Genomic DNA, 114,401 nt, shown 5'->3' with positions numbered 1-114,401 from the left:
GGATGTTCAAAGCAGATAAAATCTCTGGCGATTTCTTCTTCCTCAGAGTGTGCCAGCAGGGAATAGCAGCCAGGAAGGTCCACAAGCTGATAGGTAACGTCTTCCTGACGGTAGATTCCTTTAGCACATTCCACCGTCTTTCCAGGCCAGTTTCCTGTGTGCTGATTCATGCCGGTGAGCGCGTTGAAAACTGTACTTTTTCCCACATTGGGATTTCCAGCTAACGCTATGATTCTTTTCATTGATCTACCTCACTGATATAAATTTGTTCTGCGTCTTCCCTGCGTAGCGCAATGATCGTCTTTCGGATTAGGTAAGCGCTGGGATCTCCGAGAGGACTCCTGCTGATACACTCTATTTTCGTGCCGCGGATAACTCCTAAGTCTTGGAGACGCCGGCGTATCTGTGAGCTTTTTGCAAAGCCAGTGACAATTCCGTAGTGTCTGGGCTTTATGTCTGATAAATTCATAGATAGGTCCTCCTTTATTGGCAGAAGTGGTTCAACTGCGTGATAAACGATACTATAGAGTATGCAGCGGACGGGCTGAATGTGAAAAAACAGAAAAAATGTAGATGAATTGGAAGTGCTTGTGATATTATGAAAGAAATCATGTGAGAAAGTTAGAGGGGGAAAAACCATATGAAGTTCCGAAAAAAGAGGGTAAAAATTGCAATGATTGTGGCGCTTTTGCTCGTGATTTTGATTCCGCTCATTGTGATGGTTGTGTCAAAGCATTTTACAGCTCAGGAACAGGCAATCAGAGATAACTGGTCGGAGGAAGTCAGCAGTTTGGTGGGAACAGACGAGGAAGAGGAAGTCCGACTAAATGATGCGGGGCTGGAATCAGACTTGCCTATTTTGCGGCTTGTTCCATTTGAAATCGAGGAAGAAGGATTTACTTATTATGACACGGACGTTCAGGACCGGCTAAGAGGAACCTTGGAGACACTGAAAGAATTTAGGACTGACTGGGATGCGGATGCCCCATTGGCTGTGTTGAATCCTTATGGTACTGGCAGCAACGGCTTGTATCTTTACTTTACCACAGATTATGCCACTAAAATAAGCTATAAGATTTCCGTGGAAGACGATTCAATCTTAGATTACTCAGCCGTTGCCAGAGATAGCAGTGCAAAAGAATATACAAAAGAACATGAATTTCAGATCATTGGACTTGTACCAGGAAAGACTAACAAGGTGACCATGACGATGACAGGTACCTGGGGAAACGTGAGAAAAAAAGTTTCTTTTGAGATTACAATGCCTGAGAACAAGTCTGGATATCCCACACAGTTGGAGTACACGCAAGGTGAGAGCGTGGAAGGACTCTCTGACGGTCTGTACGCGATGATGCGAACCAATGGATATCTAGGTTATGGATTCTTTTTTGACAATGAGGGAGTGATGAGGTATGAGATGGTTCTGGAAGGCTATGGTCTCGATCGAATTTTAGATCAGGGAGACGGCACAATTTTGACTTGTGTGTCCTCATCAAAACTTGCCCGGATGGATGGGGTAGGCAGAGTGATTCAAACTTATTCTTTGGACGGATATCAGTTGCACCATGACATTCAGCCGGCGAAAGAGGGGAAAATTCTGGCACTGGCAGAACACGAAGATACGGCGAATGTGGAAGATTTGGTGTTGGAGATTGATTTGAAATCGGGTGAGGTGACAGAGCTTTTGGATTTTAAAAAGATCATGAACGAATACTATGAGCAGGAGACACGCCCGGTCTCTGCCGCCGATGATTTCTTCTGGCAGGCAGGGGAGGAAGACTGGATTCATTTGAATACACTACAGTATATGCAGGAGAATGACAGTCTTGTCGTCTCTTCTAGAGAGACCTCCACGATTATAAAAGTTCAGAGTATACATAATAGCCCAAGTCTGGACTGGTTGGTTGGTGACAGCGCTTTTTGGGAAGATACTGCGTATGCAGACTTATGCCTGACAAAAGAAGGGGATTTTGTGCCTCAGTATGGGCAGCACAGCGTCGAGTATGTAGGGGCGAAAAATGAGCCGGGTGTCTATGAACTGCGGATGTACAATAACAATTTTTGGTCTTTGAATACTCGTGATTATGAAGCCGATTTGGATGACTCTGTGGGTACGGAACTGTATGGGGGCGAAGGAGTCAGCAGTCAGGTCTATATCTATGAGATTGATGAGAATGAGCGGTCATATCGGTTGGAGAGCTCTTTTGAGGTGCCATATTCTAGCATTGTCTCTAACGCAGCTCCTGCCAGTAACACAGACAATTGGATCGTGAACAGCGGAATGGCAAATGTCTTTGGCGAATATGACAGTCAAGGGGAACTGATTCGAGAGTATGCTTATACGTGTACGATGCAGGGATACCGTACTTTTAAACTCACCATGGAAAATTTTTGGTTTTTGGAGCCATAATGGGCGGTATACAAAGCTGACTTTGATTGCAGATAAAATTTCTGACTTGACAGCAAAAAAGATATTTGTTATATTACACATATAACAATGATTGCCTGAGCATTTTAGATCTATCTCCCCCGGGGCGACTCGGGGGAGTTGCCTTATTGAAATGCGAGGGGAATTGCCGAAAATTGTGTGAACAGAATTCGGCGGCGAAGCTTTAAACAGAAATGAGGGTGATGTGAAATGACGGCAAAGAAAGATTATTATGAGGTTCTTGGCGTTGACAGAAGTGCAGATGAAAAGACTTTAAAGAAAGCTTATAGAAAACTGGCGAAAAGATATCATCCAGATACGAACCCAGGGAATGGGAATGCGGAACAAAGATTTAAGGAAGTGACAGAGGCGTATAACATACTCAGTGACCCAGAAAAAAGGACGCTTTATGATCGGTTCGGCCATGAGGCTTTCGAGGAAGGTGGCTCAGGGACTTATCGCGGGTTTGGAGGACAGAATGGGAATTATCAGGAATACCATTATGAGAATGGGGGTATGGATGATATCTTGAAAGAGATGTTTGGCAGTTTCTTTCATGGAGAGGATTTTAGAGAAAATGGATTTCAGCGGCAGGACTATTCTGGCAGAAAGGGCGCAGACCTGAGGACGGAGGTTACAGTCAGCTTTGACGAGGCTGCTTTTGGGTGCGAAAAAGTTATCAGTATCCAACGGCCAGACGGAAGAGTGCAGTCTTTGCAGGTTTGCATTCCAGCAGGGATTGAGGACGGAAAGAGTATTCGACTTCGGGGAAAAGGAGAACCAGGATTCGCCGGCGGTCAGTCAGGGGATTTGCTGATGAAGGTAAGAGTAAAGGAAAAACGTGGCTTTCACCGGGAGGGACAGGATGTGTATACAACGGTGGAGATTCCGTTTACGACGGCTGTGTTCGGAGGCGAGGCGCTGATTCAGACCTTGGATGGTCAGGCAAGATGCCAGATCAAAGCGGGGACTCAGTCCGGGACGAAGATTCGGTTGAGAGGAAAAGGAATCGTGTCCATGAAGAACTCTTCCATACGAGGCGATTTATATGCGACGGTGCAGATTCAAGTTCCGAGAGCTCTCAGCTCGGAAGAGAGACAAAAATTAAGAGAGTATGAGAGTGTGTGCAAGCAGGGAAAGAAGCGCAGGGAAGGTGTGGCGTAAGTCAGTATTTCATGAAAAACAGACACAGGCAGGTTATCACCAGCGGGAACTGTTGCGCATCGTGCGGAGTCTTCTGGAAAATCGGGGGATTCATAAGATTTTAATGGAATAATCTCAGTGGATCTAAGAGAGGCGGTACACGTTCTGAATCGTGTACCGCCTTTTGTTATGAAAATATTCCAGTATTAAGAGAGGGTACGGATAAAGCGCAGAAAAGCTTCGGTGCCCTCAGGAGTATATTTGTATACGCCGGCGTCTTCTAAGACACGGCAAAATACTTTGCCGATTTCCTGTTGTAAGATCTGCTGAACATTTTCCTCTGTGACAGTAGGGTAGGAAGGGAGAAATTCTTCCACCCAGTCGGCATGTTTGAGAAGATCAGGATTGCTTCGGAGATCTTTACCTTCGAGGATATATTTTGCCAGCAGGTCCATTTCATGCTTCAGACGGCTAGGAAGAACGGCCAGTCCCATCACCTCGATCAGACCGATATTTTCCTTCTTGATGTGGTGAAGAGCTTCGTGGGGATGAAAGACCCCCAGAGGATGTTCATCGGTGGTGATATTGTTGCGCAGCACCAGGTCCAGCTCATACAGCTCTCCATTTTTGCGGGCAATTGGTGTAATGGTATTGTGGGGAACCCCATCTGTCTCGGCAAAGATAAAGGCAGTCTCATCGGTGTAACCACGCCAGTTTTTCAGGATATGGTCGGCCAGGGAGGTGAGCCGGTCTGTGTCAATTCCCCGTAGGCGGATTACGGAGAGCGGCCATTTTACAATGCCGGCCTCAATTTCTTCGTATCCGACCACAGTGAACGGTCTGACGATGGGAGCTTTTGCCATGGCAAAGGTGTAATGGCCGCCCTGGAAATGGTCGTGGCTGAGGATGGAACCACCTACGATGGGAAGGTCTGCGTTGGAACCAAGAAAATAGTGAGGGAACAGTTTGATAAAATCAAACAATCTGGTGAAGGTGTGCCTGTCAATTTTCATGGGGACATGCTCGCCATTGAAGACGATGCAGTGTTCGTTGTAATAGACATAGGGGGAGTACTGAAAGCCCCATTCTCTGCCGTCCAGCGTCAGCGGTATGATTCGGTGATTGTCCCGGGCAGGATGGTTAACTCTTCCAGCGTATCCCTCGTTTTCCATACAGAGCAGACATTTGGGGTAGGTGGAGGACTTTGCCTTGCCGGCTGCTGCGATTGCCTTTGGGTCTTTTTCCGGCTTAGACAGGTTAATGGTGATGTCTAGAGAGCCATACTCAGTGTTCACTTTCCATTTCTGATCTTTTTTGATTCGGTAACGGCGGATGTAGTCGCTGTCCTGGCTGAGCTTATAGTAATATTCCGTGGCTGCCAAAGGGGACTGTTGGTATCTTGTTTGAAATTCCTGCTGAATCTGGGCGGGACGGGGCAACAGACAGTTCATAAGTTTAGCGTCAAACAAATCTCGGTAAGTACTGGTGTCTTCTATGATTCCCCGGGAGACGGCTTCATCCAGAAGACACGTGAGAATTTCTTCCAGTTCGAGGTGTACCAGGTCGCAAGGGACGTCTTCATAGTTCTCCTCCTGAAATAGAGAAAGCAACTGGTTAGTGGTATAAATCTTTTCTGAACGGGGGATCAGTCCCGTGTCAATTCCGTATTGAACTAATTTTTTGATTCCTTCAAATAACATTTTGTAACCTCCTCTCAGTCATCTAGGCGGGAAGCTCCGTCTCCGATGTCTACGGTGTAAAATTCCGCCTCGTATCCGGTTTTTTCCCTGTATGCGTCTTTGATAGTTTCAATGAAAGCGCTGACCGCCTCGTTTTTAACCAGGCTGACGGTACAGCCGCCGAATCCGCCGCCAGTGATGCGGGAGCCGATGACACCAGGTGTCTTCCATGCCAGGTCTGTCAAAATATCAATCTCTTCGCAGGACACCTCATAGTCGTCCCGCAGGGAGACGTGAGACTGGTTCATTAGCTGTCCAAATTGTGTGATGTCGCCTTTTTTCAGGACGGCAGCGGCGGTGATGGTGCGCTGATTCTCATAGACAGCATGTTTGGCCCGTTTGCGGTGCAGGTCGTCCCGGATACAGTCTTTGTTTTTCTCGAATTCCTCCGGTGTGAGGTCTCCTAGAGAGGAGATTGGAAGCTTCGTCTTCAAGTCTGCTAGGGCTTCCGCACATTCCCGGTAGCGGTCGTTGTAGGCAGAACTCACCAGACTGTGCTTTACTTTGCTGTTCGTGATGATGATTTTGGCGTCTTTGAGCTGAATAGGTGCGTACTCATAGTTCAAGGAGCTGGTGTCAAGGAAAATCGCGTGATCTTTCTTTCCCATGGCGACCGCGAATTGGTCCATGATGCCACAGCTACAGTCGTTAAAATTGTTCTCAGAGTACTGCCCTAACAAGGCCAGGTCTACGGGGGAAAGTGTCTGGATATCGAATAAATCTACGAGTACGACTCCGGTTAGCACTTCTAGAGAGGCGGAGGAAGACAGACCGGCCCCTTTGGGAATGTTGCCCCAGACCACCAGGTCAAACCCTTGTTTCAGCTTGTAACCTTTCTGGGCGAAAGCCCAGACAACTCCGAGGGGGTAATTGGCCCAATGGTAGCTGTCTTTGTTGGTAAGATCATCTAAGGAAGCTTCTACGATCCCTATGTTGTATAAGTTACAGGAATAAAAATGCATCAGCCGGTCATTGCGTCTGCGGGCGACTCCATAGGTGCCTAAGGTCAGTGTACAGGGAAAGACATGACCGCCGTTGTAGTCTGTGTGTTCTCCGATCAGGTTGACACGGCCGGGTGAGAAATAAAAATGAGCATCTGTGGCATCAGAGAAAAGTCCGGCAAATTTTTCGTACAGCCTTTGTTTCATAGTTCGTACGCCTCCTAATATATGAGTGTAAGTTCCAGATTTTCTATTTTTATTATAAAGGTAAAAAAGACGGGAGTACATTGAAAATCTGTACAATATTATGTAAAAATGTTGTTTGAGGGTTGGTTAAGAGATATAATGGAAGCGAGAAGGCAGGTGGAAAAATGACAGAAACATACAAGTATTCGTATAAAATTGAAGAAAACCGTTTAAACGCACTTTCCGTTTACAATGTGGGGTATCAGAAATGCGAACCGGGATACCAGTGGGGACCGGGAATACGGGATCACTACTGTATCCATTATATTTTGTCAGGAAGCGGTTATTATTCTGCAAGACAGGAATCCTGGTATTTGGGAGTGGGAGATATGTTCATCCTCTATCCTGGAGAAGAGGTACATTACTATGCAGATCAAGCAGAGCCATGGGAGTATGCCTGGGTAGGCTTTATGGGGTCAGATGCCGGTTCAGTGATTCGGAATACCGGATTTTCCAGAGAAAAGCCCTACATTAAAAAAGGCTGTATACCAGACGAGCAGCTGCGTAGCGGGTTGGAGAGAATCTATCAGTTGAAAGGAAATACCTATGAGGCGTCGGTGGCTATGACGGGTGCTCTGTACAGCCTTCTGTCTGTGTTTATGCACTATTATGACAGAGAAGATCAGGGAAAAGAGATACAAATGTTGTATGTGGAACAGGCACAGAAGTACATAGAGACGAATTACTCCTATCCGATTACGATAGAAGATGTGGCGGCCTATGTGGGAATTAGTCGCAGTCATCTATTTCGCTCTTTTCAAATGCACACAGGAAAATCGCCGAAGGAGTATTTGTCGGAATACCGAATGAAGCAGGCGTGTCGTCTGTTGAAGGAAACGCAGCTGTCCGTTTCTGCGATTGCCTATTCGGTGGGGTTTGAGAATAATCTGTACTTCTCCAAAGCGTTTAAAAAGTACAGAAAACAAAGTCCGTCTGTCTATCGCAGACTACCGGAAGATTTTGAGCGGGAAGATGGATGAGAGATGTCAGGAGATCAAAAGTTTGGTATTGTAAAAGTTTAAGATTTTATATAAAATATAATAGATTATATATTATCTGAAAACTATGGAGGGTTTGTTACAATGAGAGATTTTATCTATGAGATTCCGGTGAAAGTCTATTTTGGCCGGGAACAGTTTGGCCATCTGGGTCAGGAACTGAGCAGACATGGAAAAAAAGTACTGCTCATATATGGAGGAGGTTCTATCAAGAGGACGGGTCTGTATGACAAGGTTGTTTCTGAGATCGAGAAAGCCGATTTGAAGCTGTATGAATATTCTGGAATTGAGCCTAATCCACGTATTGATTCGGTCAGAAAAGGCGCGCAGCTATGCAAGGAAGAGCACATTGACGTGCTTTTGGCTGTGGGAGGCGGTTCTACGATCGACGCGGCGAAATATATGGCTGCTGCTGCCTGTGCAGACTGTGATCCCTGGGATTTTTTAGAGAAAAAAGCTCCTGTCAAAGAGGCGCTGCCGATCGTCACGATACTGACGCTGGCGGCCACCGGGTCAGAGATGGACGCCTGTGGTGTCATCAGCAATCCTGAGACTCATGACAAGATTGTGGGGATGTCGCCGAAGTTGTTTCCAAAGGCTTCTTTTTTGGACCCGACAAATACCTACACGGTGAGCGCCTATCAGACGGCCTGCGGTGCGGCGGATATCATGTCTCATGTCATCGAGACTTATTTTAATATGGAAGATGGCCTGTATATGTTGGACTGTTTTATGGAAGGGTTAATGCAGACCGTGGTGAAGTTCGCGCCGGTCGCGTTGCGTGATCCAGAAAATTATGAGGCGCGCGCAAACCTGATGTGGGCGTCCTCCTGGGCGATCAATGGTTTCATCAGTGGTGGGAGAAGTCACCTTTGGAGCTGCCATCCTATTGAACATGAGTTGTCTGCGATCTATGACATCACCCATGGGCTAGGGCTTGCAATTTTGACTCCACGCTGGATGGAATACTGTCTGAATGAAAGGACAGTCTCTAAGTATTATCAGTTTGGAACTAGAGTTTTTGGGATTGATGCTTCTTTAGAACCGATGACTGTGGCTAGAAAAAGCATTGAGCTGTTATCGGAGTTTTTCTTTAAGACGTTGGGGCTTAAAAGCACATTTACGGAAGTGGGAATTCAGAAAAAGGATTTTGCCCATATGGCTCAGAAAGCCTGTGAAGGAGATGTGCTGCAAAGCGGTTTAGGGCCTTTGAAACAGGAGGACATCGAAAAAATTTTTGAGATGTGTCTCTAGAATAAGGCTTGACATGGTTGCTTGTAATTCGTATAATGTAAATCAAATATTCGGAGTGTTTTTGGAATCAGGAAAGGAAATTAGCAAGCATTATGGACGACGCCGATAGCGACGCTGACCAGGAAAATTACATATGGTCTCAAATGGCAGAAGACATAACCTGTGGACCCATTCTCGGGACACAGGCTATGTCTTTTTGTGCTGCTAGGAGACAAGGCTACGAAAGATTTCATGTCTGATTTTTACCAAAAGCGGTCAGAATATAAATAAAATATAAGAGAAAGAAAGGAGTGGTATATCCGATATGGATAATCACAGACAAATGCCTTGGCATTCGAGAGAGCTAGGAGAAGTATATCAAAGGTTAGGCACTTCAGAGGAGGGGCTCAGTGATGCCGAGGCAGAAAAAAGATTACAGAAAAATGGTTACAATGAGTTGAGGGCGAAACCGCCGAAAACAATCTTGCAGATGCTTTGGACTCAGATATCAGACCCAATGGTCTTGATTTTGGTTGGAGCAGCTGTGTTCTCGGGAATTCTCAGGGAATGGACAGAAGCAGTAGTGATCGCGACGATTGTGGTGGTAAACGCGGTGATTGGAATCGTGCAGGAGAAAAAAGCACAGTCTTCTCTAGAAGCACTGCGAAATATGAGTGCGCCCACTGCCCGGGCTTTGCGCCAGAGAGAGGAAAGTCTGATACCAGCGAAAGAACTGGTAGTGGGAGATGTGGTGTTTTTAAGTGACGGTGACATGGTGCCGGCAGACGTCCGCCTGATTGATTCGGCAAACTTGAAAGTCCAGGAGGCATCGCTTACAGGGGAATCGGTTCCTTCGGAAAAAGAAGCAGACCAGGTGCTTCCTGTGGAGTGTGCGCTGGGTGACCGGGGAAATATGCTGTATACTTCCTCGATTATTACCTATGGCCGTGCGACGGGTGTTGTGGTTGCTACAGGTATGGACACAGAGATGGGGAGTATCGCACAGATGCTGGACAGTCAAGATGAACTGGACACTCCGCTGAAACGAAAGCTGAGTGTTCTGGGACAGACATTGACTTTTGTGGGATTGGCAGTGTGTGTGCTGATTTTCGTCATTGGAATGTTGTATCAGAGACCTTTGGTGCCGCAGTTTTTGGTGGCGATCTCTTTGGCAATCTCCATCATTCCGGAAGGTCTTCCTGCCACAGCTACGATTGTCATGGCCCTGGGAGTACAGCGGATGGCAAAGAAAAATGCTCTGATTCGGAAATTGCCTGCTGTGGAAACCTTGGGAAATGCGACAGTGATTTGCAGCGATAAGACGGGAACCCTCACTTTAAATAAAATGACAGCGACAAAGATCGCAGTTAACGGAGATTTTGAGACAGGAACGCCCACGCAGGTTGAGAATGCGTCGGATCAGCATCCTGGTGTGTATAAGGAGTTGGTCTATGCGGCTGCCCTGTGCAATGACGCTAGTTTCGACCCAGACAGAAAGGGAGAGATTATCGGAGACCCCACGGAGGGAGCTCTCATTTACATGGCTCAGGCGTTTGGGATTGACCATGAGCGGTTGGAAGATGAGTATCCCAGACTGTATGAACAGCCTTTTGACTCGGAGCGAAAACGGATGACGACAGTGCATTCCATCGCGGGAAAAGTGGTTGCTTATACGAAGGGGGCGGTAGACGAGATGCTGCCTTTGTGTACTCAGATTATGACTGCTCAGGGGATACGCCCGATCACAGACGGTGATAGGGAGAATGTCTTATCTCTTTGTTCTGAGATGTCTCAGGAGGCGCTGCGAGTACTGGGCTTTTCCATGCGTATTCTTCCGAAGATTCCAGAGGAAGACGAGAATATAGAATTTCAGATGACGTTTATCGGAGTGGTGGGAATGATAGACCCACCGAGGAAAGAGGTTGCCGATTCCGTTCAGATCTGTCGGAACGCGGGGATACGTACGGTGATGATCACTGGGGACCATAAGGTCACAGCTTTGGCTATCGCGAGAGAACTGGGAATTTATCAGGAGGGCAACACGATTCTTACGGGTGACGAGCTGGATGCGATGGACGACGAGGCTTTGGATGCTGTGGTGGGAACTGCCACGGTCTTTGCCAGGGTATCTCCAGCGGATAAACTGAGGATTATTCAATCCTTAAAGCGCATTGGAGAGGTGACAGCAATGACGGGAGATGGGGTCAATGATTCTCCGGCACTGAAAGCTGCTGACATTGGTGTAGCCATGGGTGTCACTGGCACCGATGTGGCAAAAGATGCCTCGGATATGGTTCTTCTGGACGACAGTTTTACAACGATTGTGTATGCGATCAAAGAAGGGCGTCGTGTATACCGCAATATTCAGAAGGTGATACAGTTTTTGCTGGCTGGAAATATTGCGGAAATTCTCACGTTGTTTGTGGCAACTATATTGAATTGGGAAGCTCCGCTTTTGGCGGTCCACATTTTATGGGTGAATCTGGCGACGGCTTCCTTTCCCGCATTGGCATTGGGAATAGATCCTCCCAGCAAAAATATTATGAGGCATCGCCCAGTGAAATCGGGAACTCTGTTTGAGAAAGATCTGGTATACCGGGTAGTTATCCAGGGAGTGTTTGTCTCAGCTATGACAATCTGTGCCTACTGGATAGGAGCAAGCATGACAGGGCATGCAGCCGGGCAGACGATGGCGTTTTGTGTGCTGGCCTTCTCACAGATGCTTCGGGCATTTAACCAGAGGTCGAACACGGAGCCGATCTGGGTGAGAGCCGAGAATTTGAATCCATGGCTGGTGGTTTCTTTTTTGGCGTCTGCGGCTTTGATGTTGTGCATTTTACTTGTGCCGGCGTTACAGACGGCCTTTCAATTGACGACACTGTCTGTACTCCAGTGGATGATCGTCGTGGCTTTGTCCGTGCTTTCCATTGTGCAAATGGAAGTGATGAAGGTTCTCCGGCGCGGAAAATGATTACAGATTTCTATTGTCTGAATTTATACAAAAGTGGTATAATGTTTTTGACAATAGAAATGCACCTCTCATTTTGGAGAGATCAGGAAAAGGAGGATTCAGAAGATGGCAGTTTTTGAAGGTTGTGAAGGTAACTCCAAGACATGGGATTTGGAAGAACGTAAATGTCCGAAATGCGGCGAGGAGATGGATGTGTACACATACAAAGGAAGAGTTGTGGAGGATTCCATCTGTGGAAAATGTGGCTATGTGTTGAAGGCCCAGGAACAGGTAGTACCCGGACTGAAAAAAGAGAAAGAAGAATAAGACAGGGGGCTGCGGATTTTCCGCAGCCTTCCCTTTTACTTTTTGTTAAGATAGCGCCTTTCTGCAAGATTAATCAGGCTGTACAGAGCCATGGCGATGATACAGAGAATTACGATGGACATCAGAACCCATGAGAGTTTAAACACCTGACTTCCATAGATAATCAGATATCCCAATCCCTGTCTGGCACCGATGAATTCTCCGATGATGACGCCCACGAGACACAGTCCTATGTTGACTTTCATCACGCTGAGAATCAGAGGAATCGAGGAGGGAAGTACGACCTTTAGCAGAGTGTCCAGCTTCGTTCCTCCTAAGGTAGCGATTAATTTTATTTTGTCTTTGTCGATTTCATGAAAGCCTGTGTAGAGGTTGATGATAGAGCCAAAGATTGCGACAGAGATACCTGCCACAATGATGGTCTTTTGGTTTGCGCCCAGCCATACAATTAACAGAGGAGCCAGGGCAGATTTCGGAAGACTGTTGAGCACTACCAGATAAGGCTCCAGAATTTTGGAGAGTTTTGGAAATATCCAGAGTAAGACAGCAATGCCAAGTCCAAAAAGAACCACGAAAAAGAAACTGGCGATGGTCTCCCAGAGAGTGATTCCTATGTGAGTAAAAAGGCTCTGGTTTAGGCACATATCGTAAAAAGTACCGGCGATGATGCTAGGAGAACAGAAGATAAACGAGTCAATCCAGCCTCTGTCGGCTGCGGTTTCCCACAATATGAGAAAGGCGAGAAAGATAGCGACACGGAAAAACCAGATCAGGATTTTTTCGTGCTTTTTAGTCCGCAGATACTGCAGCTGAGCCTTGGATGGTGGAATCATGGTCATTCAACTCCTTCCAGATGAGATTAAAATAAGTTTTAAATTCCGGGGCATTTCGGGAGGCTAGAGGAGTCCGGTCAGGAATATCGAAGTGAACTTCGATGATGTCTTTGACAGTAGCAGGCCTGGCAGATAAGATCAAGACGCGGTCAGCCATGCTAAGAGCCTCTGAGATGTCATGGGTTACGAGGATTGCGGTTTTGGACTCCCTACGTATGATTTTTCCGATGTCATCGCTGACATTTAGCCTGGTTTGATAATCCAAAGCGGAGAAGGGTTCATCCAGGAGAAGCAGGTCAGGCTGCAGAGCCAAAGTACGGATTAAGGCTGCCCTCTGGCGCATACCGCCGGATAGCTGAGAAGGGCGGGCTTTTTTGAATTTGTCCAATCCATAAAGCTTCAGCAGATGGTCTACATAGGAACATTTGTCCGGGGTGAGCTGATGTCGAATTTCCAATCCCAAAATTACATTTTGATAGACAGATCTCCATTCCAGTAGATGGTCTTTTTGGAGCATATAGCCAATCTTGGCTTCGTCTTTGCCACCAGTAGCACTTTTGAGAGTGATCGTACCGCTCTCCGGAGTCAAAAGATGGCAGATCAGGTCTAAAAGTGTAGACTTGCCGCAGCCGCTGGGGCCTACGATTGCAAGAAATTCGCCTTGTTTTACCTGAAAAGATATATTCGAAAGGGCACGAGTCTCACCCTCTAACGTGTGATAAGAAAGGCAGACGTTTTGTACATCTAACAGTGTATCCATAGATTTACCTCCATTTTTGTATATAGTAATATATGACTTTTTTGAATTCTTGTGCTATACTAAAGCGGGACTTCCGCTGAAGAAAGCAGGATTGTCAGTATAAAGAGAAAGAGGCTTAAGATGAATCAGGTCAATTATCAAAAAAAATTAGATCAGTTGATTGAGATGAACCGAAGCCAGAAAAAGGTTCCTACCCTTTTTCTGCACAGCTGCTGTGCGCCGTGTAGCAGTTATGTACTGGAATATCTGTCCAGTTACTTTTTTGTCACGGTGTTTTTTTATAATCCGAACATTTCCCCTAGGGAAGAATACGAAAAGCGTGTCGGAGAGATTCAGCGTCTGATTAGGGAACAGTCCTATCTTTATCCGGTTAAATTCTTAGAAGGCGTCTATGAACCGGAACGTTTTTTTTCTATGGCAAAAGGGATGGAGATGCTGCCGGAGGGAGGCCAAAGATGTTTTGCCTGCTACCGACTCAGGATGGAGGAGGCAGCGAGATTAGCAGCCGAGGGTGGGTATGATTATTTTACAACGACACTCAGTATCAGCCCTCTGAAAAATGCACAGAAGCTCAATGAGATCGGTGAGGAATTGGCCAGGGTTTATAAAGTCAGCCATCTGCCCTCTGATTTCAAGAAGAAAAACGGATATCGAAGATCTGTGGAGCTTTCCCATGAATACGGACTTTACAGGCAGAACTATTGCGGCTGCATTTTCTCAAAAAGAGAAGCAGTAAAAAGAGAGCAGGCCAAAAAAATACAGGAGTAAAAGGAGAGAAATGTTATGGCACAACTTTGGGGAGGCCGTTTCACAAAGGAAACGGACCAGCTGGTGTACAATTTTAACGCGTCTATCAGTTTTGATCAAAAATTCTATGAGCAGGACATCCGGGGAAGCATCGCCCATGTGAAAATGTTGGCGAAACAGCAGATTCTCACAGACGGCGAGCGAGATCAGATTTTAGAAGGACTGAAAGAGATTTTGGAGGATGTCCGGAGCGGAAAACGAAAGATCAGTGATAAGTATGAGGATATTCACAGCTTTGTGGAGGCTACCTTGATCGACCGCATTGGGGACGCGGGGAAGAAGCTTCACACAGGGAGGAGCCGTAATGACCAGGTAGCTTTAGATATGAAGCTGTATGTGAGAGATGAGATTGATGAGATGGATGGACTGCTGAAAAAACTGATGGAGTCGCTCCTGAAAATCATGAAAGAACACGTACATACTTATATGCCGGGCTTTACCCATCTTCAGAAAGCGCAGCCTGTCACCTTGGCCCATCACGTGGGAGCTTATTTTGAAATGTTTAAGAGGGACAGAGGCCGCTTGACAGATATCCGCAAACGGATGAATACTTGTCCGTTGGGGGCAGGCGCCCTGGCAGGAACCACTTATCCTCTCGACCGGGAATATACAGCAGAGCTCTTGGATTTCGACGGCCCTACTTTAAACAGTATGGACTCAGTCTCTGACCGGGATTATGTAATTGAACTTCTCAGTGCGATGTCCACGATCATGATGCATTTGAGCAGGTTCAGCGAGGAGATCATTCTGTGGAACTCCAATGAATATCAGTTCGTGGAGATTGACGATGCCTATAGTACTGGCAGTAGCATCATGCCTCAGAAAAAAAATCCAGATATTGCAGAGCTGGTGCGGGGAAAGACGGGCCGCGTGTATGGTGCTCTGATGAGTATACTCACCACGATGAAGGGAATACCCCTGGCCTATAATAAGGATATGCAGGAAGACAAGGAGCTCACTTTTGATGCCATTGATACGGTCAAAGGCTGCCTGGCTCTTTTTAACGGTATGATTTCCACGATGGAATTTCGAAAAGAAAACATGAATCGAAGCGCGAAAAATGGTTTTACCAATGCGACAGATGCGGCTGACTATCTGGTGAATCATGGAGTTGCATTCCGGGACGCTCATGGGATTGTGGGGAGACTGGTGCTCACCTGTATTGAAAAGGGAATTTCTTTGGATGAGTTGCCTCTTGAGGAATATCAAAAGATCAGTCCTGTTTTCGAGAAAGATATCTACGAGGCGATCAGTATGAGGACTTGCGTTGAAAAGCGGATGACTCTAGGAGCGCCGGGACCGGAAATCATGGAACAGGTAATTGCGAAGGAAGAAGAAAGTCTGTAGCACCTTGCGGGACAGTCTCGCGTGAGCAGCGGCGTCACCACGATAAGCACGCAGTGCGGTTTTACGAATGGCGCTGACGGAACTGTTACTAACTGTTAAAAAAAACGAAAAAAAGTGTTGCATTTTCGCTGGAGTTGGTATAGTATTATGTAACAGAAAGACAGATGTGCGTAATGCAAAGACGCATAAATAGAAGAGTAGGAGTAGGTAATATGAGCGAAAAATTGAAAGTAGGTATCTTAGGAGCAACAGGAATGGTAGGGCAAAGATTTATCTCTTTGCTGGACGGACATCCATGGTTTGAGGTAGTTACGCTGGCAGCTAGTGCAAGGAGTGCCGGAAAGACTTATGAGGAAGCTGTGGGCAAACGTTGGAAAATGGATACCCCGATGCCGGAAGCTGTGAAGAACATCGTAGTGATGAATGTAAATGAGGTTGAGAAGGTAGCAGCTACGGTAGACTTTGTATTTTCCGCTGTGGATATGTCAAAAGATGAGATTAAGGCCATCGAGGAGGAGTACGCAAAGACGGAGACTCCTGTGGTATCAAATAACAGCGCGCATCGCTGGACACCGGATGTTCCTATGGTAGTACCGGAGATTAATCCGGAACACTTTGAGGTGATTGAGTACCAGAAAAAGCGTCTGGGAACTACCAGAGGATTTATTGCGGTAAAACCGAACTGTTCCATTCAAAGCTATGCGCCAGCCCTGACAGCGTGGAAAGAGTTTGAGCCATATGAAGTGGTAGTTTGTACATACCAGGCAATTTCTGGTGCGGGCAAGACTTTCAAGGATTGGCCGGAGATGGAGCATAATATTATTCCTTACATTGGCGGCGAAGAGGAGAAGAGTGAGAAAGAACCTCTCAGACTGTGGGGCAAGATTGAGGACGGTGTGATTAAACCAGCCACCGAGCCGGTGATTACCAGTCAGTGTGTGCGTGTGCCGGTTTTGAATGGACATACGGCTGCGGCTTATGTGAAATTTAGAAAGAAACCGACCAAAGAGCAGTTGGTTCAGGCACTGAAAGATTTCAAGGGAGTACCTCAGGAGTTAGATCTCCCGAGTGCACCAAAGCAGTTCATTCAGTATCTGGAAGAGGACAATCGTCCCCAGGTTACCGAAGATGTGGACTACGAGAAAGGAATGGGTGTGTCCATTGGCCGTCTGAGAGAAGACACCGTGTATGATTATAAATTCATTGGACTTTCCCACAATACCGTGCGTGGGGCTGCTGGCGGCGCAGTGCTGTGTGCAGAAACCCTGAAGGCGAAAGGGTATATTCAGAAAAAATAAAAGATAGAAATGGATCATTGGAATCCCATTGAGATATTTGCAGTATCGCAGCCGAACAGACTGCGATACTGTGTTTTCATGAAGAAATTGCTGAATGTATATAAAATGTGTTAAATTTATATCAACCTTAAACAGACAGAAGAATGGAAAATCGTTTATTATTTTCAGTTTTTCCAAAAATAAACAGAAATAAACGAAAAAAAACACAAATCATAAGTCGAGCTTTCCAAGAAAACATAATATTAACCAAAAACATCCAAGATTGAATAAAAAAAATTACTAAAATGCACAGATTTTTTTGAAAAAAGGGTTGTTATTTTTGTATCAAAGTGGTATTCTATGGAAGTAATCAATAATGTATAAGCGGGAGGGAGTTCTATGATTTACGAAGATGTACAAAAGATATCAAACGCGGCGGTAGCCAAAATTACTCTTCTGAAGAACCACTTTGGAAAGTACTTTATCCGGGCGATTATGGCGGGGTTTTTTATTGCGGTAGCCATGATCTACAATAACGTGGCTGGAAATCTGTTTGAAGGTTCAGCTCCTGGTAAATTTATCGGAGCGTTGGTGTTCTCCATTGCAGTTTTGCTGATTGTAATGGTGGGCGGTGAGCTTTTCACTGGAAACAACCTCGTGATGGCCTTTGGCTTGCTAGATAAGAAAGTCGGATGGGGCGACTTGGGCAAGGTTTGGGTTGTGAGCTACATAGGAAATTTTGTTGGATGTTTTATTCTTTCACTGATCTTTGTCGGTGGCGGTGCTTCTGGCACAGCAGACTACTTTGCAGGTTTTATAGATGGAAAATTGTCCATCGCTCCAGGTCAGATGTTCTTCAGAGCAGTGCTCTGTAACTTCTTTGTATGTCTGGCTGTATTGTGCGGCCTGAAGATGAAATCAGAGAGTGGGAAGTTCTTGATGATCGTAATTTGTATCTCAGGATTTGTTTTGAGCGGTTTTGAGCACTGTATCGCGAACATGGCGATCTTTACGACTGCTTACTGTCTGGTTCCAGGGCTGTCCATTGCTGCAATGCTGAAGAGTATGTTGATTGTAACTTTAGGAAATATCGTGGGCGGAGCTGTCCTTCTGGCATGGCCGCTTCGCAAGATGAGCGCAGACCAGTAATGACAAAAAAATCATTGTTTATCGCAGAGAAGCCCAGTGTGGCTCAGGAATTTGCGAAAGTACTAAAAGTAAATGGTGGTCGTCATGACGGTTATTTAGAGACGGAGAAATTTGTGGTGACTTGGTGTGTGGGACACCTAGTCACCATGAGTTATCCGGAAGCCTATGACGAAAAATATAAAAGGTGGAGTTTTGATACCCTGCCTTTTTTGCCGTGTGAATTTAAATATGAGGTAATCTCTTCCGTAAAAAAACAATTTGATATCGTAAGCCGTCTTCTAAATCGGAAAGACATTGGAACTATTTATGTGTGTACAGACTCTGGACGGGAAGGTGAATACATCTATCGGCTGGTAGATCAGCAGGCCAGAGTAACAGGAAAAGAGAAGAAACGGGTGTGGATTGATTCTCAGACAGAGGAGGAAATTCTGCGTGGAATACGGGAGGCAAAAGATCTGTCTGCCTATGACCACCTGGCGGATTCAGCCTATCTGCGAGCAAAAGAAGATTATCTGATGGGAATCAATTTTTCGCGTCTGCTGACTTTAAAGTATGGGAACAGTGTCGCAAATTACCGGAAGACTCGCTATCAGGTGATCTCTGTAGGAAGGGTGATGACCTGTGTGTTGGGGATGGTAGTGCGCAGAGAACGGGAAATCCGAAATTTTGTGAAGACTCCTTTTTACCGGGTAATTAGCACTTTAGAACTGGCGGGAAAGAAATTTGACGGAGAATGGAGAGTGACGCCGCAGAGCAGTTATTTCCAGTATCCGAAGCTGTATAAAGAGAATGGGTTTCTGGAAAAGAAAGATGCGCAGGAGCTGATTCATCAGTTAAACGCCCAGAAACCATTGACAGCGTCAGTGGAGAAGATTGAAAAGAAAAAAGAGAAGAAAAATCCGCCGCTTTTGTTTAATTTGGCGGAGCTGCAAAATGTCTGTTCTAAGTTGTTCAAGATCAGCCCTGATGAGACTCTGCGCATTGCCCAGGAACTCTATGAAAAGAAACTGATTACTTATCCCCGTACGGATGCTCGAGTGCTGTCTACAGCGGCGGCAAAGGTAGTGGGAAAGAATCTGAATGGCTTGAAAGGATTTGGGATGGTGTCACATATTGCCGCCCACATACTGGAACAGGGAGAGTATAAGAATCTGTCCAAGAGCCGTTATGTGAATGACAAACAGGTGACAGATCATTATGCACTGATTCCTACAGGCCAAGGACTGGGAGCTCTGGGACGTCTGCCGGTGACTTCCCAGCGTGTCTATGAGATCATTGTGAGACGCTTTTTGTCGATTTTTTATCCTCCGGCCATCTATCAGAAAATTGCTCTGACCACGAAAATACAGAACGAATCTTTCTTTTCTTCGTTTAAAGTACTGCTTTCCCCGGGATATTTAGAGATTGCTGGGAGTTCCTTTGCCAAAAAATCGACCGACACTGAGAGTTCTAATGGAGAAGCCACCTGTGATGTAATCTTGCTTCAGGCGTTGCAGGGACTAAAGAAGAGTGCTATACTGCCTGTAGAGAAATTGGCGGTAAAAGAAGGGGAGACATCACCCCCGAAGCGTTATAACTCCGGGACAATGATTTTGGCTATGGAAAATGCAGGCCAACTGATCGAGGATGAGGAGCTCCGTGCTCAGATCAAGGGCAGTGGGATTGGAACTAGTGCCACTAGGGCAGAGATTCTAAAAAAGCTGTTTCACATAGAGTATCTGAATTTGAATAAGAAGACACAGGTAATCACTCCGACGTTGTTAGGAGAGATGATTTACGACGTGGTGAATTGTTCGATTCGTTCCCTGTTAAACCCAGAGCTGACGGCTAGCTGGGAGAAGGGGCTTACCTATGTGGCAGAGGGGAGCATCACTCCCCAGGAGTATATGGATAAGCTGGAGAACTTTATCCGTTCCAGGACAGAGCAGGTGATGGGAAACAATTTTCAGTATGCTCTGCGTCAATTTTATGATCTGGCGGCCCAGAACTATCCGCCGCCAAAAACGAAAAAAGGGAGTAAGTAAGATGAAAGATTATACCATTGAGAAACTCTTTAACTTAGATGAGACGATCGCCAAAGAGATTTTCCAGGGAAAAGTATATCCTTGGGAAGTACTGGAAGAGATTGGAGAGTATATTTTAAAATTGGGAGAGACGTTAGACCCTGCGGAGTATGAGAAAAAAGGGAAGAACGTCTGGATTGCGAAAACTGCTCAAGTAGCAGATTCTGCACATATTGACGGGCCGGCGATCATTGGTAAGGAAGCACAGATACGTCATTGTGCTTTTATTCGTGGAAATGCGATTGTAGGAGAAGGTGCTGTTGTGGGAAATTCTACGGAGTTAAAGAACGTGATTCTCTTTAATAAAGTACAGGTTCCCCATTACAATTATGTTGGGGATTCCGTTCTAGGCTTCCATGCACATATGGGAGCAGGCTCCATCTGCTCTAATGTGAAGGCAGACAACAAAGCTGTGGTGATTCATGCAGACCGAGAGGATATCTCCACCGGGAGAAGAAAGGTAGGGGCTATGCTGGGAGATTACGCCGATGTGGGCTGCGGGTCTGTGCTCAATCCAGGAACAGTGATTGGGGCCAGGACCAATGTATATCCGTTATCAGCGGTCAGAGGCTGTGTTCCGGCAAATCATATCTACAAGAATAAGGATGAGATTGTTCAGAAACATGATTGACAAGAGATGCAAAAAAGCCATTGCTGAAGCGATGGCTTTTTTATTTCATAAGAAATTCCGTTTTTATGGAACAAAAAACGCTCCACGTGGATCGCACTGCGGCGGAGTGAAAGATGGCGCTTTGCTCCCTCAAAGATTGAGGGGAAGCTGAAGTGGGCTTGCCCACTTTGTTCTGCTGTAGGTGGACATAGCAGAGCTCAGGAATAGAGCAGATATCTGAGAATTATTAGGAATATCAGATGGAGCGGATAGAAGAAATAGAAAAAATATTTTCCTGCTTTTCCCTTCAAAAAGCCCCTCTGTCCGTTGTACATGCGGATGGGGATCATCGCGAAGCATGCTTTCCATTCCCAATATAAGGAGAGTCCTGCCAGAATCACCTGACTGTTTCGGTAATAGCGAAACAGATAAAAGATCAAAATTAAAAGGACACCCCGCCAGTCATAGTCCGTGTGAAAGAAATAAGCAGCCCACATGGAGCTGACCACGTACAGAATCTGAAGCCATACATTGGCGGCAAACCGTTCTAGGGCCCACAGAGCCAAAAAACCCAGCAAAAGTGTGAACAGGGTATTTTGCTTTTGAAAATTTCCCAGGTCGTTCATCATAATACTGAAGGGGATCTCGGAGAGAAGAGCAAAGAACAGCAGGTTGCGGGCGTACCGTATTCTGCTTTTGGTATGTACAAAGCCTTCTGTCATGAGAAAACAGAAAATTGGAAAAGCGAGACGGCCGAAGTCTCTGAATAATCGGTAAAGTCCGATGGGGGTATCTAAAAAATAAAAATAAGGGATAAATGCCTCAGGATCATTTGCCAAAATTGTAACAGCAAAATGGTCGATCAACATACTGACAGCGGCAATGACTTTTAAGACACTGCCGCTTAGACATTCGTAAGAATTTTGTGAGAGTGTGTTCATAATCCGTCTCCTGATGTTCTTTTATATTTATCTTATCATAATCACTGTGAAAAGAAAAGAGTACGGTCATCGTATCATTTTCATCAGATTGATGATTTTGTCCATTTTGGCTGCCTCCTGAGGAGACTGTCCTTGTTTGAGTACTTCTATAATCATCTCCATTTCATTGGTATTGAATTTCACTCCCTGATTTTTTCCCTGGTTTGCTGCGGCCATCAAAAATGGAAGCAGTTCTGTGGGACTTTTTTGTCCTCCTTGATCAGCAAGGTTTTGAAGAAGCGCGAGTTTGCTTTTATCGAGTCCGTTGAGTTTGGGATCGTTCATCCAATCCTGTGGCATTTTTGTCATCCTCCTTATTGGCTGCCTGGCTCATCTTTAAAAGTTTCTATCAGCTCTACCATGACGAGCATATTTAAAACTTGATCAATATTTTTCTGCATATTGGGGTCACAGAAGCGGCGGATATCATTGAGCATACTCGCCGGGTCGACGGTAGATGCCGAGGAGAGTTCACAGGCTGTCAGATCTTGCGGCCGAGAGAACAACTCCATGGTATGTTTTAACTCCAACAGCTTTGTGTAAAAGGATAGGAATCTCTGACCGCTTCCTGGAAGATAGGGCATGGATGCCTTCAACATTTGGAGATTTCCGTCACTGACCATTTCATCCAACGCGGTCATGGGAGTATGATATTCTTGACTCATAAGATTTCCTTAAATTCCCTTTTTCACAGTCTATGTTCTTCTTATTTACATTATGACAGACAGAGGTGTCCTGACATACTGTATAATGTGAGTTTTATAAATACGAAACAGAACCGCGAAGCGGGAATTTTAAAATAATAGAAAGGCTGGGTTAGAACAGATGAGAGAGAAAAAAGAAAAATTGATTATTAATGGAAATGAAATCTATGAGATAGATATGGACTGTGTCAAGAGCAAACAAGACAGAGCAGGTAGGAAAACTCGTCAGTCGCAGACTCCGAAAAAGCAAAATGGGAAAGCTCGTCGTAATTCCTCTCCCCCTCAATCTTGAGGGGATGGTATACTAAAAAAGGCGGGGGACGTGAGAAGTCCCCGCCTTTTTGACATACCGTATCATGCGTAGAAATCAGGTATACTTTAGCATCCGCAACCGTTGCCGCCGCAGCACAGCAGGAGCAGAATGAGAAGGAGGCAGCTGTTATCTCCGCATCCACAGCCTCCGTTGTTGTAAGAGTTGCCGCCGCAGAAATACATTAATACGATGATCCACAGAATGCAGTTGCAGCTATTTCCGCCTCCGAATAATCCGTTACCACATCCATTATCACACCCATTGTCACATCCGCATCCACAGTTCGTTGCTGCTAAATCACTCATGTTAAAGTCCTCCAAAAATTGATTACACTCCATTTTATGTGGAAGCAGAGAAATGGTGACAAATTTTCTTATGCCAACGCGAGAATTTTAAGCCGCTGTCTTTGGGCTGGACTTGTCTTTGGGATTCTGCTATGATTAGAAACAATGAAAGGAGAACGTTTATGCATCCTTATTTTATCGTGACTTTTGCGGCTGTTATCTTTCTTTTGGGTGTTGTCTGGGTAATTGTCAGAGAAAACCGCAGACAGAAAGAGCGACATTTAAGAGAATTCGGTGAGCAATATGGCAGGATCTTTGACCATATGTATTCTCATGAGGAACTCCAGAGAATTTCAGCTTCATCCAGGAAAATGGACGGAAAGAAAGAGGGATATCTAGACGATATTACCTGGAATGATCTGGAGATGGATGTGATTTTTGGAAGAATTAATCAGACTTTGACGACTGCGGGGGAGGAGTATCTATATCGGCTTTTGCGTTTGCCGAAGATGTCATCCAAAGAGTTGGAGCATCTAGGAGAACTGACGAATTTTTTTCAAAGCCATAAAAAAGAACGTGAAAAAATGCAGCTGGCTTTGGTCTTAGTGGGAAAGGACAACCGCTGTTCGCTGGGAGATGCGGTGTCTTCCCTTGAAAATGCCCCTGTGATCGGATGGATTTCTCACGGACTTTTGGCAGGTGCGCTGTTGGCTGCGCTGCTGTTGCTGCCGGTGTTTCCCGTTGCGGCGGTATTTTTTGTGTTTGCGCTGGTGGGTTTGAATGCTTTTTTGTATCAGACAGGCTCTGACCGGAAACAAACGGAACCGTATCGGAGCCTTTTCGCCAGTCTGCGCAGGATTTTGGACATGGGCAGAGAGCTGGAAAGATTAGATTGGTCCTCTCTGGAAAATTGCCGGCGTATTGTGGAGATACGAAAAAGGCTGACAGGATTTGAGAAAAAAGCATTCTGGTTCATCGGGCGGCAGGCAGAGGGCGGAGGCTTTTTGGATTTGATAATGGATTATTTAAAGATGCTGTTTCATATAGATTTGCTGGTCTATCCTTCTTTGCGCCGTGAAAGTCTGCGCTGCCAGGCGGAATTCCAGGAGTTGTTAGATCAGATCGGAGAGCTGGACGCGGCAATTTCTATCGCCTCTTTCAGGAAAGGGCTGCCCTGGTATGGGGAGCCGGAGTTTTCCGCAGATTCCCAGGTTCTAAAGGTGACAGACCTTTACCATCCGTTGGTTATGCAGCCGGTGGCCAACACCATCACAGCCGGAAAGGCTGTGCTTCTGACTGGTTCTAATGCTTCGGGAAAGTCCACATTTTTAAAAGCGGTGGCAGTGAACGCAGTTTTGGCGCAGACAATTTTTACTTGTACAGCGAGAAGCTATCACGCTGCTTGCTGCCGAATACTGACTTCCATAGCTCTTCGCGACAGCATCCGGGATGGGGAGAGTTATTTTATGGCGGAGATTCGCTCCCTGAAGAGGATTTTAGATGCATGCCAGGGACCAGTGCCGGTGCTCTGTGTGATTGATGAAGTGTTAAGAGGGACCAATACCGTGGAGAGAATCGCTGCTTCTTCGCGGATTTTAGGGGTGTTGGCAAAAGTGGGAAATCACTGCTTTGCGGCAACCCACGACCTAGAATTGACAGTGATTTTAGGAGATATCTATGAGAATTATCACTTTGAGGAGACGGTGGAAGACAGTGACGTCCACTTTCATTATCAGTTGAAACAAGGACCATGTTCCACGAGAAACGCGTTGACTTTGTTGGAGTTGACCGGCTATGACGAGAATACCGTACGGTCGGCAAAGGAGGCTGCGAAAGAGTTTCAGAACACAGGAATATGGAAAAAAATGAAAGGAGTTTAATCTATGTTGGTGAAAATATACACAGACGGGGCAGCACGAGGAAATCCGGACGGGCCTGGCGGCTACGGAACTTTACTTCATTTTACAGATGCTAAGGGACAGTTACACGTGCGGGAATTCAGCCAGGGATATAAAAAGACGACAAACAACCGCATGGAGCTGATGGCAGCGATTGTAGGATTAGAAGCATTGACTCGTCCTTGTCAGGTAGAACTTTACTCAGACTCTAAGTATCTGGTGGATGCTTTTAATCAACACTGGATTGATAGCTGGTTGAAAAAAGGCTGGAAGAGAGGAAAAAACGAACCAGTGAAAAACAAAGATCTGTGGCAGCGCCTTTTGAGAGCGAAAGAACCGCATCAAGTATCCTTTCACTGGGTAAAAGGACATGACGGACATCCTGAAAATGAGCGGTGCGATCAGCTAGCTACGGCAGCAGCGGATGGGCGAGAGCTCATAGAAGACAATTTTTGCGAGAAACAGGCTTGACAAATAAAAAAACGGCCGTTATACTACAACTAATCAGACAATTTTATCTGTATCAGCGTAGATAAGAAGAAGTAATTTCAGGGTAAGCGGACAGAGAGTTGCCGGAGGGTGAGAGGCACGCGTGGAACTGAAATGAATACATCTTTGAGCTTCGCACTGAATCCAGTTTAGGTAGTAGGCTGCGACGTGTTGACCGACGTTATAATGGTTCGGGTATGTCAGTACCTATGGAGGCGGGCAGTGTGAGCTGTCTGTGAATGAAGGTGGTAACACGGGAATTGCTCTCGTCCTTTTTGAAGGACGGGAGTTTTTTTATGTTCCAGGAAAGACCTTATCACGCTAATGCGTGAAAACTCTTTCCTAGAACATAAACGCTCCGCTAGGGATGCGCACGCCGCAATAAGGTCGTACACCGCAAGGCGGTGTTGCGGCGGCGCGCAAAGTGGGACTGCGCCCCTCAAAGATTGAGGGGATGGGGAGCTGAAGTGGGCATGCCCACTTTGTTTTTGAAAGTAAAGGAGGAATATATTATGAAGATTTATGAAGAGTTGCAGGCCAGAGGGTTGATTGCCCAGGTGACAGATGAGAAAGAAATTCGTGAGCTGGTAAACGCTGGCAAGGCCACGTTTTATATCGGTTTTGACCCGACAGCAGACAGCCTCCATGTGGGACATTTTATGGCACTTTGTCTAATGAAACGTCTGCAAATGGCGGGAAACCGTCCGATTGCTTTGTTAGGTGGGGGAACTGGAATGGTGGGAGACCCATCTGGTAGAACCGATATGCGCCCTATGATGACGGTGGACACGATCAATCACAACATTGAGTGCTTTAAGAAGCAGATGAGCCGTTTCATCGAGTTTGGTGAAGGAAAAGCCATCATGGTAAACAATGCGGACTGGTTGTTGGATTTAAATTACGTGGAATTATTGAGGGAAGTCGGCGCTCATTTCTCTGTGAATCGTATGTTGGCGGCTGAATGCTACAAACAGCGCATGAAAGAAGGTTTAAGTTTCTTTGAATTCAATTATATGATTATGCAAAGCTACGATTTCTACCGTCTGTTTTTGGACCATGGCTGTCAGATGCAGTTCGGCGGAGATGATCAGTGGAGCAATATGTTGGCAGGAACAGAGTTGATTCGCCGTAAACTGGGAGAAAATGCCTATGCCATGACTCAAACACTGCTTTTGAATTCTGAAGGAAAGAAGATGGGTAAGACACAGTCAGGAGCTGTCTGGCTGGATCCAGATAAAACGACACCTTTCGAATTTTATCAGTACTGGAGAAATGTGGATGACGCAGATGTATTGCATTGTCTACGTCTACTTACCTTCCTGCCGCTGGAACAGATTGACGAGATGGACAAATGGGAAGGTAGCCAGTTAAATCAGGCAAAAGAGATTCTGGCTCACGAGCTGACAGCGCTAGTTCACGGAGAGGACGAGGCGCAAAAGGCTGAGGCAGGAGCGAAAGCACTTTTCACTGGTAGCGGAGATTCTGAACATATTCCTACTGTGGAACTAAGCGAGGAAGATCTGACAGATGGTGAGATTGACATCATTTCTTTGTTGATTAAGGCAGAGCTGGTGGGAACCAGAAATGAGGGAAGAAGAGCAATCACACCGAATACCTGTGTCACGATAGATGGTGAGAAGATTGCCGACATTAAATATCAGGTTAAGAAAGAGGCCCTAGAAGGGGATGGAATTCTTGTTGGAAAAGGTAAAAAGTCCTTCAAAAAAGTTTGCGTCAAATAGACAAATATGCTATCATAAAAGTTAGTCTGAACAGGCCACGCCCATATTGTGAGCGATGGCCTGCTCAACTTTGACGTAGAAAGGTGCGCAGTTCATATACATTCTGCACCATAAATCAGATAGCTAGGAGGAGAAAATATTGAAAAAATATGGAGTCAATGAGCTTCGCAAAATGTTCCTGGAATTTTTTGAGAGCAAGGGACATTTAGCATTAAAAAGCTTTTCGCTCATACCGCAAAACGATAAGAGTCTGCTGCTGATCAATTCAGGTATGGCGCCAATGAAGCCGTACTTTACTGGAGCAGAAATCCCGCCCAGAAAAAGAGTGACTACCTGTCAGAAATGTATCCGTACCGGCGATATTGAGAACGTAGGAAAGACTGCCCGTCACGGCACATTCTTTGAGATGCTGGGAAATTTTTCTTTTGGAGACTATTTTAAAAAAGAAGCGATCCGCTGGTCCTGGGAGTTTCTCACCGAGGTAGTAGGACTGGACCCCGATCGCCTTTACCCGTCCATCTACCTGGATGACGAGGAGGCATTTGAAATCTGGAACAAAGAGATTGGAATCGCCCCAGAACGGATTTTCCGTTTTGGAAAGGAGGACAATTTCTGGGAACACGGTGCTGGCCCGTGCGGTCCTTGTTCTGAGATCTACTATGACCGGGGAGAGAAGTACGGCTGCAAAAAGCCAGGATGTACGGTGGGCTGTGACTGTGACCGTTATATAGAGATCTGGAACAATGTGTTTACTCAGTTTGAAAATGACGGAGAAGGGCATTACACAGAGCTGGAACAAAAGAACATTGATACCGGTATGGGATTGGAACGTCTGGCCACAGTGGTTCAGGAAGTGGATTCTATTTTTGATGTGGATACGAACTGTGCCCTGCGCAACAGAGTCTGTGAGTTGGCCGGTGTGGAATATTTAAAAGATGAGAAGACGGATGTCTCCATTCGTCTGATCACAGATCATGTAAAAAGTTCCACGTTCATGATTTCTGATGGCATTATGCCCACGAATGAAGGGCGCGGTTATGTGTTGCGTCGTCTGATTCGGCGTGCTGCCCGTCATGGACGTCTGTTGGGCATCGATGGAAAATTTATGGCTAAGCTAAGTGCCACTGTAATCGAAGGTTCCAAAGACGGCTATCCTGAGCTGGAGGAGAAAAAAGATTTTATTTTCAATGTGTTGAACAATGAGGAAAATCAATTTAATAAGACGATCGACCAGGGCTTGCGTATCCTAGCAGATTTAGAAGAGAAGATGGAAAAGGCTGGTACTAAAGTGTTGACTGGTGAGGAGGCATTTAAGCTGTATGATACTTATGGTTTCCCACTGGACTTGACAAAAGAAATTTTGGAAGAAAAAGGGCGTCAGGTGGACGAAGAAGGCTTCCAAAAAGCCATGGAGATTCAGAGAAAACAGGCCAGAGAAGCCAGAGAAGTTTCCAACTATATGGGAGCGGATGCGACAGTTTATGATGAGATCGATCCGTCTGTCACGACGGAGTTTGTGGGTTATGAGCATTTGGCTTTTGAGTCTGAGATTACGGTATTGACTACCGAGAAGGAAATCGTTTCTTCTTTAATGGAAGGACAAAGAGGAACTGTCTTTGTGAAAAAGACACCTTTTTATGCCACTATGGGTGGCCAGGAAGGAGACACCGGCCTGATTTCCACTGCCAACGGCGTATTCCAGGTAGAGGAGACCATCAAGCTCAGAGGCGGCAAGTATGGCCATGTGGGACATATGGTTTCTGGAATGCTCAGTGTTCAGGATGTGGTCAGGTTGGAAGTGAACGTGCAGGGGCGCAGGGATACAGAGAAAAATCACAGTGCCACGCACCTGCTTCAGAAGGCTTTAAAAGTCGTTTTGGGTGCGCATGTGGAGCAAAAAGGCTCATTGGTGACGCCAGACAGGCTTCGCTTTGATTTTGCACATTTTCAGGCGATGACTCCGGAGGAAATGGAGAAAGTAGAGAAGCTGGTGAACCAGGAAATCCAGGAAGCTCTTCCAGTACGCACAGACATTATGGACATTGAAGAGGCCAAAAAGACCGGTGCAATGGCTCTGTTCGGTGAGAAATATGACGAGGAAGTCCGGGTGGTTTCCATGGGAGAGTTCTCTAAGGAATTGTGCGGCGGAACTCATGTATCCAATACTAGCCAAATTCTCCTGTTTAAATTGGTGTCAGAGTCAGGCATCGCTGCTGGTGTACGCCGTATTGAAGCTCTGACCGGAAATGGCGTTATGGAATACTACAAAAACCTGGAATCTCTTTTGAATCAGGCAGCCAAGGCTGCAAAGACTTCCACGGGAGAACTTAGTGATAAGATTTTCCACATGCAAAATGAGATCAAAGCTCTCCACAGTGAGAACGAATCCCTGAAAAGCAAGATGGCTCAGGATTCTCTTGGAGATGTGATGAATCAGGTGACAGAGGTAAAAGGTGTAAAGCTGTTAGCAGTAAAGCTGGAAAATGTGGATGTCAGCGGGCTACGTGATCTCGGAGACCAACTGAAAGAAAAGTTGGAAGAGGGTGTCGTTGTACTGATTACTGTGAATAGTGGAAAAGTAAATCTTCTGGCTATGGCTACAGACGGAGCTATGAAGCAGGGGGCTCATGCAGGTAATCTAATCAAGGCTGCCGCTGCAATTGTAGGCGGAGGCGGAGGTGGACGTCCGAATATGGCTCAAGCTGGAGGAAAGAGTCCAGAAAAGGTAGAGGAAGCGCTCCAGAAAATACCGGAGATTCTTGAAAGTCAATTGAGATAGATTTGTAGGCTTTTTATTAAATTTTTTGCAAAAATCGTGAAAAATAGTTGACGAAATTTTAGAATCTGATATAATATCAGATGTGCAATAAAAATACCCATACAGTTGTATTTAAGCACAATCTACAACTGGAGGGAGGTTAGGTGTGAGTCTATGTCAAATGTAATCGTAAAAGAGAACGAGACTTTAGATAGCGCTCTTCGCAGATTCAAACGTAGCTGTGCAAAAGCAGGCATTCAGCAGGAGATCCGTAAGAGAGAGCATTACGAGAAGCCAAGCGTTCGTCGTAAGAAAAAATCTGAAGCTGCAAGAAAACGTAAATATAATTAATGTGCGCAAAAAATCCCTGTCTGTGCGACAGGGATTTTTTAAATCAAACTCTCGCGATGCTGCGATAAATCTTATTTACGGGAGTTATGTTTTAAATTGTCTCAGGGAGTGAGAAATTATGCTGATAAAAGTCTTGAAAAAGTTACTGCAATTAATTTTTAACCGGATTTTTTATGTGGCTGTCGCCCTGCTGGTACAGTTAGGGTGGATTTTGTTGCTATTTTGGCGTTTGAACAATTATTCTAAGTATGCATCTGCCGTGCTGAGTATCATCAGCGTTCTTTGTGTGCTGTGGATCGCAAATAAAAAAATCAATCCGTCTTATAAACTGGCTTGGATTACTTTGATTTTAGCGATTCCAGTCTTCGGAATGGTATTGTATCTTTTATTCGGAAAATCAAGGGTTGCTACGGCTATGCAGGAGAAATTTGACAGTATTCTCCATGAGAGCTGGCCGTATCTGAGGGGAGACCCTATGGCTATGAAAGGGCTCTGGGAAAAAGACCCGGAAGTGGCGATTCAATCTCAGTATATCCAGCGGTTTTCTGGTTATCCGCTCCATAAAAACACGTCTGTGGAATATTTTCAAGTGGGAGACGACATTTTTCCGATACTAATCAAAGAGTTGGAGAATGCTCAGCACTATATTTTCATGGAATACTTTATTATCAATGACGGAGTGATGTGGAGGTCTATTCTGGACATTCTGGAAAAGAAAGCTTTTCAAGGGGTGGATGTCCGTCTGATTTACGATGATTTCGGCTGTCTAACTACGTTGCCTCACAAATACTACGAGTTTCTCAGATCAAAAGGAATCAAGTGTGAAGTTTTTAATCCCTTCCGTCCGCTTCTGAATGTGATTATGAACAACAGGGATCACCGAAAAATTTGTGTGATCGATGGACATACTGGTTTTACAGGAGGTATTAACCTGGCTGATGAGTACATCAATCAAAAGGAACGTTTTGGCCACTGGAAAGATACGGCTGTGATGCTTAAAGGGGAAGGTGTCTGGAATTTGACGGCGATGTTTCTGCATATGTGGAATGTGGTAACGAAGACGGACGAGGTGTCGAATTTTAAGAGCTATCTTCCACATCGTTACCACCCGTCACCGTTTCAGGGAGAAGGGTATGTTCAGCCTTATTGTGATACGCCTTTGGATGATGAGACGGTGGGGGAGAATGTCTACCTGAACATTATCAATCGAGCAAAATATTACGTCTATATTTGTACGCCATATCTGATTATTGATAATGAGATGATGACGGCATTGTGCCTCGCATCGAAAAGCGGTGTGGATGTGCGGATTATGACTCCCGGAATTCCGGACAAAAAAATTGTCTTTTTGCTCACCCGGTCTTACTACGAACAACTTTTAGAGGCAGGAGTGAAGATCTATGAATATCAGCCAGGATTTCTTCATGCGAAATCTTTCGTGTGTGATGACAAGATTGCAGTTGTCGGGACGATTAACATGGATTATCGAAGCCTTTATCTACATTTTGAAAATGGGGTCTGGATGTATGGAAACCAGGCGGTTATGGATGTGAAGCAGGATTATATAGACACATTGGACTACTGCAAGAAAATTACGATCACCTTCTGTTCAGGCAGAAAGTTACCAGAGCGTATGATGCAGAGCGTTCTACGTCTGTGTGCACCGATGCTTTAGGGGACAGGATACCATTGCAGATAGAGGATGGTATCCTGTTTTTTGCATATTTCCAAAGACAAAAGTCTAAAATAGAAAGAGAAGTTTTTTATGGGAGTGAACTATGGGGAAGAGAATAACTGCATGGCTTCTGTTCACGGCATTGTTCCTGCCAGTCAGCATTCCGATACATAACGTGCAGGCCCGGGTGTTATTTACCGGGGAGACTGTAGATTCCCGGGAAGAGGAGAGTGAAGATGAGCAGGAGGAGAAGGGACTGATTCAGTCGCCTTATGGAGTACTTATGGAAGCTTCTACCGGTGAAATCCTCTATGAGAAAGAGAAGGATACTAAGCGCAGTCCAGCCAGCATCACAAAAATCATGACCTTGATTTTGATCTTTGATGCCATAGAGAACGGCAGTCTGAATATGGACGATATGGTTACCACTAGTGCCTATGCAAAATCCATGGGAGGTTCTCAGGTATATCTAGAGGAAGGAGAGACCCAGGATGTGGAGACCATGATTAAGTGCATCGTGATTGCCTCCGGAAATGATGCCAGCGTGGCGATGGCTGAACACATAGCCGGGAGTGAGGAAGAGTTCGTAAAAAAGATGAATGACCGAGCGCAGTCTCTGGGAATGAAAAATACACACTTTGAGGATTGCTGCGGGCTGACAGATTCTGAAAATCATTATACAACGGCTTATGATGTGGCGCTGATGTCCAGGGAATTAATCACACACTATCCGAAAATATTGGAGTACTCTTCTATCTGGATGGATACCATTACTCATAAGACCCGTCAGGGTACCAGTGAATTCGGATTGACCAATACCAACAAGTTAATCCGTAGCTATGAGGGCTGTGTGGGTCTTAAGACTGGCAGCACGAGTTTGGCAAAATACTGTGTATCTGCGGTAGCCCAGAAAAATGGGATGTCTTTGATCTCTGTGGTGATGGCGGCGCCAGATTACAAGGTGCGTTTTTCTGACGCGGCGGCGATGTTTAACTATGGTTTTGCCAAGTGTAGCCTATATCAAGAGCCGAATCCAGACAGGACGTTTCAGCTTAAGGTCCTCAGGGGGAAGGAGAGTCAGGTGAGAGGAGAGTATGGCAAAGCATTCTCTTATCTGGACACTTCCGGCAGAAGTTTGGATAAGATCACGCAGAAGACAAAGCTGAAAGAATTGACGGCGCCTGTGAAAAAAGGTGATACAGTGGGAAAGACTGTCTACTATCTGGAGGGAGAAAAAATAGGAGAGGCCTCGATTCTGGCTGCCAAGACGGTGGAAAAGGCGGAATACCAGGACTGTCTAAAGGAAGTATCCCAGTGGTGGTACCGGAGGGAAGCTGCCAGAGAGTGATCTTTGGTGTACGGATTAAAATTCTAGGGAGGATTACCAATGAAAACGCCGAAATTTTGTCTGGAAACTTATACATTTCAGTCTAAGAAAATGATTCCGGGAAGCAGACCGGTGCGATTTTGCTTCCTCAGTGATCTGCATGGAACAGAATTCGCAGGAGAAAACCGAAGCTTGCTAAGGGCGATTGCTTCTTTTAAGCCGGACGGGATTTTGGTGGGCGGAGATATGATTGTGGGAAAGCTGCATTTCGGGCAGGGAATGCGAGTTTCTCTGGAACTGCTCCAAAGATTAGCTGAGAATTATCCAGTATGGTATGCACTGGGAAACCATGAGCACCGGATGATGACAAATACTGAGTTCTACGGCAGCAGGTATATGGACTATGAGAGAGAGCTGGTATCCTGCGGCGTGCGTATGCTGCACAACGAGAGCGAGACTTTTGATGTGGAAGGAACTTCTTTTCGAATCTATGGATTGGAACTAGAGCAGAGCTTTTACAAGAAGCCTTTGTCCCCTCGGCTCACCGCTGAGCATATCACTGAGCTTTTACAAGGTGAGAGAGGGGACACAAAAAGAGAGTTTGAGATTCTCCTGGCACATAATCCTAAATATGGGCAGGCTTATTTTGATTGGGGAGCAGATTTGATTCTGTCCGGCCATTACCACGGGGGACTGATGCGCTTTTCGCGTCGGCACGGTTTGATCTCTCCGCAGTTTTGGCCGTTTCCTCGATACTGCTGCGGGGATTTTATTCGAGGAGACCAAAGAATGCTGGTCAGTGCCGGTCTGGGCGAGCACACGCTGCCGTTTCGAATTCACAATCCCAGAGTTTTGCTGGAGGTTACGCTGTGCGCGGCGGATTGACGTTGGCGCTTTACAAATACGAAGATTTTCAGTACAATGTAGGTTGTGAATTTTTGAGACGACGAGAGAGGGTAAGATATGGCGATTCCCGTGAAGCTTCCGGTGTTCGAAGGTCCGCTGGATCTTCTGCTCCACCTGATTGACAAAAATAAAATTGATATCTACGATATTCCCATTGTGGAGATTACAGATCAGTATATGGCTTATATCCATCAGATGGAATCAGAGAATTTGGGCGTCATGAGCGAATTTTTGGTGATGGCAGCGACTTTGCTGGATATCAAATGCAAAATGCTGCTTCCTAAAGAAGTGAATGAGGAAGGAACTGAAGAGGATCCTCGGGCGGAATTGGTTGAAAAGCTTTTGGAGTATAAGATGTACAAATATATGTCTTATGAATTAAAAGATCGCATGGAGGATGCGGATAAGATCTTTTACCGAGAACCGGATATTCCCAGAGAAGTCCTGGAATACCGTGTACCGGTGAACCCGGCGAAGCTGCTAGAAGGAATTACCTTAGACAGGCTAAATGCGATTTATCGTTCTGTGATTCGCAGACAGGAGGATAAAGTAGACCCTATCCGCAGTAAATTCGGAAAGATTGAAAGAGAAGATGTCAGCCTGCCACAGAAAATGGAATATGTGAGAGCCTATGCCGGCAACCACGGTAGATTTTCCTTTCGAGATCTTCTAGAAGAACAGGCCGGCAAGATGCAGGTGGTCGTCACATTTTTAGCTATTTTAGAATTGATGAAGATGGGAGAAATACGGGTGGCTCAGGAGTCACTGTTTGATGACATCATCATTGATCGTGTGGAGAAATGAGGATGAGATATGGGATTGAAGGAACTAGAAGCCGCGGTTGAGGCGATTCTGTTTGCGATGGGAGGCGCAGTCGAGCTCTCTTTGATTGCAAAGGCTTTAGAACAGGATCATAAAACCACGGAAAAAATTATTCACAATCTGATGTTGCGCTATCAGGAGGAAGACCGAGGCATTCAGATTATTGAATTGGACCAGGCATATCAGCTCTGTACCAAAAAGGAGTATTATAGCTATCTGATTCGTATTGCGATGCAGCCCCAAAAGGTAGTACTCTCGGATGTGATGTTGGAGACGCTGTCGATTATCGCGTACAAGCAACCGGTGACGAAATTGGAAATCGAGAAAATACGAGGGGTTAAGTGTGACCATGCAGTCAACAAATTGATGGAATATGGTCTGGTCACAGAGTTAGGAAGGCTTGACGCGCCGGGAAGACCGATTTTACTGGGAACTACAGAGGAATTTCTGCGCTGTTTCGGTGTGGAGAATTTGGATGAACTGCCGGTTATGAATCCGGTGAAAATGGAAGACTTTAAGGCGGAAGCGGAAGAGGAAATACAGCTGCGTCTGGATATATAGGAGGAGACCAAAGATGCCGACTACATTTACCCACGATCTTTTTGGGCGGGAAGTCTATCGTATGCTCCCGCAGGAAGAACGAGAAAAAATCCGGCGCCATGGACGGCTCTACCGGATTGGACTGCATGGCCCTGACATTTTATTTTACTTTCATCTGTACAAAAACCGAGTGAATCAGCATGGGGTAAACATGCACCAGGAGATTGCGAGACCTTTCCTGGAAAGAGGACTGCGCCGTGCACATGACGAGGGAGACGAAGCACTTTTCGTGTACCTGCTGGGATTTGTTTGTCATTTTCTCCTGGACAGTACCTGTCATCCTTATATTTACTCTATAGAGTCTGAGGTATCTCACACATTGATTGAAAAGGAGTTAGATCGTCTGCTTATGGAGAAAGACGGAAAGGACCCCTTTGTCTACCGTCCATCCTGTTGTATTCAGCCTGATAGGAAAACTGCTAGGACGATACAGAAAGTATTTCCAGAGTTTTCTCCTCTGACCATCTACCGTTCTCTGTGTATGATGAAGAGGACTACGAATCTTATGATTTATCGGAACTCCTGGAGGCAGAGACTGCTAGTAGCAGCGCTGAAAGCTTGCGGGCAAGGGAAGCTGTCAGAGCATATCATGCGAAAAGAAAAGGACCCGTCTTTGGATCCTTATCTAAACAGATTGAGAACATTGTATGAGACAGCTAAAAGCGATGCGCCTGATCTCTTGAAAAGCGTGTCAGTATGCGCAAAAACACTGGAACCACTGCCTGCCCGTTTCGACCGAAACTATAAATATCTGTGATGCAACTTCACTCGAGCACATGCTCTAATCCCTGGTTGAGAATCGTCGCCACGTGGGAGTCAGCCAGAGAATAATAGACGGTCTTGCCGTCCCTTCGGAAATTTACCAGCTGGCTCTGTTTTAGAACTCTAAGCTGATGGGAGATTGCGCTTTGGCTCATCTCCAGGATGGATGCAATGTCACAGACACAGAGTTCCTGAGCGGAAAGCGCATATAAGATTCGAATTCTTGTGGGGTCTCCGAAAACTTTGAACAGATCTGCCAAATTCTGGAGAACCTCCGGATTCGGGATAATGTTCTTCTTGATGTGGGTATGCGTGTGTTTTTCACTGCATACCTCTATTTCTGCTAATTCTGTCTTTTTTTTCACCTTATCACCTCAGCTACTATCATACACGAAAATGAATTTTGACGCAATGTCCCCGACTTATTTTTGAGAAAAATGAAGCGCTTATTCCTGTTGCTTTGGCAGCTTGGTCTGTCAAAGATAGGAATAATTGTTGAGTTTTTTCATAGAATAAGATATGGGGGTGCTTATGGAGAGATTTTATCGACGATGGATTGGATTGTTTTTGAGTATAAATCTATTATTGTCTTGGACTTGTTGTCCGGTAAGAGCTGCGGAGGAATTGCAGCCAAGCTCGCTGCACGCGGCATCAGCTGTCTTGATGGATGGCTCGAATGGTAGAGTTCTTTATGAGAAAGATGGTAAGACTGTCCGTGCCAATGCCAGTACGACAAAAGTACTGACCTGTATTTTGGCGCTAGAGCTAGGAGACGGTGATGATGTGGTGACTGTCTCAGCGAAAGCAGCAGCTCAACCGGATGTGCAGCTGAACATCGTGGAGGGGGAGACTTACTATCTGGAAGATCTGCTGTATTCACTGATGCTTAAGAGTCACAACGACTCAGCCGTGGCAATAGCAGAACACCTCGGTGGGTCCGTGGAAGGCTTCGCCAAGATGATGAACGACAAGGCAAAAGAGATTGGCTGTACGGATACTCATTTTGTGACGCCGAATGGGCTAGATGCCAGCGATACAGGAGGAAAACATGGGACGACAGCCACAGATCTTGCGCTTATCATGCGTTATGCGATCTCTAATCCTGCTTTCCTGACAATTGCGCAGACACGTGAGTACAGTTTTTCAGACATCAGCGGCAAACGGCAGTTTGTGGTGACCAATGCCAATGCCTTTTTGGACATGATGGATGGAGTCATTGCCGGAAAGACAGGGTTTACGGCGGATGCAGGATACTGTTATGTCTGCGCATGGCAGAGAGATGGCCGTACTTTTATCGTGGCACTACTGGCTTGTGGATGGCCGGGGAACAAGAGCTATAAATGGCAGGATGCACGCACTCTTTTGGACTATGGGATGGAAAACTATCAATTGGCGGCTTATTGGAAAGAACCGTCCTTGCATGTGATTACAGTGAAGGATGGAATTCCTAAGAGTGGGCAACTCTATGACACGGCTCGGGTAAATGTAATCTGTGAATGTCCACAAAAAGATAAAGATCAGAGAATTTTGCTAAAAAAAGGTGAAAAGATCAAAATGCACTGCGAGACACCCTCGATGCTGAGAGCGCCTGTGAAAAAAGGCCAGCAGGTGGGAACAGTCAGTTTTTATCTGGACGGTGAGAAATTGCAAGAATATCCGGTAAAACTTGCGGCTTCTGTTCAGAGAATAAATTTTGCCTGGTGTATGGACCAGGTGTTTCACCGTTTTTTTCATTAATATCTGCGGCGATTACCGCGAAAAAGCCTGGCTTCCAGCCTGTTGATTGACTGGAGGCCAGGCTTTTTGTGTCCCGTTTCCCCATAAAATTTCCCCTATAAAACAATTACGATGTAAAATCTAACCATTTGTTCGATTCAACAATTCGTCGAAGACATTTCGTATATGCAGTTCCATTGCACATCTTGCACTCTCAGAGTCGCGTTTTTTAATGTATTGCATGATGATTGCATGGTCATTTAGAGGAATGTCTGTCAAAGTCTTGTTAATTTTTGTTACAGAGAGGAGTGTTTCAATAGAATTACTGATGATGGGAGTGACGACATTGAAAAATTCATTGTGACTGGCAAGTGCAATAGATTTGTGGAATTTCCGCTCTACTTTACCGTTGTATGTACCGGCAAGTATTGCCTCTTGAACTTGTGCGCCACGGAAAAGGATGTGTTCGATTTCTGAATCTGTGGCTCTCTGGCAGGTCAAAGCGGTAACAACCGGCTCAAAAGCCAGACGTGCCTCAAACAAATCATCCAATTGAAGTCGTATCCGGTTTAGATTACTTAGGTCTTTTTCAGAGTATATATTTAAATTCTCTGCGACGTAAGTACCTTTTCCTCTGTAAACATTTAGAATTCCTTGACTGACCAATGTCTTGATAGCATCTCTTACTGTGATACGGCTGACGCCGAACATAGCGGAGATTTCCATTTCATTAGGGAGTTTATCACCTGGTTTATACTGTCGTTCTATGACAATCAGGTTATAAAGTCCGTCGGAAACTTGCTGGGACAGAGTCTTTTTCTTATCTTGCAGTTCCATAATATTTTCCTTTACTTTTGAAAGATTTAAGCTAAGCATACTTCATATAAAACGAAAAGTCAAATGTTTATACAGTTATGACAATTCTGATCTTAAGAAAAATAAGATTATTTTTGTACAAATATTTCAAATAATCAAAAAAATATTCACAAAATGGGGGGGGGTAATTTGTTAAATATTCCGTCTTGAAATAAGACAAAAAACATTGTAATATGACATCATACAAGTTATGAATATGTATTACATATCAAGGAGGGGCTATGCAGAAAATTACAAGTATTTCTGAGATTGTGGAGGCAGTCAAAGGACAGTCTAAGAAGACAATCGCAGTGGCCGCTGCACAGGACGCTGAGGTATTAAAAGCCGTTCACAAGGCCGTAGATTACGGATTAGCCAACGCAATCCTAGTGGGGGATTCGGATAAGATTCAGGAGATTTTATCGGAGGAAGGGTTGTCACCGCAGGAGTTTGAAATCATTCACGAACCGGACAAGGCCGAAGCCTGTAAAAGAGCAGCGATGCTGGTATCAGAGGGCAAGGCAGATATTTTGATGAAGGGGATCGTGGATACTTCCGTCATCTTAAAGGCAGTTTTAAATAAGGAGTATGGGCTTCGAAAAGCTGCAGTCTTATCCCATGTGGCAGTGTTTGAGGTAAACGGATATGACCGGCTGTTTCTGGTGACGGACGCGGCAATGAATATTGCACCGGATGTGAATGCCAAAAAGGAGATCGTTCAAAGCGCAGTATCTGTTGCCCATTCACTGGGGATCGAGCATCCGATAGCAGCTTGTATCTGTGCAGTGGAGAAGGTAAATCCTAAGATGCAGGCAACTTTGGATGCACAGGAGCTGGTGGAGATGAATCAAAAAGGAGAGATCACCGGCTGTACCGTAGCAGGCCCGTTTGCTCTGGACAATGCGGTTTCCGTTGAGGCTGCCAAACACAAAGGAATTCAAGATGCATCTGCGGGAATGGCGGACATCCTGTTGGTTCCGCAGATTGAAGCGGGAAATGTTCTTTACAAATCCTTGGTCTTTTTTGCAAGAGCGGAAAACGCAGGCATCATTATCGGGGCAAAAGCTCCAGTGGTTGTGACTTCACGGGCAGATTCAGAGCAGGCGAAATTAAATTCTATTGCGCTTGCATTGTTGACGGCCTCAAAAGAGAAGAAAGGAGAATAAGGTGAAAGAACAGAACGTACTTGTGCTCAATCTTGGTTCTACTTCCACAAAGATTGCAATCTATCAGGGACAAAATCCCTTATTTGTGGAAACTCTCCGGCACACGGCGGAAGAGCTGGCCTGCGATGATCCGATTGGTTTCCGTGAGAAAAAGGTCATGGAAATCCTGGAAGAAAAGGGTCATCCTATTGAGAAGGTGGATGCGATTGCAGCAAGAGGAGGTCTTCTTCGTCCAATTGAGAGCGGAACTTATGAGATCAATGAGCGGATGGTGGAAGATCTGAAATCTGAAAGATATGGGTCCCATGCTTCCAATGGCACCGGTATTATCGGTTATGAGCTGGGACAGAAGTATAACATTCCGGTATACACCGTAAATCCCACCAGCGTAGACGAGCTGGACGAGATTGCGAGAGTTACCGGAAGACCGGAAGTGCGGCGTCATGTCAACTGGCACGCTCTGAATCAGAAAGCGGTGGCTATCAGCTACGCGGAGAGCATCGGGAAAAAATATGAAGAGTTGAATTTAATCGTAGCTCATATCGGTGGAGGAACTACCATAGGCGCCCATGCAAAAGGGCGTACCGTGGAGGTGAACAGTGCGTTGGAAGGCGAAGGACCGTTTACCGTAGAGCGCGCGGGAAGGCTTCCGTATTCTGCGTTAGCTAACAGTTTTTTAAATGATACCTACGATAATATGGAAAGTTTCCAGAAGGTCATGAATGGAAAATCTGGAGCGGTGGCTCATTTAGGAACCAACAGCGGAATTGAAATCGGTAAGCGTATTGAAGCCGGAGACGCAAAAGCGGCTTTGTTTTATGAAGCTATGGCTTATCAGATTAGCCGTGACATCGGCGCGGCAGTGGCAACTCTGTCCGGAAAGGTAGATGCCGTTTTGTTGACCGGCGGACTGGCTTACGATAAGAGACTGACAAACTGGATTAAAGACCGTGTGGACTTTGTAGCTCCTGTAGTGATATATCCAGGAGAAAACGAGATGGAAGCTCTTGCATTCGGTGTACTCAGAGTGCTGGAGGGACAGGAGAAAGCAAAGCAGTATTGATTGGGAGAAGCTTATGGGGTGGATTACAGAAAAGCGTCTGACTATCATGGTCGGACATTATGGCAGTGGAAAGACGGAGCTGGCAGTAAACTTGGCACTGATGCTGGCAGAGAAAAAGAAAAGGGTAGCTTTGGCTGACTTGGACGTGGTAAATCCATATTTTCGTTCCAGAGAAAAAGGAGAGCTGTTTGAAGAGAAAGGAATCTGGCTGGTGGCCAATTCAAAAGCTTGCGCCGACGCAGATGTTCCTTCCATGCCTGTGGAGCTGAACACCCTGATTCAGGACGAGAGTATTACTTCAATTTGGGATGTGGGTGGAGATATGGTCGGAGCGAAAGTGTTAGCTAGGTACCAACCGCAGGTGATAAGACAAGATTATCGTATGTTATTTGTCTTAAATGCGAATCGCCCTCAGACAGCTTCCGTGGAGATTGCAAAAAACTATTTTCGTGAGATCGAAGCGGTGACAGGGTTGCCCATCGACGGAATTATAAATAACACGCACATGTGTACAGAAACCAGGATTTCAGATATCGAGAAAGGAATCGTCCTCGCGGAGAAGCTCTCACAGCGCACAGGAATTCCTGTAGTTGCCCACGCTGTGGAAAAAACTATAGCGCAGGAACAAAGTTTGAGAGAACAGTTGGGGGACAGACTCCTGCCGATTCGGATATATATGAAAAAACCCTGGGAAATATAGAAAGAAAAGGAGGACACAAAATGGCAGCGGTTTGGATGATTGATAGGGAACGGTGCAAAGGCTGTGGACTATGTACGGTGGCCTGTCCGAAGAAACTATTGGAACTGGGCCATCAGGAACCAAATGGCAAAGGATATTATCCGGTTGAGATGACAGATATGACGGCATGCGTCGCATGCGCAAGTTGTGCGAAAATCTGTCCAGATTCAGCCATCTCTGTTGGGAAAGAATAAGGTAAAGGAGTAGAGAGGTATGAGTAAAGAACTTTGGAAAGGAAATGAAGCAATAGCTGAGGCAGCGATTCGGGCAGGTTGTGATGGATTTTTCGGATATCCAATCACTCCTCAGAATGAGATTCCGGAATACATGTCTATGCGTATGCCTCAGGTGGGAAAAGTTTTTGTTCAATCTGAGTCAGAAGTGGCAGCAATTAACATGGTTTATGGAGCAGCAGCATCCGGAATGCGTGCAATGACCTCTTCTTCCTCGCCAGGAGTCAGCTTAAAGCAAGAGGGAATCAGCTACATAGCCGGCGCAGAGCTTCCGGCAGTGATTGTCAATGTAATGAGAGGCGGTCCTGGTTTAGGTTCTATACAGCCTTCACAGAGTGATTATTTCCAAGCTACAAGAGGTGGAGGAAATGGGGACTACCGTACGATTGTGTTGGCGCCAGAGAGTATCCAGGAAGCCGTAGATTTAACTCAGGAAGCATTTGAATTAGCAGATCTGTATCGGAATCCGGTTGTGGTTTTGGCAGACGGTATGATTGGCCAGATGATGGAACCGATTGAGTGGCATGAGATTCCTAAGAGGGATATTCCGTCAAAGGATACTTGGGCAGCCAGCGGACTGCATGGACGAGAGAAGAATCATTTCCTGACATCACTTTTGATCCAGGCAGAGGATTGTGAGGCTCATAACCGGAAATTGATGAAAAAATACAAAGAGATCGAAGAAAAAGAGTGCCGTTGGGAGTGTCTGTACACGGATGATGCGGAATTGATTTTGGTGGCTTATGGAACTCCGGCGAGAATTGCTTTGACTGCAATCAAAGAGATGAGAGCAGAGGGAATGAAAGTAGGTCTGGTAAGACCGATTACCCTGTGGCCGTTCCCGTCAGAAGTATTAGAGGAACTGGCATCTAGGGATATGGTGAAAGGTTTCCTGGCAGTAGAGATGAGTGAAGGTCAGATGGTGGAAGACGTGCGTATGGCAGTTAATGGAAGAAAGCCAGTCAGACTGTATGGAAGAAGCGGTGGAAGCATTCCTTATCTGGACGATATCGTAAAGGCAGCAAAACAGGTTTATGCAGTCATGGAATTGTTTTGAAATGGAGGTCAGATAGAATGAAAATGATATATACCAAAACCAAAGGACTTCAGGATACTGAACTGCACTATTGCCCTGGCTGTAGTCATGGAATCGTACACAAATTAATCGGTGAAGTCATGGAAGAACTCAACATTATCGATGATACGATTGCGGTGTGTCCAGTTGGATGCTCTGTATTTGCCGGAAATTATTTTGCCTGTGATACCATCGAGGCTGCCCATGGCCGTGCGCCTGCTGTGGCGACAGGAATCAAAAGAACTCATCCGAATCAACCAGTATTCACCTATCAAGGTGATGGAGACTTGGCATCTATCGGAGCAGCAGAGATTGTTCATGCAGCGATGCGTGGAGAAAAGTTTACGACGATCTTCATCAATAATGGAATTTATGGTATGACCGGAGGACAGATGGCGCCTACGACTCTGATTGGTCAGAGAGCGACGACAGCTCCACAAGGACGTTGTAAGGAACTGCATGGAGAGCCTATGAGAGTGTCTGAGATGCTTGCTACTCTGGGTGGTCTGGTTTATGCGGAACGAGTTTGTGTCACAGATGTGCCGAATATCAATAAAGCAAAAAAAGCACTGAAAAAAGCGTTTACCAAACAGCTAAACAATGAAGGGTTTACGTTTGTGGAAGTTCTCTGTGCCTGTCCGACAAACTGGGGTATGACTACTTTGGCGGCAAATGAGTGGGTAAAGACGAATATGGCAGAGTACTATCCATTGGGAGTGATTAAGGAGGTAACTGCATGAAAAAGGAAATTTTGATTGCCGGCTTCGGCGGCCAGGGTGTAATGTCTATTGGAAAATCCATGGTAGAAGCGGGAGCGACGGAAGGCTTGGAAGTATCCTGGGTTCCATCTTATGGTCCGGAAATGCGCGGCGGGTCTGCGAACTGCTATGTGGTTTTGTCTGATGAGAGAATTGGAGCTCCTGTATTCAGTGAGTGGGAAGAGTTTATCGCTATGAATATGGTGGCCTTAAATAAATTTTTACCAAAACTGAAGGAAGGAGGAATTCTATTTGTCAACAGTGATGTTGTGACAAAGGAAGTTGAGAGAGACGATATCACATTGTACAAAATTCCTTGTGACAGTATCGCGGCGGAATTGGGGAATTCCAAAGTAGCCAATATGGTTATGTTGGGAGCCTATGCAAAAGCTACTGGAAATCTTAAAATAGAAACCCTGGAAGAAATGGTACGCCATATGTTTTCAGGAAGAAAAGCGAAACTGATTCAGATCAATCTGGATGCCCTTGCAAAGGGAGTGGAGTGTATCGATTAAGAGGTAGCAAACAATTAAAAACATCGTAGATGTGCAGGCAGCGATAGAGTGGTTTAAAAGAGAAGGAGGGCTATGGGGTGACAGAACAAAAACAGAAACAAAAAGGTGGTATAATAGTAATTGGGTTTGCGCTGTTTGCTATGTTTTTCGGTGCAGGAAATTTGATCTTTCCACCCATGCTTGGTTATCTGGGAGGAACAAACTGGATATTAGGATTTATTGCTTTTGCGGGAGTGGACGTAGGTATCGCCGCGCTGGCAGTATATGCAATGTCTAGGGGAGACGGAACCGTCGCTTTTGTGACGAATATCATCGGAGACAAATTAGGTGTAGTAATCAATACGGCAGTCGTTTTGTGTATTGGACCATTTCTGGCGATTCCTAGAACGGGAACGACGACGTTTGAGATGGCCGTACAGTCGATTAATCCAGACATCTCCAGAGTTGCAGAAGTAATTTTCTTATTTGCATTTTTTTGCAGTTACATTGCTTTTGACGATTCGTCAGTCCAAGGTTATTGACATTATCGGAAAGATCTTAACGCCTCTGCTGGTGATTTCTCTGATCGTTTTGATTATAAAGGGAGTAGTTACGCCGATCGGTGAGATTGGGGCGGGTATGGACGCTGCTTCTGTAGTTAATACAGGTATTGTAAATGGTTATCAGACCATGGATGTGCTGGCGGCTTTGTGCTTCTCGATCATTATTGTAGAGAGTGCCCGGAAAAAAGGGTACGAGGGAAGAAAAGAGTGCAGCCGTGCTATGATGGGTGCCTGTGGAATTTCCGCGGTTCTCTTGCTGTTCGTATACGGCGGACTTACCTTCTTAGGTGCGACTACAATTGATGTCTATCCAGAAGTAACGGACAATGCGAAGCTGTTGTCAATGATCATCCAAGATCTTTTAGGTTTCGGCGGTATGGTTCTTCTGGGAATTATCGTGGGACTAGCATGTCTGACAACGTCAATTGGCTTGACATCCGCAACAGCCTCTTATTTTGAGACACTTTTCAAAGGAAAGGTAAGTTACAAAACCCTGGTAGTTGTTGTTACTGTATTCAGTTTTGCAGTTTCTAATATCGGTTTGAATCAGATTATCGCTATCGCAAGTCCGATTTTGAGTCTGTTGTATCCGGTAGTAATCATATTGGTTATCTGCTCGTTCTTTAAAGACAGACTGTTAAGGTGTTATCTTCCGGGCGCGGCGTGTCTGGTGGCGTTTGTTATCACCTGCTTTGACACTCTGCACAGCACTTTCGGAATGAACTTCTCATTCTTGGAAATGCTTCCACTAGATTCCATGGGGCTTGGCTGGGTTCTGCCAGCAGTGATCGGAGGGCTGATCGGATTCTTTGTTCCGAGAAAAGCAAAAGCTGCCGAAGAGGCTTAAAATTGTTCATTTAAATATAGAAGTTTCTTAACACAATGGAGGTATTAAATTATGGAGAAAAAGAACATCGATTGGGGTAGTCTAGGGTTTGCTTATATGCCTACAGACAAACGCTATGTCTCAAACTACAAAGACGGCAAATGGGATGATGGTGCATTGATTGATGATCCTGTAGTACATATTAACGAGAGTGCGGGAGTTCTTCAGTATGCACAGACTGTTTTCGAGGGGTTAAAGGCTTATACTACAGAAGATGGCCATATTGTAGCTTTCCGTCCCGATATGAATGCAGAGCGTTTGGAAGCATCCGCTCTCAGATTGCAGATTCCGCCATTTCCAAAGGATCGTTTCATGGAAGCTGTGAAGGAGGTTGTAGCTGCCAATGAGGCATATGTTCCGCCTTATGGCTCAGGAGCTTCCCTGTATCTGAGACCATTTATATTTGGAAGTGATCCGGTACTCGGTGTAGCGCCGGCAAAAGAATATCAGTTCCGTATTTTGTGTACTCCTGTTGGACCATATTTCAAAGGCGGTGCAAAGCCGATTACCATTCGTGTTTGCGACTTTGACCGTGCGGCTCCTCATGGAACTGGTCATATCAAAGCAGGTCTGAACTATGCAATGAGTTTATATGCAATTACAGATGCTCATAATCAAGGCTATGATGAGAATATGTATCTGGATTCTGCCACCAGAACAAAGGTGGAAGAGACCGGTGGTGCGAACTTCCTGTTTGTGACAAAAGACAATAAGGTAGTGACACCGAAGTCCGATACGATTCTGCCTTCCATTACCCGCCGTTCTTTAGTTTATGTAGCAAAAGAATACTTGGGTCTGGAAGTAGAGGAACGTGAAGTATTATTCGAGGAAGTAAAAGATTTTGCTGAGTGTGGTCTGTGTGGTACAGCAGCAGTAATCTCTCCAGTTGGCAAGATTGTCGATCATGGAAAAGAGATTTGCATGCCGAGCGGCATGAGTGAGATGGGACCTGTTCTGAAGAAGTTGTATGAGACCTTGACCGGTATTCAGCAGGGTAAGATTAAAGCTCCAGAAGGATGGATTCAAGTTATTAAATAAGCTGCTTTACTTTCCCCCTATAGATAGTGTTCACTGGTATGGCCATGTGGTCGTATGAGTGGATACTGAGAAGAAAAGTGGCGCTCGATCGTCTTTATGATGATTGGGCGCCACTTTTTTTAATAAATTTAACTTATTCACCTTTCCACTTTAGCAATTTAAAAATTCACATAGCGACTTGGAAAATCATTGAAAAAAGATAACTTTCAGTTTATAATAAAATCGGCTAAAATTTTGGTTATAATTTTTAACAATATAGAAAATGGAGGGCAAAAGAATGAGCAACACAACAACCAGCTTAGCAAGTACGAGAATTGATTCCGTGCTTGACGCGAACAGTTTTGTTGAGATCGGTGCGAGTATCACTGCCAGAAGCACAGATTTTAACTTGACTGGAATCCAGACACCATCCGATGGAGTCATCACCGGCTATGGTGTTATTGATGGCAATCTTGTGTATGTGTACAGCCAGGATGTGTCCGTGTTAAACGGTACCATTGGTGAGATGCATGCCAAAAAGATTGCCAATTTGTATGATTTGGCAATGAAAACCGGGGCACCGGTGATCGGGCTGCTGGATTGTGCCGGGCTTCGGCTTCAGGAAGCGACAGATGCTCTGAACGCTTTCGGTGAGATCTACAGAAAGCAGGCACTGGCATCCGGTGTGATTCCGCAGATTACGGGGATTTTTGGAATCTGTGGTGGTGGTTTGGCCATCTTCCCAGCATTGACAGATTTTACTTTTATGGCTGACAAAGGGGCTAGACTGTTTGTCAATTCTCCCAATGCGATTGAGGACAACTATGAGGAAAAATGCGATACCAGCAGCGCTTTGTATCAAAGCGAGGAGACTGGTCTGGTGGATGGTGTCGGAAGTGAGGAAGAGATCTTGCAGAAGATTCGGACACTGGTGACAATGCTACCTTCAAATAATGAAGATGACGCCTCTTACGAGGAGTGTACAGACGATTTGAACCGTGTCTGCTCAGAGCTTGTGAACTGTGTGGGAGATACGGCGATAGCGCTGTCTCAGATCTCAGACAATCACATCTTTTTTGAGATAAAAGAAAACTATGCCCAAGAGATGGTAACGGGTTTTATTAAGCTGAATGGCATGACTATAGGTGCAGTGGCTAACCGCAGCGAAGTGTATGACCAGGAGGGAAATAAGACTGCTCAGTTTGACGGCAGTCTGACTTCTAAGGGATGCCGAAAGGCAGCAGAATTTATAGAGTTCTGTGATGCGTTTTCGATTCCTGTCCTGACTTTGACCAATGCCTCAGGATATTCTGCCGGCAAATGCTCTGAGAAGACCATCGCAAAATCTGTGGCAAAGTTGACTTATGCCTTTGCGCAGGCCACAGTTCCCAAAGTGAATGTGATTGTAGGCAAAGCCTTTGGAAGCGCGTATGTAACGATGAACAGTAAAGCTTTGGGGGCGGATATGGTCTATGCGTGGAAGGATGCCCAGATCGGCATGATGGACGCCAATCTGGCAGCTAAGATTATGTATGCAGACTCAGATATGGCTGTGATACGCGAGAAAGCTTCTGAGTATGCAAAGTTGCAGGACAGTGTACAGTCTGCGGCGGCGAGAGGATACGTGGACACGATTATCGAGCCTCAGGATACCAGAAAATATGTAATCGGTGCTTTTGAGATGCTGTTCACAAAAAGAGAAGACCGTCCGGCGAAGAAGCATGGAACAGTCTAAGCGAGGTGAAATTGATGAAGCAGACAAGTAAAAGATTAATCAGCCTTTCTCTGGTGATTCTGTGCGTGGTTTCTCTGTGTGCCTGCGGCGGCAAAAAGGAGAGTACGCTCAATGCAGACATTCAAAGTCAGGCAGAGCAAAACGCTATCGGCTTGGTTCAGACGATTGTGGAACTGACGGACAGTGACATAGAGAATTATATGAATTCCGGGGATGAGTTCACCGAAAATGCCATGGAGGCATGGGAAGGCTCAAAAGGAGAGCTGGGTGCGTTCACCGAGGCTGGAGATGTGACCACAGAGTACGACGAGACTGAAAAAAAATATACCGTGACAGTACCGGCGAAATTTGAGAATGCGGATTCAAATTTTGTGTTTGAATTTGATAAGACAGGAGCTCCTTCTACTTTGAGTGTGGAAGTACAGTATCCAAAGTCTGTAAATCTTCAGCGCGCGGCGATGAATACTTTGATGGGACTTGGAACGGTGTTTGTCGTATTGATTTTCCTGAGTTTTGTGATTTCTCTGCTGAAATACATTCCTGGATGGGTGGACTCTATTGGAAAGAAGAAGCAGGCGCCTCAGGATACACAGGAACGGAAGACAGAAGTTCTCTTGTCAGAGCCGGAGGAACTGACCGAGAAGCTGACGGAGGATGTATCTGATGACACGGAGCTGATCGCTGTTATCGCTGCGGCGATTGCGGCCGCAGAGGGAACCAGCACAGATGGTTTCCAAGTACGGACGATTCGAAAAGTAAAACGCAAAAAATGGTGAGATAAATTAGGAGGAATTGACCATGAAAAATTATACAATTACAGTAAATGGAAACGTATATCAGGTGACAGTAGAAGAGGGGACCACAGACGGAGTCGTTCAGGCAGCTACAAAAGCAGTCTCTGCACCGAAGGCAGCTCCTGCGGCTGCAGCTCCTGCAGCGAGCGTAGGTGCTGGTTCTGTCAAAGTGAATGCTTCTGTGCCAGGAAAAGTCCTCAGAGTAGAGGCATCTGTGGGACAGTCTGTGAAAGCAGGAGACAATATTGTGATTTTGGAATCCATGAAAATGGAGATTCCGGTTGTAGCTCCGCAGGATGGAACGATTGCAAGCATTGACGTCTCAGAAGGCGCAGCGGTAGAAAACGGAGATGTGCTTGCGACAATGGACTAATACACATCAGGAGGTAGACAAATGTCTTATATAAGTGATACATTGTCAAATCTGGTGAATCAGACTGCCTTTTTTAATCTTTCCGTGGGAAACTATGTGATGATTGTGGTAGCCTGCATCTTCCTGTATCTGGCAATCAAAAAAGAATACGAACCTCTTCTGCTGGTGCCAATTGCCTTCGGTATGCTCTTGGTAAATATCTATCCAGATATTATTTTGTCAGCGGAAGAATCATCCGGGGGAGCTGCGGGACTTCTGCATTTCTTCTATCTGTTGGATGAATGGAGCATCCTTCCTTCCCTGATCTTCCTGGGAGTCGGAGCTATGACGGATTTTGGGCCACTGATTGCAAATCCGAAAAGTTTCCTAATGGGTGCGGCAGCACAGCTGGGTATCTATGTGGCTTACTTCTTGGCAATTTTCCTTGGATTCAACGGAAAAGCTGCGGCAGCGATTTCTATCATCGGCGGAGCTGACGGACCGACGTCTATTTTCCTGGCCGGCAAGCTGGGGCAGACATCGTTGATGGGCCCCATTGCAGTGGCAGCCTATTCTTATATGTCTTTGGTGCCAATTATTCAGCCTCCGATTATGAAGATGTTCACGACGGAGAAAGAGCGTAAGATTAAGATGGAACAGTTAAGACCGGTATCAAAACTGGAAAAAATTCTGTTTCCAATCATCATCACAGCAGTTGTGTGTCTGATTCTTCCTACTACCGCTCCACTGGTTGGTATGTTGATGCTGGGAAATCTGTTCCGCGAGAGTGGTGTCGTAAAACAGCTGACAGAGACTGCTTCCAATGCGATGATGTATATCGTGGTTATCCTTCTGGGTACTTCTGTCGGTGCTACCACCAGTGCCGAGGCATTCTTGAATTGGGATACCATTAAGATCGTTATTTTAGGTCTGGTGGCCTTTTCCTTTGGTACCTTTGGAGGAGTGATGCTGGGTAAACTGATGTGCAAGCTCTCAGGAGGCAAGATCAACCCATTGATCGGCTCTGCCGGTGTGTCCGCAGTTCCTATGGCGGCTCGTGTGTCCCAGAAAGTAGGAGCTGAGGCTGACCCTACGAACTTCCTTCTCATGCATGCCATGGGACCGAATGTGGCAGGTGTTATCGGTACGGCAGTAGCAGCCGGTACTTTCATGGCGATTTTCGGTGTATAAGCGAGTCGCCGCAGAAAATTTATAGGAGGAATTAAGATGTCCGAGATTCAGAAAAAACCTGTTAAAATAATGGAGACGATTCTGCGTGACGCGCATCAGTCTCTGATCGCAACAAGAATGACAACGGAACAGATGCTTCCGATTATTGATAAGATGGACAAAGTCGGCTACCACGCTGTGGAGTGCTGGGGAGGAGCTACTTTTGACGCTTCCTTGCGTTTCCTGAAAGAAGACCCGTGGGAGAGACTGCGCAAACTGCGTGATGGCTTTAAAAATACAAAGTTGCAGATGCTTTTTCGAGGACAGAATATTCTGGGATATCGTCCCTATGCAGACGATGTGGTAGAGTATTTTGTTCAAAAATCTGTGGCAAATGGAATTGACATTATCCGTATTTTTGACTGTCTGAATGACCTGCGTAATTTGCAGACCGCTGTGACTGCGGCAAACAAAGAGAATGCTCACGCTCAGGTGGCCTTGTCCTACACTCTGGGAGATGCCTATACTCTGGAGTACTGGACAGAGAAGGCAAAGCAGATTGAGCAGATGGGGGCGAACTCCATCTGTATTAAAGATATGGCTGGCCTGTTGTTGCCTTATAAGGCTACGGAGCTGGTAAAGGCCCTCAAAGAGACGGTGAAGATTCCCATTGATTTGCACACACACTACACTTCTGGTGTGGCTTCCATGACTTATATGAAGGCTGTGGAGGCGGGTGTCGACATCATTGACACCGCAATGTCTCCGTTTGCGCTGGGCACCTCCCAGCCGGCTACGGAAGTGATGGTCGAGACTTTCCGGGGCACAGAATACGACACAGGCTATGACCAGAATCTGCTGGCAGAGATCGCCGATTATTTCCGTCCAATTCGTGACGAGGCTCTGGACAGCGGTCTGCTAAATCCAAAGAATATGGGTGTGGATATCAAGACTTTGCTGTACCAGGTACCAGGCGGTATGCTCTCAAACCTGACCTCTCAGCTCAAAGAGCAGCATGCGGAGGATAAATTCTATGAGGTTTTGGAGGAAGTTCCGAGAGTGCGAAAAGACTTAGGCGAGCCGCCATTGGTTACTCCATCCTCCCAGATTGTGGGAACTCAGGCTGTGTTTAACGTTATCATGGGCGAGCGCTACAAGATGGTTACAAAAGAGACGAAGGGAATCTTAAGCGGTGAATACGGCGCTACGGTAAAACCCTTTGACCCAGAGGTTGTGAAAAAATGTATTGGAGATAAGGAGCCGATCACCTGCCGCCCAGCAGATCTGATTGACAACGAGCTGGAGACTTTGGAAAGTGAGATGGCTAAGTACAAGGAGCAAGATGAGGATGTTCTGTCCTACGCATTGTTCCCACAGGTTGCGACGGATTTCTTCAAGTACCGTGAAGCACAGAAGACGAAAGTGGACGCTAAGATGGCGGATACCCAAAATGGAGCTTATCCTGTTTAAAAATTATAAAGTTAGAGGAGACCTGTCTGCTTGAGGCAGGTCTCCTCTTTTATACGCGATGAGCGGTGAATTTTACTGGAATTGAAGTTGTCCTTCTGGTATAATAGCAGGTATATGTGAGAAAATAGAGAAAGGAATACGAAACATGGCAAAATTTTTGATCGTGGGGGGTGGTGCAGCCGGAATGATGGCCGCGGTACATGCAGCTAGAGGAGGGCATGAGGTCCATCTCTTTGAGAAAAATGAAAAATTGGGGAAGAAGCTGTATATCACAGGAAAAGGACGCTGCAATCTGACCAATGACTGTGCCACAGAAGAATTGTTTTCTGCCATTGTGAGCAATCCTAAATTTCTCTACAGTGCATTTTATGCCTACCCTAGCCAGGCTGTGATGAGCTTTTTTGAGGAGGCAGATGTGCCCTTGAAAGTGGAACGGGGGAACCGCGTTTTTCCAAAGTCAGATCACTCTTCGGACATCATCAGTGGTCTGGCAAGACAGATGCAGCGTGCAGGTGTGCAGATTCATCTGAACACAGAGGTAAAAAGGCTGCTCTGTGAGGGGGAGCAAATCAGAGGGATAGAGTTGGAAGGTGGTGTTTTTGTGCCATCAGAACATGTACTAGTAGCGACTGGAGGACTGTCCTATCCATCCACAGGTTCTACGGGAGACGGATACCGGTTTGCAAAAGAGTGTGGACATACCGTAACCTCTCTAGCCCCCTCTTTGGTTCCGTTGACGGCCAAGGAGGACTATATCCCCAGACTACAAGGCCTTTCTTTAAGAAATGTCTCTTTGACAATTTTTCGGAATTCTCGAAAAGTCTATGAGGATTTCGGAGAGATGATGTTTACCCATTGCGGGGTTACAGGACCTATGATTTTATCTGCCAGTAGCCGAGTTGGAAGATATTTGGAAAAGGGTGAGGTACTCTTAGCCTCTTTGGATTTGAAGCCTGGACTTTCAGCTGAGCAGTTAGATCGGCGAATTTTGAGGGATTTTGAAGAAGGGAAGAACAAACAGTTCAAAAATGTAATCTCTGGTCTTTTTCCGTCTTCTCTGACTCCGGTTGTGGTAGAACTGAGTGGAATCCCGCCAGAGAAAAAAGTACACGACATTTCCAAAAAAGAGAGGCAGACATTTGGACAGTTGATAAAATCTTTTCCTTTCACAATTACGGGAATTGGAGAGTTTAAAGAAGCGATCATTACCAGGGGAGGAGTTTCTGTCAAAGAAGTTCATCCCCAAACAATGGAATCAAAGAAAATGAAAGGTCTGTATTTTGCCGGGGAAGTCTTGGACTTGGACGCGGTGACTGGAGGATATAATCTTCAGATTGCCTGGTCAACAGCCTTCCTGGCTGCGCAGGCACTAAAATAAAGGAGGAATCAATGGTTACAAATATTGCAATTGACGGACCGGCAGGTGCCGGCAAAAGTACGATTGCCAAAAGAGTGGCAAAAGAATTGTCCTTTATCTATGTGGACACTGGAGCGATGTACCGGGCTATGGCCCTGTATCTGTTGAGAAATCATATCCGCCCAGAAGATTCAGCTTCCATGGAGAGCGCCTGTCAGAGTGCAGATGTTTCTATCATTCACAAAAACGGAGAACAGCAGGTGCTGTTGAATGGTGAGAATGTGACGGGGCAATTGCGCACGGAAGAGGTAGGTAATATGGCCTCTGTGAGTTCGGCAAATCCAAAAGTCCGCGAGAAGCTCATGCAGCTTCAGCAGGATTTGGCGAGGACCAACAGTGTCGTTATGGATGGAAGGGATATCGGGACGAAAGTACTGCCAGATGCCGGCGTAAAAATATATCTGACAGCCAGTGCACGCACTCGGGCGCTCAGGCGCTATCAGGAACTTGTCAAACAAGGAGTTTCCTGTGATTTAGATGAGATTGAAAGAGACATTATCCTCAGAGATGAGAGGGATATGAAACGAGAAATTTCTCCTCTGTGCCAGGCGGATGACGCGGTGCTAGTAGACTCTTCTGACTTGGGAATCGACGAGGTTGTGGAAAAAATTATGGCGGTGTACCGAGCGAGGAGTGAGCAAAGATGAATGTAAAAGTTGCAGAGCATGCAGGATTTTGTTTCGGTGTGAGGAGGGCTGTGGATAAGGTATATGAGCTGATTGAGTCCCAGGAAAAGCCTATCTATACCTTAGGGCCCATTATACATAATGAGTCTGTAGTGGGAGATTTAGAAGCAAAGGGAGTAAAAGTAATTGAGAACATCGAACAGTTACACTCTGTCAGAGATGGGGTTGTTGTCATCCGCTCTCACGGGGTGGGAAGGGCGGTCTATGAGCTGATGGAGAGCCTAGGACTGTCCTATGTGGATGTGACATGCCCTAATGTGCTGAAAATTCACAAGATCGTGGAGCGGGAGAGCAAGGCGGGGAAAAATATTGTCATCATTGGAAATGCGAAACATCCGGAAGTGGAAGGAATCTGCGGATGGTCAGTGTCGAAGCCTGTGGTAATCGAAACTGTGGAAGAAGCAGAAGAATATCAGGCTATGAACGGCAATCCTGTGTGTATTGTGTCCCAAACGACATTTAATTACAACAAATTTAAAGATTTAGTTGAAATTCTTGAAAAAAAGAGGTATGATAATAATGTTTTAAATACCATATGCAATGCTACAGAGGATCGGCAAAGGGAAACGAAACAGATCGCAAAAGAAGTGGACACCATGCTGGTAATCGGCGGCAAGCATAGCTCGAATACACAGAAGTTGTATGAAATCTCAAAATGTGAATGTGGAAATACTTACTATATACAGTCACCTGTCGACTTGGATTCTGAAATGTTCCAATCCAGTAGTTGCGTAGGTATTACAGCAGGGGCATCCACCCCAAACAAAATTATTGAGGAGGTTCAAAAGCATGTCAGAATTAAGTTTTGAACAGATGTTGGAGGAGTCATTAAAAACTATCAGAAATGGAGAGATTGTCCAGGGTACCGTCATTGATGTAAAAGATGATGAGATTATTCTGAATATCGGATATAAGGCAGACGGTATCATTACGAAGAATGAATACTCAAATGATCAGAGTATTGTATTGCAGGATGTGGTGCATGTGGGTGATTCCATGGAAGCGAAAGTCCTGAAGGTAAACGACGGTGAGGGACAGGTTGTACTTACCTATAAGAGATTGGCGGCAGAAAAGGGCAACAAACGACTGGAAGAGGCGTATGAGAACCAGGAGGTTCTGAGAGCTCCAGTGACTCAGGTACTGGATGGTGGTCTCTGTGTTGTTGTGGATGAGGCAAGAGTCTTTATACCGGCAAGTCTGGTATCTGATACTTATGAAAAAGATTTGAGCAAATATGCAGACCAGGAAATTGAATTCTTAATCACAGAGTTTAATCCAAAGAGAAGAAGAATTATTGGTAACCGTAAGCAGCTTCTGCTGGCTGAGAAAGCTGAGAAGCAGAAAGAATTGATGGCTAGAATTTCCGTAGGAGATACCGTAGAAGGTGTGGTTAAGAATGTGACGGATTTTGGCGCATTTATCGACTTAGGCGGAGCGGACGGACTGCTTCACATCTCAGAGATGAGCTGGGGAAGAGTGGAGAATCCTAAGAAAGTCTTTAAAGTTGGGGATACCGTCAAAGTGTTAATCAAAGATATCAACGGCGATAAAATTGCTCTGAGTCTGAAGTTTCCGGAAGAGAATCCATGGTTGACAGCTGCTGAGAAATTTGCAGTTGGAAATGTGATTACTGGAAAAGTTGCGAGAATGACTGACTTTGGCGCGTTTGTTGAGTTGGCACCTGGAGTAGATGCTCTGCTTCATGTGTCTCAGATTTCTAGAGAGCATGTGGAGAAGCCTGCTGATGTATTAAATATTGGCCAGGAAATTCAGGCTAAAGTTGTGGACTTTAACGGTGAGGAAAAGAAGATCAGCCTGAGTATGAAAGCTCTAGAGGCGGCAAAACCTGCGGATGAGAAATCTGCCGAAGAGGATGCAGCGGCTGAAGAGGAGTAATATGCAGATTTGCATATAGAAGATGGAGATGATCTCTGAATACGGAGATGCTTAGATAGAGCGGGATAGTTATCCCGCTCTATTCGATTATGTTCTAGGAAAGACATTATTACGCTAATGCGTGAAAGCTTTTTCCTATAGCAAAAACGCTCCGCTGTGGATGCGCACTCACACAAGAGGTATCCGCCGCAGGCGGCTGCGTTCGGCGCACAAAGTGGGGTTGTACCCCTCAAGATTGAGGGAATGGAGGAGCCAAAGTGGGCTTGCACACTTTGTTCCTATACATAGAAAAGGAGAGACTTTTATGGGGAAAGTAAAGACGACAGAAGAAATCAAAAAGATGGAGGAAGAGATTCGCCAAAATATCAAAGAGATTGAGAGTAGGCAGCCAGATCACCTCTACCAGAAACTAAAAATGGAGTTTTATGACTGGGACTACGAGGAGAGATCTGTCACAGTGCGTTATCCGGTCTTAGACTGGGAGCTGAATCACATGAAAAGTATGCACGGCGGAATTATCGCCTCTGCCATCGACACCACCAGCGGTATCACTACCAGCCATTTTGCAAATCATACGATAACTCCCACGATCAGCATCAATATCAATTATCTTTCACCTGCCATGGATGGAGATGCGATGCTGGTGAAGGCCAAAATCGACCGTATGGGAAAGAGATTGGTGAATCTGACTACTAATTGTTACTCGGAGAACAGCGGAAATGTCATTGCCACAGCGACAGTAAATTTTATGCTGGTCGGAAAACAATAGTAGGGAAAAAGTAAAAGCTCACCGTTTTATGTGGGAGCTTTCAAAGTCATTGGCAGGAGACGGCGAGCCGAAAATAATCCGTCAGCCAGTCTTTTACAGTCGGAATATCATTTAAGAAGTTTAAGTTACAGTCAAACCAGGTATAGCAGGTTCTGGCTGTAGCTTTTTTCTTTTTAGAGCGATCTATGTATGTGGCTAGGCTTTTGTGAACAGCCATGTCTTCTCCGGGAAGATAAAAATAATCGCTGTAATTCGGATAAAACTTTTTAAGGCGGCCTTGGGACAGGGGGGTCTTAAATGCCAACATCTCTTTATCCCCTTGCAGGTGAAACAACTCGTCCTCCCAGGAAAAAGATTTCGGTAGCTTGTGAGGAAGACGAAGAACTGCTTTAAAACTTTGCTGATCTGTGCTTAAGTCCTCAATCTGAAAATCCCCGGCAGAAGGCAGGGTGTAGGTGAGCATAGATAAAATTTTCAGCAATCCCAGGAGATCCTGGCGATTGTGGTTCAGCAAGATTTCAGCCTGCTCTGGTTGATTTTCCCGGAGGAACCTCTGATAAATTGTGACACATTCTTTGCCACTCACATCGTATTTTCTGTTAAATCCCAAAAAATTTTCCAGATCTCTCTGCTTCATGTGTGAAAAATTTAGCATTTTTTTATAAGGTTTTAATAATTTATAAAGATCTAAAGAACTCTGCCAAGGCAGCGCTTTGATGCATTGGCACTGAGATTTTTTGTCTGTGAGATAGGACAGGTCAAAACGGTCTCCATTGTAAGTGATGAAGTGAAAATTCCCCTGAAAATGCGTCAGAAATTCCTGCAAAATTTTCCACTCTTCATCAAAAGTTTCGGCTAACCATTGTGTTTGAATCCATGAATTTTCTGAAAAATGGATACATCCAATCATATATAACTGTGAATTTTTTGGAGTAAAACCAGTGGTTTCTATGTCCAATAAAACGTACTTATGTTTGCTTTGACAAGACAATAAATTAACAATATCAAATGCCTCTAAACCCTCTGTAATTGGGGAGTTTTTAACAATCATACTTTTCTTCTCCTTCTAAAATTGTACTTAATTATATACCAAAATCTCAAAAAAAAATAGTGATTTTTTGTAGAAAAAGTTGTATAGTATATCCAGGGAAATAAAAAAGACGTCTGATAATTTGGTAAAATCAGACAGGCCAGGTTTTTACAACCTGATGCCAAAAAGCCTCAGTGTGCAGTAAAATTTTCTGTACGAAAACTGAAGAAACAATACTGATTAAAGGAGGTTGAATGAATAAATGGGACTATTAACCTTTAAAGGTGGCATTCATCCCTTTGACGGGAAAGAATTGTCAAAAGAACAGCCCATTGAGGTCTATCTTCCCAAAGGGACCATGGCCTATCCATTGTCGCAGCATATCGGTGCTCCTGCTAAGCCTGTGGTGAAAAAGGGAGATCGCGTTTTAAAAGGACAGGTGATCGCGGAAGCCGGTGGTTTTGTGTCGGCACCTATCCACGCGTCGGTGTCTGGAACCGTAAAGGGGATGGAACCCCGTCTGACAGCGACAGGAACAATGGCGAATGCAATCATTGTGGAGAATGATCAGCAGTATGAGGAAGTAGAATATCAACCAGTGACTTCTCTGGGGGAGCTGACCAAGGAGGAAATTCTGAAGAGAATCCAAGAGGGTGGAGTCGTAGGTATGGGCGGAGCGGGATTCCCAACCCATGTGAAGCTGGCTCCTAAGAATCCGGAGAGCATTGAGTACATATTAGTCAACGGTGCGGAATGTGAGCCTTATCTGACTTCAGATTACCGAAGACTCCTGGAAGAAGGAGAGCAGGTAGTAGAAGGGCTGAAGGTAATGCTGGCGTTGTTTGACAATGCAAAGGGTTACATCTGCATTGAAGACAACAAACCAGACTGTATTCGAAAGATGGAGGAGCTGGTAAAAGACATTCCAAGAATAGAAGTAAAAGCTCTCATGACAAAATATCCGCAGGGTGGTGAGCGTGCGTTGATCTATGCGACCACCGGGCGTGAGATCAATTCTTCCATGCTGCCGGCAGACGTAGGGTGTGTGGTGGACAATGTGGATACAGTCACTGCAATCTATAAAGCTGTTATGCTGGGAAGACCGGTGATTGACCGTATTGTCACGGTGACGGGAGATGCAGTTGCCCAGCCTAAGAATTTCATGGTCAGCACCGGAACAAATATGAATGAATTGGTGGAGGCAGCAGGAGGCTTTAAGGGTCAGCCGGAGAAAATCATCTCTGGAGGTCCTATGATGGGCTTTTCCATGTATGGCTTGGATATTCCGTGTACGAAGACTTCCTCTGCAATTTTGAGCTTTCTTCGGGATGAGGTCTCCCATGTACAGGAGACTGCCTGCATCAACTGTGGCCGTTGCGTCAGTGTCTGTCCGGGGCATGTGATACCGGCCAGATTGGCGACTTTTGCCCAGCACGGAGATATGGAGAAATTCCAGGAGTTTGACGGAATGGAATGCTGCGAATGTGGCTGCTGTAGTTATATCTGTCCGGCTAAACGTCCGCTGACGCAGTCCATTAAGTCAATGCGCAAGATGGTTCTTGCGAGCCGTAAGAGAGGGTAGAGGGAGGAGAGAACATGAACGAAATGTATAATGTGTCATCGAATCCTCATGTCAGGGACAAGATGAGCACGAGCAGACTGATGCAGCTGGTAGTCATCGCATTGATGCCTGCTACTGTATTTGGAGTGTGGAACTTTGGATTTCACGCTTTACTGGTAATATTAGTGACTGTGGCCTCCAGTGTATTATTTGAATGGCTTTTTGATCATTTTATGCACAAGGCGAATACAGTCAAAGATTTCAGCGCAGTTGTGACTGGTCTCTTGCTGGCATTGAATATGCCGCCTGAGATTCCGCTGTGGATTCCCGTATTGGGTAGCGCGTTCGCGATTATTGTCGTAAAACAGCTGTTCGGTGGTCTGGGACAGAATATTATGAATCCGGCCCTGGGCGCTAGATGCTTTTTGCTGATTTCTTTCACGGGAAGCATGACAAACTTTAAAGTCGCAGAAGGGGCACATGCAGTCGTAGATACGGTTTCAGGGGCAACTCCTCTGGCTGCAATGAAAGAATACGGCAGTTTGGGAGACGTGCAGGTTTCTCAGATGTTTATTGGTAATATTCAGGGAACTATCGGTGAGACTTCTGTCATTGCGCTTTTGATCGGTGCGGCAATTTTGCTGGCTTTTAAAGTGATTGATTTTAAAGTTCCGCTTACCTACATCGGAAGTTTTGCAATTTTTATCTGCATTTATATGATGGCCAGCGGTATGGGCTTTGATCTGAATTATCTGGGAGCTCACCTGTTTGGTGGCGGCCTGATGCTGGGAGCGTGGTTTATGGCCACAGACTATGTGACTACTCCGATTACGCCGAAAGGACAGCTGGTATATGGGTGCTGCCTGGGTATTTTGACAGCGATTTTCCGCCTGTTCGGAGGCTCTGCGGAAGGTGTCTCCTACGCAATCATTTTCTGTAACCTGTTGGTTCCGCTGATCGAGAAAGTAACCCGTCCTACGGCGTTTGGCAAAGGAGGGAAAAAGCATGAAAAGTAATACCATTGTAAAAGACACGTTTGCTCTTACCTTGATTACTCTGGTCGCTGGTCTTTTGCTGGGACTTGTCTATGATATCACGGCGGCTCCTATCGCGGCAGAGCAGGCGAGAGCAAAAGCAGAGGCCTACAAGGCAGTTTTTGCGGAAGCCGCAGACTTTGAGACTGTATCTGATACACAAGATCCGGAGTTGGAAAGCTATCTGGATAAAAATGGATATACAGGAGAGAATATCGACGAAGTGATGCTGGCGGTGGATGAGAGCGGAGCTCCTCTCGGTTACGCCTTTACCGTTACGACTTCTGAGGGATACGGCGGGGATATCCAGTTTGCGATGGGCGTAAAAGATGATGGCACATTAAATGGTCTCTCTGTTCTATCTATCAGTGAAACTGCTGGATTGGGAATGAAGGCAGACACAGATGAATTTAAGAATCAGTTTGCGGGTAAGAATGTAGAAAAATTTGAGTATACCAAAAATGGTGCGACAGAAGAAAATCAGATCGACGTCATCAGCGGGGCGACAATTACGACCAACGCGATGACCAACGGCGTAAACGCTGGTCTGTGCGCGTTCCAGTATGAGAAAGGGGGAAATTAAACTATGAAGGCTAACTCACCGGTTGAGAGACTTGTCAACGGTATCGTCAAAGAAAATCCCACCTTCGTGCTGGTTCTTGGAATGTGTCCGACATTGGCGGTCACTACATCAGCAGTCAATGGTGTCGGCATGGGTCTGACTACCACGGCGATTTTGGCGGCGTCGAACCTGATTATCTCAATGTTGCGGAATTTTATTCCAGATAAGGTTCGTATCCCTGCATTCATCGTGGTTGTGGCCTCTTTTGTGACGATTGTACAGTTTTTATTGGAGGCGTTTATTCCAAGTCTATATGCGGCTTTGGGTATCTATATTCCTCTGATTGTGGTAAACTGTATTATTTTAGGGCGTGCCGAAGCGTATGCGTCCAAGCACAAACCTCTTGCTTCCTTGTTTGATGGAATTGGTATGGGACTTGGATTCACACTGAGCATCACCTGCATTGGTGCTGTTCGTGAATTGCTCGGGGCAGGACAGCTGTTCGGAATGCAGCTTCTGCCATTAGCGGATTCTGCTAACGGTGTTATGGGATATGAGCCAATCACAATCTTTGTGTTGGCGCCTGGTGCTTTCTTTGTACTGGCAGCTTTATCTGCTCTGCAGAATCGTTTTAAATTAGGTGCGGCAAAACGTCACATTGATCCCAGTGAAAGCGGCGGGTGCTGTAGCGGCTGTGAGTCCTGCAAGAATTCAGCCTGCACGGGAAAGGAAGGTGACAAACAGTGAAAGAATTACTGATTATCATTATCGGATCTGCCCTGGTAAACAACGTGGTGCTCAGTCAGTTTTTGGGACTTTGTCCATTTTTTGGAGTTTCTAAGAAGATTGACACGGCAGCCGGCATGGGCGGTGCGATTGTCTTTGTCATTACGTTGTCGTCTTTTGTCACCAGCCTGATCTATCAATTTATCTTAGTACCGACGGGATTGGAGTATCTGCAGACGATCGTTTTCATTCTGGTAATCGCTGCGCTAGTACAGTTTGTGGAAATGTTCTTAAAAAAGACGATGCCGTCTCTGTATCAGAGCTTGGGAGTGTATTTGCCGCTGATTACTACGAACTGTGCAGTTTTGGGTGTAGCGCTCATCAATGTGCAGGAGTCTTACAATGTTCTTCAGGGTACCGTAAACGGCTTTGCCACAGCAATTGGCTTTACTTTGGCTATTGTGCTTATGGCAAGTTTGAGAGAGAAAATTCAGTACAACGATATTCCGAAATCTTTTCAGGGATTTCCCATCGTGTTGATTACTGCAGGACTGATGGCAATAGCATTTTTTGGATTTTCAGGATTAATTTAAGGAGGCAGATCGTATGGATATTACAGCAATTCTCATTGCCACTGTGGTTGTGGCAGGTGTCGGCCTCTTTATAGGAATTTTCCTGGGGGTGTCCGGCAAAAAATTCGAAGTGGAAGTGGACGAAAAGGAAATCGCAGTCAGAGAGGCTCTGCCTGGAAATAACTGTGGCGGTTGTGGTTTTCCGGGATGTGATGGTTTGGCAACGGCGATTGCGAAGGGGGAAGCTCCCGTAAATGCATGTCCGGTCGGTGGTGATGCTGCTGCGAAGCAGATTGCTAAGATCATGGGCGAGGAAATTACGGAGTCTGTCCGTCAGGTGGCGTTTGTCAAATGTGCCGGTGACTGTTCTAAGACGCATTTGAATTACAAATATACTGGTGTGGAAGACTGTGAGATGATGGCTTTTGTGCCAGGTGGCGGGGCGAAGTCCTGTGATTACGGATGTCTGGGATATGGTAGCTGTGTGAAAGCGTGCCCATTTGATGCCATTCATATTGTAAATGGAGTCGCTGTCGTAGATAAAGAGGCATGCAAAGCCTGTGGTAAATGTGTTGCGAAATGTCCGAAACATTTGATTGAGTTGGTTCCATATCCGCAGGAGGTGTTTGTACATTGCAGTTCCAATGCGAAGGGCAAGGCTGTGACTGCCAACTGTGAAGTAGGGTGTATCGGATGTAAAAAATGCGAGAAGACTTGTCCGAGTGAGGCGATCAAGGTGGATAATTTCTGTGCTCATATTGATTACGAAAAGTGTACGAACTGTGGGGCATGTAAAGAAGTTTGTCCGAGACATATCATCTTTTAAAGGAAATCTTTTAACGTAAATAGGGAAGAAACTCAAAGATAAAAAAGACTGTCAGCTTGGCAGTCTTTTTTTATTTAGGAAAGAGCTTTCGCGCATTAGCGTGATAAGCTCTTTCCTAAATAAAAACGCTCCGCTAGGGACGCACACGCCGCAATAAGATAGTGCACCGCAAGGCGGTGTTGCGGCGGAGATGAAAATGTTGCTGATGCAACCCGCCGCAGGCGGAGAATCCTGCGGGGCAGGATTCTTTTTTACGTAATAGGAAAGAGCTTGTCACTTTTTAGTATATAAAAATAATACATATATATTGACTTTTTATATTATATGAAATATAATATGTAAAAGAAAAAGATATAACAGTCACAAGATGAGAGGAGGTACGAGATGATTTTTACATTGAATGCGCCGATGTTTGATTTACTGGTGCTGACGATCGTTTCTCATGGGGACGCCTATGGATATCAGATCAGTCAGGTGATAAAGACAGTCTCAAACACCAAAGATTCCACGTTGTATCCCGTTTTACGAAGGCTTTTGGAACAGGGTTTTTTGACTTCCTACGATCAGCCATACCAGGGCAGGAATCGTAAATATTATCGAATCACTCAGGAAGGACAGCAAAAGCAGGAAGAGCTCTCTGAACAGTGGAGACAATTTCAGGACGCGATAAGCAATATTATGGATGGAGGAAAAAATTATGACTAGGACAGAATACATGCGCCGTTTGTCAGTGAGATTAAAACATCTTCCTCGGGAAGACTTTGACAGGGCGATGGAATACTTTCAGGAATATTTTGACGAGGCAGGGGCTGAGAAAGAACAGCAGGCGATTCAAGATCTGGGAGATCCTCAGTCTGCGGCAGAACAGATCATCATGGATTTGGCGGTAAAAAATACAGAGAACAGGCCCGAGAATATGAGAAGGGGATTTGGTGCGGTTTGGATTGGACTTCTGGCAGTGCTGGCAGCTCCCATTGGGCTTCCGCTGGCGGTGTCTGCGGCGGTACTGATAGGGTGCTTCGGAGTTGTCGTCTTGTCCTTGCTGCTTAGCACATTTGTTTTGGTGCTGGCTGCGGTGCTCAGTGCAGTCATCGGACTGGCAGCGGGAGTATGGCTGATTTTTACGTCTCCCGCAAATGGTTTGGCCACTTTTGGACTGAGTCTTCTGGTCTTTGGACTGGGATTATTGGCAGGTATTTTTTCCATATGGCTGTGTAAAGTCTGCCTGTCAGGTATTAGCAAGGGAGTCGGACGAATGATTAAGAAGAGAGGAGGAAAAAAATATGAGATTTAAGAAAAAAAGCTGGGTGGTAGTCGCTGCCGCTGTCGCGGCTGCCGGAGTGGTGTTTCTGACTGCTGGAGTCGCTTTGGGAGGTCGTCCAGGTTTTACCATTGACCAAAACGGAATACACGGAGCCAAAAGTTCCTCAGAGGAGAATTTCAGATTAAAAAAGACCCGCCTTGACAAGTTTCAAAATATCAGACTGAATGTGGATGATGCAGATGTGCAGGTGATTTTATCGGACGATTATTATATTGAATATTATCTAGAAGGTGATAAGAATATCAAGGAACCCTTGTTGGAAGTGAAAGATCAGACTTTGACCCTGAAAGAAGAGCACAGTGATTTTGTCCTTTCTTATTTCAATTTCGATTTCTTTAGTCGACTAGGTTCTGATGAGAAGAACTATTATGTGAAACTTTATGTGCCGAGGAACACGAAGTTTCAAAGCGTCTCGTTGTCCACGGACAGCGGTGATATGAAGCTGGACGATGTGGATGCAGATACCTTGAAGCTCAGAGCGGATTATGGAGATATCACCGCGAAATCTCTGACCGCACAGAATGCAAAGCTCTATCTGGACTCTGGGGATTTGACGGCAGAAAGCTTAAAAGCTACAAAATTGACCATGGAAAATTCCTATGGGAATATAAAACTCACGAAGCTGAACACACAGGATACTGATGTCACCGCAGACAACGGAAAGATCGAGATTCAGACAGCGTCCGTGGGAACTCTGAACCTGACCGATGATTATGGAGATGTAACCATAGGAGAGCTAAAGGGAGACAGGGCGAATTTAGAGATGGACTCCGGGGACCTACTCTTAGGAAACTGTGATCTGAAAGAATTGGAAGGCAAAAATGCATACGGAGATATCACCGTGGAACTGACAGGAAAATTAGAAGATTACGACTTGTCTTTGGAGACAGATTATGGGAAAATGTCTGTGGAAGGCGCCTCGAAGATTCATGGGGATTCTGATGAGTACTACTATGAGAATCACGCAGGAAAAGGCAAGTCTGTTCAAATGTACTGTGATTCCGGTGATATCGCGGTGACCTTTCAAAATAATCAGGAGTAGAGGAGTCGAAAAGATGGGAAGGAATAGAGAGACTGTGTTATATTACACGCCTGAGAGTACGAAAAAGACAGCTAAGTTAAAAGCAGTTCTGATTCAGATGGGCGTGCGGATAAAAAATATCGGTGCCTGCCAGGTTGGAGAACGTGTAGGATATCTTGCAGGAATGGACGGGTATGAGAAGAATGAGATAGGAGAAGCGCTGCCTCTGATTTCTCAGGAGGTGTTGGTTATGAAAGACTTTTCCAGCCGCCGTATGGATGAGCTGTTCTTGCGAATCAGGAAGGCTGGTATTCCTAAAATTGACCTGAAAGCGGTAATCACGGCTACCAACGCAGGCTGGACGTTCTATCAGCTATACGAAGAGATTTTGGCAGAACACAGGCAGATGGAGAATCAAAATGCTCCATTTCATGGAGACAACGATAATTCTCTGAGTGACTGAGAGAATTCTATCTGGAACTCCCGGAATAAAACAGAAGAGACCGGTAAAAAATAAGAGAATAGCAAAACTGCAAAAGAGCAGAACAGAGAGGAAGATATCTATGCCAAAAAAGAGCATCAGAAAATATCAAGTACTGCTGGCAGGAGCTTTCGCCATATTTTTTACCGGTTTTCCGCATATTTGGTCGGTTTATCAACCATATGTCATGGAGGATGTAGGGTGGACAAGGGGGCAGACTTCCCTATGTTTTTATATTTATTTTGTGGTCTTTGTAGGTGGAAATATTCTAGGTGGACGGCTTCAGGACCGATACAGCCCTAAGGTTTCCATCGTCTATGGAGGAGGAATTTTCACAGCCAGTCTACTGGCAGCGGCCTTTTGCCTGCGCCCGTCACCAATAGGGATGTATCTGACCTACGGTGTGATGCAGGGAATCGGACAGGGTATGATTTATTCTACCATTATCTCTACGGCCCAGAAATGGTATCCTAAAAGTCCTGGTTTTGCGTCCGGGGTGATTGTCACAGCAAATGGTCTGTTTGGCTTTTTTATGGCTCCGCTGTGCAAAAACTTATTGGAACAAGTAGGCATTCAGAAAAACCTTCTGTTGGTCGGAGCCCTTGTAGGGCTTTCATGGATTTTAAGTGCTGTGTTTGTGGACAATCCGCCTGAATGGAGCGAAGTGTCCTCTGCCAAGAAGGAAGAAGAAACTCTCTCCTACTGTGCGAACCAGATGGTGAGAATGCCCCAATTTTACTTCCTGACACTCACTATGTTTTTAGGGTTGATTCCCTATATGTTGATGTCTCCTCTAGCACAGTCGATTCAGACTGATCGAGGAATCTCCGTGTCCACGGCGGTTGCGGCAGTCATGGCAGGATCTGTCTGCAACGCTTCTGCCCGTCTGGTTGTTCCCACTCTCGCAGACAGGTTTGGGAGGATTCTCTGTGTAAAAGTTGTGCTTGTCGTGACCGGAGTCTCTATGGTCCTGCTGGCGACGGCTCCGGTCTCAGTGATCCCGGCAGCCATTGTGTTAGTCTATGGTTGTTATGGAGGAATTATGGGAAGCTTTCCTTCTCTTTGCAGCAGAATATTCGGAATGCGTCATTCCGGGGAAAATTATGGTTATGTGATGCTGGGTCTGGCGGCAGCGACACTGTGCGCCCCACTTATTTCTGGTTTTTTCGAGAGTACAAGAATCAGTGGTGAAATCTTCTGGGCAGGAGCACTCAGTAGCCTTTTAGGACTTCTCTCTTTGTCTGTGCTAAGAAGAAAGCTTTGAAAGAATATGCACAAAGTGGGCAGACTCTTTTGCCTCTCCACTGGGATGGAGAACAGCAAGAAGATCTGCCCACTTTGTTTTAGATTAAAGAGTATCTCTTTTTTTGATGTATCCTGGCTTTTCAGGGGCTGAGACGATTTCCTTGACACGGATTAATTTCGCGTCTCTGTCTACCACCTGGTTTTCCACGTGGACCCCTTTTCCGATCACCACATTCGGCAGGATGACACTGTTTTTTACGACAGCCCCTTCTTTGATGACACAGCCGCGTCCGATAACAGAATTTTCTACGGTACCCTCAATCAAGCATCCATTGGATACCACAGACATTTTGACGTCAGCATTTTCAAAGTACTGTGTGGGACAAGAGTCGTTGGTTCTAGTATAGATAGGCCAGTCATCACTAAAAAGTGTGGTCGCATTTTTAAAATCAATCAACGACATGTTGGCGTCGTAATAGCTCTTAAAATCGGAGATTGCCGCGAAAAAACCGCGGTGAGAGACCCCTCGGATATCTAGTTCAGAACACTCGCTGCTGACTACCTCTGCGAGAGTGTACATGGAAGAAAGACTCTTTGCCTTATGTATCAGTTCGATGAATAGTTCTTTTTTCATCACATAGGTATCCATGAAAATATGTTTGTTCTTAGCATTTCCATGGTTTTCCTCGATGGACAATACTCCTTTTTGTCGGTTCAAGTTCAGCGTGTTGCAGTTTAGAAATGCTTCTTTGGCATTGTCCACAGAGTGGTATAATAGAGTGATATCGGCTTCGGACTGTAGATGAGTCTGAAGCAGGCTGTCGAAGTTCATGGAATAAATCATATAGCTTGGGGCCACGATCACGTAAGGGTAGGGTTCTTTTTCGATGTCTTCCATGTTTGCCAAAAAGGCGGAAATATCGTTGTTGTAGATGTCATTGTTCAAGCCAGTCTCAGAAAATAGTACCTGCAATTTTCCGCGTTTGGAGTTGATATTGTAGTGACGGCCGGTTCCCAAGTGCTCCACCAAAGACCGCGGTTTGCGCCGGATGTACACCTGTATATGGTCGATTCCGCTGTTGCTCATGTTGGATACCGGGAAATCAATGACCCGATATCTTCCGAGAAAGGAGAACGCTCCGATCGGACGATAGGGCTGCAGCCCCTCCACCCATATATTTCTGCCAGAAAAATTTACAATTCCAAATGCTTTTGACATATCATTCTACCCCCTTTACGCGTTTCGCGACAAGCTCAATGTGTTCGCTGTCCGGACAGCCCACAACTGCCTGTCTACCTATTCTGACTTCATCAGCCACGAGCGCGCGTTGAACGACAGCGCCTTCTTCCACGATGACTCCAGGCATCAGTACACTGTCGATGATTTTGGCGCCGGCTCCGATTTTCACACCGGTAAACAGCACGGAGTTTTTTACTTCTCCGTCGATAATGCAGCCCTGTGTAATAAAAGCTCTCTTGATGTCTGCGCTAGGTCCGATATAGTGGGGAAGAGTGGTCGCGTCTTCGGTATAGATTTTCCAGGAAGGGTCGTTCAAATCTAGTTCATTGTTTTTATCCAGGAGGTCCATGTTTGCTTCCCACAGCGAGTCGATAGTCCCTACATCTTTCCAGTAGCCTTTAAATTTATAGGCACATAGTTTTTTTCCGTCAGAGAGCAACTCCGGGATGATGTCTTTTCCGAAATCATGGGAAGACTCTGGATTCTTCATATCGGATAGAAGCATCCTGCGCAGAAGTTTCCAGTTGAAGATATAGATTCCCATGGATGCCAGATTGCTCTTTGGATGCTCTGGTTTTTCCTCAAACTCCATAATTTGTCCGTTCTCATCCGTATTCATAATTCCGAAACGACTGGCCTCTTTGAGCGGCACTTCGATGACAGCGATCGTAGCGTCGGCCATGTTTTCTTTGTGGTATGCCAGCATTTTGGAGTAATTCATCTTATATATGTGGTCTCCAGACAGAATGAGAATGTATTCCGGTGAAAACGAGTCGATGAAATCAATATTCTGTGAGATGGCATCGGCGGTTCCTCTGTAGACATCCAGATTCGCGTCTGCCTTTTCACGAGGTGGAAGTACGTAGACGCCGCTGTCTTTCGCATCCAGACCCCATCGGCGGCCGGCAGCTACATAGCTGTTTAGCAAGATGGATTCGTACTGTGTCAGGACCCCCACGACGTCGATCCCACTGTTCGCACAGTTACTGAGCGGAAAATCGACAATGCGGTATTTTCCACCATAGGAAACGGCGGGTTTTGCCACTTTTTTGGTGAGCTCATGCAGACGAGTTCCACGTCCGCCGGCCAAAATCATCGCTAACATGTTATTCTGTTTCATAGCGATCCCTCCCTTTTGATTTGTCGAGTATATTATATATTTTTTTCGTCTTATTTTCCATAGGTTTATACAGATATTGTTACCAATTTGTAATAAGTCAGGGGTATACTGAGTCCATCAACAAAAAACAGGAGGATGACAGATGAAAATTTTAGAGACGAAACATTTGAAAAAATATTATGGTTCTGGCAACGGCCAGGTAAAAGCCGTAAATGATATCAGCATCTCAGTGGAAAAGGGAGAATTCGTGGCGATTGTAGGAACCTCCGGGTCTGGAAAGACTACTTTGCTGAATCTGTTAGGGGGGCTGGATTATGCGGACAGTGGAGAGGTCATCATTGACGGACAGTCGCTGCTGAATATGGATGAGGAAGCCAGAACGGTTTTTCGCCGCAGAAAGATCGGCTTTATCTTTCAAAATTACAATTTGGTTTCCATGTTGGACGTGTATAAGAATGTGGTTTTGCCTATCCGTCTAGACGGGAATAAGCCAGATCGGGATTTTGTCATAAAAGTCCTGGAGCTTCTCGGTCTGACGGATAAGATACGTCAGCGGCCGAATCAGCTCTCAGGTGGACAGCAGCAAAGAGTCGCCATTGCAAGGGCTCTTGCGTCAAAGCCGGCCATTGTCCTGGCAGATGAGCCTACTGGAAATCTGGACAGCAAAACTAGTCAGGAGGTAATCGGATTGCTTCAGATGAGCAGTCGGGAATTTCATCAGACCATTATCATGATTACCCACAACGAGGAGATTGCTCAGATGGCAGACCGCATTATCCATATCGAGGACGGTGGTGTCGTGGGAGGTGTTCAGTGATGTATGAGAACAGCAATAAGGACGTGCTAAGAGAGCTGACCCAGGACAATTATCGTTCTCATAAGACTCGCAATCGTCTGGGAATTATGGCTATCGCTCTTACCACAATTTTGATCACTGCCGTCTTGACAGTGGGAATTAGTGTGACTACCACAGCGTTGAATTATGGGGAGTCTGCCCCAGGGCCAGGAAGTATCGGCAGCATCGCGGGCACAATGGAAACAAAAGAGCAGATTCAGAAACTTCCAAATGTGGTGAATGCAGATTATATCGCCAAATGCAGCCGTCTGTCTCTGAGAAACAACGAGTTTACAGGCATGTCGGTCTATCTGATGGCTGCCGAACAAAGCTATTATGACCACAATTACGTAAAGTTGGAGGAGGGACATTTTCCAGAAACTCCTCAGGAAGTCATTCTCTCGGACAATATGGTCAAAAAGCTGGGGTTGAAGGAACCGATTGTGGGCAACAAGGTGACTTTGCACACGATGATCCAAGAAGGCAAAGAGACTGTGGAAAAGAAATTTACATTCACAGTCTGTGGATATTTCAAAAATCCCTTAATCAATATCGCGAACGTCTATGATGAAATTTATACGAGCATGGATTTTATTCCTCAGTATAATCCGGAAATCCAGAATGCTGACCAGAATATCTATGTCAAAGTGAATGATCTAAATCCGCTGTTGATGAAAACAGATGTCATACAGAAACTGGAAGGAATCTGTGACGCTGTGGGAGCAGAAGGGTACACTACGAAATATACGTCTACGATGTCAGATATGTTTGCTGGGATTATCCCTGCTTTGCTTTTTGTACTTTTTATCATCCTGAGTGGATACTTTTTGATCTACAATGTTTTTTATCTGTCTGTGACGGCGGATATCCGCTGGTTCGGAATGCTGAAGACACTGGGAACTACTGCGAGACAGCTGAAGAAAATTTTGATGGCCCAGATCAAACGTCTGGCAGTGTGGGGAATCTGTATCGGCGTGGTGCTTGGATATGTGGTAGGAGATTATCTGGCGCCGGGGCTGATGGCTCAGACGATCTATGAACCCTTTTATGAGGCCCCTAATATGCTTTTAATTTTCTGTGCCGGGGCAGTGTTCTCTTGGATCACTGTCTATATCAGCGCTCACCGTTCTTTGAAAATCGCATCCCGGATCTCGCCAGTGGAAGCGGCCAAATATACACCAAAAAAGAGAAAGAATCTCTTTACGATTCTTTCTTTCGCCTTAAGTGGAATCATGTTCATGGCAGCGTCTAATGTGACTTTGGGGTATTCCGTGGACAAGATGATTCAGCGCTATAATATGGATGATATGCGACTGATTCACGAGGGGTCCATGTGGGTTTCGAATGAATCCTATCAGCCGATACAGCAAAAGACAGTGGAGGAGATAAAGAACCTTTCGTTTGTGAAAAACGTGGATGTGATCTATGTAGGGCGAAGTATGGAGTATGAGTTCTACGGCAGTGACGGACAGGTATACTATGATGAGTCTAAGGTGGAAGTCAAACTTCAGGGAAAATTGGAAGAGGTGGCAAGGGACCTGAAAGAGTCCGGGATACTCTCGGAGGATGATTTCAATGAAGAAAGAAACTCTGTCCGGCTTAAAATGAAGGGACTGCCGTCAACCCGTCTAGAACGGCAGATTCCTTATGTGGATGTGTTGGAGGGAGAACTGGACGCGGAAAAATTTGCCACGGGCGACTATGTCTTGTGGGAAAAAAGGGAGGGGGTAGAAAAGAATGCTGTTCACGCTGGGGATTCCCTGGATTTGACTGTCTATGACGGAGAAAAGGATTCTTGGCAGTCTAAGACTGTCACGGTGCTCGCCGTGGTCTGTGACACAGATATGTACGGAACAGGGGATATCGGCTACAGCGACCTGATTGTGCCTGTGAACAGCTTTCAGGAATTACTTCCTTCCTACGACAAAATGATTGGCAGCGTGCAGATTCAGACCGAAGGAGAACTCACCAAAGAAGAGGCAGAACAGATCACCGCCATCTATGAAAAAGAACATTTTACACAGGCTATGGTAGAGGACTGTTTTTCGGATAGGGGGGATTTTGAGTCTCAGAAACATACCATGTCCTTGATCGGCATGTTCTTGGCGTCTCTGTTTGGTATCATCGGTCTCTCTAACATGGTCAATACTATGACTTCAGATGTGTTTTCTCGAAAGATCGAGTTGGCCACCATGCAGTCTATCGGAATGACGAAGCGACAGCTGTGGAAGATGCTGTTTTTAGATTCCCTCAGATTTAGTTTGATCTCCGTGGCAATTATGCTTCCAGTAGGAAGTACCCTTTCCTACTTTTTGTCAAATTCACCGCTGTTTACAGGTTTTAGTCTACCTACATTTTTCATTAGCACAGTGCTCTTGATGGCTGCGGTGGTTGCGCTGTGTGTGCTGCTGACAGAGATTTTGGTCCGGGTACTGAACAAAAAATCTGTGGTTGAAAGATTGAGAGAAATTGAGTAAAATCAGTATATCGAAGATGAAAGTTTGGTGTTTGTAAAAAATGAAAGGATCGACGATATACGAGAATGAAAAAGTGCTTTTTGGCATATGTGTGGCAGAAGTCCTTCTGGGAGGAGGGACTTTCTGCTTTTTTCTGATTTGTCCTCAGTGGATTTTGGTGATTTTTGCTGTGTTTTTAGCCTGTACGCTGGGAAACTTTATTCTGGGATTTCGTAGGATAAGAAGACAGGTCAACCGTACGATGGAACTGGTAGACGATACCATTGAACAGCTTATTCTCCACCATGAGTGTAGATATTTTGAGGAGAATGAGGACAATTTACTGGGGAAATTTCAAAGTCAGATCGTGCGTCTGTATCAAATCCTGTCTTCTTATGAAGAACATGAAAAGAGACAAAAGGAACAGCTAGAAGAATCCATCAGCGATTTGGTTCATCAGATTAACACTCCAATCGCGAATCTACAATTATATTCGAGCCTACTTGAACAGGAAGAAATCACCTGTGAGGAACGGAAAGTTTTTTCAAAGAATATCCGAGACCAGGCGGATAAACTGGAATGGCTGGGAGAAAACTTTTCGAAGATATCACGGCTAGAGCATGGGATGATCTGTTTACGTCCTTCTATTGGAAAGCTCTTGCCAGTGGTATTGGCGGCTGTGGACGAGGTTGCTTTGAAGGCAAAGGGGAGAGAACAGGAAATCCGACTGTTAGGAGATCAGTGTTTAGAAGCTTGGTTTGACCCGAAATGGACGGAAGAAGTGTTTTTTAACTTGCTGGACAACGCTGTAAAATACAGCAATCCCAAGAGTGTCATTGACATCCGGATAGAAGATTACGAGATGCATATCAGGGTGTCAGTGATCACGAGAGGACAGCTACCTGGAAAAGATGAGATTCCTAAACTGTTTCAGAGATTTTACAGAGGAAAAAACGCTGGAAGGGCTGAGGGTGTAGGCCTGGGATTGTATCTGGTCCGAGAGATTATGAGAAATCAAAAGGGATATGTGAAAGTTAGTACTGACAAAAAAGAAGAAGTTACTTTTTCCGTGTCTTTTAGGAAGAATGCGGAAGAAACTGGGACTGCTGTACAGGGAAATTCCTCATTGCAGCGTGCGCATCCTTTGTGATAAAATAACCAAAGATTCTACCCTCAGTGGACAAAGGAGAGCGTACATGACGAGAATACTGTTGGTGGAGGATGATTTGCTTCTGAGCGAAGGAATCTCCTATGCATTGAGAAAAGAGAGTTATCTGGTGGACTGTGCAGATTCCATAGAAAAAGCCTGGGAGTGTCTGAACAAGGGCCCTTCTCTGGTTTTGTTGGATGTCAATCTACCGGACGGGGACGGGAGGGAGTTTTTGAAAAGGCTTCGGTCGGCAAATAAAGTACCGGTTGTTTTTTTGACTGCGCGGGACAGTGAAAAGGATATGCTCGAAGGATTTGACGCGGGTTGTGATGACTATATCACAAAACCATTCCCTATTTCGGTTCTGTCTAGAAAAATTGGGCTGCTTTTAAAGGGCGTTGCCTATCTGGACAAAAGTCTGTACTATCAGGGAGACTTTGTCTATGACTATGCAAAAAAGGAATTGACGATTCAGAACGTACCGGTGAAGTTAACTGCCACAGAGCTGCGGCTTTTAGAATACTTTCTCAAAAACAGAGGGCAGGTGCTGACCAGGGAGCAGATTCTGGAAAATGTCTGGGACTCCTATGAGAATTTTGTGGATGAACGCACTTTGAATGTCAATGTGCGCAGACTGCGAGAGAAGATTGAGAAGGATCCGAAAAACCCTCGGTATATTGTCACGATGTTTGGTATTGGATACAAGTGGAAGGAAGCATAGAGCTGTGTTTATCGAATACATGTTTGCGTTTTGAGGATTTCTGTGCTATGATAGTTTCGGTTAAAAGGAAAATGGCGATGAAGAAGAGAGATCTATGGCTGATCGCTGGGGCGATTTGTCTGGCTCTGGCAGTTTTTTTGCTGCGGGAGACCTTTCAAAAGACGGGTGATACCATTGAGATCACTGTGGACGGTGAACTCTATGGAACTTACTCCCTAAAGGAAGATCAGACAATTTTGATTAATGATACAAATACCTGCCAGATTCAAAATGGGCAGGCAAAGATGATTCAGGCAGACTGCCCGGATCATCTTTGCATGAAACAAAAAGCAGTTACAAAAGAGGGCGGGACAATCACTTGCCTTCCGAACCGTGTGGTGATTCAAGCAGGGCAAAGCGCAGACGGCGCAGTAGACACAGTGGCAGGTGTGATATGGTGAGAAAAGCGGCATTTATGGGATTGCTTTCGGCGCTTGCGATTATTCTGGGCTATGTGGAGACACTTCTGCCTGTCTTTGTGGCAATACCTGGCATCAAACTTGGACTCGCGAATCTGGTCACGGTCTTTTTGCTGAAGCTTTATGGCTGGAGGGAAGCGGCTGTGGTTTCAGCCGTGCGGATTCTGGTCATCGGTTTTTTGTTTGGGAATCTTTTCGGGATTGCTTATAGCTTCGCCGGAGCAGCGCTGAGTCTTTTGGTTATGACGCTGTGCCATCGCTTTCAAGGATTCAGCACGGTGGGAATCAGTGTGGCGGGCGGTATCAGCCACAATTTGGGCCAGTTGGTGGTTGCGATGTTGATTGTAGAAAATTTGAGTCTGATGTACTATTTTCCAGCACTTTTGGTGTCCGGTGTCATAACTGGATTTTTAATTGGAGTGGTCAGTCAGCAGGTATTACATAGGATAGGGACGGTATTTCAAAGATGATTGCGTTTATGAAGGGGACACTTGCAGGGATAGAAGAGACGAAGATTTTGTTGGAACACGATGGGATCGGCTACGAGATTTTTATTCCCATGGATGGGAGGGTGGATCGCCTGTATACGGGTCAGGAGCTGATGGTACACACTTACCTTCATGTGAGGGAGGATGTTCTTCAGCTCTACGGTTTTCTGACGAGAGACGATCTGGAGATTTTTCGTCTTTTGCTTGGGGTCAACGGGGTTGGTCCCAAGGCTGCGCTGGGAATTTTGTCTGCGATTTCAGCAGATGAGTTGCGTTTTGCTGTTCTGGCAGAAGACATTAAGACGATCTCAAAAGCGCCAGGAATTGGAAGAAAGACCGCTCAAAAATTAGTGCTGGAACTGAAGGATAAACTGAATCTTCAGGATGCTTTTGAAAAGAAGCTGGAGCATGAATACTCCTCTTCGGCAAGTCAAGAGATCACAGATGCCCGTCAAGAAGCAGCGGAGGCTCTTACTGCCCTGGGATACGGCAGTACCCAGGCGTTGCAGGCGGTGCGTAAAGTGGATGGATGGGAGAAAATGGATGTGGAGACACTGTTGAAAGCTGCATTAAAGAATATGTGATGGGATGACTATGGATAAGAGAGTGATAACCACAGAGGCTATGGAAGAGGATCTTCGCTTGGAAGGAAGCCTGCGTCCCCAGTCTCTGAGTGAATATATCGGTCAAGAAAAGACGAAAAAGACGTTGAAAATATATATAGAGGCAGCCAGGCAAAGAGGAGATGCCTTAGATCACGTACTGTTCTATGGCCCTCCTGGTCTGGGAAAGACGACGTTGGCAGGAATCATTGCCAACGAGATGGGTGTGCACATGAAGGTCACTTCCGGGCCGGCGATTGAAAAACCGGGGGAGATGGCGGCTATTTTAAACAATTTGCAAGAAGGTGATGTTCTCTTTGTGGATGAAATTCACCGTCTGAATCGCCAGGTCGAGGAGGTTCTCTATCCGGCGATGGAAGACTATGCGATTGATATTATGATTGGTAAAGGCGCCTCTGCCCGTTCCATTCGGCTCGATCTCCCTAAATTTACGCTGGTGGGAGCCACCACCCGTGCAGGTCTGCTGACAGCCCCGCTGCGTGACCGCTTTGGAGTGATGCACCATCTGGAATTCTATACGGTCTTAGAGCTCACCACCATCATTCTGCGTTCTGCACAGGTGCTAGAGGTGGAGATCGAGCCAAAGGGAGCACAGGAGATCGCGAAGCGTTCCCGTGGGACTCCAAGACTTGCCAACCGTCTTCTAAAACGGGTGCGTGATTTTGCCCAGGTGAAATATGACGGCAAGATTACCTTAGAAGTCGCTCAGTTTGCCTTGGATTTGCTGGAGGTTGACCAATATGGATTAGATCAGGTGGACCGCAGAATTCTCAAGACACTGATTATAAATTTTCAAGGGGGGCCTGTCGGATTAGAGACTCTCGCTGCTTCTGTAGGGGAAGATCCAGGGACGGTGGAGGATGTCTATGAGCCGTATCTTTTGCAAAATGGTTTTCTGAGCCGCACACCGAGGGGAAGAATTGCCTCGGACTTGGCGTACAGGCACTTGGGGATTGAGAAATAATTGTTGTTTTTTGACAGAATTCGATTATAATAGAGATAGATTCTATTCAGAAAAAACTGGCAACGGTTTGAGAGATATATTTTGCTATACAGAAGAAAGAACCACAGGAGGCTTGTACTATGGCTACAAAAAACACAGCACAAGTGCTGATAGGCGGAAAAATCATCACACTCAGCGGCTATGAATCCAAAGAATACCTGCAAAAGGTAGCTTCTTATATGAATAATAAGCTTGCAGAATTGAGTGAACTTCCTGGTTATTCCCGCCAGCCGATGGAGACGAAGCACACACTGCTCTCTTTGAACATCGCAGATGATTATTTCAAGGCGAAAAAGCAGGCGGAAGTCTACGAACAAGATTTGCAGCTGAAAGATAAAGAGATGTATGATTTGAAACATGAATTGATCTCACTTCAAGTACAGATCGAGAACAGCAAAAAAGAAGAAGTGAGCATTGATGAAGAGAAAGCGAGGCTAGAAGGGAAGATCGCCGAGCTGGAAAAAGAGCTGAATGAGCTGCTGAGCGAGTAAATGAGGGGGGGATTGCTTCGGTAATCCCTTTTTTATGTAATAGGAGAGACCTTGTCACGCTAATATGTGAAAGCTCCTTCCTATTACAAAAACGCTCCGCTAAGGATGCGCAACCGCAATAAGGAATTTCACCGCGAGGCGGTGTTGCGGCGGCGCGCAAAGTGGGACGCGCCCCTCAAAGATTGAGAGAATGGGGGACTAAAGTGGGCTTGCCCACTTTGTTTTCGCAGGAAAGGTTGGATGGATATGGTTGAATTATTGGCCCCCGCAGGGTCCTTGGAGAGTTTTTATGCCGCGTTAGATGCCGGAGCAGATGCCGTGTACGCGGGCGGGAACTTGTTTGGAGCGAGGGCGTATGCGAAAAACTTTACACAGGAAGAATATTTAGAGGCAATCCGCCATGCGCACAGTAGGGGAAAGAAATTGTATATGACTGTCAATACTCTGTTGAAGAACCGGGAACTGCAAAGAGACCTCTATGACTATCTGCTGCCCTATTATGAGGAAGGACTGGACGCGGTGATTGTGCAGGATATGGGCCTGCTTCGTTTTGTGCAGAAATATTTTCCGGGGCTGCCTATCCATGTGAGCACCCAGGCGACCGTCACAGGGCCAGAGGGAATGCGTTTTTTCCAGGACCAGCCGGGAGTGACAAGGGTTGTACCCGCCAGGGAGCTTTCCTTGCAGGAGCTTCAAAAAATGCATGAAGTCTGTTCACTGGAGATTGAGACTTTCATCCATGGGGCTTTGTGCTACAGCTATTCCGGCCAGTGTCTGTTCAGCAGTCTGCTGGGAGGACGAAGCGGAAACCGCGGTCGCTGTGCCCAGCCCTGCCGGCTTCCCTACCAGGTTCATTTGGAGGACGAGCGCTGGAAGACCAAAAAGGAAATCTGCCCCCTGAGTCTGAAAGACATCTGTACTTTGGATATCCTGCCAGAGATTCTAGAGGCAGGGGTCACTTCGCTGAAGATAGAGGGCCGCATGAAAAAGCTGGAGTACACACAGGGCGTTGTGGCCGTCTATCGAAAATATTTGGACCGGTATCTAAAAGCTCCCGGTGAGTATCAGGTAGACAGCAAGGATAGGAGGATGCTCTTAGAACTGTTCAATCGGGGTGGTTCGTGTGATGGATATTACCGCAGACACAATGGAAAATCCATGATGGCTTTCACAAATGACAAAAAAATTGGACGGGCCGACTTGGAAGTTATAAAAAATAAAGAAAAAGTTAAGGGCAATTTAATACTATATTCAGACAATCCTGCTATACTGGAACTGGAATATGCGGGATGCAAGCTCTCAGTCCAAACCGGGGAGGTTCAAAAAGCACAGAATCAGCCCATGACAAGGGAGCGGATTTTGACACAGATGCGAAAAAGTGGGAATACTCCATATATTCTAGAACCTTTGACGGTTGTGATGGAGGAGGAAATTTTTCTTCCAGTTAAGACACTAAATGAATTACGGCGCCTTGGCTTTGAGACTTTGCAAGATCAGTTGGCGGCAAAAGCCCGGCGACAGCCAGTGCCGCGGCCGGATTGGAAAGCGAAGGAAACACAGAGATTACAGAATTCTTCTGAGAATGTGTTATTCTTTTATGCATCCTGTGAGACGAGAGAACAGTTTTCTGTCTGCGAGGCGTCCCCTGACATCTGTGGAATTTATGGGAATTATCCGGAGATTCTAAAATGCCTGGAGAGGGGAAATCCCCAGAAAAAAGAACTCTTTTTGATGTTTCCTCATGTGGAGAGAATGAATATCGGTGAAGAGTTTTCCAGGGAGAGCTGCGAGAGACTTTTGAGATTAGGGCTTGACGGCTTTTTGGTGCGCAGTCTTGAGAGCTTCGCACGGTTAAAAGAGTATGGATTCGCGCCGCAGTGTGTTTTAGACAGTTCTGTGTACACCTGGAATGGGATGTCCCAGGAGTTTTGGTACCGGCAGGGAATCCTAAGAGATACGGTTCCTCTGGAGTTAAATTGTCGGGAACTACTTCACAGAGATAATCAAAAAAGTGAACTGCTGGTCTATGGATACCTGCCTTTGATGCTGTCTGCTCAGTGTGTGCAAAAGAATCTAGGTGGGTGTAACCGAAAAAACTCTTTGGTTCGTCTCAAAGACCGCTATGGAAAAGTATTTCCGGTTCAATGCCATTGCGACGGCTGTTATAATGTGATCTATAACAGTCTGCCTTACGGGCTTGGAGAGGAATCCGCACAGGTAAAGCAGCTAATGCCAGCTTCTTTGCGTCTGTCATTCACACTGGAGGGCGAAAAGGAGACCAGGTGGCTCGTCTCGGAATTCACAGATAGATATTGCAGAGGAAAAAAAACTCGGCCCATGGAGATGACCAAGGGGCATTTTAAGAGGGGAGTAGAGTAGGTGACATCGTGATTAACGTAATCGTAGAACTATCAAAATATCTTATATTGGTGCTGATGATTCTCTATACTCTTCAGTGCTTTAACATGTTTCGGATTAAGGACGCTCAGGATCGCCGTCATCTTTTGGCAAAACAGGTGATGCTGATGTTTTTCATGGATTTGACCGCGTTTACGGTGATTTACCTGAATACCTTGGACTTTCGTGTCATCCAGTATTATTTGGCGATCACCGTGTTTTTTGCGGTGCTTCAGATTCTATACAGGCTACTGTACAAAAAAGCGTCTCTTCTTTTGATAAACAACATGTGTATGCTGTTAAGCGTAGGATTCATCATCCTGTGCAGGCTGGATATGACAAAAGCGGTGCGCCAGTTTGTGATCGTGGCCGCAGGGTCTGCCATCGCATTGATTGTGCCGATCTTAATCCGCAAGATGAGGTTTCTGCGCAAGCTCACCTGGGTTTACGCGGGAATTGGAATCTTTTTGCTGGGCGTGGTGCTGGTTATGGGAATGACTACTTACGGGGCCAAGCTATCTATCATGGGAGTGCAGCCGTCGGAGATCGTCAAAATCACCTTTGTCTTTTTCCTGGCGGCGCTTTTGCAAAAGGATACCTCGTTCAAAAATGTGGTGATCGCAACGGTCATAGCCGGGGCTCACGTCTTGATTTTGGTTCTGTCCAGAGACCTCGGCAGCGCGCTTGTGTTCTTTGTCGGATATCTGGTGATGGTATATGTGGCCACAAAAAATCCTGGGTACCTGGGCCTGGGGCTTTTGGGCGGAAGCGTCGCCTCCGTCGCGGCCTATTACCTGTTCGGGCATGTGCGCCAGAGGGTGGTGGCCTGGAAAGATCCCATGTCCGTCTACGATCAGGAAGGATACCAGATTGTGCAGTCGCTTTTCGCGATTGGCACCGGAGGCTGGTTTGGGATGGGCCTGTGCCAAGGGGCCTCGAAGGGCGTGCTTCCGGTAGTAGAGGAGGATTTTGTCTTTGCAGCCATCTGTGAAGAGCTCGGCATTCTGTTTGCCATCTGCCTGATTTTGGTCTGCATGAGTTTCTTTTTGATGGTGGTGAATATTTCACTTCAAATCAAAAACAATTTTTACAAGCTGATCGCCCTTGGTCTTGGAACAGAGTATGCCTTTCAAGTTTTTCTCACCATCGGCGGAGCGACAAAATTTATTCCTATGACTGGAATTACTCTGCCGCTGGTCAGCTACGGAGGCAGCTCTGCAATGAGTACGATCATCATGCTAGCGATTATTCAAGGATTATATATATTGAGAGAGGACGAGGATGAGGAAATTGAGGAAAAGAGACAAAAAAGACAACCACAGGCAGGAAGATTTCCTACCGAGAGAGAATCTCGAATATCCAGATACCCAAGATACCCAGGCTAAAAAAAAGAAAAAAAGACGTTCCCGCAACCGGGAGTTTACGATCATCTCTTACTTCTTTGTGGCGATTTTCGTGTCGCTGATTGGCTATCTGGTGTACTTTAATGTAGTAAAAAGTGAGGATTTTATCAACAGTCCTTACAATACCCGTCAGGATACCTTCGCGGACCGAGTCGTGCGGGGACAGATTTTGGACTCCAACGGGGAAGTTTTAGCCAGAACAGATGTGGACGGTGAGGGAAATGAGACACGTGTGTATCCATACTCCAATATCTTCGCCCATGTGGTGGGATATGCCTCTCAGGGAAAAAGCGGGCTGGAATCAGAAGCGAACTTCCAGCTTCTGACTTCCCATGCGTTTTTTCTGGAGCAGCTGAAAAATCAGTTTCAGGGAAAGAAAAACCAAGGTGACAATGTAATCACTACTCTGAATGCAAATCTGCAGCAGACTGCCTATGCGGCTTTAGGAGATCGAAGGGGAGCGATTGTAGTGATGGAACCGTCCACCGGAAAAATTCTGGCGATGGTGGTGAAACCAGACTTTGACCCTAACACGATCGATGCAGATTGGGATTATCTGATTAATGACCCCAATGACAGCCGCCTTTTGAATCGGGCTACCATGGGGCAGTACCCGCCTGGCTCCGTCTTTAAGATTGTGGATGCCCTCGCTTATTACCGAGAGCATGGAACCTTGCAGGATTTCAGCTATCTGTGCCAGGGAAGCATCACCGTGGACGATCATACGATCCCCTGTTACGGTGGAGCTGTCCACGGACAACAGGATTTTGCTGCCGCCTTTGCCAATTCCTGTAACTGTGCTTTTGTGCAGATGGGACTTGACATTGGTGGGGATATTCTCAGAGATACCAGTGAAGATTTATTGTTCAATAAAAAACTACCGCTTACGATGTCTTATAAGAGGAGCAGCTTTTCTCTGACGGATGACTCGGGAGCTCCGCTGACTATGCAGACTTCTATTGGTCAGGGAAATACGCTTGTGTCGCCGATGCATATGGCATTGATTACCTGCGCGATTGCAAATCAAGGGGTACTCATGAAGCCGTATCTAATCGACCGGGTAGAAAACTATGCGGGAGAGAAGGTCAGCAGCAACGAACCAGAGTCCTACCGTACGTTGATGACCAACAAAGAGGCGAACTTGCTGTCAGATTTGATGACTGGGGTAGTTAATTCCGGAACGGCTAGTGCATTGAGCGGAAGATCTTATACTGTTGCGGGAAAGACAGGCTCTGCGGAGTATAACGAGGCAGGAGATAGTCACGCCTGGTTTGTGGGCTATAGCAATGTGGCTGCTCCAGACATCGCTGTGAGTATCATTGTAGAAGGCGGAGGTACTGGAGGTGCCGCAGCAGTTCCCATCGCAGGACAAATTTTTGACGCCTATTATTACAATTAGCTTACCTGGCTGAATCGACCAATTTCCGTAACAGTTCAGCCTGTCACTATTCCGCGAGGCGTCACGCTGCATTTGCAGCGTGATCCCGAGGACTGCAGGTGCCAGACTGCGATTCTCGCAGTCTGTGTGCATGCATTTGTGACAGTGAAGCCGAAAGGCTGAACTGTTACCAATTTCCTTCTTATTGGACAGTGTGCCCTTGTCAACTGAGGGTAAAAAGAGTTATACTAGAACCAGACAGCAAAACACACGCAGGAGGAATTGCACTATGATAGAAGCAACGAGCTGCGGCGGTGTAGTGATTTATCGCGGAAAAATACTGGCTCTCTATAAATCTTATAAGAATCGGTATGAAGGCTGGGTACTCCCTAAGGGCACTGTGGAAGCTGGGGAAGATTATGAGCAGACGGCTCTTCGGGAAGTGAGAGAGGAAGCTGGTGTTCGAGCGTCGATCGTGAAGTATATCGGCAGCAGTCAGTATAATTTTACGGTTCCAGAAGATATGGTCAACAAGGAAGTGCACTGGTATCTGATGTCAGCCGAGAATTATCACAGTAGACCTCAAAAAGAAGAGTATTTTGTGGATTCCGGCTATTATAAATTCCATGAAGTCTATCACTTGCTGCGCTTTACAAATGAAAAGCAGATTGTTGAAAGAGCATATCATGAGTACTTGGAATTGAAAAGAGCTAATCTCTGGGCGAGACGGAAATACTATTAGAAAAACTTTCCAGGCATCACGTTTAGAATCAGTCCAATAGGGCAAGCTTAATTATGAAAGTAGTAAAGGATGGAGAATCTTGAAGTGGTATCACAAATTGTATCTCAGCGATTCGGCCAGTAAGCATGCGCGTCGTACAATCTATAAACTAAAACATGGAAAATTTGCTCCGGGCTACTATCTGATCACCCTGTCAGATCACCCGGATCATCTCCTAGAAATCATTGGAACCGCATATCTGGTACAGAGACCCCTTTGGGAACTCTGTCCCATGGTTGTGGGAATCGCCAGATATAAAGAAGAGGCATTGGAGCTGACACAGAGAATTCTGTTGGAAACCTATGAGCATAGAGGGGATTTTCAGGTAAAAGAATATTTACAGGACAGGTGAGGGCATGCTACATATTCTTTGGTTAATCATAAAATGTATATTGATTCTTCTTGGAATTTTAGTGGCTTTGTTCCTCTTAGCACTGGCTCTTGTACTGTTTTGTCCTCTCTGTTATCAGGGCAAAGCGCAAAAAGACAGCAGCAAAACGGCTGTGTATGGAAAACTCACATGGTTGTTTTGTGCAATTTCTTTGGAGATCTCGTATAAAAATAGAGAAGGCAGCGCCTTTACTGTACGGCTTTTGGGAATACCAGCAGATAAATGGAAAGCCTATTTTGGCAAGCTGCACCCGAGGAAAAAGAAATCCTCTCTTCCTTCTGATCGAGAAGAATTGTCGCCCGCTGAGAAAACTGGGATAGAATTCAGGGAAGATACACAGACTAAGGACAGCGGGAAAAAGAAAGAGACTGCTTGGAAGCATGACGGTCCCTCATCATCGGACAATGAGAAGAGACGCTGGGGACTGACCGAGAAGATCAAAGGAGTTTTCTCAAAAATAAAGCATTCGTTGCTTAGTGGATGGAGAGCCTTGAAAAAGTTTTTGAAAGCGGCGAGGTCTCTATGCGAAAAGACACAGCAGCTTAAGGAATTTCTTAAGGACGAGAGAACGAGATCAGCCATACAGCTGATATGGAAGAATTTGCGCAGACTGCTGCGACAGATCTGGCCTCGAAAAATCACCGGCTATGTCCATTTCGGTTTGGAGAATCCGGCTGCAACCGGGCAGCTTTTAGGTTTGTTGGGAGTCACCTGCCCGATTCACAAAAACAAGATTTCTGTCTTTCCTGATTTTGAGAGGGAGATTTTCGAGGGAGAGCTGTACGCGAGGGGCAGAATTTATGGGGTTGTGCTTGCCGCCATCGCCTGGGAATTGTACCGGAATCGGGATTTAAGGACGGTAATCCAAAAGATGAGAAAAGGGTAAAACCATTCACATAGCTCTGTCTGAGAGAGCATTACATGGAAACATAAGGAGGACAATGCCATGTCTACAGAAAATAATTTTAAGGAAACTATGAAGTCACTGTTTCAGGGAATGGACAGTTACGTATCCGCAAAGACAGTAGTAGGGGATGCCATCCACATAGGAGATACGATCATTCTTCCACTGGTGGATGTGTCGTTTGGAGTAGGAGCGGGAGCTTTTACCCAGGAGAAGAAGAATAACGGAGGCGGTGGACTGGGCGGAAAGCTGACCCCCTGTGCAGTACTTGTGATACAAAACGGAACCACCAAGCTGGTAAATATTAAACAGCAGGATGGTTTGACGAAGGTGTTGGACATGGTTCCGGACTTTGTCAACAAATTTACTTCCGGTTCCTCAGAAGAGGCTGCTGTGAAGGAACCTGTTTTTGGCACAGAAAAAGAGGAGTGCTCATCCGAAGAGTAGCCACATATATTAGTAGTAAAAGATAAGAGAAAGAAGTGCCATTTTATCTATGAACCGTGTGGTAGGATTTGCCTTGTTTTTCATAGGCGTCGGAATTGTGATCGGACTTCTGGCGCCGAAATGTCTGGTGATGGCACTCATTGCGGCCTGTTGCCTTTTGGCAGGATATCATTTATTCTGCTGTTGAAGGATTGGATTCTCAGTTTATATAAAATATCAAAGAAGCCGCTGCAAACAAAAACCCTCGGGATTTTCATTTGCAGCGGCTTCTAGCTTATCATGCAGAAAACAAACGGACACGTCCGCTTTTTCTGTACTCACTATGCTCTCTCAACTTTTCCGGATCTCAGACAAGAAGTACAAACGTACATTTTTTTTGCAGCTCCGTTTGCTGTCTTAACCTTCACAGACTTCACATTGGATTTCCACATCTTATTTGATCTTCTATGAGAATGACTCACGTTGTTTCCGAAATGAGCAGCTTTTTCACAAATTGCGCACTTAGCCATGATAGCACCTCCTTGACGCTTTTTTCAACAAGAACCATTTTAACAGAATGAATATGCTTTTGCAAGCGAAAAAGTAAAAAAATTAATATTATTATTTCATTTTTCATGAAAAGAGGTTATAATACAGACATACGCAAATGACTTGTGATTAAAATCTGCATTGTAAATTAAATAGATATGGAGGTATGTGTTATGAACGGACGTATCGATTCTGGCCTGGGCGCCATCATCATCGACACAGACGTGATTGCTACTTATGCTGGCAGTGTCGCGGTGGAGTGTTTCGGCATCATTGGCATGGCTGCTATCAGTATGAAAGACGGCCTGGTAAAACTGCTTCGCAGAGATAGTTTAAAGCATGGAATCAATGTGAGGATAGAGGAAGACAACCAGATCTGTCTCGATTTTCATGTTATCGTGGCCTATGGTGTCAATATCGGTACCATCGCAGAGAATCTGCAGAGCAACGTAAAATACAAAGTAGAAGCGTTCACCGGAATGAAGATCAAGCAAATCAACCTTCTGGTGGAAGGTGTTCGCGCGATAGATTAGTTGAAGGAGGATACTTGTGGTGAATAAGAATACCATAGATGCCAGTGTGTTAGCGAAGATGTTTCTGGCAGGAGCGAAAAATCTGGAGGCAAAAAAAGAGTGGATCAATGAGTTGAACGTTTTTCCAGTGCCTGACGGAGATACGGGAACCAACATGACTTTAACTATCATGGCTGCGGTCGCCGAAGTCAGCCAGATTCAAGATGTGACTATGGAAAAATTGGCCAAGGCTATTTCTTCGGGCTCTCTGCGAGGTGCCCGCGGGAATTCGGGAGTGATTCTCTCCCAGCTTCTAAGAGGGTTTACCCGAAGTGTTTCTAAACACGAAACTTTAGACACGATTGCCATTGCTGCTGCCATGGAGAAGGCAGTAGAGACAGCCTATAAGGCTGTTATGAAACCCAAGGAAGGTACGATTTTGACTGTCGCAAAAGAAGCTGCGGCAAAAGCGATGGAGATTGCGGACGAGACTGAGGATCTACAGATATTTTTCGAGGACATTTTTACTCATGCTCAAAATACGTTGGAGAAAACTCCTGAGATGCTCCCCGTCTTAAAAGAAGCCGGCGTCGTGGATTCTGGTGGACAAGGTCTGATTGAGGTATTTCGCGGTGCGTATGATGCATACCTGGGTAAAGAGATCGACTATAATTTTGACACTCCGTCCTCTGCTGCAACGGTGACAAAGATTACCCCTCAGGCAGAGGCGGACATCAAGTTCGGCTACTGTACAGAATTCATCATCATGCTGAATGAGCCGATGCCGGAGGAAGAGGAACACCATTTCAAGGAGTTCTTAACTTCCATTGGAGATTCCATTGTCCTGGTGGCAGATGATGAGATTGTGAAAATTCATGTGCACACCAACCATCCAGGCCAGGCAATTGAGAAGGCGCTGACTTATGGTGCGCTTTCCAGGATGAAAATTGACAACATGAGGGAGGAACATCAGGAAAAGCTGATTAAAGATGCCCAAAAGCTGGCTGCAATCCAGGCGGAGGAGGACAGACATAGAACTCCCCGCAAAGACGTGGGCTTTATCAGTGTATCCACGGGTGATGGAATCAAGGCAATTTTCCAGGATTTGGGTGTGGATTACCTGATTGAAGGTGGCCAGACGATGAATCCGAGTACGGAAGACATGCTAAATGCCATCGACAGAGTGAATGCAGATACGATTTATATTTTTCCAAACAACAAAAATATCATTCTCGCCGCAAATCAGGCTCGGGATTTGACAGAAGATAAGAAGATTGTTGTGATTCCCACCAAGACAATTCCTCAGGGAATCTCCGCAATGATCAGCTATGTCCCTGAAAAATCTTTGGCGGAAAATGTAGAGGCTATGACCGAAGGAATCGAGGCGGTGAAAACCGGACAGATCACCTATGCAGTCCGCGATACTAGATTAGATGAAAAAGATATCCATCAAGGGGATATGATGGGAATCGGTGACAAGGGAATTTTAGCAGTGGGAAAAGAAGTGGAATCGGTAGCCCTGGATACTATCTCTCAGCTGGTAGACTCGGATTCTGAAATTATCAGCCTATATTATGGGGAGGAGACCTCCGAGGAGCAGGCTAAGGAGCTGGCAGAAAAACTGGAAGAGCTGTATGGTGACTGTGATGTCGAGGTGAACTATGGTGGACAGCCGATTTACTACTATGTGATTTCTGTGGAATAGTCTGTATATGATGAAAAAAATTTTGCTTAGAGATATAAAAGGGGTAGGAGAGAAGACGGAACAACTTTTTGGACGGTTAAATCTTCAAACTACGGAAGATTTACTGCACTACTATCCCCGTAATTATGAGGTGTACGCTCCTGCTGTGCCGATTGGACAGCTGAAAGAGAATGCGGTTCAGACTGTGGCGGGATTTATTGCCTCAAAGGCGGCGAGTGCACAGGTTCGAAATTTAAATATACTGACGACGAGTATTGTGAGCGAGGGTGAGAAACTCTCGCTTACCTGGTTTCATGCCCCCTATTTGAGGAAGACCTTGAAACAAGGAAGTTATTTTGTATTTCGCGGCAGAGTCGTGAAAAAGAATGGGCGTATGGTGATGGAGCACCCAGAAATTTTTACTCCGGCTGCCTACGAGGAGATTTTGAACCGGATGCAGCCGATTTATGGGCTGACTGCAGGGCTCACCAATAAGACTGTCACAAAATATGTGCGGCTGTTGTTGGAAAATCAAGCATTGGAAGGAGAATACCTGCCTCTGGATGTCCGCGAGAGATATCGGCTCGCAGACTATAATTTCGCAATTCAAAATATACACTTTCCCAAAGACAGAGATTCTTTGATTGCCGCGCGTTCCCGCCTGGTGTTCGATGAATTTTTGTTTTTTATCCTGTCAGTCTGGATGCTTAAAGAGAAGACACAGTCCGCTGTGAACTACTATCCCATGAAGCCAGTCTGGGAAACTGAGAAATTGTTGGAAAATCTGCCCTACCGTCTCACAAAAGCGCAGAGGAACGTTTGGCGTGAGGTGGAGCAGGATTTGTGTAGAGATCGTCTGATGTCCCGGTTGATACAAGGAGACGTAGGCAGTGGAAAAACGATATTGGCATTTTTGGCTATGATTTTGACAGCTCAAAACGGGTATCAGGCGGCGCTTATGGTCCCCACGGAAGTTCTGGCAGTTCAGCATTATAAGGCGCTGTGCGGTCTGCTCAGCGAACATGGCCTGGGAGACTGCCGCCCAATTCTGCTGACTGGCTCCACAACAGCGAAGGAGAAGAGGGAACGATATGCTCAAATTGCTTCCGGAGAAGTCAATTTGATCGTTGGAACCCACGCTCTGATTCAGGAAAAAGTAGAATACCATAAACTGGCGCTAGTCATCACAGATGAACAGCATCGTTTTGGAGTCCGCCAAAGGGAGGCACTGACCACCCGGGGAGCTGTACCCCACGTACTCGTGATGAGTGCCACACCGATTCCCAGAACTTTAGCGATCATTCTCTACGGTGATCTGGATATCTCTGTGATCGATGAACTGCCAGCCTCGAGGCTTCCCATAAAAAATTGTGTTGTGAACACTTCTTATCGGCCCAAAGCTTATCAATTTATGGAAAAACAGATTCTTATGGGCAGACAGGCCTATGTGATTTGTCCAATGGTAGAAGAGAGTGAAGGCTTGGACGTAGAAAACGTGCTGGAATATACTCAAAAGTTAAAAAGTATTTTTCCACCGGAGATTTCTATCTGTTCTTTGCATGGAAAAATGAAACCCAAGGAAAAAAATCAGATTATGGAAGACTTTTCGGCGGGAAAAATTAAAATCCTGGTCTCCACCACAGTCGTGGAGGTGGGAGTCAATGTCCCAAATGCCACCGTGATGATGGTGGAAAACGCGGAGCGTTTCGGTTTGGCTCAGCTTCACCAGCTTAGAGGTCGCGTGGGCAGAGGGACGGAACAGTCCTATTGCATTTTTATGCAGGGAAATGACAAAGAGGTATCGAAACGGCTGAAGATTCTCGGCCAGTCCAATGACGGTTTTTTCATTGCCTCCGAGGATCTGAAATTGAGAGGACCTGGAGATCTGTTTGGAATTCGTCAAAGCGGAGAAATGCAGTTTCAGCTCGCAGACATCTACCAGGATTCTGGCCTTCTAAAAAGTGCCAGTGAGGCAGCCAGAGATATTCTGGATTTAGACTCTTGTCTTGAATTACCGCAATATTTTAAACTCAAAGAAAAACTAGCAAAATATATGAAATATCAGCTGGAAAGTTTAGGACTTTAGTAAATCAGCCCATTGAAAAATGAGAAAAAACGTAGTATCCTAGTTTTGGAGAAATTAAGTTATCATTCCTTGTAAGGAGGCATTTTTCATGGCAACAAGAACAAAAAAGGCAGAGACGAAGGCTGCCACAACTACTGCGGCAAAAGCTGCTCCTGAAACTAAGACAACGGCTCAAGCTGCGGCTACACCGAAAAAGACGACGACTCGAAAAACAACTAGAAAAGCCGCTCCTAAGCTTAACACGGAGGTTTATATTCAGTTTTGGGGAAAGGAAGTTTACGCAAAAGATATCGTTTCCCGTATAAAAGATGTTTGGACAAATGAGATGGGTAAAAAAGAATCCGAGCTTTTAGATCTGAAGGTTTATATTAAGCCGGAAGAGAACGCAGCCCATTATGTGATCAACGGCGATACCATGGGGTGCATCAGTCTGTAAGATGCACGATCATACTTTTGCCGTGAGCAGTGTTTATGTGACATAGGAAAAAAGGATCTGTTGCCAAATACATCATGTATTGTGGATTTAGCAGCAGATCCTTTTTCAATTTTTGGTACTAACGTTTAGATAAATCGATTAGTACTGTCCGCCAGTCATCTGTCTTTCCTGGGCTTCAATCATCTTCTTAACCATATAACCGCCTACGCTTCCGTTCTGTTTGGAAGTCAGGTTTCCGTTATAACCGTCAGTCAGAGGTACTCCCAACTCGTTTGCAACCTCAAATTTAAAACGGTCTAATGCGCTCTTTGCTTCCGGCACTGCTGCGGAATTTGAAGAATTTCTAGCCATTGTTCATTTCCTCCTTGGTTGTTTGTTTTTTTGTTACAATCCTAGTATGTGACATTTCAAAAATAATACACTAGAAAATCTTTCATATATTAGAGAAAATTGTCAGGGCTCAAAATAGCAAGAAGCTGTGATTTAAATCTTGATTGATTTTATCACAGATTATTAATTTTGTATAAATTTCAAAAAATAATTGAACTTTATTTAGCTATTTGTTATAATGAGCCTGAAATGGAACAAAAAGTGGGGTGAAGACAAATGAATTTAGGTATCATTGCTCATAACAGCAAGAAAGTTTTAATCGAAGATTTTTGTATCGCCTATAAAAATATTCTCGCAAAACATGAGGTCTATGCCACGGGAACGACGGGCAGAAGAATTGAAGAAGTTACCGGACTCCATGTACATAAGTTCTTATCTGGCAGCATCGGCGGAGATAAGCAGTTCATGGAAATGGTAGAACGGGAAGACCTGGACATGGTAATACTGTTTTATAATCCTGCAATGATGGATGCCAAAGAACCGGACGTAGGAGCTATCGCCAGAAGATGCGATCAGTACAATATTCCGGTGGCAACAAACATCGCGACCGCGGAGCTTTTGATTCTCGGCTTGGCGAGAGGCGACTTGGATTGGAGATTAAATTTGAAATGAGAGTAATTGCAGGAAAAGCCAGACGGTTGCCGTTAAAGACGGTGCCTGGACTGGAGACAAGACCGACCACAGACCGGATAAAAGAAACTTTGTTTAACATTTTGCAGCCTAAGCTTTTGGACAGCCGCTTTTTAGATTTATTCAGCGGCAGCGGCGCCATCGGTATTGAAGCCCTCAGCCGGGGAGCCGCTTTGGCAGTGTTTATAGAAAAAAGTCCGAAGGCTGTCGGCTGCATTAAAGAAAATTTAGCCTTCACCCGCCTGCAAGAGCAGGCAAGGGTGATAAAAACAGATGTGTTCCAGGGATTGAGACAATTGGAAGGCGAAAAGCCTTTCGATTGTATTTTTATGGACCCGCCCTACGGCAAGGGGTTGGAGAGACAGGTTTTCGAATTGTTACAGACCTCCTCACTGATGAATGAAAAGACATTGGTGATAGCAGAGGCTTCTCTGGACACAGATTTTTCATATTTGGAAGATCTGGGAATGGTTCAGGAAAAACGCAAAGAATACAAAACCAATGCACATATTTTTGTGCGTAGAAAGTGAGAAAAATATGTCAAAAGCAGTGTACCCGGGCAGTTTTGACCCGGTTACTTACGGGCATCTGGATGTGATTGTCCGTGGAAGCAAATCTTTCGATGAAGTTATTGTTGGAGTTTTGCAGAATTCTGCAAAAAGTCCGTTGTTTTCTGTCGAAGAACGTGTTAATATACTAAAAGAAGCCACGAAGGAGCTCCCAAATGTGAAGATCTGTGCGTTTAACGGTCTCTCAGTAAATTTTGCCCGGGAACACCAGGCAAATGTGATACTGCGTGGGCTTCGAGCTATTACAGACTTTGAATACGAATTGCAGATGGCGCAGACCAACCGGGTATTGGCGCCGGATGTAGATACGGTATTTTTGACGACAGGATTGAAATACGCATACCTAAGCTCTACCATAGTCAAAGAAGTGGCTAGTTTCGGCGGAGATATTTCGAATTTTGTGCCGCCGCAGGCACTAGAGGCAATTCTGTCCAAAATGCAGCGTAAACCAACGAAATAAGGAGAGTGTACTATGAGCAGCAGAATTGAACAAATTATTGAAGAAATCGAAGAGTACGTAGACAGTTGCAAATATCAGCCTCTGTCAACCACAAAGATTGTGGTAAATAAAGAGGAAATTGAGGAACTGCTGCGTGAGTTACGTTTGAAGACACCGGATGAAATCAAACGATATCAGAAGATTATCAGCAGTAAGGACGCGATTCTGGAAGATGCCCAGACAAAAGCAGATGCAATCATTGCGGATGCTCAGGCAAAGGCGGAGGAGTTGGTAAGCCAGCATGAGGTAATGCAGAAAGCTTATGCCCAGGCAAATGAGACCATCAATGCCGCTAACAAACAGGCACAGGAGATTTTGGACTCCGCCACCCAGGATGCGAATAGTATTCGTCTGAGTGCGATCACTTACACAGACGATATGATGGCCAACATTGGAAATGTTCTCCAGAATACTTTAGACGATGCAGGCGCTAAGTATAAGGTGTTCCTGGATGCTCTTCAGAGTTGTCTAGATGTCGTAAATCAGAACCGCCAGGAGTTGGCACCTCAGACTGCACAGGCGGCTGCGATTTCCAACAACCTGTACGGAGACGAAGAAGACGATGATGTCTTAATGGACGAGTTGAGTGAGTAAAAGGTAACTCCAGGACAATCCAAAGGTGAGAACAAAGTTTAAAGCCTTTCCCGCCAAGTAAGGACGAAGTGAGAGATGGCTTTGGTTTAAGACGCCTTTGGTCTGGAATAAAATACAGATTCCCCCAAACGAAGTAAAGCTGAGCAGGAGTGAGAATTTCCACGGAAAGCTCAGGGTGGAGGCTGCAATCTGAGCAAGGCCCGTGGAGATTTCCACGGTTCCCAGCAGGAGGTATTTTCCCATAGGTGCTAAGTACCAGAATTGGTTTATGGCTTTTGCTAAGATGGAAAAAAGCAGTATGTATCCGCAGAGTTTGGTGATGGTTTCGAATCCATTCATAATGGAGGCATCGATGAGAGTACCCAGAGGGTATGTAGGGGATGTCTCCATTTTTTTATTTTTATCCTGTCTGTCGAAAGAGACACAAAATCTTTCGTTGTTGCTTTCCGTCCGGTAGTATGCTCGAAAAAAAAGGCTGCACAGGTAGTCCGAGAGGTATAAAATAGTGAACGAGGGCAGCAGAAGCTCTTCATGTCCTATACATTCTAGAACCACAAAGGTACAGATGAACATGGGACTTGCATTGTTTGCGAATGTAAGCAGGTACTCGGCTTCTTTTTTTGAAATGAATTTTTGAGAGTACAGATCAGCGGTGAGTTTTGCTCCCATGGGATATCCGCAGAGCAATCCCAAAAGATACGCGTAGGCTCCGTAAGGGCTCAGGCCCAAGATGGCAGCCCAGATTTTTCGAAATGGATTTAATATTTTTTCGATACAGTTAAAACGAATCAAAAAATTGGAAAGAATCATAAATGGTAGCAGTGTTGGCAACAGTGTTCGAAACCACAGCAAAAGTCCTTCTCGGGAAGCTTCTAGCGTCAGCTTTGGAAAGGCAAACATAAAGCCGAGAAGCAAAAAGACAGACAGTACGACGGCGCTCCGTTTTCCTGTCTCGCTGTGGCCTGGATGAGAGTATTGAGAGGATACCGATTTTTGCTCCATGGAGACTCCCATACTTTTTCTATCAATATATGAAACTTTTCAAAATACATGCAAAAAACAGGAGGTAGTCTATGTCAGTGTTGGAAAATTGTGAACCGAAAAGAGTATTTTACTATTTTGAGGAGATCAGCAAAATCCCCCACGGTTCCAAAAATACAAAAGAAATCAGCGATTATCTGGTCAGCTTCGCTAAAGAACATCAGCTTCGGTACGTCCAGGATGAATATGGAAATATTGTGATCTATAAAGCTGCCTCAGCAGGATATGAGAAGCTTCCTGCTGTAATTCTCCAGGGACATATGGATATGGTATGCGAAAAGGAAGCAGGGAGTAACCACGACTTTGAGAAAGACCCTTTGAGACTGAAAATAGAAGATGGATTTGTCACCGCTGAGGGAACCACCTTAGGGGCGGATGACGGAATCGCGGTGGCTTACGCACTGGCACTTCTGGAAACAGATTCCTATGCACATCCAGCCCTGGAAGTTGTGATTACCGTGGATGAAGAGGTCGGCTTGTTGGGGGCCCAAAATTTAGATGCTTCCTGCCTGAGCGGCAAATATCTGATCAACCTGGATTCTGACGAGGAGGGAATCCTGCTCACCGGCTGTGCAGGCGGTGTGAGTGCGATCTCGAGTATTCCTGTGAAGTACCGCAATGCATCCGGGTGTCTTTATGAAGTTAAAATTCATGGTCTGCAGGGCGGGCACTCGGGCATGGAGATCGGGAAGAACCGGGCAAATGCCAATATCCTCATGGGCAGGTTCCTCTACGGTTTAAAAGAGCAGCTTCCCTATGAACTGGCAGAATTAGAAGGCGGGCAAAAAGACAACGTCATCCCCAGAGAGTGCAGCTGCGCGCTGTTAATTCAGCCGGAAGATACCGAAATTTTGAAGGATTACGCGTGCCGGCTGACGGCAGAACTGCGAAAAGAGTATTCGGGTTCTGATGCAGGGATCTCTGTCTCGGTCGAATTCCAGGAAGAGACACAGATTGGTGTTCTGCATCCAGTAAGCCAGGAAAAAGTCTTGTTCTATCTGATGAATGTGCCAAATGGGGTTCAAAAGATGAGCGGAAATATCCCAGGGCTTGTGGAAACCTCCACGAATCTGGGTGCTGCAAGACTGGAAGAGGAAGTTTTTTATGCCAGCTGTGGGGTACGGAGTTCTGTCAACAGTGCAAAGTACGCCGTGTCTGATAAGATTGAGTATTTGACAGAATTTCTAGGTGGAGATTACAAGAAGGAAGGAGAATATCCTGCCTGGGAATATCGGGAACAGTCTCCTCTGAGGGAGCATATGATTGAGGTATATCAGGACATGTATCAGAAAGCTCCCAGGGTAGAAGCCGTCCATGCAGGATTGGAATGCGGATTGTTCTATGAGAAAATACCGGGATTGGACTGTGTCTCCACAGGCCCAAACCTCTGGGACATTCATACGCCGCAGGAAAAGATGGAGATTGCATCTGTCAGACGTGTCTGGGAGTATCTGATACAAGTTCTCGCGACTATGAGATAGTTTTTTGTCATATTTGATTTTCTCCGCACATATATATTTTAAAGTATGCGGAGGTCTTTCCATGATTAAAAAATTCATCCGTTTTTTCCTCCTGTTTTTTCTTTTATTATCTCTTTGTCAGGTGACGCTTTTTTACCTGAGAGAGCGCAGCCAAGTTTCTGGCCTGACAATTGACGCCAACGAGACGGAGGCTTTCCGGCGCCAGCAGCTGACTGGTCAGTTGGTGAAACAGTTACAAAGGGAAAAGATCTCCGCAGAACTTTTCCCTTTTGTGTTGGCTTCCACGATGGCTAAGGGGGATTTTTCACCTACAGAGCTCTCCTGGGATTTTGATCTCTATGAGAAATATAAACCACGTGAATTTTCCAAACTGGTACAAAGTTACTCTGCCATTTGGCAGGATTTAGAATACTTTCCTTTACCAAAAGAAAATGTCTCCTATGCGGACACCTGGATGGCACGCAGAAGTTACGGCAAAGACCGTCGACATGAAGGAACCGATCTATTTATTGAAAACGCTCAGGCGGGAGAGTACCCGGTCTATAGTATGACGGATGGTGTCGTAGAGCAGATCGGCTGGCTGCCCCTGGGCGGATACCGCTTAGGAATTCGCAGCGATCACGGCGGATATTTTTATTATGCGCATCTTTTTTCTTATTGGAAGCGCTATGAGATCGGGGAAGAGATCGCGGCAGGTGAGATCATCGGCTTTATGGGAAATACCGGCTATGGCGATGAGGGAACCTCCGGCAAATTCCCTGTACATCTGCACCTGGGTATTTACATCTCCACGGAGAACAAAGAGGAACAGAGCGTGAATCCATACTGGATTCTTCGCTACATGGATGAATAGTGTTACAATTCAGGTCGCTAATATCCCGCGAGGTGTTTTGGTACATTTTGTATAAAAATCCCGAGACATATTCGCACCAAACTGCTACTTACAGCAGTTTGTGTGCATCGCGAAGCGTGTTGCAGTTCACGAACTGCAAGAGAATGATCAGTAGCTGAAGAGTTACATATGGAAGGACAGGATTGAGGGTGGACTTGTCTATCTTGATCTGGTATACTAAATTATGTATGAGATTTATTAGGAGAGAGTCAAATGGAAATACAATTATGGCGCAGTATATTGAGCTCCTATGAGCTGGCAGTTCAAGAGCTGATTATAAAATTTGAACACTTAATCAAAGAATATCGGACCAATGACCGTTATTCTCCTATTGAAGAAGTCACGGGAAGAGTTAAAAGTATCTCTAGCCTATTAGAGAAGATGCAGAGAAAAAATATTCCCATGTTCAGAATGGAAGAGGAAATCGAAGATATTGCAGGTATCCGAATTATTTGCCAATTCGAGGAGGATATCGCTGAGGTTGCCCGGATGATTGCTGCCCGCAAGGACATGGAGATCAAAAGTGAAAAAAATTATCTGACTCATATGAAGGAGAGCGGCTACCGTAGTTACCATTTGATTATTTATTATACTGTAGAGACGATTTATGGACCGAAACGTCTTCAGGTGGAAATTCAGATTCGGACACTAGCCATGAACTTTTGGGCTACCATTGAGCACTCTCTTCAGTATAAGTACAAAGGAAATATGCCTCCCCATGTGACAGAAAGGCTGAGCAAAGCAGCCGATGCGATTATCGCGCTAGACCAGGAGATGTCCTCTGTGCGCAACGAAATCATGGACGCGCAGAATTCTTCTCAGATGCAGTCGAACCTGGTTTCCGATATTCTGAGCAATATTGAGAATCTCTATAAGCTGACAAACAAACGAGAAGTAGCAAAAATTCAGGATGAGTTTTTGAGGGTCTATGAGACGAAGGATTTGCAGCAGCTAGAGCGTTTTCATCGACAGTTGGATATTATCGCCGAGAGTTATCGTGCTCAGGCTGTGTCCACATCCATAAAATGAGAAAGAACACTTGGGTGATTACATATGTTAAAAGGAAAAAAAGCAGTTCTCTTTGATTTGGATGGAACCTTGGTGGATTCCATGTGGGTCTGGTCAGAAGTGGATATTCGATACTTGGGAGAAATGGGCCTTTCCGTACCGGCAGATCTCCAAGAAGAAATTGAAGGTATGGGGTTCACAGAAGTAGCAGAATATTTTAAAAAGCGCTTCCAGATTTCACAGGATATTGAGCAGATCAAAGAAACTTGGAATATTCTAGCGATGGATGCCTACCAAAACCAGGTTAAGCTAAAACCGGGAATCCGCTCGTTTCTGACGTACCTGAAATCTCAAAATATACGTACAGCAGTGGCATCCAGCAACAGCCGGGAATTGATTGAGGCAGTCTTAAAAAGTCATAGAATTGACCGGTATTTTGACTGTATTGTGACCTCCTGTGAGGTACAAAGAGGAAAGCCTGCCCCGGATGTCTATCTGGAAGCTGCGGGGCGATTAGGGGTGAAACCTGAAAATTGCCTTGTGTTCGAGGATATCGTAGCAGGAATCCAGTCGGGAAAAGCTGCCGGAATGACTACCTGCGCGGTGGAGGACGCTTATAGTTTGGCCCAAAGAGAGGAAAAGCGCAGGAGAGCGGATTACTACATAGAGTCTTATGACGAAGTTATAAAAGAAGCGTTAAAGGAGTGCTGAATGAGTAAATTTTTGCCGATGAGCCGGCAGGAAATGGAAGAACGCAAGATTGAGCAGATGGATTTTGTCTATGTGACGGGAGATGCCTACGTGGATCACCCGTCTTTTGGCGCTGCTATCATCTGTCGTCTGTTGGAGAGCAGAGGATATCAGGTGGGAGTGATTGCACAGCCTGACTGGAAAGATCCTGACAGCATTCGTATTTTCGGAGAACCACGCCTGGCTTTTCTGGTCAGTGCTGGAAATATGGATTCCATGGTTAATCACTATACCGTCGCAAAAAAACGCCGCCGTCAGGATGCCTATTCTCCGGGTGGAAAAATGGGACTTCGGCCAGACCGGGCGGTGATCGTGTATGGAAATCTAATTCGTCGAAGCTATAAACATACCCCGATCATTCTGGGGGGCATTGAAGCCAGTTTGAGAAGACTGGCTCATTATGATTATTGGGAGAATAAGCTTCGCAGGTCTGTCCTTCTGGATTCAGGGGCCGATCTGATTTCTTACGGGATGGGAGAACACTCTGTAGTGGAAATCGCAGAGGCTTTGGAAGCAGGAATCCCTGTGAAAGATCTCACCTATCTCCCTGGTACCGTTTTTCGCACGGATTCTTTGGAGAGTTTAGAAAATCCATGTGTCCTGCCTTCTTATAGCGAAATGCAAAAAGAACCGCTGGCTTATGCCAGGAGTTTTGCGGTTCAGTACCGCAACACAGACCCGTTTCACGGCAGGATACTGGCGGAAGACTATGGGACACAGGGATATGTGGTTCAGAATCCTCCGTCTCTTCCATTGACACAATTGGAGATGGATGATGTCTATGGACTGCCTTACCAAAGGACGTGGCACCCTCGCTATGACAAAGAAGGCGGAATCCCCGCGTTTTCGGAGATTAAATTCAGCCTCACCAGCAACCGGGGCTGTTTTGGCGGATGCAATTTTTGTGCGCTTACGTTTCATCAGGGGAGAATTTTACAGACTAGAAGCCATGAGTCTCTGATCGAGGAAGCAGCCACATTTACAAGAGATCCTGATTTTAAAGGGTACATACATGACGTGGGAGGGCCGACTGCAAACTTTCGTCAGCCATCCTGTGAAAAACAGCTCAAAAAGGGAGTCTGTCCCCAAAGACAGTGCCTGTTTCCAAAGCCGTGTCCGAACCTGAAAGCAGACCACCGCGACTACGTCCAGCTACTGAGAAAGCTGAGGGTTGTTCCTGGCGTAAAGAAAGTCTTTATCCGTTCCGGCATCCGCTTTGACTATGTTTTGGCAGACAAAGACAAGACCTTTTTGTCCGAGCTGGTCAGGCATCACATCAGCGGCCAGCTTCGAGTCGCCCCGGAGCATGTGTCAGATATCGTGCTCTCGTACATGGGAAAACCCTGCCATCAGGTATATGAAAAATTTCTTTTGGAATACAGCCGGGAGAATGAAAAGACGGGAAAAAAGCAGTATGCGGTTCCGTACTTTATGTCTTCCCATCCGGGCTGTACGATGAGGGAGGCGGTAAAGCTGGCGGAGTATATCCGGGATTTAGGTTTCATGCCGGAACAGGTACAGGATTTCTATCCGACTCCGTCTACCTTGTCTACTTGTATGTATTACACAGGAGTTCATCCTCTGACGATGGAAAAGGTCTATGTGCCAAAAGCTCCCCACGAGAAAGCAATTCAGCGGGCGTTGATTCAGTTTCGCAATCCTGCCAATGCAGAGTTGGTGCGCGAAGGGTTAAAAATGGCGGGACGGGAAGACTTGATCGGCTATGGGCCCAAGTGTCTGATACGCCCTAAAAAAGAAGAAAAACGCGCCGCTTCAAAGGCGACGGCAGGAGCAGAAAAGCCGAAGAAGACGGGCAAGAGAAAAACGATTCGAAATATTCACAAGAAGAAAAAAGCCTAGTCACAGTCGACTTGGCAGAAAGGCGGGTTACTTTGTCTCATAAAATTACGAAAGGTGACTATGGATACTTTAAAAAAGAAAAGTTGCGCCGTGCACTGGTGACGTTTGTGCTATTTTTGATACCACTGACCGCTTACTTTGTGGGCTGGGCATATTTTAAGACTAGGATGACCATCGTCACGGTCATCGTCGTAGTTGGATGTCTGCCTGCATGCAAGTCCGCAGTGTCGACGATTATGGTGCTGTTGCGTTCTTCCATGGATGAGAAGTTATATCAGCAAATTCGGGCACACCAAGGAAAGCTTCAGATGGCCTATGAGCTGTATCTGACCTCCTATGAAAAGAGTGGGGGAGTGGATGCGGTGGCAATCTGTGGAAATCAGGTGGTTGGATACTCCACGGATAAGAAGGCAGACCTCGCATTTTTGGAGAGACAGGTACAGCAGATACTTCAGCAAAATGGTTATGGGGTCAAGGTAAAGTTTCTCCGGGAACTGAAACCGTTTCTGGAAAGACTGGATTCTATGAATCTGCATCGGGAGAGTCTTGAGAAGGATATTAAGTTTAAACTGGACGAAAGATATCCGGACCTGACCCGGGATGAATTGATTAAACACACGATCTTGGCAATCTCACTGTAGGGAGGTGGCTATGCAGCAGATGGATATCAAAGAAAACGACGCGGGGCAGCGCCTGGACAAGTATCTGTCCAAGCTTCTGTTTAAGGCTCCCAAGAGTTTTCTCTATAAAATGCTTCGAAAAAAAAATATTACGTTGAACAAGAAGAAGGCATCCGGAAATGAGAAATTGAAACCGGGAGATCAGGTGCAGCTTTTCTTCAGTCAGGAGACTTTTGAAAAATTTTCCAGGGATGATTTTTATCCCACAGACGACCTTCAGCTAGAGATTCTCTACGAAGACAGCCAAGTCATGATTTTAAATAAGCCAGCAGGCATACTCTCTCAAAAAAGCCGGCCGGAGGATGTCTCCTTGGTGGAATATATGCTCAGCTATCTGCTCGAGAGCGGTCAGTTTACTCAGACGGACTTTCGAACTTTCCGGCCGGGAATCTGTAATCGCCTGGACCGGAACACCACCGGAATCGTAGCTGCCGGAAAAACCTTAGCTTCCCTGCAGTCTCTGTCCCAGATGTTTCACGACAGAACCTTGGAGAAGTATTATCTCTGTCTCGTCAAAGGAAAAATAATTAAGAAAAATTTTATCAAGGGATATTTGCATAAAGATACGAAATGTAATAAAGTAATAGTTAGCAGCGTTCCCATCAAGGGTGCTCAGCCGATAGAGACTTCCTATGAGCCATTGACCTCTAATGCAAAGTTGACGCTACTGAGGGTACATCTGATTACAGGGCGGACGCACCAGATTCGCAGCCATCTAGCGAGTATTGGACATCCAATTCTCGGAGACCCGAAATACGGGGATGCTTCCTGGAATCAGGACTATTTCAGAAGATACAAATTGCAGCATCAGGTGCTCCATGCGGTTCAGCTGAATTTTCCCGTTATGGAAGGGACTTTGGAACATCTTTCAGGGCGACATTTTTTTGCTCCGCTGCCAGCACAGTTTACTGAGATTCTCAGGCAGGAGGTCGGCGTACAGGAATTGTTTTTGGAAAGCGAGACGGCAGCCGCGGGAGCGTTTAAAGGAGAGTATAGACGATGAAAATATGGCAGGAAATATGGGAATACATCAAGATGATCATAGTCGTTGTCCTGGTGGTGTTGGTGATTAACAACGTGATTTTAATCAATGCTAAGATTCCGTCTGAGTCTATGGAAAAGACAATCATGACTGGCGACAGAATCTTTGGATTTCGGCTTTCCTATGGAATCAATTTGAAAATCGGAAGCTTTGAATACAGCCAGAAGTTTAGAGATCCTGAGCGTTTCGATGTGGTGATTTTTCGGTATCCAGATGATGAATCCCAGCTTTTTATCAAAAGGGTGATCGGTCTGCCGGGAGAGAAAGTGGAGATTAAGGATGGAGAGGTATACATTGATGGTTCTTTGACACCGTTAGATGATAGCTTTATTCCAGAAGCTGCGGTGGGGGATTTCGGTCCTTATGAAGTCCCAGAGGACTCGTATTTTATGCTGGGAGACAATAGAAACTGGTCGAAAGACTCTAGATACTGGAAGAATACTTACGTGACTTTCGATGAGATTGTGGGAAAGGCCATCATCCGCTACTATCCATCCATCAAACTGATTGAATAGTAAAAAGGAGACAGATAATGGGAACTTGGAATACCCGGGGGCTTAGGGGGTCCACATTGGAGGAACTGGTGAATCGTACCAATGAGCAGTATGCCCGTAAGAAACTAGCATTGATTCAGAAGATTCCGACTCCGATTACCCCAGTGCGGATTGACAAAGAACAGCGCCATATCACTTTAGCTTATTTTGAACAGCGCAGCACTGTGGACTATATCGGAGCGGTTCAAGGTATCCCTGTCTGTTTTGACGCAAAAGAGTGTAGGGCGTCCACGTTCCCTCTGGCCAACATCCATCCCCACCAGGTGCAGTTTATGGACGGGTTTGAGCAGCAGGGAGGCATTTCCTTCCTGCTGATTTTTTTCAGCGCGGACAACCAATTTTATTATCTGAGGCACAAAAGGTTGAAGGAGTTCTGGGAAAGGATGGAAGGCGGAGGCAGAAAGAGTTTTACTAGGCAGGAGCTGGAAGAAGAGTTCTATCTAGCCCCAAAAGAGGGACTTTTCATTCCTTATTTAGATGGTCTGCAAAGGGACCTAAAATTGCGGGATTGACTTTTTCAGCATTTTTTCTTATAATCTAACTAATTTGTTTTATGTGCTAATATAGTAGCGAGATAAAGTACTGAATTAACGGGAGAGAATGGATATGGAAAGAATTTTTCACACACCAGAGGGAGTCAGGGATATCTGCCAGGAAGAATGTCGGCAGAAACTGTTGATACAGAAAAAAATACGCAGAATTTTTCATCTCTATGGCTTTCAGGATATAGAGACGCCGACCTTTGAGTTTTTTGAGGTATTCAGCCGCGAAGTAGGTACCACTCCGTCGAAGGAGCTGTACAAGTTTTTTGACAGAGAAGGAAATACTTTAGTCTTAAGACCGGATTTTACACCGTCGATTGCGCGCTGCGCAGTCTCTTGTTTTCCACTCAATATGGAACCTGTCCGCCTTTGCTATGCGGGTAACACTTTTGTGAATAACTCCAGTTTTCAGGGACGGATGAAGGAAGCGACACAGATGGGTGCTGAGAGAATCGGTGATTCCAGCTCAGACGCCGATGCGGAGATGTTGGCAATGGTAGTGAACTGTCTGTTAGAGACGGGATTGCGTGATTTTCAAATCAGTGTCGGGGAAGTCAACTTCTTCAAGGCATTGTTGGAGGATGCAAAAAAAGACGATGAGATGGAACGAAAACTGCGGGAGCTGATTTCCAATAAAAACAATTTTGGTGTGGAAGAACTGATTCGGGGACAGAATCTTCCCAAAGAGTTGGAAAACGCATTCTTCCAGTTGCCCTATTTGTTCGGAGACGCCGAAATATTAAAAAAAGCCAAAAAACTTACTTCCAATCAAAGGGCAATTCGGGCGATTCACCGTTTGGAGGAGATCTATGAGATCTTGAAGTGTTATGGCTATGAAAACTATGTGACCTTCGACCTGGGAATGCTGAGTAAATACAGGTACTATACAGGAATCATTTTCCAAGCTTACACTTACGGTACTGGGGAACCCATCGTAAAAGGCGGACGTTACGACAACCTCTTAGAACACTTTGGAAAGGCTGCCGCCGCCAGCGGTTTTGGTATCTCCATCGACCAGCTTATGCTGGCTTTGAGTCGTCAAAACATACCTGTTACCGTCCCGGAGGAAGAAGAAATTATCTTAAGCTATACTATAGAAAACCGGAGAGACGCGATTGTCCAGGCGGTGAATCTGCGCAGGGAAGGAAAGCGCGTGATTCTCAAAAAGCTTGGTGAGGAGGGTATATGAGATATCTGACATTTGCACTTGGAAAAGGCCGATTGGCCAGCAAGACGCTGGAGACTTTCGAAAAGATTGGGATTACCTGTGAGGAGATGAAAGATAAATCCTCAAGAAAATTGATTTTTGTAAACGAAGATTTGAAGTTGAGATTCTTTCTGGCAAAAGGGCCTGATGTTCCCACCTATGTGGAGTACGGTGCCGCCGATATCGGAATTGTCGGAAAGGACACGATTTTGGAGGAGAATCGAAAGCTTTTTGAAGTCCTTGACCTGGGTTTTGGAGCCTGCAAAATGTGTGTCTGTGGACCTAAGAGCGCCTTGAAATATCTGGAAGGCGGACAGCAAATCCGGGTAGCCACCAAATATCCCAACATTGCCAAAGACTATTTCTATAATCAAAAACATCGGACTGTGGAGATTATAAAGCTGAACGGTTCCATTGAACTGGCGCCCATCGTAGGACTTTCTGAGGTGATTGTAGATATCGTGGAGACTGGGAGTACCCTCCGGGAAAATGGTCTTCAAGTTTTGGAGGAAATTTGCCCTCTGTCCGCGCGTATGGTAGTGAACCGTGTGAGTATGAAAATGGAAGACGAAAGGATACGCAGACTGATCGCGGACCTGAAGTCCGTGTTATAGAAATAGGAGGAAGAAAACGTGAAAACAGTGAGATTAAACCAAGAGACCATTGCATCCCTCTTGGATGACCTTCTAAAGAGGAGCCCCAACAGTTATGGGAAGTATGAGAATGCGGTGGCTGAAATTATATCCAATGTCCGCAGCAAAAAAGACGAAGCACTTTTTGCTTACACAGAAAAATTCGATCATGCGAAGATCACCGACAAGACTGTGCAGGTAACACAGCAGGAGATTGATGAGGCTTATGAGCGTGTGGAACCTGCTTTGCTAGAAGTAATCCAAAAGGCATTGGTAAACATTCGAAGCTACCATGAAAAGCAAAAACGCCAGAGCTGGTTTTGCAGCGACGAAAAAGGGACTATGTTGGGGCAGAAAATCCTTCCACTGCAAAGAGTCGGAGTCTACGTGCCTGGAGGAAAGGCGGTCTATCCTTCTTCCGTGCTGATGAACGTGCTGCCCGCTAAGGTAGCCGGGGTGGAAAAAATCATCATGACTACGCCTCCTGGGAAAGATGGAAGCTTAAATCCTTCCACCTTAGTGGCAGCAAAAGAAGCAGGAGTAGACACCATCTATAAAGTGGGAGGTGCCCAAGCTATCGCTGCTTTGGCCTACGGTACGCAATCTATTCCCAAAGTAGACAAAATCGTGGGACCCGGCAATATCTTTGTGGCTTTGGCGAAAAAAGCTGTCTATGGACAGGTGGGAATCGACTCTATAGCCGGCCCCAGTGAAATTCTGGTTTTAGCAGATGACACGGCGAATCCCAGGTATGTGGCCGCGGACTTGCTCTCCCAGGCAGAACATGATGAGCTGGCCTCTGCCATTTTGATTACCACCAGCGAGAAACTAGCCAGACAGGCAAAAGAACAGATTTCTGAATTTCTAAAAGTACTCTCCCGCAGGGAGATCATCGAGAAATCTCTGGATCATTTTGGATATATTCTCCTGGCGGACACTATGGAGGAAGCCATTGAAGCAGCCAATGCTATCGCCTCGGAACACATGGAAATCCTCACAGAAAATCCCTTTGAGGTGATGACAAAGATTCGTAATGCAGGCGCTATTTTTATTGGAGAGAGTAGTTGTGAGCCGTTAGGTGACTACTTTGCTGGTCCCAATCACGTACTGCCTACCAATGGAACTGCGAAATTTTTCTCTCCATTAGGTGTCGATGATTTTGTTAAAAAATCCAGCGTGATCTACTATTCCAGGGAAGCACTACATGAGATTCACCGTGATATTATTCAGTTTGCTAACTGCGAACAGCTGACTGCTCATGCAAATTCCATTGCTGTCCGATTTGAAAAGGAGGAGAAACAATGACCAGAGAGGCTTCCACTCAGAGAAATACCAGGGAAACTCAGATTAAACTAAAATTTCGTGTGGACGGTTCCGGTCAGACGGATATCGAAACCGGCATCGGATTTTTTGATCACATGTTAGATGGTTTTGCTCGTCATGGGCTCTTTGACTTATATATCCGAGTGACCGGTGATCTCCATGTGGACGATCACCACACCGTGGAGGACACTGGGATTGTTCTAGGAAATGCTATTCGGCAGGCTGTGGGAGACAAGAAAGGTATCCGTCGTTATGGAAGCTGCATTCTTCCCATGGATGAGTCCCTAGTCCTGTGCGCGGTGGACTTAAGCGGGCGTCCCTACTTATCTTTTGACGGAGAGTTTACCAAGGATAGGTTAGGGGAGTTGGACACAGAGATGATACGGGAATTCTTTTATGCGGTCTCTTACGCCTGTGGTATGAATCTTCACATCAAGGTTTTGACTCCTGGTAATAACCACCACATGGCAGAAGCCATGTTTAAGAGTTTTGCCAAAGCGCTGGACGCGGCAACTGTAAAGGACGAACGGATTACAGATGTCCTCTCCACCAAGGGCAGTCTGGAATAAAAGGGGAAAAATTATGAAAGAAAAACTATTCATTCCCTGTCTGTATCTGCTGAAAAAAAAGGCAGTGGTAGGATGGGGACAGAAAAATCTTTTTGGTAGCGGAGACGTGTTGGAACTCTCACGTTTTTACAGCGACCACGGAGCAGACGAGCTTCTGATTTTCGACTTCTCCTCCACCGATGAGGAACATGAGGAGGCTATAGGTGCGATCAAGGAAGTCTGCAGTGTCAGCGAGACGCCGGTTCTCGCAGCCGGACATATCAACCGTATGGAGGATGTGAAGAAGCTACTCTACGCCGGCTGTGCCAAAGTAGTCTTGAACTTCTCTAAGGAGAGTAACATTTCCATGCTGGAAGAGGTGTCTAAGAGGTTTGGGAAAGAAAAACTTTTAGTGAGTATTTCTTCCCTGGAAGAATTTCTTCCACACCAAGAAGCCATCGAAACCTATTGTGCGGGAGTGCTTGCGCTGGATAATCTGGAAGACTCCATCGCCAGGGTATCTAGTGTTCCTATTTTGCTTCACACAGACGAAAGGGATGCACAGAAAGTTATCTCTGTCTTGAAAAAGGAAAATGTCTGGGGCGTCAGCGGTAGCCTTGCCAGCAATCTGGAGACAGGGCTCATCCCCTTGAAAAAACGCTGTAAAGAACAAGGACTCCCAGTGAATACCTGTGAGAGCAGGATTTCTTGGGCTAAGTTTAAGTTGAACAGCGATGGCTTAGTTCCGGTTATTGTGCAGGATTACAAAACGGATGAGGTGCTGATGCTGGCCTATATGAACGAGGAAGCCTTTCAAATGACCTTGCAGACTGGAAAGATGACTTATTGGAGCCGTAGCCGAAAAGAGCTATGGATAAAAGGGCTGACTTCGGGACACTTTCAGTATGTAAAATCTCTGACTTTAGACTGTGACAATGACACCATTCTGGCAAAAGTCGCCCAGGTAGGAGCTGCTTGCCACACGGGAAATCACACCTGTTTTTTCCAGGAGTTGATGAAAAAAGAGTACGACGATACCAATCCTCTGAGAGTATTCCAGAATGTCTACGATGTGATTGTTGACCGAAAGAACCATCCGAAAGAGGGGTCCTATACCAATTATCTCTTTGATAAGGGGATCGATAAAATTCTCAAAAAAGTGGGAGAGGAATGCACTGAGATTGTAATCGCGGCAAAGAATCCTGACAAGGAAGAAATAAAATATGAGATCTCAGATTTTCTGTACCATGCGATGGTATTGATGGTAGAAAAAGGTGTGACCTGGGAAGATATCACCGAGGAATTGGCCAAAAGATAGAATCGCTCCGCTGTGGATGCGCGCGCCGCAATGAGGAATATGCTGCGGCGGCGCGCAAAGTGAAGCTGTGCTCCATAAGATTGAGAGGAGGGGGAGCTGAAGCAGGCTTTCCCACTTTGTTCAACCTTGTTTTTTCCCAAGGTACATATCTTGAAAAAGTCCGCTTTGGTTAATTAAATCCTTATATTTTCCAGTCTGCTCAATGATGCCTTTGTTTAAGACGATGATCTCATCACAATTTTTTAAAGTTGTAAGTCGGTGAGCGATGGAAATAATTGTCATGTGATTTCTTTCTTTTAGTTTCTCTATCTCTGTTTGGATATATTTTTCGGAAGTATTGTCTAGTGCTGAGGTAGCTTCATCTAGAATTAAAATCCGTGGTTGTCGCAGGAAAATCCTGGCGATGGCGAGCCTCTGTCTTTGTCCGCCAGATAGATTATTTCCTCCTTCAGAAATTCTGGTATAGAACTTTTCCGGGAGGCTGTCAATATAGTCATAGAGAAAGGCTTTCTTGGCGGCAGATTCTACTTCCTGCAAAGGTACTTCGCGCTTGAGTCCATAACAGATATTTTCGTAGATAGTACCCGCGATCACAAATGGAGTCTGGGGTACCAAGGCAATTAAGTCCGCAATTTCTTTTCTGCTGAGAGAGTCGATTTTTTTTCCATCCACCAGGATGTCTCCGCTACATTTTTCTAGTTTGCAGATTGCCTTGATTAAAGAAGACTTTCCGCAGCCGCTAGGCCCTGCAATTCCCAGAAACATTCCTTCTTTTACTTTCAAATTTAAATGGTTCAACACCGGTTCTCCATCTTTATAGCAGAAAGTGACATCTGTCAAATCGATCATTTCTTTTGAGACCGGCGCGATGTCCGTAGACTCTGTGACTGGAGTGTATGAAAAATCGCTGGGCAGTTCTGTCATTCGAAAAAAATCCTCCGCCAATACCATACATTCTGACAGCTCATCCAAAATGCGGTGCAATTCCTCTAAAGGTTTAATTAGTTGAGAAAAACAAAGATACGCAGTCAGCACACTTCCCACAGTTATGATATTTTGGGTAGCCAAATACGTGGAAATTCCTATCATCAGTACAGTGAAGACAGCTTCATTGATAAACTTCAAGGCGTCATATTTTGCCATCTGCTTGTGATGGGTCATCTCTTTGTTTCTCAAAAATTCTGATTTTTGGCTGAAACGGTCAGATTCCAAATCAATGCTGTCTGAGATCCGTATCACTTCAATACCGTTTAAGAGTTCCACGACAGTTCCGTCCATGGCTGATTTTGTTTCTAGTAATTCCACTCGGATTCCTCTTTGGGTACTGATTTGCCGAAAGACAATAGCAGTTCCTATGGGAATCACTAAGAGCATTGGAAGAGCCAAAATCACGGGCAGAGTAGTAAAGATTACAATGATTGCCGCAATGCTGTTGAAAATTGCAGGAGCAAAATCCATAAACAGCAGTTTCTCCAGCTTTACAGTTCCCTCTAGGCATCGGTTCAATCTTCCATGAATATTTCCAGTCATATTCTCTTTAAAGTAGGAAAGCGGCGCTTTGAGCAAAGAGAGGATGGCAATGGAACGGGCTTTTTTTTCTGTCTTGGTGGCGGTATCTTCTACCATGACTCTTCTGAGTATCTTGATTAACTCATTGATGACATTGACAACCAATATGAATAGTAGGAAAGGAATTACTTTCAAGAATTGAACCTGGTTTTGGATTAAAATGTCGTCGGTCAGCCAACCAATAGCCTTTGGCGTCAACTGTGACAATCCAGCTGAGAGCATCATAATTATTAAAATGATAATAAAATTTCTCTTTTGTTCCCAATCCAGCAAATGATATAGATGTGGGAAAATTTTTCTGTATCCTTGTTTTTCTTTCATGTCCTTCCTTTCTTTACCATTCAATGGCGATTAAGAGAGTCCTTGTCCTTGTCCTAAAGTAAAATATAGAATTACAGCGATGACCAGAGGTGCCAGAAAACGCACAGAAAATGACCAAATTTTTTTTACTGGAAATGGGTGTTCCCCATTGTTCTCGATTTCCCGTACCGCATTTTTACTTCCCCAGACCCAACCTACAAACAGACAGAAGAATAAGGCCCCTAAAGGTATCATCAAATTGTCAGTGAACTTTTCCATTACAGCGTTCATAGGCAACATCTGAAGTCCTTCGTGGAAGTCGAACCACGGCAGATTGATTCCTCTAGCAGAAGACTGGGAGAGGGAATATCCTGCACTTAGAACGAGCATAGGGAGAGTCAGAAGTATTGTGGCTTTTAGACGGGTGAGGTGGAACTCTTCTGTCAGGAAAGCAACGCAGCTCTCCATAATACTGATAGCGCTAGTTAACGCAGCTAAAAATAGAAGCATAAAAAACAGACAACCAAACACCACACCACCTGGCATTCTCCCAAAGACATCTGGCAAAGCCATAAAGGCAACCCCTCCGCCTTGCCCCAAGCTATCAGCACCCAAGGTTACGAACACGACCGGTACAATCGCCAAAGCTGCCAGGATTGCCACCATTGTGTCCACAGCACAGATCACACCGGCACTCTTGGCCAAATTCTCTTTTTTAGGCACATAGGAACCATAGGTAATCATAATGCCCATTCCTACAGAGAGCGAAAAAAATGCCTGTCCAAGAGCACCAACCAGAGTATCTCCATTGACTGTACCCGGACGAACAGTGAATAAATACTTTACACCCTCGACAGCCCCTGGTAAAGTGACAGACTGAATGACAATGGCAATCAGTAGTACAAACAGACAAGGCATCAAAAATTTGCTGACTCTTTCTATTCCCTCAGAGACGCCCCGCACGATGACATAAATACACACCAACAAAAAGATAACCCCTAAGATCAGAGGTTCAATTGGTGAACTGACGAAATTCATAAAATAGTCCTGATATTGAGTAGCACCTCCTCCAAAATCCGCACCAGTTAAATAAACCCAAATATATTTTAGAACCCATCCTCCCACGACAGTGTAATATGATAAAATCACAAACAGTGTCACGATGCCGATGCATCCTGCAAAAGTCCAGCGGCGGTTTAGTTTTCGGAAAGCACCGACTGCATTTTTCTGTGTCGCCCGGCCTAGACTTAATTCAGCTAGCATAACTGGAAAGCCCACCAAAGCTACGATTAAAATGTAGCATAAGATGAAAGCTCCTCCACCGTAGGCTGCGACTTTTCCCGGAAATTTCCAAATGTTTCCCAGCCCCACAGCACTGCCGGAGGCAGCAAGTATAAAGCCAATGTTGCTAGCCCATTGGCTTCTGTTTTCTAGTTTTTCTTTCACGTCTCTATTCCCCTTTCCTGATAAATGGCAATCTTAGCCTTTATACAGTCAGTGGATTATTATATCATATTTGTGGTATTTTTTCTATAAAATACCTTGATTTTGTATAGATGGACTGTTATCATCCAATTAGGAGATTTTTTTGAAAATATTGAAAACTGACAAATATTTATTTCGACAGACGAAAAAGAAAGGTTATATATGAAAAAGACAGCAATTATGACAGACAGCAACTGTGGACTGATGCCTGTAGATGGCAGTCGGCTTGGAATCTATGTGATTCCCATGCCAGTTTTAGTGGACGACCAGACATATTATGAAGGACAGGACATCACCGTAGAGGAATTCTACAAAAAATTGTCTGAAGGTGCAAAAGTCAGTACCTCTCAGCCCTCGCCGGGTGACGTGATGGAGATGTGGAATCGGCTCCTTAAAGATTATGATGAAGTTGTCTATATCCCTATGTCTAGTGGACTGAGCAGTACCTACCAAAACGCGTCTTTGCTTGCGCAAGAAGAACCCTATGCTGGAAAAGTGTACGTGGTGAACAACCATAGAATTTCTGTCACTCAAGCACAGTCCGCTCTAGACGCAAAGCTTTTGGCTGACCAAGGTAAAAACGGTGCTTACATCAAGAGAATTTTGGAAGAGGAGTCCATGGATGCCACTATCTATATTGTCGTGGACACTCTGGAATATCTAAAAAAAGGCGGACGGATTACACCAGCGGTCTCCGCCATAGGTTCTATGTTGAATTTAAAGCCCGTATTGACAATTCAAGGAGAAAAATTAGATATGTATGTAGTTAAACGTGGAATGAAAGCTGCATTTAAAGAAATGTGTAAGGCACTGGACAAAGATATTAATACTCGCCTAGGGGAATTTTATCACTCTGGACAGTTAAAAGTCGGAATTGCCAACACAGCGATGGAAGCAGATAAGTTGGAATATTTCAAATCAGAGCTCAAAAATCATTTTCCTGACTTGGAACTAGTACACCTTCCGCTAACTATGAGTATTGGATCTCATGTGGGTCCTGGAGGACTTGGGATTGGATTAGTGAGAGCCCATGTCTAAATTTTAAAATAAAATGGGCAAGCCATATAAAAAAGAATCCTGCGAGGCAGGATTCTCTGTCTGCAGCGGGTTGCGTCAGCAACCGCATTTTCGTCTCCGCGGTGCGATCCTACGGAGTATTTGTGTTATAGGAAAGGGCTTTCACACATTAGTGTGACAAGGCTTTTCCTATAACATAAAAACAGAATGAGTCCGGTAAATACCGAACTCATTCACAGACGATAGATTTTGTCTAACTTTTTTCTTATTCAGCCATGGATGCCTCATAGATTTCATGGATTGCCTTTCCGAGAGCAGCATCAAATTCTTCCTGTGTCTGTTTTGCGTTAAGATCTGACAGGAGGGCTCTTGAGAAGCTTGCAATCAAGCCAGGATTTTCCCGTAATAATTCGTCTGCCTCGTTGCGGCTGTATCCGCCGGAGAGCGCTACAACACGCACAGTCTTTGAATCTTTCATCAGATCTGAATACAAACCTGCCACAGTCGGAATACTCACTTTAAAAATTAATTTCACAGAAGAATCCAGTGCCTTCATATGTTGCATAATTTCCTCGATCAGAATTTCCTCTGCTTCTTTTTTAGAATTACTATTGATATTTACTTCAGGTTCAAGAATCGGCACGAACCCCTTCTGAACAATCTTTAATCCTATATCGAATTGCTGATCTACGATTTCACGGATTCCTTTTTGGTTTGCATTGTGGATCACAGAACGCATTTTAGTTCCAAAGATATTTCTCCCCCTGGCCTGCTCCAAAATTTTGTCTAAATTCGGAATAGGTTTCATCAGCTGAACCTCATCTTTTTTCTCATCTAGGCCCTTATCAACTTTCAAGAAAGGAACGATTCCTTTTTTCTCCCACAGATAGTCTGCGGAGTACAGACCATCCACTTTGCTGTTCATGGTCTTTTCAAACAGAATCGCGCCCAAGATATGTTCCGAGGTAAAAGCATCGCTGGTGAGAATTCTGCTGCGCATCTGGTGAATCAGATCAAACATCTCCTCCTCAGAATGGTATTCCGTCTCCTGGATTCCATAAGCTTTTAAGGCTTTTGGAGTGCTGCCGCCGCTCTGGTCTAAAGCTGCGATAAAACCTGCTCCATTTTTCATGCGTTCTAGCTGCGCTGTGTTCATACAGTGATTCCTCCTTTTTACATAGATATTAGTTTTTGCTAACTTCTTTGTATTATACCACTTTTTATCATTTTTTTCCACTGG

General features: G+C 45.4%; 117 protein-coding genes and 1 other annotated feature (1 of these 118 running past the window's edge). Of the genes, 96 read left to right on the top strand and 21 right to left on the bottom strand.

Going from position 1 to position 114,401, the window contains the following annotated elements:
- A protein-coding gene (gene feoB, locus BLHYD_RS08900) for a ferrous iron transport protein B (RefSeq protein WP_005945940.1) crosses the window boundary here: on the bottom strand, positions 1-242 show its 5' end (the start). The gene continues 1,837 nt to the left of window position 1, outside the view; only the first 242 of its 2,079 coding nucleotides appear in the window; it begins with the start codon at positions 240-242; the stop codon falls past the left edge of the window.
- A complete protein-coding gene (locus BLHYD_RS08895; protein WP_040350287.1) occupies positions 239-469 on the bottom strand; it encodes a FeoA family protein in 231 nt (76 codons plus the stop codon). Before BLHYD_RS08895 ends, feoB begins: the two co-directional genes overlap by 4 nt.
- A gap of 171 nt (positions 470-640) precedes the next feature.
- Between BLHYD_RS08895 and BLHYD_RS08890 the strand changes: the two genes are divergently transcribed.
- Both BLHYD_RS08890 and BLHYD_RS08885 read left to right on the top strand, forming a co-directional pair.
- Positions 641-2,410, top strand: a complete 1,770-nt coding sequence (locus BLHYD_RS08890; RefSeq protein ID WP_005945936.1) for an aryl-sulfate sulfotransferase — start codon at positions 641-643, stop codon at positions 2,408-2,410.
- 228 nt (positions 2,411-2,638) lie between these two features.
- Entirely contained in the window at positions 2,639-3,592 is a 954-nt protein-coding gene (locus tag BLHYD_RS08885) for a DnaJ C-terminal domain-containing protein (RefSeq protein ID WP_005945934.1), read from the top strand.
- Between the two features lie 185 nt (positions 3,593-3,777).
- Here BLHYD_RS08885 and galT read toward each other — a convergent pair whose 3' ends face one another.
- Both galT and BLHYD_RS08875 read right to left on the bottom strand, forming a co-directional pair.
- Entirely contained in the window at positions 3,778-5,271 is a 1,494-nt protein-coding gene (gene galT, locus BLHYD_RS08880; protein ID WP_005945931.1) for a UDP-glucose--hexose-1-phosphate uridylyltransferase, read from the bottom strand.
- 14 nt (positions 5,272-5,285) lie between these two features.
- The gene (locus BLHYD_RS08875; RefSeq protein WP_005945929.1) at positions 5,286-6,458 is read right to left on the bottom strand and encodes a galactokinase; all 1,173 of its coding nucleotides are present in this window, start codon (positions 6,456-6,458) and stop codon (positions 5,286-5,288) included.
- 164 nt (positions 6,459-6,622) lie between these two features.
- On the opposite strand from BLHYD_RS08875, the gene BLHYD_RS08870 reads away from it, so the two are divergent.
- The 4 genes from BLHYD_RS08870 to BLHYD_RS08855 all read left to right on the top strand — a co-directional run bounded on the left by BLHYD_RS08870 (position 6,623) and on the right by BLHYD_RS08855 (position 12,005).
- Positions 6,623-7,477: an AraC family transcriptional regulator gene (locus BLHYD_RS08870; protein ID WP_021844909.1), complete on the top strand. Its 855-nt coding sequence runs from the start codon at positions 6,623-6,625 to the stop codon at positions 7,475-7,477.
- A 102-nt stretch (positions 7,478-7,579) separates the two neighbouring features.
- A complete protein-coding gene (locus tag BLHYD_RS08865) occupies positions 7,580-8,749 on the top strand; it encodes an iron-containing alcohol dehydrogenase (protein WP_005945925.1) in 1,170 nt (389 codons plus the stop codon).
- A 304-nt stretch (positions 8,750-9,053) separates the two neighbouring features.
- Positions 9,054-11,699, top strand: a complete 2,646-nt coding sequence (locus BLHYD_RS08860) for a cation-translocating P-type ATPase (protein ID WP_005945921.1) — start codon at positions 9,054-9,056, stop codon at positions 11,697-11,699.
- Between the two features lie 105 nt (positions 11,700-11,804).
- Entirely contained in the window at positions 11,805-12,005 is a 201-nt protein-coding gene (locus BLHYD_RS08855) for a hypothetical protein (RefSeq protein ID WP_005945917.1), read from the top strand.
- A 35-nt stretch (positions 12,006-12,040) separates the two neighbouring features.
- Here the strand turns inward: BLHYD_RS08855 and BLHYD_RS08850 are convergent, their stop codons facing one another.
- Both BLHYD_RS08850 and BLHYD_RS08845 read right to left on the bottom strand, forming a co-directional pair.
- A complete protein-coding gene (locus BLHYD_RS08850; RefSeq protein WP_005945915.1) occupies positions 12,041-12,838 on the bottom strand; it encodes an ABC transporter permease in 798 nt (265 codons plus the stop codon).
- On the bottom strand, positions 12,795-13,598 hold the full coding sequence (locus BLHYD_RS08845) for an ABC transporter ATP-binding protein (protein WP_005945913.1): 804 nt from the start codon (positions 13,596-13,598) through the stop codon (positions 12,795-12,797). Before BLHYD_RS08845 ends, BLHYD_RS08850 begins: the two co-directional genes overlap by 44 nt.
- A gap of 120 nt (positions 13,599-13,718) precedes the next feature.
- Here BLHYD_RS08845 and BLHYD_RS08840 point away from each other — a divergent pair, with 120 nt between their 5' ends.
- From BLHYD_RS08840 to BLHYD_RS08815, 6 genes are all read left to right on the top strand, one after another.
- Positions 13,719-14,366, top strand: a complete 648-nt coding sequence (locus tag BLHYD_RS08840) for an epoxyqueuosine reductase QueH (protein WP_005945911.1) — start codon at positions 13,719-13,721, stop codon at positions 14,364-14,366.
- Between the two features lie 15 nt (positions 14,367-14,381).
- On the top strand, positions 14,382-15,752 hold the full coding sequence (gene argH, locus BLHYD_RS08835; RefSeq protein WP_005945909.1) for an argininosuccinate lyase: 1,371 nt from the start codon (positions 14,382-14,384) through the stop codon (positions 15,750-15,752).
- A gap of 212 nt (positions 15,753-15,964) precedes the next feature.
- The gene (gene asd / locus BLHYD_RS08830; RefSeq protein WP_021844915.1) at positions 15,965-17,050 is read left to right on the top strand and encodes an aspartate-semialdehyde dehydrogenase; all 1,086 of its coding nucleotides are present in this window, start codon (positions 15,965-15,967) and stop codon (positions 17,048-17,050) included.
- A gap of 378 nt (positions 17,051-17,428) precedes the next feature.
- Complete coding sequence (locus BLHYD_RS08825; RefSeq protein WP_005945904.1) at positions 17,429-18,178, top strand: formate/nitrite transporter family protein; 750 nt, start codon at positions 17,429-17,431, stop codon at positions 18,176-18,178.
- The gene (locus BLHYD_RS08820) at positions 18,178-20,202 is read left to right on the top strand and encodes a DNA topoisomerase (RefSeq protein WP_260784503.1); all 2,025 of its coding nucleotides are present in this window, start codon (positions 18,178-18,180) and stop codon (positions 20,200-20,202) included. The genes BLHYD_RS08825 and BLHYD_RS08820 overlap by 1 nt, the downstream gene beginning before the upstream one ends.
- Position 20,203: 1 nt before the next feature.
- A complete protein-coding gene (locus BLHYD_RS08815; RefSeq protein WP_005945898.1) occupies positions 20,204-20,872 on the top strand; it encodes an LbetaH domain-containing protein in 669 nt (222 codons plus the stop codon).
- Between the two features lie 197 nt (positions 20,873-21,069).
- Here the strand turns inward: BLHYD_RS08815 and BLHYD_RS08810 are convergent, their stop codons facing one another.
- The 3 genes from BLHYD_RS08810 to BLHYD_RS08800 form a co-directional block, all read right to left on the bottom strand.
- Positions 21,070-21,792: a TraX family protein gene (locus BLHYD_RS08810; RefSeq protein ID WP_005945894.1), complete on the bottom strand. Its 723-nt coding sequence runs from the start codon at positions 21,790-21,792 to the stop codon at positions 21,070-21,072.
- 66 nt (positions 21,793-21,858) lie between these two features.
- On the bottom strand, positions 21,859-22,131 hold the full coding sequence (locus BLHYD_RS08805; protein ID WP_021844919.1) for a hypothetical protein: 273 nt from the start codon (positions 22,129-22,131) through the stop codon (positions 21,859-21,861).
- A gap of 14 nt (positions 22,132-22,145) precedes the next feature.
- Positions 22,146-22,496, bottom strand: coding sequence for a hypothetical protein (locus BLHYD_RS08800; protein ID WP_005945890.1), 351 nt, complete (start codon positions 22,494-22,496; stop codon positions 22,146-22,148).
- 160 nt (positions 22,497-22,656) lie between these two features.
- On the opposite strand from BLHYD_RS08800, the gene BLHYD_RS08795 reads away from it, so the two are divergent.
- Entirely contained in the window at positions 22,657-22,827 is a 171-nt protein-coding gene (locus BLHYD_RS08795; protein ID WP_005945886.1) for a hypothetical protein, read from the top strand.
- Positions 22,828-22,913: 86 nt separating this feature from the next.
- On the opposite strand, the gene BLHYD_RS08790 is transcribed toward BLHYD_RS08795, so the two are convergent.
- Positions 22,914-23,153, bottom strand: coding sequence for a hypothetical protein (locus BLHYD_RS08790; protein WP_005945884.1), 240 nt, complete (start codon positions 23,151-23,153; stop codon positions 22,914-22,916).
- Between the two features lie 161 nt (positions 23,154-23,314).
- Between BLHYD_RS08790 and BLHYD_RS08785 the strand changes: the two genes are divergently transcribed.
- The 11 genes from BLHYD_RS08785 to BLHYD_RS08735 all read left to right on the top strand — a co-directional run bounded on the left by BLHYD_RS08785 (position 23,315) and on the right by BLHYD_RS08735 (position 36,457).
- A complete protein-coding gene (locus BLHYD_RS08785; RefSeq protein ID WP_040350285.1) occupies positions 23,315-25,012 on the top strand; it encodes a MutS-related protein in 1,698 nt (565 codons plus the stop codon).
- Positions 25,013-25,015: 3 nt separating this feature from the next.
- A complete protein-coding gene (gene rnhA, locus BLHYD_RS08780) occupies positions 25,016-25,501 on the top strand; it encodes a ribonuclease HI (RefSeq protein ID WP_005945879.1) in 486 nt (161 codons plus the stop codon).
- A 49-nt stretch (positions 25,502-25,550) separates the two neighbouring features.
- Positions 25,551-25,796, top strand: a binding site (T-box leader).
- A gap of 235 nt (positions 25,797-26,031) precedes the next feature.
- Positions 26,032-27,261 carry a tyrosine--tRNA ligase gene (gene tyrS, locus BLHYD_RS08775; protein WP_040350284.1) on the top strand — a complete coding sequence of 410 codons (1,230 nt, stop codon included), beginning with the start codon at positions 26,032-26,034 and terminating at the stop codon, positions 27,259-27,261.
- A 139-nt stretch (positions 27,262-27,400) separates the two neighbouring features.
- A complete protein-coding gene (alaS, locus tag BLHYD_RS08770; protein ID WP_040350283.1) occupies positions 27,401-30,040 on the top strand; it encodes an alanine--tRNA ligase in 2,640 nt (879 codons plus the stop codon).
- A gap of 153 nt (positions 30,041-30,193) precedes the next feature.
- The gene (gene rpsU / locus BLHYD_RS08765; protein WP_004222305.1) at positions 30,194-30,370 is read left to right on the top strand and encodes a 30S ribosomal protein S21; all 177 of its coding nucleotides are present in this window, start codon (positions 30,194-30,196) and stop codon (positions 30,368-30,370) included.
- A 118-nt stretch (positions 30,371-30,488) separates the two neighbouring features.
- Positions 30,489-32,045, top strand: a complete 1,557-nt coding sequence (gene cls, locus BLHYD_RS08760) for a cardiolipin synthase (RefSeq protein ID WP_055163448.1) — start codon at positions 30,489-30,491, stop codon at positions 32,043-32,045.
- A gap of 103 nt (positions 32,046-32,148) precedes the next feature.
- A complete protein-coding gene (locus tag BLHYD_RS08755; protein WP_005945863.1) occupies positions 32,149-33,393 on the top strand; it encodes a D-alanyl-D-alanine carboxypeptidase family protein in 1,245 nt (414 codons plus the stop codon).
- Between the two features lie 39 nt (positions 33,394-33,432).
- A complete protein-coding gene (locus tag BLHYD_RS08750) occupies positions 33,433-34,257 on the top strand; it encodes a metallophosphoesterase (protein WP_005945861.1) in 825 nt (274 codons plus the stop codon).
- Between the two features lie 78 nt (positions 34,258-34,335).
- A complete protein-coding gene (locus BLHYD_RS08745; RefSeq protein WP_005945859.1) occupies positions 34,336-35,082 on the top strand; it encodes a segregation and condensation protein A in 747 nt (248 codons plus the stop codon).
- A gap of 9 nt (positions 35,083-35,091) precedes the next feature.
- Positions 35,092-35,661: an SMC-Scp complex subunit ScpB gene (scpB, locus tag BLHYD_RS08740; protein ID WP_005945858.1), complete on the top strand. Its 570-nt coding sequence runs from the start codon at positions 35,092-35,094 to the stop codon at positions 35,659-35,661.
- A 13-nt stretch (positions 35,662-35,674) separates the two neighbouring features.
- Positions 35,675-36,457 carry a zinc dependent phospholipase C family protein gene (locus tag BLHYD_RS08735; protein WP_005945856.1) on the top strand — a complete coding sequence of 261 codons (783 nt, stop codon included), beginning with the start codon at positions 35,675-35,677 and terminating at the stop codon, positions 36,455-36,457.
- Between the two features lie 7 nt (positions 36,458-36,464).
- On the opposite strand, the gene BLHYD_RS08730 is transcribed toward BLHYD_RS08735, so the two are convergent.
- A complete protein-coding gene (locus BLHYD_RS08730) occupies positions 36,465-36,764 on the bottom strand; it encodes an ArsR/SmtB family transcription factor (protein WP_242648380.1) in 300 nt (99 codons plus the stop codon).
- A gap of 229 nt (positions 36,765-36,993) precedes the next feature.
- Between BLHYD_RS08730 and BLHYD_RS08725 the strand changes: the two genes are divergently transcribed.
- On the top strand, positions 36,994-38,199 hold the full coding sequence (locus BLHYD_RS08725; protein ID WP_021844927.1) for a D-alanyl-D-alanine carboxypeptidase family protein: 1,206 nt from the start codon (positions 36,994-36,996) through the stop codon (positions 38,197-38,199).
- Between the two features lie 120 nt (positions 38,200-38,319).
- On the opposite strand, the gene BLHYD_RS08720 is transcribed toward BLHYD_RS08725, so the two are convergent.
- Positions 38,320-39,015 carry a FadR/GntR family transcriptional regulator gene (locus tag BLHYD_RS08720; protein ID WP_040350282.1) on the bottom strand — a complete coding sequence of 232 codons (696 nt, stop codon included), beginning with the start codon at positions 39,013-39,015 and terminating at the stop codon, positions 38,320-38,322.
- A 260-nt stretch (positions 39,016-39,275) separates the two neighbouring features.
- Here BLHYD_RS08720 and ptb point away from each other — a divergent pair, with 260 nt between their 5' ends.
- From ptb to BLHYD_RS08620, 20 genes are all read left to right on the top strand, one after another.
- The gene (gene ptb / locus BLHYD_RS08715) at positions 39,276-40,199 is read left to right on the top strand and encodes a phosphate butyryltransferase (protein ID WP_005945845.1); all 924 of its coding nucleotides are present in this window, start codon (positions 39,276-39,278) and stop codon (positions 40,197-40,199) included.
- Between the two features lies 1 nt (position 40,200).
- Positions 40,201-41,262, top strand: coding sequence for a butyrate kinase (gene buk, locus BLHYD_RS08710; protein ID WP_005945844.1), 1,062 nt, complete (start codon positions 40,201-40,203; stop codon positions 41,260-41,262).
- Positions 41,263-41,275: 13 nt separating this feature from the next.
- A complete protein-coding gene (locus BLHYD_RS08705; RefSeq protein WP_005945843.1) occupies positions 41,276-41,962 on the top strand; it encodes a nucleotide-binding protein in 687 nt (228 codons plus the stop codon).
- 20 nt (positions 41,963-41,982) lie between these two features.
- Complete coding sequence (locus BLHYD_RS08700) at positions 41,983-42,195, top strand: indolepyruvate ferredoxin oxidoreductase subunit alpha (RefSeq protein ID WP_005945842.1); 213 nt, start codon at positions 41,983-41,985, stop codon at positions 42,193-42,195.
- Between the two features lie 19 nt (positions 42,196-42,214).
- On the top strand, positions 42,215-43,291 hold the full coding sequence (vorB, locus tag BLHYD_RS08695) for a 3-methyl-2-oxobutanoate dehydrogenase subunit VorB (RefSeq protein WP_005945841.1): 1,077 nt from the start codon (positions 42,215-42,217) through the stop codon (positions 43,289-43,291).
- 17 nt (positions 43,292-43,308) lie between these two features.
- Positions 43,309-44,049, top strand: a complete 741-nt coding sequence (locus tag BLHYD_RS08690; RefSeq protein WP_005945840.1) for a thiamine pyrophosphate-dependent enzyme — start codon at positions 43,309-43,311, stop codon at positions 44,047-44,049.
- Positions 44,046-44,582 carry a 2-oxoacid:acceptor oxidoreductase family protein gene (locus tag BLHYD_RS08685; RefSeq protein WP_005945839.1) on the top strand — a complete coding sequence of 179 codons (537 nt, stop codon included), beginning with the start codon at positions 44,046-44,048 and terminating at the stop codon, positions 44,580-44,582. Before BLHYD_RS08690 ends, BLHYD_RS08685 begins: the two co-directional genes overlap by 4 nt.
- Before the next feature lie 77 nt (positions 44,583-44,659).
- Entirely contained in the window at positions 44,660-45,103 is a 444-nt protein-coding gene (locus tag BLHYD_RS08680) for a branched-chain amino acid transport system II carrier protein (RefSeq protein WP_260784504.1), read from the top strand.
- Positions 45,048-45,971, top strand: a complete 924-nt coding sequence (locus tag BLHYD_RS08675) for a branched-chain amino acid transport system II carrier protein (RefSeq protein WP_260784505.1) — start codon at positions 45,048-45,050, stop codon at positions 45,969-45,971. Before BLHYD_RS08680 ends, BLHYD_RS08675 begins: the two co-directional genes overlap by 56 nt.
- 51 nt (positions 45,972-46,022) lie before the next feature.
- Positions 46,023-47,048, top strand: a complete 1,026-nt coding sequence (locus BLHYD_RS08670; RefSeq protein ID WP_005945836.1) for a branched-chain amino acid aminotransferase — start codon at positions 46,023-46,025, stop codon at positions 47,046-47,048.
- A 277-nt stretch (positions 47,049-47,325) separates the two neighbouring features.
- On the top strand, positions 47,326-48,762 hold the full coding sequence (locus BLHYD_RS08665) for an acyl-CoA carboxylase subunit beta (RefSeq protein WP_040350281.1): 1,437 nt from the start codon (positions 47,326-47,328) through the stop codon (positions 48,760-48,762).
- A gap of 14 nt (positions 48,763-48,776) precedes the next feature.
- On the top strand, positions 48,777-49,538 hold the full coding sequence (locus BLHYD_RS08660; protein WP_005945833.1) for an OadG family transporter subunit: 762 nt from the start codon (positions 48,777-48,779) through the stop codon (positions 49,536-49,538).
- 22 nt (positions 49,539-49,560) lie between these two features.
- Positions 49,561-49,929 (top strand): biotin/lipoyl-binding carrier protein, encoded by a 369-nt coding sequence (locus BLHYD_RS08655; protein ID WP_005945831.1) that lies wholly within the window; start codon positions 49,561-49,563, stop codon positions 49,927-49,929.
- Positions 49,930-49,950: 21 nt separating this feature from the next.
- A complete protein-coding gene (locus BLHYD_RS08650; protein ID WP_005945829.1) occupies positions 49,951-51,099 on the top strand; it encodes a sodium ion-translocating decarboxylase subunit beta in 1,149 nt (382 codons plus the stop codon).
- 36 nt (positions 51,100-51,135) lie between these two features.
- Positions 51,136-52,548, top strand: a complete 1,413-nt coding sequence (locus BLHYD_RS08645) for an oxaloacetate decarboxylase subunit alpha (RefSeq protein ID WP_005945827.1) — start codon at positions 51,136-51,138, stop codon at positions 52,546-52,548.
- 145 nt (positions 52,549-52,693) lie between these two features.
- On the top strand, positions 52,694-53,926 hold the full coding sequence (locus BLHYD_RS08640; RefSeq protein WP_005945825.1) for a BaiN/RdsA family NAD(P)/FAD-dependent oxidoreductase: 1,233 nt from the start codon (positions 52,694-52,696) through the stop codon (positions 53,924-53,926).
- A gap of 11 nt (positions 53,927-53,937) precedes the next feature.
- Positions 53,938-54,612 (top strand): (d)CMP kinase, encoded by a 675-nt coding sequence (cmk, locus tag BLHYD_RS08635; protein WP_005945824.1) that lies wholly within the window; start codon positions 53,938-53,940, stop codon positions 54,610-54,612.
- Entirely contained in the window at positions 54,609-55,460 is an 852-nt protein-coding gene (gene ispH / locus BLHYD_RS08630) for a 4-hydroxy-3-methylbut-2-enyl diphosphate reductase (RefSeq protein ID WP_055163431.1), read from the top strand. Before cmk ends, ispH begins: the two co-directional genes overlap by 4 nt.
- Entirely contained in the window at positions 55,441-56,547 is a 1,107-nt protein-coding gene (rpsA, locus tag BLHYD_RS08625) for a 30S ribosomal protein S1 (RefSeq protein WP_005945818.1), read from the top strand. The genes ispH and rpsA overlap by 20 nt, the downstream gene beginning before the upstream one ends.
- Positions 56,548-56,851: 304 nt before the next feature.
- Positions 56,852-57,316, top strand: coding sequence for a PaaI family thioesterase (locus BLHYD_RS08620; protein ID WP_005945813.1), 465 nt, complete (start codon positions 56,852-56,854; stop codon positions 57,314-57,316).
- 46 nt (positions 57,317-57,362) lie between these two features.
- Here the strand turns inward: BLHYD_RS08620 and BLHYD_RS08615 are convergent, their stop codons facing one another.
- Complete coding sequence (locus BLHYD_RS08615) at positions 57,363-58,367, bottom strand: ribonuclease H-like domain-containing protein (RefSeq protein ID WP_005945811.1); 1,005 nt, start codon at positions 58,365-58,367, stop codon at positions 57,363-57,365.
- 241 nt (positions 58,368-58,608) lie between these two features.
- Here BLHYD_RS08615 and rsxC point away from each other — a divergent pair, with 241 nt between their 5' ends.
- The 11 genes from rsxC (at position 58,609) to BLHYD_RS08560 (ending at position 67,717) form a co-directional block, all read left to right on the top strand.
- Positions 58,609-59,928 carry an electron transport complex subunit RsxC gene (rsxC, locus tag BLHYD_RS08610; protein ID WP_005945807.1) on the top strand — a complete coding sequence of 440 codons (1,320 nt, stop codon included), beginning with the start codon at positions 58,609-58,611 and terminating at the stop codon, positions 59,926-59,928.
- A 14-nt stretch (positions 59,929-59,942) separates the two neighbouring features.
- Positions 59,943-60,923, top strand: coding sequence for an RnfABCDGE type electron transport complex subunit D (locus BLHYD_RS08605; RefSeq protein WP_005945805.1), 981 nt, complete (start codon positions 59,943-59,945; stop codon positions 60,921-60,923).
- Positions 60,913-61,524 (top strand): RnfABCDGE type electron transport complex subunit G, encoded by a 612-nt coding sequence (locus BLHYD_RS08600; RefSeq protein WP_005945803.1) that lies wholly within the window; start codon positions 60,913-60,915, stop codon positions 61,522-61,524. The genes BLHYD_RS08605 and BLHYD_RS08600 overlap by 11 nt, the downstream gene beginning before the upstream one ends.
- 3 nt (positions 61,525-61,527) lie before the next feature.
- The gene (rsxE, locus tag BLHYD_RS08595) at positions 61,528-62,250 is read left to right on the top strand and encodes an electron transport complex subunit RsxE (RefSeq protein WP_005945801.1); all 723 of its coding nucleotides are present in this window, start codon (positions 61,528-61,530) and stop codon (positions 62,248-62,250) included.
- Positions 62,247-62,822 (top strand): electron transport complex subunit RsxA, encoded by a 576-nt coding sequence (gene rsxA / locus BLHYD_RS08590; protein WP_005945799.1) that lies wholly within the window; start codon positions 62,247-62,249, stop codon positions 62,820-62,822. The genes rsxE and rsxA overlap by 4 nt, the downstream gene beginning before the upstream one ends.
- Before the next feature lie 13 nt (positions 62,823-62,835).
- Positions 62,836-63,627 (top strand): RnfABCDGE type electron transport complex subunit B, encoded by a 792-nt coding sequence (locus BLHYD_RS08585; protein ID WP_005945797.1) that lies wholly within the window; start codon positions 62,836-62,838, stop codon positions 63,625-63,627.
- A gap of 384 nt (positions 63,628-64,011) precedes the next feature.
- On the top strand, positions 64,012-64,332 hold the full coding sequence (locus BLHYD_RS08580; RefSeq protein ID WP_005945795.1) for a PadR family transcriptional regulator: 321 nt from the start codon (positions 64,012-64,014) through the stop codon (positions 64,330-64,332).
- On the top strand, positions 64,325-64,921 hold the full coding sequence (locus tag BLHYD_RS08575; RefSeq protein ID WP_021844934.1) for a DUF1700 domain-containing protein: 597 nt from the start codon (positions 64,325-64,327) through the stop codon (positions 64,919-64,921). Before BLHYD_RS08580 ends, BLHYD_RS08575 begins: the two co-directional genes overlap by 8 nt.
- On the top strand, positions 64,911-65,993 hold the full coding sequence (locus BLHYD_RS08570) for a DUF4097 family beta strand repeat-containing protein (RefSeq protein ID WP_005945792.1): 1,083 nt from the start codon (positions 64,911-64,913) through the stop codon (positions 65,991-65,993). Before BLHYD_RS08575 ends, BLHYD_RS08570 begins: the two co-directional genes overlap by 11 nt.
- 13 nt (positions 65,994-66,006) lie before the next feature.
- Positions 66,007-66,435, top strand: coding sequence for a DUF3783 domain-containing protein (locus BLHYD_RS08565; RefSeq protein WP_005945790.1), 429 nt, complete (start codon positions 66,007-66,009; stop codon positions 66,433-66,435).
- A gap of 100 nt (positions 66,436-66,535) precedes the next feature.
- Positions 66,536-67,717 carry an MFS transporter gene (locus BLHYD_RS08560; protein ID WP_050769861.1) on the top strand — a complete coding sequence of 394 codons (1,182 nt, stop codon included), beginning with the start codon at positions 66,536-66,538 and terminating at the stop codon, positions 67,715-67,717.
- 84 nt (positions 67,718-67,801) lie between these two features.
- On the opposite strand, the gene glgD is transcribed toward BLHYD_RS08560, so the two are convergent.
- Both glgD and BLHYD_RS08550 read right to left on the bottom strand, forming a co-directional pair.
- Positions 67,802-68,917: a glucose-1-phosphate adenylyltransferase subunit GlgD gene (glgD, locus tag BLHYD_RS08555; RefSeq protein ID WP_005945786.1), complete on the bottom strand. Its 1,116-nt coding sequence runs from the start codon at positions 68,915-68,917 to the stop codon at positions 67,802-67,804.
- A gap of 1 nt (position 68,918) precedes the next feature.
- Positions 68,919-70,058 (bottom strand): glucose-1-phosphate adenylyltransferase, encoded by a 1,140-nt coding sequence (locus BLHYD_RS08550; protein ID WP_005945784.1) that lies wholly within the window; start codon positions 70,056-70,058, stop codon positions 68,919-68,921.
- A gap of 142 nt (positions 70,059-70,200) precedes the next feature.
- Here BLHYD_RS08550 and BLHYD_RS08545 point away from each other — a divergent pair, with 142 nt between their 5' ends.
- The 17 genes from BLHYD_RS08545 to BLHYD_RS08465 all read left to right on the top strand — a co-directional run bounded on the left by BLHYD_RS08545 (position 70,201) and on the right by BLHYD_RS08465 (position 86,171).
- Entirely contained in the window at positions 70,201-70,875 is a 675-nt protein-coding gene (locus BLHYD_RS08545) for an ABC transporter ATP-binding protein (protein ID WP_005945782.1), read from the top strand.
- Positions 70,875-73,370 (top strand): ABC transporter permease, encoded by a 2,496-nt coding sequence (locus BLHYD_RS08540; RefSeq protein WP_005945780.1) that lies wholly within the window; start codon positions 70,875-70,877, stop codon positions 73,368-73,370. Before BLHYD_RS08545 ends, BLHYD_RS08540 begins: the two co-directional genes overlap by 1 nt.
- 40 nt (positions 73,371-73,410) lie before the next feature.
- Positions 73,411-74,499, top strand: a complete 1,089-nt coding sequence (locus BLHYD_RS08535) for a sensor histidine kinase (protein WP_005945778.1) — start codon at positions 73,411-73,413, stop codon at positions 74,497-74,499.
- Between the two features lie 46 nt (positions 74,500-74,545).
- On the top strand, positions 74,546-75,220 hold the full coding sequence (locus BLHYD_RS08530; protein WP_005945776.1) for a response regulator transcription factor: 675 nt from the start codon (positions 74,546-74,548) through the stop codon (positions 75,218-75,220).
- Positions 75,221-75,297: 77 nt separating this feature from the next.
- Positions 75,298-75,660 carry a NusG domain II-containing protein gene (locus BLHYD_RS08525; protein ID WP_155799515.1) on the top strand — a complete coding sequence of 121 codons (363 nt, stop codon included), beginning with the start codon at positions 75,298-75,300 and terminating at the stop codon, positions 75,658-75,660.
- Positions 75,654-76,148, top strand: coding sequence for a Gx transporter family protein (locus BLHYD_RS08520; protein ID WP_005945772.1), 495 nt, complete (start codon positions 75,654-75,656; stop codon positions 76,146-76,148). Before BLHYD_RS08525 ends, BLHYD_RS08520 begins: the two co-directional genes overlap by 7 nt.
- Positions 76,145-76,750: a Holliday junction branch migration protein RuvA gene (ruvA, locus tag BLHYD_RS08515; RefSeq protein ID WP_005945770.1), complete on the top strand. Its 606-nt coding sequence runs from the start codon at positions 76,145-76,147 to the stop codon at positions 76,748-76,750. Before BLHYD_RS08520 ends, ruvA begins: the two co-directional genes overlap by 4 nt.
- 10 nt (positions 76,751-76,760) lie before the next feature.
- A complete protein-coding gene (ruvB, locus tag BLHYD_RS08510; protein ID WP_021845761.1) occupies positions 76,761-77,753 on the top strand; it encodes a Holliday junction branch migration DNA helicase RuvB in 993 nt (330 codons plus the stop codon).
- A gap of 119 nt (positions 77,754-77,872) precedes the next feature.
- Complete coding sequence (locus BLHYD_RS08505) at positions 77,873-78,283, top strand: cell division protein ZapA (RefSeq protein WP_005945767.1); 411 nt, start codon at positions 77,873-77,875, stop codon at positions 78,281-78,283.
- Positions 78,284-78,523: 240 nt separating this feature from the next.
- Complete coding sequence (locus BLHYD_RS08500; RefSeq protein WP_040350280.1) at positions 78,524-80,662, top strand: peptidase U32 family protein; 2,139 nt, start codon at positions 78,524-78,526, stop codon at positions 80,660-80,662.
- A gap of 8 nt (positions 80,663-80,670) precedes the next feature.
- Positions 80,671-82,065, top strand: a complete 1,395-nt coding sequence (locus BLHYD_RS08495) for an FtsW/RodA/SpoVE family cell cycle protein (RefSeq protein ID WP_005945763.1) — start codon at positions 80,671-80,673, stop codon at positions 82,063-82,065.
- Positions 81,962-83,482, top strand: coding sequence for a peptidoglycan D,D-transpeptidase FtsI family protein (locus BLHYD_RS08490; protein WP_081447103.1), 1,521 nt, complete (start codon positions 81,962-81,964; stop codon positions 83,480-83,482). The genes BLHYD_RS08495 and BLHYD_RS08490 overlap by 104 nt, the downstream gene beginning before the upstream one ends.
- Before the next feature lie 268 nt (positions 83,483-83,750).
- Positions 83,751-84,203, top strand: coding sequence for an NUDIX hydrolase (locus tag BLHYD_RS08485; protein ID WP_005945759.1), 453 nt, complete (start codon positions 83,751-83,753; stop codon positions 84,201-84,203).
- 79 nt (positions 84,204-84,282) lie between these two features.
- Positions 84,283-84,594 carry a hypothetical protein gene (locus tag BLHYD_RS08480; protein ID WP_005945757.1) on the top strand — a complete coding sequence of 104 codons (312 nt, stop codon included), beginning with the start codon at positions 84,283-84,285 and terminating at the stop codon, positions 84,592-84,594.
- 4 nt (positions 84,595-84,598) lie between these two features.
- The gene (locus BLHYD_RS08475; RefSeq protein ID WP_005945755.1) at positions 84,599-85,519 is read left to right on the top strand and encodes a DUF2953 domain-containing protein; all 921 of its coding nucleotides are present in this window, start codon (positions 84,599-84,601) and stop codon (positions 85,517-85,519) included.
- A gap of 60 nt (positions 85,520-85,579) precedes the next feature.
- A complete protein-coding gene (locus BLHYD_RS08470) occupies positions 85,580-85,984 on the top strand; it encodes a GerW family sporulation protein (RefSeq protein WP_005945753.1) in 405 nt (134 codons plus the stop codon).
- 49 nt (positions 85,985-86,033) lie between these two features.
- Positions 86,034-86,171, top strand: a complete 138-nt coding sequence (locus BLHYD_RS08465) for a hypothetical protein (protein ID WP_005945750.1) — start codon at positions 86,034-86,036, stop codon at positions 86,169-86,171.
- Positions 86,172-86,304: 133 nt separating this feature from the next.
- Here BLHYD_RS08465 and rpmB read toward each other — a convergent pair whose 3' ends face one another.
- A complete protein-coding gene (gene rpmB / locus BLHYD_RS08460; protein ID WP_005945747.1) occupies positions 86,305-86,493 on the bottom strand; it encodes a 50S ribosomal protein L28 in 189 nt (62 codons plus the stop codon).
- Between the two features lie 192 nt (positions 86,494-86,685).
- Here rpmB and BLHYD_RS08455 point away from each other — a divergent pair, with 192 nt between their 5' ends.
- The 4 genes from BLHYD_RS08455 (at position 86,686) to BLHYD_RS08440 (ending at position 91,230) form a co-directional block, all read left to right on the top strand.
- Positions 86,686-87,045, top strand: a complete 360-nt coding sequence (locus BLHYD_RS08455) for an Asp23/Gls24 family envelope stress response protein (RefSeq protein WP_021845764.1) — start codon at positions 86,686-86,688, stop codon at positions 87,043-87,045.
- Between the two features lie 19 nt (positions 87,046-87,064).
- Positions 87,065-88,729 carry a DAK2 domain-containing protein gene (locus tag BLHYD_RS08450; protein WP_040350372.1) on the top strand — a complete coding sequence of 555 codons (1,665 nt, stop codon included), beginning with the start codon at positions 87,065-87,067 and terminating at the stop codon, positions 88,727-88,729.
- Positions 88,730-88,736: 7 nt separating this feature from the next.
- Positions 88,737-90,794: an ATP-dependent DNA helicase RecG gene (gene recG / locus BLHYD_RS08445; RefSeq protein WP_005945731.1), complete on the top strand. Its 2,058-nt coding sequence runs from the start codon at positions 88,737-88,739 to the stop codon at positions 90,792-90,794.
- A gap of 88 nt (positions 90,795-90,882) precedes the next feature.
- A complete protein-coding gene (locus tag BLHYD_RS08440; protein ID WP_005945727.1) occupies positions 90,883-91,230 on the top strand; it encodes a DUF6465 family protein in 348 nt (115 codons plus the stop codon).
- Between the two features lie 138 nt (positions 91,231-91,368).
- On the opposite strand, the gene BLHYD_RS08435 is transcribed toward BLHYD_RS08440, so the two are convergent.
- Positions 91,369-91,581, bottom strand: coding sequence for an alpha/beta-type small acid-soluble spore protein (locus BLHYD_RS08435; protein WP_005945724.1), 213 nt, complete (start codon positions 91,579-91,581; stop codon positions 91,369-91,371).
- 255 nt (positions 91,582-91,836) lie between these two features.
- Here BLHYD_RS08435 and BLHYD_RS08430 point away from each other — a divergent pair, with 255 nt between their 5' ends.
- Genes BLHYD_RS08430 through BLHYD_RS08415 form a run of 4 tightly spaced genes read left to right on the top strand, consistent with a single transcriptional unit; the run spans position 91,837 to position 93,912 of the window.
- Positions 91,837-92,232, top strand: coding sequence for a methylglyoxal synthase (locus tag BLHYD_RS08430; RefSeq protein WP_005945721.1), 396 nt, complete (start codon positions 91,837-91,839; stop codon positions 92,230-92,232).
- Positions 92,229-92,780: a 16S rRNA (guanine(966)-N(2))-methyltransferase RsmD gene (gene rsmD, locus BLHYD_RS08425; RefSeq protein WP_005945718.1), complete on the top strand. Its 552-nt coding sequence runs from the start codon at positions 92,229-92,231 to the stop codon at positions 92,778-92,780. Before BLHYD_RS08430 ends, rsmD begins: the two co-directional genes overlap by 4 nt.
- Positions 92,781-92,787: 7 nt before the next feature.
- On the top strand, positions 92,788-93,279 hold the full coding sequence (coaD, locus tag BLHYD_RS08420; RefSeq protein WP_021845768.1) for a pantetheine-phosphate adenylyltransferase: 492 nt from the start codon (positions 92,788-92,790) through the stop codon (positions 93,277-93,279).
- Positions 93,280-93,291: 12 nt separating this feature from the next.
- Positions 93,292-93,912, top strand: coding sequence for a hypothetical protein (locus tag BLHYD_RS08415; RefSeq protein ID WP_005945713.1), 621 nt, complete (start codon positions 93,292-93,294; stop codon positions 93,910-93,912).
- On the opposite strand, the gene BLHYD_RS08410 is transcribed toward BLHYD_RS08415, so the two are convergent.
- A complete protein-coding gene (locus tag BLHYD_RS08410; protein WP_050769849.1) occupies positions 93,889-94,914 on the bottom strand; it encodes a hypothetical protein in 1,026 nt (341 codons plus the stop codon). The genes BLHYD_RS08415 and BLHYD_RS08410 overlap by 24 nt on opposite strands.
- Before the next feature lie 71 nt (positions 94,915-94,985).
- On the opposite strand from BLHYD_RS08410, the gene BLHYD_RS08405 reads away from it, so the two are divergent.
- The 14 genes from BLHYD_RS08405 to hisIE all read left to right on the top strand — a co-directional run bounded on the left by BLHYD_RS08405 (position 94,986) and on the right by hisIE (position 108,790).
- Positions 94,986-96,434, top strand: a complete 1,449-nt coding sequence (locus BLHYD_RS08405) for an aminoacyl-histidine dipeptidase (protein WP_260784506.1) — start codon at positions 94,986-94,988, stop codon at positions 96,432-96,434.
- Between the two features lie 61 nt (positions 96,435-96,495).
- Complete coding sequence (locus tag BLHYD_RS08400) at positions 96,496-97,287, top strand: M23 family metallopeptidase (protein ID WP_005945704.1); 792 nt, start codon at positions 96,496-96,498, stop codon at positions 97,285-97,287.
- Positions 97,288-97,539: 252 nt separating this feature from the next.
- A complete protein-coding gene (locus BLHYD_RS08395) occupies positions 97,540-98,355 on the top strand; it encodes a GTP pyrophosphokinase (RefSeq protein ID WP_005945702.1) in 816 nt (271 codons plus the stop codon).
- A gap of 24 nt (positions 98,356-98,379) precedes the next feature.
- Complete coding sequence (locus BLHYD_RS08390) at positions 98,380-99,045, top strand: HAD family hydrolase (RefSeq protein WP_005945699.1); 666 nt, start codon at positions 98,380-98,382, stop codon at positions 99,043-99,045.
- Positions 99,046-100,944 carry a YgiQ family radical SAM protein gene (locus tag BLHYD_RS08385; RefSeq protein WP_005945696.1) on the top strand — a complete coding sequence of 633 codons (1,899 nt, stop codon included), beginning with the start codon at positions 99,046-99,048 and terminating at the stop codon, positions 100,942-100,944.
- Between the two features lie 32 nt (positions 100,945-100,976).
- Positions 100,977-101,585 (top strand): hypothetical protein, encoded by a 609-nt coding sequence (locus BLHYD_RS08380; RefSeq protein WP_040350278.1) that lies wholly within the window; start codon positions 100,977-100,979, stop codon positions 101,583-101,585.
- A 10-nt stretch (positions 101,586-101,595) separates the two neighbouring features.
- Positions 101,596-102,627 (top strand): RluA family pseudouridine synthase, encoded by a 1,032-nt coding sequence (locus tag BLHYD_RS08375; protein ID WP_005945690.1) that lies wholly within the window; start codon positions 101,596-101,598, stop codon positions 102,625-102,627.
- Positions 102,624-103,181 carry a signal peptidase I gene (lepB, locus tag BLHYD_RS08370; RefSeq protein WP_005945688.1) on the top strand — a complete coding sequence of 186 codons (558 nt, stop codon included), beginning with the start codon at positions 102,624-102,626 and terminating at the stop codon, positions 103,179-103,181. The genes BLHYD_RS08375 and lepB overlap by 4 nt, the downstream gene beginning before the upstream one ends.
- Before the next feature lie 17 nt (positions 103,182-103,198).
- Positions 103,199-103,732 carry a Holliday junction resolvase RecU gene (locus BLHYD_RS08365; protein WP_005945686.1) on the top strand — a complete coding sequence of 178 codons (534 nt, stop codon included), beginning with the start codon at positions 103,199-103,201 and terminating at the stop codon, positions 103,730-103,732.
- Positions 103,733-103,826: 94 nt separating this feature from the next.
- Positions 103,827-104,951, top strand: coding sequence for an ATP phosphoribosyltransferase regulatory subunit (gene hisZ, locus BLHYD_RS08360; protein ID WP_021845772.1), 1,125 nt, complete (start codon positions 103,827-103,829; stop codon positions 104,949-104,951).
- Positions 104,948-105,583: an ATP phosphoribosyltransferase gene (gene hisG, locus BLHYD_RS08355; RefSeq protein ID WP_005945683.1), complete on the top strand. Its 636-nt coding sequence runs from the start codon at positions 104,948-104,950 to the stop codon at positions 105,581-105,583. The genes hisZ and hisG overlap by 4 nt, the downstream gene beginning before the upstream one ends.
- 18 nt (positions 105,584-105,601) lie before the next feature.
- On the top strand, positions 105,602-106,906 hold the full coding sequence (hisD, locus tag BLHYD_RS08350) for a histidinol dehydrogenase (protein WP_005945679.1): 1,305 nt from the start codon (positions 105,602-105,604) through the stop codon (positions 106,904-106,906).
- The gene (gene hisB, locus BLHYD_RS08345) at positions 106,903-107,493 is read left to right on the top strand and encodes an imidazoleglycerol-phosphate dehydratase HisB (protein ID WP_005945676.1); all 591 of its coding nucleotides are present in this window, start codon (positions 106,903-106,905) and stop codon (positions 107,491-107,493) included. The genes hisD and hisB overlap by 4 nt, the downstream gene beginning before the upstream one ends.
- 13 nt (positions 107,494-107,506) lie before the next feature.
- Positions 107,507-108,790 (top strand): bifunctional phosphoribosyl-AMP cyclohydrolase/phosphoribosyl-ATP diphosphatase HisIE, encoded by a 1,284-nt coding sequence (gene hisIE, locus BLHYD_RS08340; RefSeq protein ID WP_005945674.1) that lies wholly within the window; start codon positions 107,507-107,509, stop codon positions 108,788-108,790.
- 120 nt (positions 108,791-108,910) lie between these two features.
- Here hisIE and BLHYD_RS08335 read toward each other — a convergent pair whose 3' ends face one another.
- Both BLHYD_RS08335 and BLHYD_RS08330 read right to left on the bottom strand, forming a co-directional pair.
- Positions 108,911-110,680 (bottom strand): ABC transporter ATP-binding protein, encoded by a 1,770-nt coding sequence (locus BLHYD_RS08335; RefSeq protein WP_005945672.1) that lies wholly within the window; start codon positions 110,678-110,680, stop codon positions 108,911-108,913.
- Between the two features lie 30 nt (positions 110,681-110,710).
- Complete coding sequence (locus BLHYD_RS08330; protein ID WP_260784507.1) at positions 110,711-112,105, bottom strand: sodium-dependent transporter; 1,395 nt, start codon at positions 112,103-112,105, stop codon at positions 110,711-110,713.
- 201 nt (positions 112,106-112,306) lie between these two features.
- On the opposite strand from BLHYD_RS08330, the gene BLHYD_RS08325 reads away from it, so the two are divergent.
- Entirely contained in the window at positions 112,307-113,182 is an 876-nt protein-coding gene (locus BLHYD_RS08325) for a DegV family protein (protein ID WP_005945668.1), read from the top strand.
- A 244-nt stretch (positions 113,183-113,426) separates the two neighbouring features.
- On the opposite strand, the gene BLHYD_RS08320 is transcribed toward BLHYD_RS08325, so the two are convergent.
- Complete coding sequence (locus BLHYD_RS08320; protein ID WP_021845776.1) at positions 113,427-114,317, bottom strand: fructose bisphosphate aldolase; 891 nt, start codon at positions 114,315-114,317, stop codon at positions 113,427-113,429.
- Positions 114,318-114,401: the final 84 nt, after the last annotated feature.

It is taken from the genome of Blautia hydrogenotrophica DSM 10507 (assembly GCF_034356035.1).
Classification (GTDB): domain Bacteria; phylum Bacillota; class Clostridia; order Lachnospirales; family Lachnospiraceae; genus Blautia_A; species Blautia_A hydrogenotrophica.
The sequence above is the reverse complement of the archived record's forward strand: the minus strand, read 5'-3'. Positions and strand labels throughout refer to the sequence as shown.

What these genes read in the sequence shown, in the direction of transcription:
- BLHYD_RS08845 (WP_005945913.1), bottom strand. Translation starts at nt 13,598, where the DNA reads ATGGATACACTGTTAGATGTACAAAACGTCTGCCTTTCTTATCACACG.
- BLHYD_RS08440 (WP_005945727.1), top strand. Translation starts at nt 90,883, where the DNA reads ATGGCAACAAGAACAAAAAAGGCAGAGACGAAGGCTGCCACAACTACT.
- BLHYD_RS08415 (WP_005945713.1), top strand. Translation starts at nt 93,292, where the DNA reads ATGAGCAGCAGAATTGAACAAATTATTGAAGAAATCGAAGAGTACGTA.
- BLHYD_RS08850 (WP_005945915.1), bottom strand. Translation starts at nt 12,838, where the DNA reads ATGATTCCACCATCCAAGGCTCAGCTGCAGTATCTGCGGACTAAAAAG.
- BLHYD_RS08735 (WP_005945856.1), top strand. Translation starts at nt 35,675, where the DNA reads ATGCCGACTACATTTACCCACGATCTTTTTGGGCGGGAAGTCTATCGT.
- BLHYD_RS08685 (WP_005945839.1), top strand. Translation starts at nt 44,046, where the DNA reads ATGAAAAAGGAAATTTTGATTGCCGGCTTCGGCGGCCAGGGTGTAATG.
- rsxE (WP_005945801.1), top strand. Translation starts at nt 61,528, where the DNA reads ATGAAGGCTAACTCACCGGTTGAGAGACTTGTCAACGGTATCGTCAAA.
- BLHYD_RS08795 (WP_005945886.1), top strand. Translation starts at nt 22,657, where the DNA reads ATGAGAGAGAAAAAAGAAAAATTGATTATTAATGGAAATGAAATCTAT.
- BLHYD_RS08640 (WP_005945825.1), top strand. Translation starts at nt 52,694, where the DNA reads ATGGCAAAATTTTTGATCGTGGGGGGTGGTGCAGCCGGAATGATGGCC.
- vorB (WP_005945841.1), top strand. Translation starts at nt 42,215, where the DNA reads ATGAGTAAAGAACTTTGGAAAGGAAATGAAGCAATAGCTGAGGCAGCG.
- BLHYD_RS08565 (WP_005945790.1), top strand. Translation starts at nt 66,007, where the DNA reads ATGGGAAGGAATAGAGAGACTGTGTTATATTACACGCCTGAGAGTACG.
- BLHYD_RS08505 (WP_005945767.1), top strand. Translation starts at nt 77,873, where the DNA reads ATGGCTACAAAAAACACAGCACAAGTGCTGATAGGCGGAAAAATCATC.
- BLHYD_RS08890 (WP_005945936.1), top strand. Translation starts at nt 641, where the DNA reads ATGAAGTTCCGAAAAAAGAGGGTAAAAATTGCAATGATTGTGGCGCTT.
- BLHYD_RS08375 (WP_005945690.1), top strand. Translation starts at nt 101,596, where the DNA reads ATGCAGCAGATGGATATCAAAGAAAACGACGCGGGGCAGCGCCTGGAC.
- BLHYD_RS08660 (WP_005945833.1), top strand. Translation starts at nt 48,777, where the DNA reads ATGAAGCAGACAAGTAAAAGATTAATCAGCCTTTCTCTGGTGATTCTG.
- BLHYD_RS08605 (WP_005945805.1), top strand. Translation starts at nt 59,943, where the DNA reads ATGAACGAAATGTATAATGTGTCATCGAATCCTCATGTCAGGGACAAG.
- rsxC (WP_005945807.1), top strand. Translation starts at nt 58,609, where the DNA reads ATGGGACTATTAACCTTTAAAGGTGGCATTCATCCCTTTGACGGGAAA.
- BLHYD_RS08870 (WP_021844909.1), top strand. Translation starts at nt 6,623, where the DNA reads ATGACAGAAACATACAAGTATTCGTATAAAATTGAAGAAAACCGTTTA.
- BLHYD_RS08325 (WP_005945668.1), top strand. Translation starts at nt 112,307, where the DNA reads ATGAAAAAGACAGCAATTATGACAGACAGCAACTGTGGACTGATGCCT.
- BLHYD_RS08805 (WP_021844919.1), bottom strand. Translation starts at nt 22,131, where the DNA reads ATGCCACAGGATTGGATGAACGATCCCAAACTCAACGGACTCGATAAA.
- BLHYD_RS08705 (WP_005945843.1), top strand. Translation starts at nt 41,276, where the DNA reads ATGGGGTGGATTACAGAAAAGCGTCTGACTATCATGGTCGGACATTAT.
- BLHYD_RS08885 (WP_005945934.1), top strand. Translation starts at nt 2,639, where the DNA reads ATGACGGCAAAGAAAGATTATTATGAGGTTCTTGGCGTTGACAGAAGT.
- BLHYD_RS08575 (WP_021844934.1), top strand. Translation starts at nt 64,325, where the DNA reads ATGACTAGGACAGAATACATGCGCCGTTTGTCAGTGAGATTAAAACAT.
- cls (WP_055163448.1), top strand. Translation starts at nt 30,489, where the DNA reads ATGCTGATAAAAGTCTTGAAAAAGTTACTGCAATTAATTTTTAACCGG.
- BLHYD_RS08750 (WP_005945861.1), top strand. Translation starts at nt 33,433, where the DNA reads ATGAAAACGCCGAAATTTTGTCTGGAAACTTATACATTTCAGTCTAAG.
- BLHYD_RS08520 (WP_005945772.1), top strand. Translation starts at nt 75,654, where the DNA reads ATGGTGAGAAAAGCGGCATTTATGGGATTGCTTTCGGCGCTTGCGATT.
- BLHYD_RS08800 (WP_005945890.1), bottom strand. Translation starts at nt 22,496, where the DNA reads ATGAGTCAAGAATATCATACTCCCATGACCGCGTTGGATGAAATGGTC.
- BLHYD_RS08615 (WP_005945811.1), bottom strand. Translation starts at nt 58,367, where the DNA reads ATGATTGTTAAAAACTCCCCAATTACAGAGGGTTTAGAGGCATTTGAT.
- BLHYD_RS08410 (WP_050769849.1), bottom strand. Translation starts at nt 94,914, where the DNA reads ATGGAGCAAAAATCGGTATCCTCTCAATACTCTCATCCAGGCCACAGC.
- BLHYD_RS08700 (WP_005945842.1), top strand. Translation starts at nt 41,983, where the DNA reads ATGGCAGCGGTTTGGATGATTGATAGGGAACGGTGCAAAGGCTGTGGA.
- rpsA (WP_005945818.1), top strand. Translation starts at nt 55,441, where the DNA reads ATGTCAGAATTAAGTTTTGAACAGATGTTGGAGGAGTCATTAAAAACT.
- BLHYD_RS08875 (WP_005945929.1), bottom strand. Translation starts at nt 6,458, where the DNA reads ATGAAACAAAGGCTGTACGAAAAATTTGCCGGACTTTTCTCTGATGCC.
- BLHYD_RS08655 (WP_005945831.1), top strand. Translation starts at nt 49,561, where the DNA reads ATGAAAAATTATACAATTACAGTAAATGGAAACGTATATCAGGTGACA.
- BLHYD_RS08620 (WP_005945813.1), top strand. Translation starts at nt 56,852, where the DNA reads ATGGGGAAAGTAAAGACGACAGAAGAAATCAAAAAGATGGAGGAAGAG.
- BLHYD_RS08465 (WP_005945750.1), top strand. Translation starts at nt 86,034, where the DNA reads ATGAACCGTGTGGTAGGATTTGCCTTGTTTTTCATAGGCGTCGGAATT.
- asd (WP_021844915.1), top strand. Translation starts at nt 15,965, where the DNA reads ATGAGCGAAAAATTGAAAGTAGGTATCTTAGGAGCAACAGGAATGGTA.
- BLHYD_RS08815 (WP_005945898.1), top strand. Translation starts at nt 20,204, where the DNA reads ATGAAAGATTATACCATTGAGAAACTCTTTAACTTAGATGAGACGATC.
- hisIE (WP_005945674.1), top strand. Translation starts at nt 107,507, where the DNA reads ATGAAAGAAAAACTATTCATTCCCTGTCTGTATCTGCTGAAAAAAAAG.
- BLHYD_RS08840 (WP_005945911.1), top strand. Translation starts at nt 13,719, where the DNA reads ATGAATCAGGTCAATTATCAAAAAAAATTAGATCAGTTGATTGAGATG.
- BLHYD_RS08525 (WP_155799515.1), top strand. Translation starts at nt 75,298, where the DNA reads ATGAAGAAGAGAGATCTATGGCTGATCGCTGGGGCGATTTGTCTGGCT.
- BLHYD_RS08725 (WP_021844927.1), top strand. Translation starts at nt 36,994, where the DNA reads ATGGAGAGATTTTATCGACGATGGATTGGATTGTTTTTGAGTATAAAT.
- BLHYD_RS08650 (WP_005945829.1), top strand. Translation starts at nt 49,951, where the DNA reads ATGTCTTATATAAGTGATACATTGTCAAATCTGGTGAATCAGACTGCC.
- BLHYD_RS08810 (WP_005945894.1), bottom strand. Translation starts at nt 21,792, where the DNA reads ATGAACACACTCTCACAAAATTCTTACGAATGTCTAAGCGGCAGTGTC.
- BLHYD_RS08585 (WP_005945797.1), top strand. Translation starts at nt 62,836, where the DNA reads ATGGATATTACAGCAATTCTCATTGCCACTGTGGTTGTGGCAGGTGTC.
- BLHYD_RS08365 (WP_005945686.1), top strand. Translation starts at nt 103,199, where the DNA reads ATGGGAACTTGGAATACCCGGGGGCTTAGGGGGTCCACATTGGAGGAA.
- BLHYD_RS08530 (WP_005945776.1), top strand. Translation starts at nt 74,546, where the DNA reads ATGACGAGAATACTGTTGGTGGAGGATGATTTGCTTCTGAGCGAAGGA.
- BLHYD_RS08320 (WP_021845776.1), bottom strand. Translation starts at nt 114,317, where the DNA reads ATGAACACAGCGCAGCTAGAACGCATGAAAAATGGAGCAGGTTTTATC.
- BLHYD_RS08475 (WP_005945755.1), top strand. Translation starts at nt 84,599, where the DNA reads ATGCTACATATTCTTTGGTTAATCATAAAATGTATATTGATTCTTCTT.
- lepB (WP_005945688.1), top strand. Translation starts at nt 102,624, where the DNA reads ATGAAAATATGGCAGGAAATATGGGAATACATCAAGATGATCATAGTC.
- BLHYD_RS08600 (WP_005945803.1), top strand. Translation starts at nt 60,913, where the DNA reads ATGAAAAGTAATACCATTGTAAAAGACACGTTTGCTCTTACCTTGATT.
- BLHYD_RS08400 (WP_005945704.1), top strand. Translation starts at nt 96,496, where the DNA reads ATGATTAAAAAATTCATCCGTTTTTTCCTCCTGTTTTTTCTTTTATTA.
- BLHYD_RS08540 (WP_005945780.1), top strand. Translation starts at nt 70,875, where the DNA reads ATGTATGAGAACAGCAATAAGGACGTGCTAAGAGAGCTGACCCAGGAC.
- BLHYD_RS08785 (WP_040350285.1), top strand. Translation starts at nt 23,315, where the DNA reads ATGCATCCTTATTTTATCGTGACTTTTGCGGCTGTTATCTTTCTTTTG.
- BLHYD_RS08385 (WP_005945696.1), top strand. Translation starts at nt 99,046, where the DNA reads ATGAGTAAATTTTTGCCGATGAGCCGGCAGGAAATGGAAGAACGCAAG.
- rpmB (WP_005945747.1), bottom strand. Translation starts at nt 86,493, where the DNA reads ATGGCTAAGTGCGCAATTTGTGAAAAAGCTGCTCATTTCGGAAACAAC.
- BLHYD_RS08395 (WP_005945702.1), top strand. Translation starts at nt 97,540, where the DNA reads ATGGAAATACAATTATGGCGCAGTATATTGAGCTCCTATGAGCTGGCA.
- rpsU (WP_004222305.1), top strand. Translation starts at nt 30,194, where the DNA reads ATGTCAAATGTAATCGTAAAAGAGAACGAGACTTTAGATAGCGCTCTT.
- argH (WP_005945909.1), top strand. Translation starts at nt 14,382, where the DNA reads ATGGCACAACTTTGGGGAGGCCGTTTCACAAAGGAAACGGACCAGCTG.
- hisG (WP_005945683.1), top strand. Translation starts at nt 104,948, where the DNA reads ATGAGATATCTGACATTTGCACTTGGAAAAGGCCGATTGGCCAGCAAG.
- BLHYD_RS08720 (WP_040350282.1), bottom strand. Translation starts at nt 39,015, where the DNA reads ATGGAACTGCAAGATAAGAAAAAGACTCTGTCCCAGCAAGTTTCCGAC.
- BLHYD_RS08895 (WP_040350287.1), bottom strand. Translation starts at nt 469, where the DNA reads ATGAATTTATCAGACATAAAGCCCAGACACTACGGAATTGTCACTGGC.
- ruvB (WP_021845761.1), top strand. Translation starts at nt 76,761, where the DNA reads ATGGATAAGAGAGTGATAACCACAGAGGCTATGGAAGAGGATCTTCGC.
- ruvA (WP_005945770.1), top strand. Translation starts at nt 76,145, where the DNA reads ATGATTGCGTTTATGAAGGGGACACTTGCAGGGATAGAAGAGACGAAG.
- BLHYD_RS08470 (WP_005945753.1), top strand. Translation starts at nt 85,580, where the DNA reads ATGTCTACAGAAAATAATTTTAAGGAAACTATGAAGTCACTGTTTCAG.
- BLHYD_RS08550 (WP_005945784.1), bottom strand. Translation starts at nt 70,058, where the DNA reads ATGAAACAGAATAACATGTTAGCGATGATTTTGGCCGGCGGACGTGGA.
- rsmD (WP_005945718.1), top strand. Translation starts at nt 92,229, where the DNA reads ATGAGAGTAATTGCAGGAAAAGCCAGACGGTTGCCGTTAAAGACGGTG.
- hisZ (WP_021845772.1), top strand. Translation starts at nt 103,827, where the DNA reads ATGGAAAGAATTTTTCACACACCAGAGGGAGTCAGGGATATCTGCCAG.
- ptb (WP_005945845.1), top strand. Translation starts at nt 39,276, where the DNA reads ATGCAGAAAATTACAAGTATTTCTGAGATTGTGGAGGCAGTCAAAGGA.
- BLHYD_RS08535 (WP_005945778.1), top strand. Translation starts at nt 73,411, where the DNA reads ATGAAAGGATCGACGATATACGAGAATGAAAAAGTGCTTTTTGGCATA.
- scpB (WP_005945858.1), top strand. Translation starts at nt 35,092, where the DNA reads ATGGGATTGAAGGAACTAGAAGCCGCGGTTGAGGCGATTCTGTTTGCG.
- BLHYD_RS08390 (WP_005945699.1), top strand. Translation starts at nt 98,380, where the DNA reads ATGTTAAAAGGAAAAAAAGCAGTTCTCTTTGATTTGGATGGAACCTTG.
- hisB (WP_005945676.1), top strand. Translation starts at nt 106,903, where the DNA reads ATGACCAGAGAGGCTTCCACTCAGAGAAATACCAGGGAAACTCAGATT.
- BLHYD_RS08435 (WP_005945724.1), bottom strand. Translation starts at nt 91,581, where the DNA reads ATGGCTAGAAATTCTTCAAATTCCGCAGCAGTGCCGGAAGCAAAGAGC.
- BLHYD_RS08860 (WP_005945921.1), top strand. Translation starts at nt 9,054, where the DNA reads ATGGATAATCACAGACAAATGCCTTGGCATTCGAGAGAGCTAGGAGAA.
- BLHYD_RS08645 (WP_005945827.1), top strand. Translation starts at nt 51,136, where the DNA reads ATGTCCGAGATTCAGAAAAAACCTGTTAAAATAATGGAGACGATTCTG.
- BLHYD_RS08455 (WP_021845764.1), top strand. Translation starts at nt 86,686, where the DNA reads ATGAACGGACGTATCGATTCTGGCCTGGGCGCCATCATCATCGACACA.
- tyrS (WP_040350284.1), top strand. Translation starts at nt 26,032, where the DNA reads ATGAAGATTTATGAAGAGTTGCAGGCCAGAGGGTTGATTGCCCAGGTG.
- cmk (WP_005945824.1), top strand. Translation starts at nt 53,938, where the DNA reads ATGGTTACAAATATTGCAATTGACGGACCGGCAGGTGCCGGCAAAAGT.
- BLHYD_RS08690 (WP_005945840.1), top strand. Translation starts at nt 43,309, where the DNA reads ATGAAAATGATATATACCAAAACCAAAGGACTTCAGGATACTGAACTG.
- BLHYD_RS08490 (WP_081447103.1), top strand. Translation starts at nt 81,962, where the DNA reads ATGAGGAAATTGAGGAAAAGAGACAAAAAAGACAACCACAGGCAGGAA.
- rnhA (WP_005945879.1), top strand. Translation starts at nt 25,016, where the DNA reads ATGTTGGTGAAAATATACACAGACGGGGCAGCACGAGGAAATCCGGAC.
- BLHYD_RS08755 (WP_005945863.1), top strand. Translation starts at nt 32,149, where the DNA reads ATGGGGAAGAGAATAACTGCATGGCTTCTGTTCACGGCATTGTTCCTG.
- BLHYD_RS08820 (WP_260784503.1), top strand. Translation starts at nt 18,178, where the DNA reads ATGACAAAAAAATCATTGTTTATCGCAGAGAAGCCCAGTGTGGCTCAG.
- galT (WP_005945931.1), bottom strand. Translation starts at nt 5,271, where the DNA reads ATGTTATTTGAAGGAATCAAAAAATTAGTTCAATACGGAATTGACACG.
- BLHYD_RS08500 (WP_040350280.1), top strand. Translation starts at nt 78,524, where the DNA reads ATGGATATGGTTGAATTATTGGCCCCCGCAGGGTCCTTGGAGAGTTTT.
- BLHYD_RS08485 (WP_005945759.1), top strand. Translation starts at nt 83,751, where the DNA reads ATGATAGAAGCAACGAGCTGCGGCGGTGTAGTGATTTATCGCGGAAAA.
- BLHYD_RS08560 (WP_050769861.1), top strand. Translation starts at nt 66,536, where the DNA reads ATGCCAAAAAAGAGCATCAGAAAATATCAAGTACTGCTGGCAGGAGCT.
- BLHYD_RS08745 (WP_005945859.1), top strand. Translation starts at nt 34,336, where the DNA reads ATGGCGATTCCCGTGAAGCTTCCGGTGTTCGAAGGTCCGCTGGATCTT.
- BLHYD_RS08865 (WP_005945925.1), top strand. Translation starts at nt 7,580, where the DNA reads ATGAGAGATTTTATCTATGAGATTCCGGTGAAAGTCTATTTTGGCCGG.
- BLHYD_RS08570 (WP_005945792.1), top strand. Translation starts at nt 64,911, where the DNA reads ATGAGATTTAAGAAAAAAAGCTGGGTGGTAGTCGCTGCCGCTGTCGCG.
- BLHYD_RS08580 (WP_005945795.1), top strand. Translation starts at nt 64,012, where the DNA reads ATGATTTTTACATTGAATGCGCCGATGTTTGATTTACTGGTGCTGACG.
- BLHYD_RS08665 (WP_040350281.1), top strand. Translation starts at nt 47,326, where the DNA reads ATGAGCAACACAACAACCAGCTTAGCAAGTACGAGAATTGATTCCGTG.
- ispH (WP_055163431.1), top strand. Translation starts at nt 54,609, where the DNA reads ATGAATGTAAAAGTTGCAGAGCATGCAGGATTTTGTTTCGGTGTGAGG.
- BLHYD_RS08405 (WP_260784506.1), top strand. Translation starts at nt 94,986, where the DNA reads ATGTCAGTGTTGGAAAATTGTGAACCGAAAAGAGTATTTTACTATTTT.
- BLHYD_RS08545 (WP_005945782.1), top strand. Translation starts at nt 70,201, where the DNA reads ATGAAAATTTTAGAGACGAAACATTTGAAAAAATATTATGGTTCTGGC.
- recG (WP_005945731.1), top strand. Translation starts at nt 88,737, where the DNA reads ATGATGAAAAAAATTTTGCTTAGAGATATAAAAGGGGTAGGAGAGAAG.
- BLHYD_RS08430 (WP_005945721.1), top strand. Translation starts at nt 91,837, where the DNA reads ATGAATTTAGGTATCATTGCTCATAACAGCAAGAAAGTTTTAATCGAA.
- BLHYD_RS08855 (WP_005945917.1), top strand. Translation starts at nt 11,805, where the DNA reads ATGGCAGTTTTTGAAGGTTGTGAAGGTAACTCCAAGACATGGGATTTG.
- BLHYD_RS08335 (WP_005945672.1), bottom strand. Translation starts at nt 110,680, where the DNA reads ATGAAAGAAAAACAAGGATACAGAAAAATTTTCCCACATCTATATCAT.
- BLHYD_RS08670 (WP_005945836.1), top strand. Translation starts at nt 46,023, where the DNA reads ATGGAGAAAAAGAACATCGATTGGGGTAGTCTAGGGTTTGCTTATATG.
- BLHYD_RS08825 (WP_005945904.1), top strand. Translation starts at nt 17,429, where the DNA reads ATGATTTACGAAGATGTACAAAAGATATCAAACGCGGCGGTAGCCAAA.
- BLHYD_RS08790 (WP_005945884.1), bottom strand. Translation starts at nt 23,153, where the DNA reads ATGAGTGATTTAGCAGCAACGAACTGTGGATGCGGATGTGACAATGGG.
- coaD (WP_021845768.1), top strand. Translation starts at nt 92,788, where the DNA reads ATGTCAAAAGCAGTGTACCCGGGCAGTTTTGACCCGGTTACTTACGGG.
- glgD (WP_005945786.1), bottom strand. Translation starts at nt 68,917, where the DNA reads ATGTCAAAAGCATTTGGAATTGTAAATTTTTCTGGCAGAAATATATGG.